This is a genomic window from Salinisphaera sp. Q1T1-3, from assembly GCF_003602005.1.
In the GTDB taxonomy this organism is placed as follows: domain Bacteria; phylum Pseudomonadota; class Gammaproteobacteria; order Nevskiales; family Salinisphaeraceae; genus Salinisphaera.
This window is the reverse complement of record NZ_QZWD01000004.1, coordinates 115344-230686: the sequence shown is the minus strand read 5'-3', so window position 1 is coordinate 230686 and position 115343 is coordinate 115344. Positions and strand designations below refer to the sequence as shown.

Below are 115343 nucleotides of genomic sequence, written 5' to 3'. Positions count from 1 at the left end.
GCGCGGTCTGCTGACGGCCAAAGGCGGGGCGACGTCGCACAGCGCGATTCTGGCGCGCAGTCTCGGCATTCCGGCGGTGGTCGGTGCCGGCGAACAGGTGCTCTCGCTGGCTGACGAGACATCGTTGATCATCGACGGCGAGCGTGGTCGGTTCGTGGCCAACCCCAGCGATGAACGTCGGGCCCGCTCCGAGCGTGCGATCGCCGAGCGGGCCGCGCTCGAGGAGCGGGCCTTCGCGGCGCGCGACGAGCCGGCGATCACGCGGGACGGCGTGCGGATCGAGGTCGCGGCCAACCTGGGCAATACCTCTCACGCCGGGGACGCCGTCGGCCGCGGGGCCGAGGGCGTGGGGCTGCTGCGCACCGAATTCATCTTTATGGCGCATCCGTCCGCGCCCGATCTGGAGACCCAGGTCACCGAATACCGACGGGCCTTCGATGCACTCGGTCCGGATCGGCCGCTGGTGGCCCGGACGCTGGATGTCGGCGGCGACAAGCCGCTGGATTACTGGCCCGTACCGCCCGAGGACAACCCGTTTCTCGGGCTGCGCGGTATTCGCCTGGCGCTGATGCGGCCGAACATCCTTGAAACCCAGATCCGGGCCCTGGTCACCGCCAGCGAAGGCCGTCCCCTGCGGATCATGTTTCCCATGGTCAAGGACGTCGCCGAGTTTCAGGCCGCCCGAGCCATCTACGATCGCGTGCTGGCCGAGTTCGATCGCGATCTCGATGTCCAGCTCGGCGTGATGATCGAGATCCCGTCCTGTGCACTGCTCGCCGAGACGCTGGCGCCGGACGTCGATTTCTTCTCGATCGGCACCAACGACCTGACGCAGTACACGCTGGCCATCGACCGCGGCCACCCGCGGCTGTCCGCCGAGGCCGACGGATTGCATCCGGCCGTGCTGCGCCTGATCCGCATGACGGTCCAGGCCGCGGCCGGCCACGACTGCTGGGTCGGCGTGTGTGGCGAGCTGGCCAGCGATGCCCAGGCGATCCGGGTACTGGTCGGCCTCGGTGTCGATGAAGTTTCGGTCAACGCGCGTCAGGTGCCGTTGGTCAAGGCGCGTATCCGCGATCTGGACCAGCGCGAGGCTGCGACCCAGGCCGATGCATGGTTGCGACTGCCGACCGCGACCGCCGTTCGCGAAGCGCTGGAGCATCCGGTATGAGTCGCGTGGTCACGATCACGCTCAATCCGGCGATCGATCTGTCGATCGGCGTGGATGTGCTCTCGCCCGGCACCGTGCATCGGGCCGAACGGACGACGACTCGCTGTGGCGGCAAGGGCCACAACGTGGCCGAAGTGCTGGCCGCGCACGGCCATGCGGTCACCGCGGCCGGTTTTCTCGGCGCGGCCAACGCGGACCGGTTCGTCGCCGCGTTTGCAGCGTGTGGCATCGTCGATGGTTGTACGCGCATCGCCGGTGAAACCCGGACCAATGTGAAGATCGGCGAGGCGGATGGTCGTGTCACCGATCTCAATACCGCCGGGGCCGGCATCGACGATGAGGCCTGGGCCCGGCTGCTGGCCGACGTGGATGATCTGCTCTCGGCCGCGCCGGCGGCGGTGGTTGTTTCCGGTAGCCTGGCCCCCGGTGTATCGCCGCATGCATTCGCCGGGCTCGTCTTGCGAATCACGGCGCGCGGCACGCCGGTCTGGCTGGATACCAGCGGGGCGGCGCTGGCCGCGGGTATCGCGGCCGGCCCGACGCTCGTCAAACCCAACGAAGCAGAGCTCGCCGAGTGGGACGGGCACACGCCGGCCTCGCGCGACGAGCTTCTGGCCGCCGCCCGGCGCATGCAGGCCGGCGGGGCGGCGGATGTCGTGATCTCCCGAGGCGATGACGCGTTGCTCTGGGTCACGCCGGCAGCGGTCTGGCAGGCCGAGCCGCCGCGCGTGCGTGTAATCGACACTGTCTGTGCCGGCGATACGTTGCTGGCCGGCCTGCTGCACGGCCGCCTGTCGGGCTGGGCCGATGCGCGCACGCTGGCCTTCGCCGCCGCACTGGCCGCCGACGCGGTTACGCGAGTGGGTGTGGGACGCAGCGATCACGCTGGTTTCACGGCGCTTCACACGGCCACGCGTATTCACAACCTGAGTGATTCCACCGCTGTCGACGCGGTTCGAGGGGGGAGAGCATGAAACTGACGATCGTCACCGCCTGTCCCGGCGGGCATACCACCTCCTGGCTCGCCGGCCAGCGTCTGGCGCGGGCCGCCGAACGACGTGGCTGGTCCAGCGTGTTCCACGACGAGGATACGGGCACGTCCGATTGCGTGATCGTGGCCGCGAGCGCGCCGGTGGATCTGGCGCGCTACGATGGGCGAGCGCTTTATCACGCCGATATCGCGGACGCACTGGCAGAACCGGAGGCCGTGCTCGATGCGGCCGCCGAGGGCAGCGTGGTCTACGACCATACGAATGCGCCGTCGGTTCTCAGCCGGCCGGCAGGCCAGGCCTCGTCCGATACCGCCGGCGACGGCCAGCGCATCGTCGCGGTCACGGCCTGCCCGACCGGTGTGGCGCACACGTTCATGGCGGCCGAGGCGCTGACCGAAGCCGGTCGGGCGCTGGGCCACGAGATCCGCGTGGAGACCCAGGGCTCGGTCGGCGCACAGGATGCCTTGACCGAAGACGAGATCGCGGCAGCCGACGTCGTGCTGCTGGCCTGTGACATCGAGGTCGACGACACGCGTTTCGCCGGTAAACGCATCTACCGGACCTCCACCGGCAATGCCTTGAAAAAAGCACGGGCGACCGTCGAGGCCGCGCTTTCCGAGGCGGTCGTTGAAGGCGAAGGCACCGCGTCGGCGCCGGGTCGCGCCAACAAGTCGATCAAGGAACGCGGCGTCTACAAGCATCTGTTGACCGGCGTGTCCTACATGCTGCCCATCGTCGTGGCCGGCGGTCTGTGCATCGCTTTGTCGTTCATGTTCGGTATCAATGCCGCCGACGAGAAAGGCAGTCTCGCCGCCGCGCTCTCGCAGATCGGCGGCGGGGCGGCTTTCAAGCTGATGGTGCCGGTGCTGGCCGGCTACATCGCCTATTCCATTGCCGATCGCCCGGGCCTGACACCGGGGCTGATCGGGGGGTTGCTGGCCACCGACCTCGGGGCCGGTTTCATCGGTGGCATTATCGCCGGCTTCCTCGGCGGTTATGCGGCACTGGCGGTCAAGCGGGCGATTCCGCTGCCGGCGAGCATGGAATCGCTCAAGCCGATCCTGATCATCCCGTTGTTGTCCTCGCTGGCGACCGGGTTGATCATGATCTATGTCGTCGGCACGCCGGTGGCCGCGATCCTGGCGGAACTCAAGGCGTTTCTGAACTCGATGGGCTCGACCGATGCCGTGCTGCTGGGCGCGCTGCTCGGCGGCATGATGTGCATCGACATGGGCGGGCCGATCAACAAGGCGGCCTACACCTTCGGGGTCGGGCTGTTGTCGAGCCAGACCTATCTGCCGATGGGCGCGATCATGGCCGGTGGCATGGTGCCGCCGATCGCCATGGGCATTGCCTGCCTCGTCGCCCGATCGAAGTTCGCCGAGGCCGAGCGCGAAGGCGGCAAGGCCGCGCTCGTGCTGGGGCTGTGTTTCATCACCGAAGGCGCGATTCCGTTTGCCGCCAAGGACCCGCTGCGCGTGATTCCCTGTTGCGTGGTCGGCGGCGCGGTCGCCGGGGCGCTGTCGATGTTCTTCGGCTGCCAGCTGATGGCACCGCACGGCGGCCTGTTCGTCCTGCTGATTCCGAAGGCGGTGGGGCATGCGTTGCTGTATCTGGCGGCCATTGCTGCCGGATCGGTCATCACCGGCCTGGCCTATGCGGCCATCAAGCGACGCCCGGTGGATCAGGAAGCCGGTGCGCTCGATAAACAGACCGGGCCGCTGGGCGCCTGAGGGCGACGACAGCCAGCGGCGCCAAAACCCGCGTCGACCCGTTGCGGGCTGACGACGCGGGTGCGGTTTGCGATAGGCTGAGGCGCTGGTCCTGTCTTCGATTCGGATAACGCTGCCAGATGCCCAAGAGGCGCCGTGTCACCATCGCCGACGTTGCCGCCCGTGTCGGTCTGACGAGCATCACGGTGTCGCGGGCACTGAATCGGCCGGAGCTGGTCAAGCCCGAGACCCGGTCCCGGATCGAGGCCGCGGCCAGCGAGCTGGGTTATGTGCCCAATGCCTTTGCGCGGGGCCTGAAGCACAGCGAGAGTCGACTGATCGGTTTCGTCACCGCGAGCGTGGACAACCCGTTCTACGCCGAGATGATCAAGGCCGTGTCGCGTCATGCGAAACGACACAACTACGCGATTCTGCTGTTCGATACAGATGGAGAGCCCTGGCTAGAGGCCAAGGCGATCGAAACGCTGCTCAGTTACCAGGCGGCTGGCATCATCCTCTCGCCCGTATCCGACGAGCCGCATTACCGACCAGCCTACGTCGAGCGTCTGCGTAACAGCGATGTGGCTGTCGTACAGCTCGATCGCACTCTGGCCGACGCCGGTTTCAGTGCCGTGGTGCTCGACAACGCCTGGGCAGGCGAATGTGCGGCTCGTCATTTGCTCCAGCGTGTATTCGCCGAAACCGACGCGGTCTTTGAGCGCCGGGCGACGGATCTGTTGGTGGTGGCAGGCCCCGAGCGTTCCCGAATCACTCAGGAGCGCCTGGCCGGTGTGCGCAAGGCGCTCGCGCGCCGTACGAGTACGACAGCGCTCTCGCTCGACATCGTCTGGGGGGATTACACCCTGGCACCGGCGCGTGAGCGGGTGAGCGAGCATATCGAAAGTCGGGGCATGCCCGGTGCGATTTTCGGACTGAATCAGCTCATCACGCTCGGCGCATTACAGGCCATGAAGGCCCACGGCATCGCGCCCGACACACTGAGCGTGGTCAGCGTCGATCGGCTGCCCTACCTCGATATCTTCGATATCCACGTACCCTGTGTGGTGCACGATGGCTTTCATGCCGGCCAGCGGGCGCTCGAGATGTTGCTCGAGCGGATCGCCGAGCCGGAACTCGCGCCGCAGACCGAGACGGTCCGCGGCGTGCTGATCGAATAGCCACGGTGGCCCGCGCGATCAGGGAATTAGCAGCACCTTGATCGATTCGGCCGCGGTGGCCATGCGGAAACCCTGTTCGTAATCGGCCATGGGAATCTCGTGCGTGACGATGCCGTCAGTGCTTACGAGCCCGCGTTGCATCAGGTCGATGGCGACTGGAAAGGTCCGCGGCGACAGATGGGCGCCGCGTATGTCCAGTTCCTTGCGATCGCCGATGATTGACCAGTCCACGGATGTTTCCTTGCCGAATACGCTGAACTCCACGAAGCGCCCGAGCTTGCGAATGATGTCCAGCCCCTGGCGGACGCCGGTCGGTGAACCGGTGGCCTCGATATAGACATCGCAGCCGTAACCGCCGGTCAGCTCGCGGACACGCGCGCCGACATCGTCTCGGGATGGATTGAGGGTGACATCAGCGCCGAAGCGTTCGGCCAGTTCGAGCCGTTCATCGATCATGTCGATCACGATGAGCTTTTTCGGTGTCTTGAGATGGGCGACCTGGACCATCGCCAGGCCAATTGGCCCGGCGCCGGCGATCACCACCGTATCGTCGAGCTGGATATCGCCGCGATTGACGGCATGAATCCCGCAGGCCAACGGCTCGATGAAAGCCGCCTCGGCCCGACTCAGGGCTTCCGGAATCTGATGCAGGCGGCCCTTGGCCGGTATGCGCATGTATTCGGCCATGCCGCCATCAGCGGCCTCGCGCTGGAAGCCGAAGATGTTATGGACTTCGCACATCCAGTAATGACCGGAATCGCAGTACAGGCACTCGCCGCATGGCACGATCTGTTCGGCGATGGCCCGGTCGCCGATCGTAAGCCCGGTGCGCTCGGCAGCACCCGTACCCAGCTCGACGACTTCGCCAAAGAATTCGTGGCCGGCCACCACTGGTGCCTTCACCCACGACGGTTGGGACGCGCTGCCCCAGAACATGGCCGCACCGCCGCGACACTTCACGTCGCTGGCACAGATACCACAGGCACCGATCTTGAGAATGACCTCGCCGGGGCCGGCCGTCGGTCGGGCGATGCGCTCGTGGCGATAATCCTCGGGCCCATGACAGACAATGGCCTGCATTGTTTCGGCGGTCTGGCTCATGACGGAATTTCCTTGCCGCGTCGCGGCGTTGAACAGTGAAGTCGGGTTGGAGACAGGTCAGGCGTCGCGGCCGCGACCGATGTAGACGGCCAGCAGGATGATCCCGCCCTTGATGACGTCCTGCAGATAGGACGACACGCCCATCAAATTCAGTCCGTTGTTGAGCATGGCCAGTAGCATGGCACCGACGAGTGTGCCCAGAACCACGCCGCGCCCGCCGGCGATGGCTGCGCCGCCGAGTACGACGGCGGCGATTGCGTCCAGCTCGAAGCCTTCGCCGATGCCCGGCTGCCCGCTCATCAGACGCGAGGTGATCACAAGCCCGGCGATGGCCGCCGTCAGGCCGCTGATCGTGTAGACCAGCATCTTCGTGCGCGGCACCCGGATGCCGGTCAGGCGGGTCGCTTCCTCGTTGCCGCCCACGGCATAGACATAACGACCGAACGGGGTGTGATGCAGGACCACATAGGCGATCGCATAAGTCAGAAGCATGATCAGGATCGGCAACTGAATGCCGGCCAGCGTGCCGCGGCCGAACCAGGAGAACCACGACGGCAACCCCGAGATCGGGTAGCCGCCGGTGTAGAGCAGTGCCAGGCCGTGGGCCGCGCCCATCGTGGCCAGGGTGACGATGATCGGCGGCATTCGGCCAAAGGCGACACAGAAACCGTTGAAGGCACCGAAGGCGCTGCCGAGGCAGAGTCCGGCGGCGATTGCGACCGGTGCCGGCCAGCCCGCGGCCATCAGCCCGGCCATGATGGTGCCGGACAGGGCCATCACCGGGCCGACCGACAGATCGATGCCGCCGGTGAAAATGGCAAAGCTCATGCCCACGGCGATGATGCCGATCACCGAGCCCTGTCGGATCACGTTCTGGATATTCCCGAGATCAAGAAACCGGTCGTTGACCAGACTCATGATGATGAATACGGCGATGAACCCCAGGAGCGGGAAGAACATCGGCGAATGCAGCAGCCGCTGCCAGCGCGAACGGCGTTGTCGTCGCGGCGCCGCGACGGCGGCGGATGGGGTGGCGTCGCTCATCAGGCGTCCTCGGTCACAGAATGGGAGACATCGTTGCGGCGTGGCTCGGTCACGGCGTGTCGCATGATGGTGTCGGCCTCGATCGCCTCGTCGGCCAGTTCGGCCACGATCCGGCCGTGGCTGAAGACCAGCACGCGGTCACACAGGCCGGTGATCTCGGGTAGTTCGGAAGAAATCATGATGATGGCGATGCCCTGGGCAGCCAGCCGTTTCATCAGTGTGTAGATCTCGGCCTTGGCGCCGACATCGATGCCGCGCGTCGGCTCGTCGAAAATGAGAATCCGACAGCCGCGATCCAGCCAGCGGGCAATGACCACCTTCTGTTGATTGCCGCCGGAAAGCGAGGCCACAGGGGTTTGCGCACTCGGTGCCTTGACCCGGACCTGATCCATGGCCGCATCGACGGTTTCGGCTTCTTGCTTGCGGCTGATAAACGGAGCCGGCCGATAGAATTGTCCCAGGTGATTGAGCGTGATGTTGTCGGCGCAGGAAAACGGCAGGATCAGTCCCTGGCGCTTGCGATCCTCCGGCAGCATCCCGATCCCCGCATCCAGCGCATCGGCCGGTGAGCGAAACGTGACGTCGGCGCCGTCGAGTCGAATTTGGGCGACGCGCGTCGGATAGGCGCCGATCAGGGCCATGGCAAATTCGCTGCGCCCTGATCCCACGAGCCCGGCAAACCCCAGAATTTCGCCCCGGTGCAACGTGATCGAATCGGTGTGGTCGGTCTGTTTCAGGCCGATCTCGGCCGTGAGCAGAAGCGGGGAATTCGCGGCCCGTGCTTGGCGCGGAGGGAAGATGTTCTCGACCCGACGCCCGATCATCATTTCCACGAGTGCGTCGTGATCCGTGTCCGCCACGCGGCAGCTGTCCACGTATGTGCCGTCGCGCAGCACTGTGATCCGGTCGCAGATCTGGAAGATCTCTTCGAGATGATGCGAGATGAAAACCATCGCGACCCCGTCTTCGCGCAGGCGTCGCATGATGCGGAACAGGCGTTCGACTTCACTTGGCGTAAGCGGGGCGGTTGGCTCGTCGAGTACCAGCACGCGGGCGTTGAGCGACAATGCCTTGGCAATCTCGACGAATTGCTGATCGGCCACGCTCAGCCGGTGTACCGATATCTCCGGGTCGATGTCGATTTCCAACCGGTCGAACAGAGCGTTGGCTTCGGCGCGCATCTGTGCGTGCCGGATCAGGCCGAGGCGATTCCGCGGTTCGCGGCCTAGAAAGATGTTGTCGACCACCGACAACCACGGCACGAGGCTGAATTCCTGAAACACGATGCCCACGCCGGTCGCACACGCATCGCGATAGCTGGTGAATCGACGGGGTTCGCCATCCAGCCGAATCGTGCCTTCATCGGGTTGATGAATACCGCATAGGATCTTCATCAACGTCGATTTGCCCGCGCCGTTCTCGCCCAGCAGGGCATGAATTTCGCCGGCGGCGACCGTCAGGCTGACGTTATCCAGCGCCTTCACACCCGGGAATTGCTTGCTCACTTGTTCCAGTGACAACACGGCAGTCATCGATCGCTCCTGCGCAGTACGAGCGCGGCGCCTTACTGGCGTCGCGCTCGCAATGAGGCTCAGCTGCCCCAGTGGAAGCCGGCAGCGTTCTCAGGAGTCACCGGGGTGACATCGACCGGGATTTCGTCCGGGCTCTTCTCGCCGCGATATTTCTTGAGCGCCAGTTGCAGCGCCTTGACGACTTCGACATCCGGGTGCTGGGCCACATCCACGACGATCGGCGTATCGGGCTTCTGCATTGCCTTGATGACCTCCGGAATACCATCGATCGTGGCCAGTTTGACGTGATTCTGGCTTGATTGAAGCGCAACCAGCGCGCCGAGCGTGCCACCATCATTCACACTGAACAGGCCGTCGAGGTCGGGATGGGCCTGAAGCATGTTTTCTGTCACGTTCATGGCGGTGTCACGTTCCTGGTGACCGTTCTGTTCGTCGACGATCTTGATGCTGTCGGCCTCGCCGAGTGCTTTCTTGCAGCCCTTGACACGTTGCAGGATCGGCGTGACCGGAATCCCGTTGAGGATCGCGACCTGGCCTTTGCCGTTCAGGCTCTTGGCCAAATACTGACAGGCCAGATAGCCAGCCTTGAAATTCTTCGAACCGACGAAGCCGGAAACCGGTCCGTCCGCCTGAGCGTCGACCGCGACGGTCGGAATGCCCGCGCTGTGGGCAGAAACGACGGCTGACTGGATGCCAACCGTATCGGTGGGGTTGAGCAGCAGCACATCCACGCCGCGCTGGATCATGTCTTCGACGTCGCTGGTCTGCTTGGCGATGTCGTGATGGGCGTCGGTGACGATCAGCTTGGCTCCCATCTTGTCGACCTGTTTCTGCAGTGCCTTCTGCATGGTCACGAAGTAGGGATTGTTCAATTCCTGGAACGACATCCCGATGACGAGTTCGTTATCCGGCTTTTTTTGATCGTCGGCCGCAGCGGCAGGCAGGGCGACGGCGGCAATCGGCATCAGGGCCAGCGCCAGCGCGCGGCGGAGATTGGGTTTTCTCATGATCGACATTGGGTTCGCTCCTCCTCGTGGCCGTCGCCGGCGCTGCTGATCGTTGGGCGATGCAGCCATACCCGGCGAGGCAGTTATGTTAACGTTGTCATTTCACGCTATTGCGAGGCTTGGCGTTTCACAATCCGCCTTTTGGATTACTTGGCGCGCGTCGTCACGAGATCGACCGTCGCACCCGTGGCCAAACGGCGGCAAGACAAGGCATCGTGAGAATGGCGTGGCTCAGCCATGTGAGCGCGCGATAACGCCGTATGGTCGTCGCTTGGCCGCTAGTCCTTCGCGTTGCCCCTGCTATCTCGTAACGACAGGCCTTCGGGCGTGTTGAGGTTTCGTGCGAGTCCGCGCCAAGTGTGCCCTGAAATTGACGATGGGCGGCAAGACGAGGCGTCTCAGGCACCGTGCAGTGATGCTGCGCCAGCGTGCTGGAACGCTGGATTGCCGTCGTGTTTTTGATTTTAGGGCGCTTGTCCCTTCGGGTTGGGCCGCCCATGAAAAATCGACGACGGGCGCCCTGCGGCGTTGCGAGCCTTGCCGGACACACGGCGGTCTCTCGACGAAAAGGCGCTCGGACGAAACCTCAACACGCCCTAGGCTAAAGTCGAAGCGGATTGACGAGCGCGTTCACCAGAAACGCGGCAGAGTGGTCGCCCGGTGCGGTGTCAGACCGAGCACGCCGGTTCCACTCGGCAAGAGGAGATTCCATGAGCGCGTATTATCTCGGCATTGACGTGGGGTCGGGCAGTGTTCGGGCTGGCGTTTTTGATGGTGCCGGGCGCTGTCTGGCCCAACGTGCCTGTGCGATCGCGCAGTTTCGGCCCGCGGCGGCGTTCGTCGAGCAATCGAGTGACGATATCTGGCGGGCCTGCGTGCAGGCCGTAAACGAGGCGCTCGATGCGGCCGCGATCGCCCGCGAGAGTGTCCGCGCCATCGGCTTCGATGCCACCTGTTCGCTCGTGGCTGTCGGAGCCGATGGGGCACCGGTTTCGGTTTCACCCACCGATGACGATGCACAGAACATCATCATGTGGATGGACCATCGTGCCACTGCCGAAGCCGAGACGATCGCGGCGACCGGTCACGAGGCGCTGCGCTACATCGGCGGCCAGGTCAGCCCGGAGCTGGAATTGCCCAAGCTGCTCTGGCTCGCGCGAAATCGGCCGGATCAGTACGAACGCGCCGCGATGTTCCTCGATCTGGCCGATTACATGGTGGCGCGAGCCGTTGGGGCGCTCGATAGCGACAAAACGCCGGGCAAGAGTGTCTGCACCCAGGTCTGCAAGTGGCTGTATCTGGCCCACGAGAAACGCTGGCCGACGGATCTGCTGGCTGACATCGGCCTCGAGTCCCTGCTCGACAAGCCGCGTATGACCGGCCCGATCCGTGAACCCGGTGCGCCCGCGGGGCATCTGACCCCGGCCGTGGCTGAAGCGTTCGGACTGCGCGGCGATGTGGTGGTCGCGACTGGGCTGATCGATGCCCATGCCGGCGCGCTCGGCATGCTCGGTGACGACCCGGAGGCTGGCCTGGCGGTGATTGCCGGAACCTCGACCTGCCATATCGCGTTCTCGCGCGCGCCTTGTTTCGTGCCGGGCGTGTGGGGGCCGTACTGGGGCGCGGTGCTGCCGGATGGCTGGATCAACGAGGGCGGGCAGAGCGCGGTCGGGGCGTTGATCGATCACGTGATCGCGGACAGTGCGGCAGGCACCGCCCTGATGGCAGAGGCTGATGCCCGCGGCATGAGTCATTTCGATGTGCTCAACGCCCGCCTCGATGCCATGGAGGCAGAACACGGCGCGCCGACACTGACCCGCGATGTTCATGTTCTGGATTACCACCACGGCAATCGGTCGCCACTGGCGGATGCCACGCTCACCGGCGCATTCACCGGCCTGACGCTGGGAACGCGTATTGACGATCTGGCTGTTCGTTACCTGGCGACGCTGCAGGCGGTGTCCTATGGGACGCGGCACATCATCGAGGCACTGAACGACAACGGTCACGCGGTGACCCGGCTGCGCGTGTGTGGCGGCATCCTGAAGAACGAGCGATGGCTGACGGAGACGGCCGATGCCATCGGTCTGCCTCTTGAGGTGCCTGCCGAGACGGAGACGGTTCTGCTCGGTAGTGCGATGCTGGCCGTGACTGCTGCCGGCGATGTGCCGGATCTGCGTGCCGCCGCCGCCCGAATGAGCCGGACGGCCCGCGTCGTCGAGCCACGCGACGAGCGACGATCCTTTCACGATGCCAAATACCGGGTCTATCGCGCGCTGCATGCCGATTCGGTCGGCTACCGGGACATCATGGCGTCGGCCGACATCTGATGGACCGATAGACGCCGGCGTGGCGGGGCAGGGCATGCGGGCGGCAGTGGTCGTCGCCGGGCGGCCTCGATGCCGTCGTTCAGACTGGACGGATGAGGCTCAGCGGTTTGCATTGCCCACAATCTATACCCCACGGCATCCGGGGCGGACGGCATAATATGTGGCAATTACATATTATTTAAGGAAAATCGTTGGGGAAGCGCAGTGTGGAACGGGTCGGCACGACGCGATGTGTGTCGTCGGGCCGGATGCTGTCGGCCGTGGGCGCGCTCGCGCTGGGATTGACCGGCATCGCGGCCACGGCGGGGGCCGCCGAGGCGCCGGCCGACGGCGAGGAGGCCGCGGGCGGTTTCCTGCAGCAGGCAGAGCAGCAGTGGGTCCGCGGGATCCGTCTTCACGGGCGTGTCGGACTCTATGACTTCTACCGCGATCACAACCTGAATCAGCCGTTTCCCGGGCAGCGCGACGGACAGGCCGACGACGACTACGAGCTGGAGTCGCTGGCCGTCGGCGGCAACATCTACGCCGAGACGGGCACGCTCTACGGCTTCTCGGCGGGGTTGGGTTTCTCGTTTGCCCAGGCGCTGCGGGACAAGACTGACTACAACCCCAACCTCGTCGGTGCGACCGGGCACTATCGCACGCTCAACCGTGCTTATCTGCAGTACAACATCGACGGCGTGCGAGTGCGGGCGGGCCGACAGAACATCTATACGCCGTTCGCCTCGGATGACCAGTTCGCCTTCATTCCGCGCTCGTTCGCCGGGTTTTCGGTCGCCGTCGACCCGCTCGCCCTGACCCGCGGCGAAGACACGGATTTCGATACCGGCAAGACGAAGAAAGGCACGCTGAGCCGTCAGCGCAAGGCGCCCGTGTCCTACGACAACGATCTGCTCATGCCCATGACGTTTGCCGGGGATGTCGCGTCGATGCCGAAGTGGCGTGTCTATTTCGCGCGCATGTATAAGTACGAAAGCCGTCAATCGGACCATTTCGCCGACGGCAATCGCTACGTCGACGATACCAGCGGTTTCTACACGCTCGGCACGCATGTGCGCCAGCGCACGCACGTCGGCGACTACATCGCTCAGGTCTGGCACTACAACTTCAACGACACCGCCGATCTGCAATACGTCGAGGCCGGCTACCAGACGCCGGCGCTGCTGGGCGGCGAGAATTTTTCGGGCATCCGACCATATGCCCGTGTTCAGTACGTGCACGAGACCGAGGCCGGCGCGGCGCGCCTGGGCAACGTCGATGCCCAGGTCTACGGCGCCAAGTTCGGTGTGCGCACGGCCCATGTCAATCTGGCGGCTGTGGGGCATTACGCGCCGCGACACGAGGGCAGTTTCCGCAACGGCGGCGTCGTGCATCCCTATACCGATCTGTCCGGTCTGTTCTATACCGACACCATGAACGACGGTGTCGGCGATCTGGGGCCGGGTTACGGCTATGGCGGGCGGCTCGACATCCAGGCCACGGACAACATCAGCGGTTTCACGCGCTATGTGCGCTATCTCGCGCGTGACGGCCAGAGTCACAATTTCTACAACTACGACGGCCCGCGGGGGTTCGCGGCCGGCACGCCGATCACGCACGACGAGCACTCCTGGGGCTGGGACACGGGGGTAACGTTCGATCTCGGCGCGATCAGCGACAAGCTCGCCGGTGTCCAGATCCAGAACACGCTCGGTATCACCGGATTCGAGAACAGCCAGACCTTCTACGACGACCGTTTCCGGCTGTTCTATAAATTCTAGGGCCTGTTGATGTGTCGTTCGAGCGCCTTTTCGTTGAGAGGCCGCCGTGTGTCCGGCAAGGCGCGGGTTGCCGATCGTGGCGTGCCACGATCCAGACTCGCAACGCCGCCGGGCGCCCATCGTCGATTTTTCATGGGCGGCCCAACCCAAAGGGACAGGCGCCCCAAAATCAAGAACACGACGGCAATACAGCGTTCCAGCACGCGGGCGTAGAACGACGGCGCGGCGCCAGCTAGGCCTCGTCTTGCCGCCCATCGTCAATTTCAGGGCGCACTTGGCGCGGACTCGCACGAAACCTCAACACGCCCTGGCGTGGCCAGGGGCCGACGCGACCCGGTAAGACGGCGCGTTGACGCGCCGCGTGCGACATGAGGCAGTGATATCGGCTGCGTCCCGGTTGCGCCGGGCCGACGACGTTCGCGCCCCGGTGGCCCGATCGGGCATACACTCAGCGCATGAGTCAAAAGCAGTTTCTCATGCGCGAAACGATTCAATACGCGGCCGTCGCCATCGTGCTGGCCGGTCTGTCGATGCCACTCTGGGCCGCCCCGGCCGCGAAAGAGGCCACGGATGCCGATGTCGCCGGTGCGCTGGCGGCGCCGGAAAAGACCAACGGCGCCGATGCCGCGCTCGACCCCGTCGCGCGTTTCGGCAATGATTTCAAGCTGGTCGGCATCGCCGTGACACCCGATGGGCATCTTTTTGCCAGCGCACCAGCGAGCGCGGATGCCCGTTCATCGGCCAGCGTGGTGACGGTAGATCCGGAAACCGGGGCCACATCGCCTTTTCCGAATGCGGCCTGGAACCACTACGACGCGCAGGCCGCAGGCCGCCAGCAGTGGATATCGGTGCAGGCACTCTGGGTCGATCGGGCGAATCGGCTGTGGGCGCTCGACAAATCGCTGCCCGATGCGCCGGACAACCAGCCGCCCAAGCTCGTGGCGCTCGATCCGGCGACTGGCCGCATCACGCATCGCTATACGTTCGGCAATGTGCTCGAGCCGGGCGACTCGCTCAACGATGTCCGTGTCGACGACAAGCACAACGTGGCTTATATCTCCAACGCCAAGAACGGCGGCGGAATACTCGTGGTGGATCTGGCCAGCGGACGCTCGCGCATGGTGCTGCGCCGCGACCGCTCCAGCGTGGCCGACCCGGATCAGCATCTGAAATTCGGCGATCGTATCGCCCGTACCCAGGACGGTCATGAGCTGTCCCTGGATACGGATGGCCTGGCCCTCTCGCCCGATCGGGACTGGCTCTATTATCGCCCCCTGTCGGACCGGCATTATTATCGTATTCCCACCGCGGCGCTCATCGATCGATCGCTGACGCCCGCCCAGCGGGCCGCCAAGGTCGAGCCGCTCGGCGATCATGCGTTGTCCGGGGGGCTGGCGATGAGCGATGCCGGCGTGCTCTACGCCGGGGATCTCGAACATCACAGCGTCGTCGCGCTCACGCCCACGCGCGACGACAAGGGCCGGCCGCAGCTTGAAAGTCAGGTTCTCGTGCACGACCCCGAACGGTTGGCCTGGGCCGACGGGTTTGCCATCGCCAACGGCTATCTCTACATCGCGGATTCGCATCTCAACGAAACCCATTTCGCCAACGGCTATCCCCGTCGCGGTGATTTCACGATTTTCCGGGTGCCGCTACTCAACGGGCCCGGCGGTGCGCCCGATCCGGACTGAACGATAGTTGAGCCGTCGGCCGTGGCTTTGCACACTGTCGGTCATCCATACATTGCCGCTGCGCAACGGAGCCAGCCATGGGATATGTGAAAGTCGGTACCGAGAATTCGAGCCCGGTGGAGCTGTACTACGAGGACGTCGGTGCAGGCCGGCCGGTGGTCCTCATTCACGGCTGGCCGCTGTCCGGCCGATCGTGGGAGCGCCAGGTACGGGCGCTGGTCGAGGCCGGCCATCGCGTGGTGACCTACGACCGGCGCGGGTTCGGCAAATCCTCACAGCCTTACACCGGCTACGACTACGATACGTTCGCCGCCGATCTGCACACGCTGATCGAAACGCTGGATCTCAACGAGGTGACGCTCGTCGGTTTTTCGATGGGCGGGGGCGAAGTCGCGCGCTATATCGGCACCTATGGCACGAAACGCCTGTCGGGTGCCGTGTTCGCGTCCGCGGTGCCACCGTATCTGTTCAAGAGCGACGACAACCCCGACGGCGGTCTGGACGACGCCACGATTCAGAGCTTCGAGGATGGGGTGAAACAGGATCGGGCCGCGTTCTTCGAGCGGTTCTCGGCCGACTTCTTCTCCACCGAAAGCGGCGGGCTGCTGGTCTCCGAGGCCAATCGGGTCTATCACCGCAATCTGGCGTGGGCGGCCTCGCCCAAGGGCACGCTGGACTGCATCGCAGCGTTCGGGCGTACGGATTTCCGTGACGATCTGAAAACGATCGATGTACCCACGCTGGTCATTCATGGCGATGCCGATGGCATCGTGCCGCTCGAGGTTTCGGGCAAGCGCACGGCCGAATCCGTGGCCGATGCCTCGCTCGTGGTCATCGAGGGCGGCCCGCACGGCATCAACGCCACGCACGCCGCGGAGTTCAACCGCGCCTTGCTGGAATTCCTCGGCTAGCCGTACCGCCGGTCCTGCAAGACAGGCGGCTTTTCAATTTCAGGGAGAAACGAGATGCGTGACTGGATCGGGCGGAGTGTGCTGGCGTTGACCGTGCTGGTACTGGCCGGTTGTGTGCAGAACAACGGGGCCGACAAGACGAGTGCCGATATCGATCAGACCAAGCTCTGTCAGGTCGATACCTGGAAACCGTTGAACGTGGCCAATCAGTGCCAGCCGGGTCAGAAAGTGCTCTATCGCCCGGGCGGCTCGGGCGATGCCGAACAGGCGGCCCTGTTCGCCGCGGCCAACTGCGATCTGCGCTACACGGTTGCGGTCACACCGGGCGGGACGGCCTGTATCTACAAGCCGATCAGCTCGGCCAACGCCCTGCCGGGCGGCGAGCGCGCCCATGCTGAGGCCGACGACGGGGCCGGCTGAGCCACGTCGATAAGGGGCCGGCGGGCCATGAAAAAAAAGCCGGCGCCATCGCGGCGCCGGCTTTGCCCTCAAGGGCCGTTGATCCGGAGAGCCGTGATCAGGCGGCCGCCTTGTCGAACGACTGCATGTCGATGACGAAGCGATAACGCACGTCACCGCTCTTCATGCGTTCGAAGGCTTCGTTGATGGACTGGATGTCGATCATTTCGACATCACAGGTGATGCCGTGCTCGGCGCAGAAATCCAGCACCTCCTGGGTCTCCGGCATGCCGCCGATGAGCGAACCGCCCACCACGCGCCGTTTGAAGACCAGGTTCATGCCGGTGATCGGCGGCTCGATCGGGTCCATCAGACCGACCAGAATATGCGTGCCGTCGTATTTGAGGCAGTTCAGATACGGATCGATCTCGTGCTGGACCGGGACCGTGTCGAGCATGAAGTCGAAGGTGTGCGCGACCGCGGCCATCTGGTCGTCATCGGTCGAGACGACCACATGATCGGCGCCGTTGGATTTCGCCTCGTCGACCTTCGACGGACTACGCGTGAACACCGTGACCTCGGCGCCGAGCGCCTGGGCGAGCTTGACGCCCATATGTCCCAGGCCGCCCATGCCGATCACGCCAATGCGGTGACCGCGACCGACGCCATAGTGCTTGAGCGGGCTGTAAGTGGTGATGCCCGCGCACAGGATCGGCGCGGCCGATTTGAGATCGATCCCATCCGGCATGGCAACGACAAAACGCTCGGAGACCACGACGAAATTCGAATAACCCCCCTGGGTCATCGTGCCGTCGTGCCGGTCCGGGCTGCCGTAAGTCATGGTGAAACCGTTCAGGCAGTACTGCTCGAGCCCGTCGTTGCAGGCGTCACAATCGCGGCAGGAGTCCACCATGCAACCGACGCCGACAAGATCGCCCACGGCAAACCCGGAAACGTCGGGGCCGACAGCGGTGACGCGGCCGACGATTTCGTGGCCGGGCACGATCGGGAATTCGGTGAAGCCCCAGTCGTTCTTGGCGAAATGCAGGTCTGAATGACACACGCCGCAATAGAGGATTTCGATGGAGACATCGTCCGGGCGCGGATCGCGACGCTCGAAGTGCCAGTGTTCGAGCGGCTTGTCGGCCGCGTGGGCGGCAAAGGCTTGTGTCGGTGTCGGCATAACGACTCCTTAGTCGAAGTGACGATCGGCTGACGATCGAAAAGCGATAAGCAGAACGAAGTATTGCGATGGCCGACGTCGATCACCATAGTCATTCATCGCTGTGTTTTGCCTAAAAATCCAGGTTGGCGACCTCTCTACGCTATAACGTTGCCTAATCATGCCCAATCATCTGTCCTCGGCGCAGGCTGAACGCTGTGCCCGGCTGGCGCGCCGGATCGAGGCGCATCTCGACCACGACGGGTACAACGTCACTGACATTCCGGAACTGCAGCTGTTGTCGGCCCGCGAGCACAGGCCGCGGCAGCCGGTCTGCTACGCCCCCGGTCTGATGTTTTTCGTCCAGGGCGACAAGACCGGCTATGTCGATGATCGCGTGATTCGTTACGGGCCCGGTCATTATCTGGTCCAGGCCATGCCGCTGCCGTTCGAGTGCGAGACCTTCATCGGGCCCGGCGATGCGCCGCTGCTCGGCGTGGCGTTGCGTCTGGATGCCGATCTGCTCGCCGAGCTGATCTCGGAATGGCCGGCAGGCGGTCAGTGGCCCGACGATACAGACGACCATGCGTTGCCCATGGCGGCCGTAACTCTCGATGACGCAATCGGCAGCGCGCTGGAGCGATTGCTGGATTGTCTCGATGATACCGCCGCGGCCCGGGCGCTGGGCAGCGGTCGCGTGCGAGAAGTCGTTTTCGAAGCGCTGCGCGGGCCGCAGGGCCATCTGCTGCGCCGACTGATGAGCGAGCAGGGCATCTATGCACGGGTCGGTCAGGCGATCGCGCGTCTCCAGGCCGATTTCACGGCCCCGGTCTCGGTGGCCGAGCTGGCGCGCGCGGTCAATATGAGCGTTTCCAGTTTTCATGCCCATTTCAAGCGCGTGACGCGTGTCTCGCCATTGCAGTACCAGAAACGGCTGCGTCTGCTGCGTTCGCGCGAACTGTTGTTGGCCCGATACGGCACGGTGGCCGGAGTCGCGGCTGCCGTGGGCTACCAGAGTGCCTCGCAGTTCTCTCGAGAGTACAAGCGCTATTTCGGCGTGGCCCCGGTCAGCCATGCCGAAATCGTCCAGGCTGCGGTCTGATTCGACTCAGTCCGTGGCGTTCGGCGGCGGCAGGGCCAGCGCGGTGTCGATGAAAAAACGTACGGCGGGGTCGGCTTCCTCGCAGCGGTGGGTCAACGAGATGTCCATGCGCGCGTTCAGGCCCGCGATCGGCCGGAACACGACATCGCCGCGAAAACGCGCGGCCAGAGCCGCCGACACGAGAGCGAGACCGACGCCTGTCTCGACCAGTCCGAGTACGGTCACCGGATTGTCCGCGCGATAGGCGATGTGCGGCTCGACGCCGAGTACGCGTCGATAGAGCATCGCACCGGCGGCATCGTGTGGGCCGGCATAACCGATCATCGTCTGATCGATCAGCCTGGCGAATGGAATCGTGTCATGCGCGGTCAATGGGTGACGGCTGGGCAGAGCCGCCCGAATCGGAAACTCGCAGAGCGTGTGACGCATCACGCCGGGCGCGTCGGGTAACGACAGCGTTGTACTCAAGACCACATCGACCTGTCGTTCGGTCAGGGCATCGCGTAGCGAACGGGGGTGAATCTCGTTGAACGACAGCCGTATGCCCGGCCGCTCGGCCATCACGATGGTCAGACAGTCGCGTAGCAGACCGCTGTAAAGCGCGCTGGCCGAATACCCGATCCGGATATGGCCGGCTGCGCCGGCCACGGTATTGGCAACGGCCTGCTGGGCCTGGCGTGCCTGTTGCAGGCAACGGCGGGCTTCGGGCAGCAGTGCCTCGCCGGCCGGTGTCAGCCGGACGCATCGTCGGCTGCGCTCGAACAATGGGGTGCCGAATTCGGTTTCCAGCGACTTGATCTGCATGCTCAGTGCCGGCTGGACGATATGCAGCCGCTCGGCGGCCCGGGCGAAATGCAGTTCTTCGGCCAGGGTGACGAAATAGCGCAGATGGCGCAGTTCCATGGAGAGTCTCCGCTCAGTGGCGCGTATGGCCTTCTCGACCGGACCGGTCGGCGTCGCCGATTCATAACGTTTATCAAACGATTGTCGTTTCATCAGCAATACTGATCAACTGATCATAACCATTAATTATCCCGCGGCCCGACGTGCCCTTAGGCTTTCGTCGCATTCCGCGCTCCCCGACATCGCGTCGGCCGGCAGAACGCGGACTACGGCGCCGACAACCGCACTGTGCGAGACGTCGCGCCCCTCTCTCATTCGATACGCAAGAGCGAGACTGTCGATGCGTCTGATAACTGTGTTTTTCATTCTGGCGGCCGCAAGCGCCATCTGTCCGGTGGCGTTTGCTCAGGGTTCGGATAACGCCGCCAGCGAGACCGAAGCGCGCCAGGCCTGGCAGGCCAAGCGTGATGCCCTGGCCGAGCAGCGACTTGGCGGCGCCAGTGAAGACAAGGCCGCCAAACGGTCCGCGACCGAGGCGATGCTGAACTCGCCGATTCGCACGGACGATGCAACGCCGGTGCCGGACGATAACGCGCGCCGGAACAATCGCTAGGGCCCGTTGATGTTTCGTTCGAGCGCCGCGTTGTCGCCCGCTGGTGCCGCATGGCTGCCCGGCGCCTGCGACGCCTCGTCTTGCCGCCCATCGTCAATTTCAGGGCGCGCTTGGCGCGGACTCGCACGAAACCTCGACAGGCCCTGAGCACGAAAACGAGAACAAGAACGGGTTTTCATCAGCGTCCATGGGGCGCTTCGCTCAGGAGTCATTGGTGTCTATAAAGCAGTTTTCATCGCGATCCGCGGTGTTGGCGATGTGTGTCGCCGCCGCGCCCGCGGTGTTCGCAGAACCCCCCAAGACGGGCAACGAAGTCGAAGCCCGTGTGGGGGCGATGGTCGATAACATGAACACGGCCGAGCGCATCGGCTATATCCGTGTCGACGACGGCCATATGCTGCCGCCGCTGGCCAAGTTCGATCTGCCCGGCACGGTCGCCTACGACTCGTCGATGGGCGTGCATGTCAACAACAAGACCTTCGGCGCCCAGTATCCGTCCCAGTCGGGGCTGGCGGCGACGTGGAATCTGAATCGGGCCAAGGAATTCGGTCTGGCGATCGGCTACGAGACCCGTGCCGCCGGCGGCCAGCAGATACTCTCGCCGGGCATGAACCTGTACCGCATGCCTTTCGGCGGCCGTGAAGCCGAATTCGTGACCGGCGAGGATCCGTTCCTCGGCGCGGTGATGGGCCCGGCCGTGGTCAACGGCATCCAGGCTCAGGGCATTCAGACCTCGGCCAAGCACTTCCTGATGAACGAGCAGGAAGCCAATCGGCACGGGCTCGACGTACGCGTCGACGAGCGCACCATGCGTGAGCTCTACATGCCGGGCTTCGAGTCGTTGGTCAAGAACGCCAACGTGACGTCGATCATGTGCGGCTTCAACAAGGTCAACGGCCAGTACGTCTGCGATAACCATCACCTGCTGACTGATGTCCTGAAAGGCGAATGGGGCTTCAAGGGCTTCGTGATGAGTGACTTCAACTCGATCAACGATCCCTTCGAGGGGGCCTGGGCCGGAACCGATCTGGATATGCCCAGCGGCCTGAAATTCACCGAGGCGAACCTGATGCCCTTCATCTGGGCCGGCGCGCTTTCGCCAATCGTCATCGAGGACAAGGTGCGTCGCAATCTGCGCGCCCTGGTCAGCTACGGGTTCGACAAGGGGCTGCCGGTCGCGACTGGCTTGACCGAGCCCGAGCACGGCGCCCGGGCATCCCTGGATATGGCGCGTGAAGCGATGGTGCTGCTCAAGAACGGCCAGGATGACAGCCAGCCGGTCCTGCCGTTGTCCAAACGTGCACGGATCGCGGTCGTGGGCAACATCGCCAACGGCGTGCCGCCGTCGCCGTTCGGGACCGCCAACTCGCCGCCGGATACCTACGTCAATGAACTGACAGGCCTGCGCAAGCTCAATCGCTCGGCCAGCCGGGTCGATTATCTCTCGGCGCTGGCACCCGACCCGGCCACCGCGGTCTGGTATCAGCCCAAGACCGATGCCGATGCGGGCGACGTCACGGGCGTGAAGGCCGAGTACTGGGACAACAGCTACATGATCGGCCAGCCGACGGTGACCCGCGTGGAGCCGGCCATCAACTGGAATTTCACCGCCGGTCGTAATGTCGGCGCCCAGGGCAGTACCGATGCCTCCGGGCTGGATACCTCGGCCTGGCATTTCGCGGCCCGTTTCACTGCCCGCATCAAGCCCACGATTTCCGGCCCGCATGTCTTCAAGATGCGCGGCGACGGCGGCTATACGCTCTGGATCGATGGCAAGGAAGTCTTTCACGACGACGGCGATCCGGTGGCGGCCGATCTGACCTATTCCCCAGCCCATTCGGCCAAGACCGTGTATCTCCAGAAAGGTCACAGCTACGACGTGCGGTTCGAGTATCGCCGTTATCGCAACGACTTCATCCCGGCGCTCGGCGGCATGCAGGGCATCCAGCTGAGCTGGGCCTCGCTGGGGGCGCCGAAGAACCTGGATAAATACGATGCCGTTGTCGTCGCCGCCGGTCTTGGCAGCGAATACGAGGGCGAGGCGTTCGACCACCCGGCCGAACTGCCCGAGTATCAGTCCGATCTGATCCAGAACCTGAGTCGTGCCAATCCGAACACCGTCGTGCTGATCCACGCCGGTGGCGGTGTGAAGATGATGCCCTGGGCCGAGAATGCCGGTGCGATCATCCAGGCCTGGTATCCCGGGCAGCTGGGCGGTCAGGCCCTGGCCGAGATCATCTACGGTGATGTCAACCCGTCCGGCAAGCTGCCGATCAGTATCGCGCGTCAGCTCAAGGACAACCCGGCGTATCCGAGCTACCACGACATCTACGCGTATCGCGGGCCCAACGCCAAGACCGAGATGGACTATACCGAGGGCCTGTTCCTCGGCTATCGCGGCTACGACAAGTCCGGTGTGGCGCCGTTGTATCCGTTCGGGTACGGCCTGTCCTACACCTCGTTCGGCTACAGCGATCTGGCGCTGTCGCGCAAGCGCTTCCGCGCAGGCCAGACCATCGCAGCCCAGGTGACCATCACCAACACGGGCAACCGGGCCGGTTACGAGACCGCCGAGCTGTACGTGCATCCGGACCAGAGCGCTGCGGCCCGGCCGGAGAAAGAGCTCAAGGGCTTCACCAAGGTCTATCTGCAGCCCGGCGAGAGCAAGCGGGTGACCATGCCGCTCAACGGACGGTCGCTGGCTTACTACGTCGATCGAACGGATAGCTGGGATATCGACAAGGGCCGCTACGAGGTTCGTGTCGGCGGTGCCTCCAACGACCTGCCGGTCTCGGCGACGTTGACAGTACCCCGGGCCGTGCGTCTGACCACGCGTGATTCGAACCCGCTGCCGCTGCCGCTGCAGAAGGCGGTCCAGGTGTCGGCCGAGAGCGCTTACTGAGTCGGGACGCGTCCCGGGCGTGAGCCGTAAAAGCCCGATCGATAATCGATCGGGCTTTTTTATGGCCGCATCATTCCGGCGGTCGGCGACGCAGTGCCTTGAGACGCCCGCGTTGGGTCTTGCGATCGGCGCGCCGGGCCCGGGCGGCCCGGCTGGGCCGGGTCGCCCGGCGTTTCTTGGCCGGACGACCGGCTGCCGCGATCAGTCTCGCAAGCCGTTCGCGGGCGGCTGCCAGGTTGGCCGACTGATGCCGGCCGTCGGTGGCCTTGATCACGATCACGCCCTGATCGGTGATGCGCCCATCGGCACAGGACAGCAGACGTTTCTTGTAGCTGTCCGGTAGCGACGAGGTCGCGATATCGAAACGCAGATGGATCGCGCTCGCGGTCTTGTTGACCTTCTGGCCACCCGGGCCCGGACTGCGGATCGCCTGCCAGCTGATCTCGCGGTCGGGAATCACAACGCGCGACGAGATCCGCAGTTCGCCGGTATCGCTCATGGGCCGGAGTCGCTCGATGTCGCGGGGTGTTCGTCGCTGTCATCACGCATCGGCGCGATCGCGAGCGGCTCGGCGAATGTCAGCGTGCGGTACGGGAACGGGATTTCCATGCCCGCGGCATCGAGTGCCGCCTTGATCGCCACGACCACCTCGCTGCGCGAGCGACGCACGGCCAGTGGTGTGGCCCCGCACCACCAGGCGACTTCGATATCCATGCCGCTCGCGCCGAAGCCGTGCGCGAAGACCTGAACGGGCCGGTCGCGCTGTACCTGCTCGCAATCCCGCGTGGCCGTATCGATGACCTCCAGAGCGGCGGCCAGATCGACGCCGTAGGCCACGCCGGTCATGATCGAGATCCGTCGCTCCGGCTGGTCGGTCAGGACCACGACCGGATTCTTGAACAGCTGGCCGTTCGGTACGAGCAGCAGCTCACCGGTGGTCTGGCGCAGCTCGGTCATGCGGATATTGATGCGCTCGACGCGGCCGAGGATATCGCCGCTCTCGATGAAGTCGCCGGCCTCGAACGGATATTTCCACAACAACAGCATGCCGGCGAAGAAATTCTCGAACGTGTCGCGAAAGGCAAAGCCCACCGCGACCGACAACAGTCCGAGCCCGCCAATCGCATTTGCTGGCGAGATGCCGGGAAAGACAATGATCGCGGCCAAAAGGAGCCCGAGCGCCCAGATGATCAGCTTGAGCAGGCGCTCGACCAGTCGGACCAGGGAGGGGCGGGCCCGGGCGCCGGCCAGCAGGCGCGCCAGTCGCAGGCTGATCCAGGTGATGGCCCAGGTCAGCGCCAGCACGACGACGGCGATCCCGATCAGGGGCAGACGCGTCAGGAATTCGGCCCACGCCTGACCGATCGTATGCCAGAGACTGCTGAGGATTCGATCCCAGTCGAACAACGGCTGTGTCTCCGGCGCGGCCACGGCGATCTCGTGCGGGTGGTCCGGTCATTGTCGGCCGGCGCCGCGCGTGCGGCAAGCCGGGGCCGATCGTCTGCATCCGAATCGTCGATTATTGTATAAATAGACAGCATGAATACGATCGACAAGCTGGCGATCCTCGCCGACGCCGCGAAATACGATGCCTCCTGTGCCTCGAGCGGCACGAGCCGACGCTCGTCGCGCGACGGGCGCGGGGTGGGTTCGTCCGAAGGCTCGGGCATTTGCCATGCCTATGCGCCGGACGGACGCTGCATCTCGTTGCTCAAGATCCTGATGACGAATTTCTGTATCTATGAATGCAGCTATTGCATCAATCGCAATTCCTCGAACGTCACCCGGGCCCGTTTCACGGCCAGGGAAATCGTCGATCTGACGCTGGATTTCTATAAGCGGAACTACATTGAAGGGCTGTTCCTGTCTTCCGGGGTGATTCAGTCGGCCGACTACACCATGGGCCAGCTCGTCGAGGTCGCACGCTGCCTGCGCGTGGATCACGACTTTCGCGGCTATATCCATCTCAAGACGATTCCCGACGCCGACGGTCAGCTGCTGGCCGACGCCGGCCGCTATGCCGATCGCCTGTCGATCAACGTCGAGCTGCCCACGCGCATCGCGCTTGCCGATCTGGCGCCGGAAAAGGATCACCGCACGATCAAGCTGTCGATGGCCCGGATTCGCGCAAAGTCCGACGAACATGCCGAGGCACGACGCGCGGCCAGGCGCGTGACCAACCAGCGCCCGAAGTCGGCCGATCTCGGGCGATTCGCGCCGGCCGGCCAGTCGACCCAGATGATCATCGGCGCCGAGCCGTCCACGGATGCCGATATCCTGAACACCAGCGCCGAGCTGTATTCGTCGTATCGGCTCAAGCGCGTTTATTTCTCGGCGTTCTCGCCGATTCCGGACAGTTCGTCGCGCCTGCCGTCGCAGCGGACCTCGCTGGTGCGCGAACATCGGTTATATCAGTCGGACTGGCTGATGCGTTTCTACGGCTACGCGCCGCACGAGATCACGGCCGGGGCCGACGATACGCCGGCCGACGGCATGCTCGATCTGGATATCGACCCCAAGCTGGCCTGGGCACTGCGCAATCGGGCGTATTTCCCGGTCGATCTGAATCGCGACGATCGCGAACGATTGCTGCGCGTGCCCGGTCTGGGGGTGAAATCGGTCAATCGCGTACTGGCGATCCGGCGCTGGCAGAAAGTCCGGCTCGATGACCTCGTGGCCATGAAAGCCGGCGTGACCAAGGCCATGCCGTTCATCGTCTGTGCCGGTCATCGGGCCGGGGCGGGCGAGCTGGCCAGCCCGGCGCTGCGGGCGCGATTTGCACCGCCGACCGCGGCTCAGCAGACTTTCGATTTCTGATGCGCCTCGTTCGAGCCCGCAGGAGCAGCCATGCCAGAGACCGACGATCGGCTCGCGGTGATCACCGGCGATATCGTCAAATCCAGTGCGTTATCGGAGACCGAGTTCGAAGCCGTGATGCAGGCACTCGAAACGGCAGGCCGGGCGATCGCCGCATGGCCGGGTGTGCAAAAGCTCGACTACGAGCGATTCCGCGGCGACGGCTGGCAGCTGGTCCTGGCGCCGGCCGTGTTCGGGCTGCGGGCGGCGTTGATCATGCGGGCGGCCGTGCGCAGCGCCGTGGCGGCCAGCGAAACCCGACTGGCGCTTGGCATCGGGCCGGGCACGCGCGGCTCGAGCCCCGGAACGTCTGCCGGCCCGGCGTTCGAGCGTTCCGGACAGGCCCTGGACGCGCTTGCCCGGCATCGGCTCTGGGCATTCGGCGGCACACTCGGCGATTCGTGTGTGGATCAGTTGACCGATGGGCTGCTGGGGCTGGCCGACGAGCGTTCGCAGGCCTGGACCGCGCGCCAGGCCGATATCGCCGCCCGCCTGCTGGCGCCGGCGGCGCCCTCGATGGCCGCACTCGCCGACGCCTGTGGGCTGCGGCCACAGACCGTGTCCAGCCATTTTGCGCGGGCCGGCGGCCACGCCTTGCAGGACGCCGTCGAGCGTTTCGAAACGGTGACAGGACATATCGGGAGAGCAGCCGCGAAAGACTGATATCGCGGTATCAGTCGTTTTCGGCTGTTTTCTCAGTCCGGCCGAATGTGGCGCTCGGCGCGCTGATCCGACCATGATCCGATCGTTCGTCGTACTGTTGTTCGCCCACGTCCTCGCGGATTTTGTGATGCAGACCGGCGGCATGGTCGCGCACAAGCGACGGGTGCGGGTCTTCGGTGCGCATATCGTGATCGTGGCGCTCACGGCGGCTGTTGCGCTGGCTGCCTCGGGGGCCGTCTCGTGGATGACCGTCGGGCTTGTCACGCTCGCCCACGCCGTGATCGATGCGATCAAGATCGGCTCGTCGGGCCTCATACGACGCCGCAGCGACTTCGCGGCACTCGAGATCTTCGCGATCGATCAAGCGGCGCACCTCGTCTGCCTGGCCGGTATCGCAATCGCCCTGCCTACGGCGTTCATTGACGGTGGTTGGCCGCGTTTGCTGGCGCCCGGGACGCTGACAACGGTTGTCAGCGCGGTGAGCGTGGTCACCGGTTTCATCGTGGCCACACGGGTAGGGGCCTTGTTGATCGGGCTGTTGATGCAGGGGCTGTCCGGACTGCCGGCATCGTCCGAAGCATCGGTGGTCATGCCCGCCGATGACGAGCCGGCGCACCGACTGCGGGCTGGCGTATGGATCGGCTGGCTGGAACGCGTGCTGGTCTTCGTGTTCGTGCTGCTCGGCCAGTTTGGTGCCATCGGGTTCGTGATCGCCGCCAAGTCGGTGTTGCGGTTCGAATATGCGCGCAAGGTCGAGCAGAGTGAGCTGGTCATCATCGGAACGCTGGCCAGCTTTGGCTGGGCGATTCTGGTGGCGCTGGCGACCCGGGCCGCGCTGTCGGGGCTGGCGTGAGCGGCTATCAGCCATCGCTGTTCGACGGCGCCGATACGGCGGGTGATCAGGCGGTCGTCCGCTTTGCTGGCGATTTCGCCGGCTGGCAACGGGCCGCCAGACGGCATCTGGCGGCGGCCGTGCCGCCGGAGGCGATCTGGTGGCAGCCGGCGCCTGTTTCGTTCGAGGCCGAGAGCGACGCGGCGGCCGCCCGGGCAAGCGAACGGCCGGGAACGATCCGTGTGCCCAAACGTTTCGTCGAGCTGGCTCGGGCGGCGGCCTGCCACAGCGCGCCGGATCGCTGGGCGCTGCTCTACCGGCTCCTGTGGCGGCTCACCCACGGCGAGCGACATCTGTTATCGCTTGCCGGGGACAGCGATGTCGCAACGGTGTCGGGCTATGCCAAGGCGGTGCGTCGCGACGTCCACAAGATGAAGGCTTTCGTGCGATTTCGTGCCGTCGACGAAGCCGGCTATGAAACGCCGCGCTATGTGGCCTGGTTCGAGCCGAGCCACGATATCGTGGCCTATGCGGCCGGGTTCTTCGTGCGGCGTTTCGCCAATATGCGGTGGTCGATCCTGACGCCGGAGCGCTCGGTGCACTGGGAAGGCGAGGGCACACCGTGGTTCTCGCCGGGCGCTGATCGGGCACAGGCGCCCGGCGAGGATCCGCTCGAAATGGCCTGGCAGACCTATTACGAGAGCATCTTCAATCCGGCCCGCGTGAAATGGTCGGCGATGCGCTCGGAAATGCCGGTCAAGTACTGGAAGAACATGCCCGAGGCCCAGTTGATCCCGAAGCTCGTCGCCGGTGCCGATCGTCGGGTGGCCACGATGGAAGCGGCGCGTCGCGATACCGATACCCTGCACTGTGGGCCGAGACCGGCAAGCCCGGCGGCCGTGACTGAAGCGGCGGCCGAGGCCTACCCGGCGTTTTCGCTGGAGCGTCTGGCCGCTCGAGCGGCGCTGTGTCGTAACTGCGCGCTCTGTGGGCCGGCGACACAGACCGTCTTCGGGGAAGGGCCGGTCGATGCCCGTCTCATGATCGTCGGCGAACAGCCCGGTGATCGGGAGGATCTGGCCGGGCGACCGTTCGTCGGTCCGGCCGGACAGCTCCTGGACCGGGCGCTGGCCGAGGCCGGAATCGATCGACAGGAAATCTATCTGACCAACGCCGTCAAGCACTTCAAGTTCACGCCGCGCGGCAAGCAGCGGCTGCACGCCAAGCCGGATTACGACGAAGTCCGGGCCTGTCGCCCCTGGCTGGAGGCCGAGCTCGGCCATGTGAATCCGGCCACGGTGATCACGCTCGGCGCGACAGCGGCCCGTGCGCTGCTCACGCGCGAGATCGCGGTGACGCGCGAGCGCGGTCGGCCGATCGCCTGGCACGGGCGCACCCTCTGGCCAACCGTGCATCCATCCCATCTTCTGCGTGCCGGGGAGACCAACGGGCCGGGCTATGCGCGCTTCGTGGCCGATCTGGCCCGCGCCGCGACCGAATAAGTCGCGCCGAAACGCGCCCCTTAGCCGAAAGGCGGAGTTTCGATCACAGCTGAACACGTCATAATGAATCGATTCAGCAACGCTGAAAGGCCGCGATCCGGGATTGCGAGACGTGTTTCAAATCGGAAGAATCGAATGACCCAGGAAAGCGCTGAGGCGCCGGCAGGGCTGCTGCACGGCCGCGCCCTCATCATCATGGTTTCGGTGATCGCCGCGCTCGGCGGCCTGCTGTTCGGCTACGACACGGGCATCATCGGTGTGGCTTTGCTGGGGCTCTCCAAGGATTTCGCGTTAACTGACGGTGTCAAACAGGTCGTGACTGGCGCCATCATTTTCGGCGCGATCTTCGGTGTTTTCGGTACCGGTGCAATCTCGGACCGGATCGGGCGTCGGGCCTCGATCCTGATCGTGGGGCTGATCTTCACGGTTGGCTCGTTCATGTCGGCGCTCGCCCCTTCGGTCGAATTCCTGATCGCGTCGCGTTTCGTGCTCGGGCTATCGGCGGGCAGTGCCACGCAGATCATTCCGGTCTATATCGCCGAGGTCACGCCGCCGGCCTCGCGCGGGCGACTGGTGGTGATGTTCCAGTTCATGGTGGTCTTCGGCATTCTTGTGGCGTATCTGACGGGCTTTGCACTCGGCGACGCCTGGCGCTGGATGTTCGGGCTCGGGGCGATTCCGGCGGTCATTCTGATGGTCGGCATGCTGTTGTTGCCCGAGTCGCCACGCTGGCTGGTCAATCAGAAGCGCGAGGCGGCCGCACTGGCGGTACTGCATCGGGTGCGGGGCGATCATGAGGCCGCCCGCAGCGAGATCGCCGAGATCAAGGATATTTCGGCACGTCCGGAAGGCCGCTGGCGTGATCTGTTCGCGCCCTGGATTCGGCCGGCTCTGGTCGCCGGTGCCGGTATCGCGATGTTTTCGCAGATCACGGGTAACAATGCGCTGCTCTACTACGCACCGACGATCCTCTCGCAGGCCGGGTTCGGCGACAACGCCTCGATTCTGGCCTCCATCGGCGCCATCGTCCTGGTCAATATCAGCACCGTGTTCGGGATTCTGATGGTCGATCGTATCGGGCGTCGTCGCTTCCTGCTCTGGATGGTGCCGGGTTCGGCCGTGGCCATGGCCGTGATGGCCATTCTGTTCACCGGCGGGATGCCCCAGTCGGCCGGCCTGCAGTATCTGCTGATCGCCTGCATGGGGATCTACATGGCGCTGAACTGCAGTTTCGGCGTCGCGCTCTGGCTCATCAATGCCGAGGTCTATCCGTTATTCGTGCGCGGCAAGGGCGCCTCGGTCGGTGCGTTCTCCCACTGGGGCTTCGATCTGCTGGTCACGCTGACCACGCTGACGCTGATCAATAGCCTGGGCACGTCCGGTGCGTTCTGGCTCTATGCCATCATCAGTGCCATCGCCGTGGTATTCGTGATCCGCTATATCCCGGAAACCAAGGGCCGCTCGCTCGAGCAGATCGAAGCCGATCTGAAAGCCGGCCAATTCTTCCCGCGTGACAAGAGTGCGCCGGCACCCGCCCGGACTGGATGACGACGAAGGCGCGGCTCGAGGCGTATGCTGGTGCGATGCGACAGCTCACACGGACCACGCTCTGTATCGCGGTGCTCGGCCTGACAATGCTCGGGCCGAGTGGCTGCGCCACCTGGCAGGCGACCGGCTCGAAGTCCGGCGACACGGAAACGGCCCGCAGCGATGATCCGCTGGGACACGTCTTTGCGAATGAAAGCCGGCGCGATAAGCTCAACGACGGCTACAGCGCGCTGCACAAGCAGCTACGCGGCTTGTCCCAGGTCGATCGGATCTTCTACGTCAAGATCGAGTCGGACGATGTGCAGAACGTCGTCGGTGATCTCACGGACTACAGCGGCCAGCTGGCCGATCGCCTGGAGAAGCTGGCCGAACAGTTCCCGGCGATGAATCTGAAACGCACGACCACACCGCCGATCATCGACGATGCCCACACCGCACAACGCAACGGTACGCTGAAACGATTCGCGCCGCTCGTCGGCCAGAGCGGAGCCGCATTCGAGCGGGGCGTGTTGCTTCGGCTGCTCGGCGTTGCCGATCAGGAACGCTATCTGACACAGGTATTGGCCGAACAGGAGCCCAATCCGGCGCTGTCGAAGATCATGCAGGATGCCTCGACGCATTTCGCCGATCTGTTCGACGAGATCAATGCCCTGCTCGACAAGCGATTCTATCGCCACTAGGGCCTGTTGATGTTTCGTGCGAGTCCGCGCCAAGCGCGCCCTGCGGCGTTGCCGGTCTGGATCGTGGCACGCCACGATCGGCAACCCGCGCCTTGCCGGACGCGATTTGCGGTCTCCGACGCGGCGCTCGAACGAGACCTCAACAGGCCTTAGCGGCCGGCTGCCGATCAAGGTGGCGCCACCCGAGACGTTGGTCCGTCGGCCTGTCGTTGAAACTGTATCGGCCCGCAGCACCCGGCGATCGCGGTATGCTCGCACGATATGCCCGCGCCGCTGTCCGGCCGGGCAATCCACGTGCGCCGGAGACACGGCATGGCCCGAAACGATGAGACAGGTGGACGCGCCGGACTGTTCGAGCAGGTCTCCAGCCTGACGTTCAATCTATCGCGCAGTGCAGTCGGGGCGCTGGCCAGTCGGGTCGGCGGCATGACGTTCCGGATCGGCTCGACCCTGATTCTCGATGCCAGCCAGCGGCGTCTGTTGTCATCCGAACAACGAGCCTGGATGGCACGTGCCGGTCAGGCGATTCAGGATGCGCGGTTGACCGCGGGCCTCTCGCTGGAAGGCCTGGCCGCAGCGCTGGATCTGGAAGACAAGACCGTGCTGCAGGCCATGGAGCAGGGCAGTGCCACGGTTTCCTTCGAGATGATCCTGCGCCTGACCTCCCTGCTTGCCCGCAACGATCCGATTCCGTTTCTGATCAGCCTCGTGCGGGGCTTCAATCCACGGCTCTGGGCGTTGGCCGAGGATTGGGGCATCGGGCATCTGCCGACCATGATCGAGCGGGATCGGAAGTGGTTGAACATTTATCGCGGCAACGAAGCCGTTCGCCAGCTGCCCGAGGCCGAGTTCAACCAGGTGCTGTCGTTCTGCGAGAGCGCGCTCGATACGGCGATGGCGTTCCGCCGGACCCAGGCCGTCGTCGATCCTCGCGCCGTGGGGGGCACCGGCGAGCCGTATCGCCGGGCCGACGATATCGATCCGTCGTCCCCGGAACCGACGGATCCGGGGACGACCAGAGGGCCTAGAAAGTCCAGAAGTTGACGATCAGGTGAGCCAGGATCGAGGCGACGTAACCGATCGCGATGGCCCAGGTCCACTTCAGATGGGACATGAAAGTGTAGTAGCCGCGCGCCTGACCCATCAGGGCCACGCCGGCGGCTGAACCGATGGACAGGAGCGAACCGCCCACGCCGGCGGTCAGCGTGACCAGCAGCCACTGGCCGTCGGGCATGCTCGGGTTCATTTGCAGCACGGCAGCCATGATCGGGATGTTGTCCACGATGGCCGAGAGCACCCCGACGATGGTGTTGGCCAGCGTCGCACCGAGCCCGTCATAAAGCACGTTGGCCAGTAGCGACAGATACCCCAGAAACGCCAGCCCGCCGACGCACAGCAGAACCCCGTAGAAGAAAAGCAGCGTGTCCCACTCGGCCTCGGCGACGTGGCCGAACACATTGAAGCGGTCGGCCGAATCGCCGTGTTCCTTGTGCCGGATCAATTCCGGCGGCGTCATCTCGTCGGATTCCCGGTAGGCCGCCAGCGCCTCGTCTTTGCGCATGGCGGTCTTCATCAGGTAGTACATCAGCAACTGGAGATAGGCCAGGCCCAGCATCATGCCCAGATACGCGGGCAGGCCGAATACGCTGTGACCGATCACGGCGGTGGCCACCGTGGCGGCAAACGCCACCATCACCGCATAACCGCCGCGCCGTACGTGGCCGGTGTTTTCGCTGGCCTCGGGGGTGCCTTCCGGCACGGCCTTGTACATCAGCATCGCCGGCACGATGAAATTGACCAGCGACGGAATGATCAGCAGGAAGAACTGCAGGAAACCCAGCTGGTCCTTCTGCCAGACCATGAGCGTGGTGATGTCGCCGAACGGGCTGTATGCACCGCCGGCGTTGGCGCCGACCACGATATTGATGCAGGCGAGCGTGATGAACCGGCGATTGCCGGCGCCCACCGCCAGCACCACGGCCGACAGCACGAGCGCGGTGGTCAGGTTATCGATCATCGGCGAGATGACGAAGGCCAGGGCGCCGAGAATCCAGAACAGCTGTTTGTACGAATAACCGCGCGAGGCCAGCCAGGTCCGCAGGGCCTCGAAGATGTTCCGGTCGGTCATGGCGTTGACATAGGTCATGGCCACGAGCAGGAACAGGAATAGCCCGGCGAATTCGACCAGCGTATCGGTCAGTGCTTCCTCGACCGCGGCGGATACGCCGCTGAAGTGCACATAGCCACCGATGATCATCCATATCAGCCCGGCGGCGAGGATGACGGGTTTCGACTTGCGCAGATCGGTGTATTCCTCGAATACCACCAGAAGGTAGGCGCCACAGAACAGGGCCAGCGCCAGCAGGCCGGGCCAGGCCGTGACGAGATCCAATCCGTGGGATGAGCCGCCCTCGGCGGCCAGCGCCGTCATGGGAAACAGCAGGCATGCGAGCAGGGCCGCTCGCGACATGAACGCGCGGGTCGGGCTCATGAAATCTCCGTTGGTCGACCAGGAAAGACGCCGAGGGGCGTCGTGACGAATATAAAATAACGAGCTTAGCAAGGCCGCAGTCCGGTTGATATGTCCGAGACGGTCACGCATTCCGTCCTCGGAATCGAGCTGGATGAGGTTGATGCCGGATCATAGCTGCCCGGCTCGGCCTGGCCCCCGTGTCGCCGCCGGGGCGATACGGCGAATCTCAGGGGAATGCCCGAGTCCGCCAGAGCGGCATCTCGCGTACGATCTGACGCGCACCGGCGCCTGATGATTAAAAACCAGTGCCGGCGTGCCGCTCAAGGGGAGAGACAACTAGATGATCGATTGCAGAAATACGCGTCTTGTCTTGCTTGCCGTCCTCGGTTTGACCGGGCCGGCCACGGCATGGGAAGCCGCGGGCGATACCAATGTGCTGGGGATCGAGAAAGCCGCCGATCCGGACCGTGTTCCAGCGGACCGCCCGGGCTTCGGCGACAGCGCCGAACTCGTGCCGAAGGGTTGGTTTGAAATGGAAGGTGGCCTGCGTTTCGACGACAACCAGGGCGGCGGGACCACAACGACCGTGCCCTCCGGGCTGCTGCTGCGCACGGGCATTGCCGACAGCGTCGAGCTGCGTCTGGGTTTCGATGGTTACGACATCAACGCGCCCGGCGAAGACGGACCGGGCAATGCCTCGGTCGGGTTCAAGATCCGTGTGCACGATGAGACGACCTGGACGCCGGCCTTCAGCGTGTTGCCGACGGTGGCGCTGCCGGCCGGTGACGACGCCGTGGCCGCGTCGAAGGCCGAGCCCTCGGTACATTTCATCTGGGCCAAGCAGCTGACATCGCGGTTCAGCCTCGGCGGCAACGTCAATCTGACCGAGCAATTCGAGCAGCGCACCGGCAATCGACAGCTGGAGACAGCCGTCTCGGCCTCGGGCAGCTATGCGTTGACCGATCGCCTGTCCGGTTATGCGGAATACTACACGCAGCTGCCGGAGGGCGGCGCCCGGGACACCCATGCCATCGATGGCGGTGTTAGTTTCCTGACCACGCAGCACACGCAGCTCGATGCCTTCGTGGGCACCGGGCTCAATGATGTTCAAAGCGATGTCTATGCCGGATTCGGGATCGCCCATCTGTTCTGAGCCGGTTTGGTCGCGCGTTCGGACTCCGGCAGGCTGGTGGCCTGTCTTGCAAAGGTCTCTGTCATGTCGTCGTCTCTGCGTATCGATCTGGTCTCGGATATCGTCTGCCCCTGGTGTGCGATCGGTCTGGCTCGACTGGAGCAGGCCATCGCCCGGCGTAGTGATCTGGATGTCGCGCTACAGTGGCATCCGTTCCTGCTCAACCCGGATATCGAGCCCGGTGGCCGTGACATGACTACCCATCTATCGGCCAAGTACGGCAAGACACCGGCCGAGATCACCGAGTCGCAGCGCCAGATCGTGGCCGCTGCCGAGGCGCTCGATCTGGATTTCTCGCAAGCCTTGTCGCGTCGCTCCTACAACACGCTGACAGCACACCGCGTGTTGCATCACGCACGTGAGCAGGGCGTCGACGATCCGTTCAACCGGGCCTTGTTCGAGGCCTATTTCGGTCGGGCCCGGAATCCGAACGACGCTGACCTGCTGGTGGATATCGGGACCGGTCTCGGCCTCGATGCCCGGGATATCACGGACATCGTCGACTCGGACCGCCACGGCGAGGCGGTTCAGGCCGAGGTGGCCGAGTTTCGCGAGATGGGGGTGACCGCGGTCCCGGCCTTCATCGTCGAATCCCGATATCTGATCAGCGGCGCGCAACCGCCCGAGGCGTTGGCCGATGCGCTCGGCCGGATCGCGGCCGAGCGTGATGACGCCCCGGCCGATGAGGCGCCGGCATGGCCGTAACCGATACCGTGGTCGCCGCGCGTATCCGGGCGAGGGTGGCTGCGAGAGGGGCGGGCAAGACCTGTTGTCCGTCGGAGATCGCGCGGGGATGTGGTACGGCCCAGCCGGCGGCGATGGCGCAGGTGCGCCGGGTGGCCGCCGCGCTGGCCGCCACCGGCGAGATCGTGGTGACCCAGGGCGGCCAGCCTGTCGACATCGAACGTGCCAATGGGCCGGTGCGCCTGGGGCTACCGGCCGTTGGTAACAACCCGCCCGATGACGGCGTGGCCGATACACAGCCTCCGGCCGGTTTGGCCCCCGGATCGACCTGATAAGGTAAGACGTATTCATCGGTTGGGGAGCGCCCGTGACGGGTGACGACATCATTGCGGCATTGGCACTTGCCCCGCATCCCGAGGGCGGCCACTACCGGCAGGTCTATGCCGCTGCGGATCAACTGCCCGAGACCGGGTTGCCGGCCCGGTACGACGGGCCGCGCGCGGCCGCGACCGCGATCTATTTCCTGCTGCGTGCCGGCGAGCGTTCGCATCTGCACCGTCTGCGCTCCGATGAAATCTGGCATTTCTATCGCGGCGCGCCGGTCTGCGTGCATGTGATTTCGCCGGACGGGGTCTATCGAACCCATCGCCTCGGGCCAGACCTGGCCGCTGGCGAACGGCCGCAGCTCGTGGTGCCGCACGGTCACTGGTTCGCGGCCGAGCCGCTGACCGAGACCGGTTATGCCCTGGTTGGCAACACGGTGGCGCCCGGTTTCGATTTCGCCGATTTCGAGTTGGCCGAGGCCTCGGCCCTCGGCCAATGCTTCCCCGATCTGGCCGAGCGAATCAAACCACTGTGTTCTCATTGATCAAACGGCGTCGGCGATGGCCGCGCCCCCGGGTTTAACAGGCCGCCATGTCACCGAAAAGCGCGATCCTTGCCGGCGTTGTCGCCAGTCTTGTTCTGGCCGCGGCGCTTGTGGCCGAATCCCTGTTCCCGGTGCTGCCGGCCTATGATCTGGTCGGTCTGATCCAGCGATTCACCGGCGGCCCGCGTGCGGCCGGCTGGCTCGGCTACGCGCTGGTCGGTGTTCTGCTCTGGCCGGCCGTGTTCGTGCTGCTCAGAGCGCGGCTGCCCGGCGCTTCCGACATCGCACGCGGCCTGGTTTTCGGCGGCTTGGCCTGGGCGGCCATGATGCTGTTGTTTCTGCCGATCGCCGGCGCCGGTTTCTTCGGACTCGTGATCGGCTGGTGGGTGCCCGTCATGGCGTTGCTGCAGCATCTGCTCTACGGCGCGGCGCTGGGGCTGGTCTATCGGCCACAGGCGCCGCCGCGCAATCGGCGGCGCCGACGCTGAGCGATATTCCGGCCCGGTCGCCGGCCACTGGATCCCTCGCGACATGCCGGGGTGTGTAAACCCGGCACATTGTTCACGGATGGCTGCAGGCAGTCGGCTGATGGGGGGTGATTCAGGCTGGCGTGGAGTCGATGCCAGTGATCGTCATGGCGCCAGCGCGGCAGAGAGACCGCGTGCGCTTGAGTCCGAGCCGTCGACAGGCCTGGGCCAATCGACGGGATCGATAAAACAGGCCCCGTTATCGGTCAGCACCGCTTTGAAACGGATGCCCGGGCGTCGGTAATGATGCAGTGTGGCGATCAGCGCACGGACGGCGCTTGTCGCCGCTTTTGGGGGCAGCAACACGACCCGCGCGGATAGGCTTGACAGGCGCTGATCCTGACGCCCGGGCGCGTTACCGGTCGGGCCGCGGCCAACCGGCGGGCAAATTTTGCGAGCGCACAACGAAAGACGGCCCCGCAAGGGGCCGTCGTTTCGCTCATTGCCGGGCGGAGATCAATCGTTGCCCTGCTGATCCTGCTTGGCCACGATCGCGTGGATCATGTCGAGCAGAATGTGGGCACTTTCGGTCTGGTACGCGTCGATCTTGTCGGTGTTCGACATGCCGGGCGTCTGATCCGGCAGCGTCTCGCTGTCGTCGCCCTCGTCGTCGTTACCGCTCTGCTCGGCGTCCTGGGCATCCTCGAATGCCTTGTAGTTCTCGTACGGCGGCTTGCCGGTCGCCTTGCGATGCGTGTTGGCCAACGAGAGCATCTGCTGCTGCAGCTTGTTCTGCTCGGCCCGGCGTGTGTCGATGTTCAACGACACGGTGGTCTTGTTCGATTCCTCGCGTGCCGCCTGGATCCGCTTGACCAGATACTGGAAATCGGGCTCGTGGGCCACACGGGCATTGTGCTCCTGTCGCAGTGTGTTCAGCACGCCGTTGATCGCGTCCGAGGTCGGGTAGGCGGTCGGCGGGATCGTGTCGTAGGGCAGGGCGTTGGGCAGCGCGGACTCGCCGATCTTGTCCGGGTCGATCGCCGATGCGAAATCGATGTCCGGCTTCACGCCCCGGTCCTGGGTCGACTTGCCGGAGACGCGATAGAACTTCGCTTCGGTGAGCTTGAGCTGGCCTTCCGACAACGGAAGCAGCGTCTGGACCGTGCCCTTGCCGAAGGTGCGGCTGCCCAGAATGATCGCGCGGCCGTAGTCCTGCAGGGCACCGGCCACGATCTCCGAGGCCGAAGCCGACAGCCGGTTGGTCATCACGGCCAGTGGGCCGGAATAGACCGCGCCGTTGTTGCGATCGCCCAGCACCTGGATGTTGCCGTTGGCGTCGCGGATCTGCACGCCGGGGGCAGAATCCATGAACAGGCCGATCAGCTGCATCGCCTCGCCCAGTGCGCCGCCGCCGTTGTTGCGCAGGTCCAGAACCACGCCGTCGACGTTGTCCTTCTTCAGCTTGACGAGTTGTTTCTTCACGTCGTCGGAGGTGCCGTTGTAGAACGACGGCAGTGTGAGCAGGCCGATCTTGTGCGACTTGCCGTCCTGCTTGACGTGGATGATCTTCGAGCTGGCAGCCTGATCCTTGAGCTTGATCTTGTCGCGCTGCAGCGTGACCGTCTTGGTCTGGCCGCTGTCGGCCGGCTGGACCTGCAGACGGACGTAGGAGTCCTTCTTGCCGCGGATCAGCTGAACCGTTTCGTCGAGCCGCATGCCGATCACGTCGGTGAAGTCACCCGATTTGCCCTGACCGACAGCAATGATGCGATCGGTCGGCTTGAGCTTGCCGGATTTGGCCGCCGGCCCGCCCGGAATGAGACGCACCAGCTCGGCGTAGCCGTTCTTGGAACGCAGCTCGGCGCCGATGCCCTGCAGCGACAGGTTCATGTCGATCGAGAAATCCTCGGCGCGACGCGGCGAGAAATAATCGGTGTGTGGATCGTAGCTGTGGGTGTAGGCATCCATGTAGACCGAGAACGCATCGGTCGGCTCGGCCTGACGCAGCTGCTTGAGCTCGTTCGTGTAACGCTGGGTCAGCCGTTTCTGGATCTCGTCGGGAGCGACATCCGACAGGCGCAGGTCGATGACCTGGTTTTCCAGCTGCTTGCGCCACAGTTTTTCGCGCGCGGCCGCATCGGCCGGCCACGGCGCGTCCTCGCGATCGACGTTGAAGGACTCGTCGTTGTTCAGATCGAGCGTGTCCAGCCCCTGGCCGATGCGCGCCAGCGCCCACTGGTCGATCTGGATGCGTCGCTTCTGATAGGTGTTGAAGATATCGAAGGCGGCGTTGAGATGCCCGTTTCGCAGCTGGTCGTCGAGCGAGTCGCCGTATTTCTTCTTCAGCCGCTGGATGTCCGAGGCCAGAAACACGCTGTGCGTGCCATCCAGGTCATCGAGATAGGCCTTGAAGAACTGCGTCGAGAATGCGTCGTCCAGACCCACCTTGTTGTAATGGTTCTCCTGGAGCTCGCGCACGATCTCCTTGTCGATCTTGCCTTCGTTGTTGTCCGGAACCAGCGGCGTATAGCCCTTGGCCGGGCCGGCCCCGGCATCCGGCACCGGTTGCGGCATCTTGTCGGTATCCGACGCCGCGCAGCCGGTCTGTGTGAACAGGGCAGCAACGAGGGTCACGGTCAGAGCGATCTTGCGCATGAAATCCTTCGGTCCTGTGAATCGGTCCGCATGCTCGTGGGCGTCGATCGCGGAGCGCGACGCCGGGCACGTGAATATCGGCATTCCCGCAACGATACAGGATCGATGCGGCGTGCAGTAATCGCCCATGTTGCCAAACGTGCTACGCGCGCGTGTCACATTCGGCCGGCGGCTTCGCTCGGACCGCCATCGCGCAGGCGAAAGAACGTCAGTTCATGCTTGTTGGCATGCAGATGGCGCAGGCGCGCTCCGGGAATGGCCAGAAAACGGGCGATCAGGTCCGCATCGACCGGCCCCTGGCATTTCACGGTCAGAATGATGTTGGCATCGGGCAGGGCGTCACACCAGTAGCGCGCGAGCTCGAGAAGCCGTTCCGGATAGGCGATCAGATCCGAGCACACCCAGTCGATGTGTCCGACATCGGCGCCGCGGACGGAAAATGCATCGCCTGTACGCGTCTCGATGCGCGCGTTGGCGGCCACGGCCGGGGCCAGGGCCGCGCGATCGACGGCGAGCACCCGGGCCCCGAGCGCCGCCAGTACCCAGCTCCAGCCACCCGGGGCGGCGCCGAGATCGAGACAGCGCTCGCCGGGGCCCGGCTGTATGCCCGCGAGCGTCAGTGCTTCCCAGAGTTTCAGATAGGCGCGGTTGGGCGGGCCTTCTCGGTCTTCGACAAACGCCGGCGCGCCGTCGGCGAATGCGCTCGTGGTGTGTCGCGAGGCCAGGAGCCGGTCATGCGAGAGCAGTGTCCAGGCGCCCAGCGGCGCACTTGGCGGCGCGCTCGGAAACGTCAGCGGGCGGAACCGGATCGTGGGCAGCCGCTCGGCGATCAGCCGTGCCCGGCGATGGTGCCCGACCGGATGGGCATGCCAGTTGCGCTGAATGGCCTTTAAACAGTGGGCGGCCGCGCCGATCGACTCGACCCGGTAGAGCGCGGGGGCCAGCCAGGTATTGGCCGCCCAGGCCGCCGGCCCGGGCCGATCGGCGCTGAATACGAGATCGTCCTGCGTGGCCACGACCCGGCTGCCGCGGTGGACCAGCTCGTCGATCAGCGCATCGCGGTGATCGGCGGCCGCGACGTGTACCGTGTCGTAGTCGACGGCCAGCGGTTCGGCGGGCGGGGCGGCCATGAATGCTCAGGTGAAGAAGACGAGGCGCACGGCCGGGGCGATGAGAATGATCGCCAGCGCCCGGGCGAAGGTCTTCTGATCGATGCGGTAATGCAGGCGGTGGCCGAGATAGGCCCCGATGATCACCGCCGGCAGACTGGCCGCGGCAAGCCAGCCTGCATGTGCATCGAGCAGTCCGAGATGGGCATAGGTGAGCACCTGGACGGCCGAGCTGACGAGAAAGCCCATCGTGAGAATCGCGCGGGCTTCCTGCTTCGGATAACGCAGGCTGGCATAGATCAGCAACGGCACCGGTGACACCCCCACGGCGCCGGCGATCACGCCGGCGAACAACGAGCAGCCGGCCAGACCGCTGGCATCCAGCCAGCTCAGGCGCGGCACCTGCTTCGGGGCCGGGGTCTTGAACAGATTGATTGCCACGTAGCACAGGATGACCACACCGAGGCCGCGTTGCAGCACGGTGACCGGTAGCACGGCGAGCAGCTGCGCGCCGATGATCATGCCGATCGACATGCCCAGCGCAGCGATCGGGCCGCGCCGCCAGTCGAATTCGCGGCCGGCGAGCAACGTCATCACAACGTTGGCGGTCAACCCGATCACGGCCACGATCGGCACGACTTCCCGAAACGGATAGACCAGCACGAGCACACTGATGGTCAGCGTGCCGCTGCCGAAGCCGGTCAGCCCCTGAGAGGTCGCACCGAGCAGGGCGGCCAGGTTGTAGATGAGAATCTGCACGAAAAGCGGGGAGCCGGCGGGAATGGCCGCGTATTCTAGGGCCTGTTGATGTTTCGTACGAGTCCGCTGTCCGCGGCTCGATGGCGGCAGGCGAGCGCGTTGGCCGGCCGATGAGGCAGCGCTTGCCTGAGGAGGCGCCACCCGCGCTGTCGCGGACCGGGCCGACCGACCCGCCGGGGTTCGTTACACTGGCATTCTCACGCTCGGGGCCGTGCTCTTGTTCTTCGCTCGTCAGATCCAGCGTTTCACCGCTTTCGATCGCTTCGCGGATGCCGTACGCGTGCTCGTCGCGCTGTCCGGCGTCATGGCTTATACCGCCATCGCCGACGCCGAGCATCAGCTTATCCCGCTGATGCTCGGCGTGATCGCGTCAGGCATCGCCGAAACCGATGACTCCTGGCGCCGCCGGGCCCGGGCGCTGTTGCTCACCCTGGTCTGTTTCTCGGTCGCGGCTCTGGCGGTCGAGGGGCTGTTGGCGCATCCGACGGCTTTTGCCGCGGTCCTGACCGCCGGTACTTTCGTGCTGGTCATGCTGGGGGCGGCCAGCGCACGATTCGCCACCATCGGCAATGCCACGCTGCTGCTGGCCGTCTATACGATGATCGGCGTGACCCAGCACAATGGCCCTCCGCAGCCGTTCTGGGTCAGTCCGACACTGCTCGTGGCCGGGGCGGCCTGGTACGGCGGCCTGGCGCTCGCCTGGCAGGCGCTGTTCGTCCACCGGCCGGTGCGCCAGTCCTTGTCTCGGCTGTATGTCGCCCTGGCCGATTATCTGGTCTGCAAATCGTGGCTGTTCGAGCCGGTACGTGATCTGGATGTCGCCGCCCGGCGCACCGATCTTGCACATGCCAATGCGCGTGTCGTCGCCGCGCTCAATGACACGCGCCTGGCCCTGATCGACCGGCTGTCCGGGCGCCGCTCGCGCTCGGCCATGCAAGAGAATCTGGCGCTGTATCTGACGGCACAGGACATTCACGAACGGGCCAGTTCGGCGCATCATCCCTACAAGGCGCTGACCGAATCGTTCTTTCACAGCGATCTGATGTTTCGCTGCCAGCGGCTGCTGCGTGTCACCGGCCAGGGCTGTCGTGCCCGTGCACACGCGCTGCGCTACGACGCGCCCTTGGACGATGCCGGTCACATGACGGCGGCGCGCGCGGATCTGAATGCCGCGATCGCGCATCGACGAAGCCAGCCCGATGCCGCGGGCAACGAGCTGCTGCATGCCCTCGACGGCGTGGCCGACAACCTCGGGGTGCTGGTTGATCGGGTGCGTGAAGCCGGGCCGACGGGGCAGGCGATCGCCGAGACCGAGCTCGCCGACCCGCAACCGACATCGCCGCTGGAGACCTGGCAACGCATTCGGGCAGCACTGACGCCGGCCTCGGCGCGGTTCCGTCATGCCCTGCGGCTGTCGCTGGCCATGCTTGCCGGCTATGCGGTGCTGCTGGCCGTGCACCCGGAGCAGGGCTACTGGATCCTGTTGACCACCATGCTGGTCTGCCAGCCCGATTACGGCGCCACGCGGCGTCGTTTCGCCCAGCGTGTGGGGGGCACGATCGCTGGCCTGGTCTGTGGCTGGGCGTTGATGCAGCTGTTTCCCGACAGCCAGGCCCAGCTGCTGTTGCTCGTCGTCTCGGGTGTGATCTTCTTCGCCGCGCGATTCCGCCGCTACTTCGTCGCCGCGGCAGCGATCAGCGTGCTGGTGCTGTTGTCTTTCAACCAGATCGACAACGGCTACGACCTGATCATCCCGCGGCTGGTGGATACGATCATCGGCGGGGCGCTGGCTGCGGTCGCCATGCTGCTCGTGTTGCCGGACTGGCGCGAGCGTGATCTGCATCATCGGTTGGCCGATGCGCTGTTCGCCCATGCGACGTATCTGCGCGCCATCTTTTCGCAGTATCGCGGCAGCGGTCGGGTGGACGATCTGGCCTATCGGGTCGCACGGCGTGCGGCCCACAACGCCGATGCCGCGGTATCGGCACACGTGGCCACAGCACTCGCCGATCCGCACGGCGCCCGTGCCGACAGTCGCGAGGCATTGACCGTGCTGGCCTGCGCCCAGACGCTGATCGGCCATCTGTCGACGCTGGGGGCGCATCGTCGTGCCTTGCCGGCCGATGCCGAGGCCACAACGGTGCTCGCCGATGGTGTGGCCCATGTCGCCGAGGCCTTCGAACATGGCGGCGAGGCCCTGATCCGCCACGATACCGGGGCCGTGGATACGCGCGGCGCGGCCGAGATCTACGATCGGCTCACGGTCGTTGCCCGAGACGATGATGCCACCGTCCGTCGCGTGGCCGGCCAGCTGTTGTTGATGCTTGACGAACTGCCCACGCTGCGGCGCATCAGCGGCGTGCTGGTGGATTGAATAACCCGGCCGATCCGGCGGGGCGGCAATGGTCGCCGCCCGCCGGCCTCACGCCGACCTGTTCGATTCGTCGGCGGCGCGCTCGCGCGGTACGAAATGGCCCTTGTCCTCGATTTCGGAGCGCAGCGCGCGGATGAACATCGTGCTCAGGCGATTATCGTGACACCAGGCCTCGAGCGCGTGGCGCACGAGATTGCGGTAGTAGATCACGATGCCGCCACCGAAGAACAACAGACTGGCCGCCAGGAACTGGGCGGCGGCAAACGCGGTGATGCGCTGGCCGCTCGGGCCGGACAAATGCCATAGATAAGGCACCGAGGCCACGACGAACAGGGCCGAGCCGATCAGGAACATCGCGACCGTGACGTTGAACAGTTGCATGTAGATCAGCGACGGGGCCTCGACGACCTGCAGGATATTGACGAAGCCGCCCACGATGAACAGGCCGGAACCGACGATGAAACACCAGCTGCCCAGGGGAATCGCATCGAGCTCCGGCAGAAAACACAGGCTGCCGACGAGAAAACAGACCGTACCCAGGACATAGCTCCAGGCTGCGATCCGTTCGATCGTATCCGCGAACGTGTGCGTGCGGTGATGTGCCCAGTACTTGTGCACCTCGAGCAGATCGTGCCCGGTCACCAGCAGATAGAGGACCGAACCGATGAAGAACAGCCAATCGCCGATCGATATATAGGCCGACAGGGCCGGAAAGAAGAACAGGCTGCCGACGACGAACAGCAGGCCGCCGAGCTTGTAGCAGTAAGCATTGATCGTTTCCCAGGCCCGATGCGATGCGCCGCTGCGCCTGCCGGTGGCGATATTGGCCACGCGGGGCCGGTGCGTTATCAGATGGGGCATGCGGGATCGGCCGAGCGGCGGCACCAGTGGGGGATGACGGCGCATGATACAAGTCCCGCCGCGGGCGCTGGGCCGGCGCGGCGCACGCGGGACGTGTTAAGACGCCCTGGGTTGCCAGTCTGGATCGTGGCACGCCGCGATCGGCGACTCGCGCCTTGCCGGACACACGGCGGTCTCTCGACGAAAAGGCGCTCGAACGAAACATCAACAGGTCCTGGGCCAGTTCATCCCGCTCGGCCGGAAGCCGGCTTGGCATGCTCTGAGCCGATCGTCGGTCGGCAGGCCTGTCGCTCTGCCATCGCCGTGCTCGATGTCTGCAAGAGGCAGCCGCTGGATGATGCCGTGAGACGCGCCAGGCCGGTCTGACGTGATGACCGGTTGCTGACGCCGTGGCAGAGCGCCGCCCTGGATCCTTCATCAGGGGGCGGCGATGCTGGGCAGGCACGAGTGTGTATGTCTCGCGCGATAGGCATCGACGCATGGCGGTCACCGTGTCCGGCCCCCGCGGGCCCGCGATCGTGTCGTCGTCGATGTGCAAGGCTGACCGGCGCCAGAAACGGGGCCTTGCCGATACTGAGTCCACGGCTTTGCCTCAGCGTGGCCCGCCGGTCTGTGGACCACGGAGTATTTGCCGAACAGGGGGCGAATGGCAGATATCACGCTTGCGCGAGCGCGGCGTCATGCCGCGTATTCGGTATCAATCGGCTTCGCGCATGTGGCCGCGGTGTGTCAGTCGGGCGCTGTGTTGGCGCGGGTGATGCGTCGGCGGTCCAGGCCACGGGCCAGATCGATGAAGCCGGTGACGAACCGCCGCTCGTGATCGGTGCGTCGAATACCCAGATGGATCTGTTTGGCGATACCGGCGCCCAGCCGGGCCGTTGCAAGCGGCAGATGCGTCTGATACTCGGCCACCAACCAGCCGGGCAGGGCCGCCAGGCCCCGTCCGTTGGCCACCATCTGCAGCATGATGTCGGTCGATTCCAGCGTCTTGTGGCGTCGGGGCATCACACCGGCCGGGCGCAGCATGTCGGTGAATATATCCAGGCGATCTGCTTCGACGGGATAGGTCAGCAGGGTTTCATCGGCCAGATCGGCCGCGGTGACCGAGGCCTGATCGGCCAGGCGATGATTCACGGCCATCACCAGCACCTGCTCATAGTCGAATACCGGCGAGAACGCCACGCCGCGATGCTGAATCGGGTCGGGCGTGACCAGCACGTCGATCTCGTGCTGGAAAAGCGCGGCCATGCCGCCGAACTGAAACTGCCGGATGACGTCGAGATCCACTCGCGGCCAGGCCGCCAGAAACGGCTCGACCACCCGCAAGAGCCAGCGATAACAGGGGTGGCATTCCATGCCGATCCGCAAGGCACCCTGATCGCCGGCAGCGAGGTCGACCAGCGCATCGTCCAGTCGTTCGAGCTGGGGCAACAATCGCTCGGCTGCCGCGCGCAAGTGATCGCCGGCTGGTGTGAGCGTGACGTGCCGGCCTTCGCGTCGCCAGATCGCGCTTCCGATTTGCTCTTCCAGGCGCCGTACAGCATGGCTGAGCGCCGACTGTGACAGATGCAGGGAGCGCGCTGCTGCCGTAAGCGAGCCGTCGCGCGATAACTGCCGAATGATGGCCAAATGAGTCCTCTCGATCATCGTCGAACCATGACGAGAATGAAACGATCGATGCAAAAATATCGATTTTATTCATGTATGGCCAGGGGCAGACTCAGTCCTGTTCACACCACTACGAGACAGCGTGTCATGGCCAAAGCCACCAATCTGGGTTTTCCGCGCATCGGGGAACGCCGCGAACTCAAGAAAGCGACCGAGGCGTACTGGGCCGGCGAATCAAGTCTGGATGCGCTTCGAGCCAGCGGCGCGGCGCTGCGCCGTACCAACTGGGCCAAACAGAAAGCCGCCGGCCTGGACGTGATCCCGTCCAACGATTTTTCCTTCTACGACGGCATGCTCGACATGGCTTGCCTGCTCGGCAATGTGCCCAGCCGGTTCGACTGGAACGGTGGCCACGCCGGGCTGGACTTGGCCTTCGCCATGGCCCGCGGCACCGACACGGCCATCGCCTGCGAGATGACCAAGTGGTTCGATACCAACTACCACTATCTGGTGCCTGAGTTCAGGGCCGATACCACTTTTACCCTGGCCGGCAGCAAGGTTTTCGACGAGTTCGCCGAGGCCGAGCGCTTGGGTATTCATACTCGCCCGGTGCTGATTGGTCCGGCCACTTATCTGGCACTCGGGAAAGTGGCCGATGGCTCGGGGATGGACAAGCTATCGCTGGCCGATCGATTGATCCCGGTTTATGTCGAGATTCTGGAAAGACTGGCTGCCCAGGGCGCGGACTGGGTTCAGCTCGACGAGCCGGTTTTTGCGCTCGATCTGTCCGAGGCCCAGTGCGAGATGATCGACGCCGCGTATGCGGCGCTGGCGCAGGTCAAGGACATCCGCCTGATGGTGGCGAGCTATTTCGGCGAGCTGCGCGACAATCAGGTGCTGTTCACCGGGCTGCCGGTGGCCGGCCTGCATATCGATGCCGTGCGCGGGGCCAAAGAGGCAGCGGCGATCGCGGCGACGATCGGGCCCGAAACCGTGCTGTCGCTTGGTCTGGTCGACGGTCGGAACATCTGGAAGACCGATCTTGCCGCGGCGCGTGAGACGCTGGCGGCCTGTCAGGCACGCGTCGAGACAGACCGGCTGGAGCTCGCTCCGGCCTGCAGCCTGTTGCATTGTCCGGTCACGCTTCGTAACGAGACCAGGCTCTCGCATGCCATTCTCGACTGGTTGGCCTTTGCCGAGGAAAAACTCGGCGAGATCGTGTTTCTCGCCAAGGCGGCCGATGGTCAGGTCGATGAGATGCACGCGGCTGACAACAAGCGCGTCATGCATCGGCGTCGCCACTCCGAGCTCATTCACAGTGACCTGGTCAAGCGCCGCGTCGGCGGTTTGACACCCGCCGATTATCGACGCCGATCGGGCTACGCCGCGCGGGCCAGTCAACAAAGCGCCAAGCTGAATTTGCCCCTGCTGCCTACCACCAGCATCGGCTCCTTCCCGCAGACGATAGATGTCCGCCGCGCTCGGGCCGATCATAAGAAAGGCCGGCTCTCGGACAGTGACTACGATGTCTTTCTCAAGCGCCAGATCGATGACGCCGTCACCCTGCAGGAAAACATGGGATTCGACATGCTCGTGCACGGCGAATTCGAGCGCAACGACATGGTCGAGTACTTCGGCGAAAAGCTTGAGGGCTATGCCTTCACGCGTTTGGGCTGGGTACAGTCGTACGGTTCGCGCTACGTCAAACCGCCGATTATCTACGGTGATGTGCAGCGACCGGAGGCCATGACCGTGAAATGGTCGAAATACGCCCAGTCACGTACCGACAAACCCATGAAAGGCATGCTCACAGGCCCGGTCACGATGGTGCAGTGGGCCTTCGTGCGTGATGACCAACCCTGTTCGGCCACCGTGCGGCAGGTGGCGCTGGCCATACGCGACGAAATCTGCGATCTTGAGCGCGCCGGCCTGGCCGCCATCCAGTGCGACGAGGCCGCCTTCCGCGAAGGCCTGCCGCTGCGCCGGGCGGACTGGGATGACTATCTGGACTGGGCCACGGCCGCCTTCCGACTGGCCGCCGGCGGCGTAGCCGATGCCACCCAGATCCATACCCATATGTGTTATTCCGAGTTCAACGACATCATCGAGGCCATCGCCACGATGGATGCTGACTGTATCTCGATCGAGACCTCGCGCTCGCATATGGAACTGCTGGATGCATTCGTCGCCTTCGATTATCCCAACGAGATTGGGCCGGGCGTCTACGACATCCACAGTCCACGCGTGCCGACGGTTGATGAAATGACCACGTTGCTCGACAAGGCCGCCCAGGTCCTGCCCATCGACCGGCTCTGGGTGAACCCCGACTGCGGCCTCAAGACCCGCGGCTGGGCTGAGGTCAAGCCGGCCCTGGCCAACATGGTCGAGGCGGCCAGGCGGCTGCGGGGACGGTACAGCCAGACCGGCTGACCGACGGCTGAAACCGACGGCCCAACCCCAAGCGACGAGCGCTGTTCTGCGGCAGTACAGCGTTCTAGCACGCTGGCGCAGCGTGACTGTGCGGCGCGTGCTACGCCTCGTCTTGCCGCAGAACAGCGCTTGGCGCGGACTCGCACGAAACATCAACAGGCCCTAAATATTCGCCTCGACGCGCAAGGTGGCAACGCGGGCATCGTCGAGACCCATGCCGCCCGGATTGATGATGTATTGGAAGTCCGGCTTGATCGTCAGCCAGTTCGTGGCGCGAACCGCATGAAAGACCTCGATCGCTGTCTCCTGGTCGGCCGTGAAATCCGCACCCGGGGCGTTCGACAGGCCGACGCGGCTGGCCATGAAGCCCGTGACATCCGCGTCTCGGCCCTGGAACAACCCGGTGATCTGTACGCCGGCTCCCACGTGCGATGTCATCTCGCTCACGGTATCGTCGGCTTGGCCGTACTGGGCAAACCCGTCAATGGCGAATGTCGAGGTCGGGTCGGCATAGAGGGATTGATCCCAGACGATATATAGCCCGTCGCTGCCGTTATCGGTACCCCCGTCGAATCGCTCGAGTGTGCTGGCGTGTCGCCAATAGCCCACGCCGAGCCGTCCGGTGCGATCACCCAGCCTGTAGTCGAGGCCGGCTTCGCCGATCGTGAATCGGTCGTCGTTGGTCAGAAAATCGCGCGGGCCGCGGGTCCCGGTGCGACGCCCGTTCAGGCTCGATCCGTCGTAGATACCGGCGCGGGCATACCAGCCGCTTGGCAGGCTGGCGAAGACAGCGACACCGGTGGCCGGGTCGGGGTAAGAAGGAAAACCCAGGACTGTCGGCGAAAAGCCGGGCGATGAGTGGATGAACCCCTGCCCGTTGTCGACGTAGGCGAAGTCGTCGTTGATATCCATCTTGCCGATCTTCAGCGCCAGGTGGTCGTTGAACAACGATTGTCGATACCAGAGAGCATAGAACGCATCGAACGGCGTCTCGTCGATATTGGAATAGACCTGAAGATCGCCGGTATCGAGATTGCCGTTGTCGCCGTGAAAGCCGACGTAGGCCGCACGAAGCTTCCCTCCCGGCAGACCGAAGGCACGCGCCGTGTCGAGTGTGACGCCTGCCTCGATCAGATAACGGGCAGCGCTTGCACGAGGCGATGCGCCGCCGTCCAGAACGAGCGAGTAATCGCCGACGCCAGTGACATCGAAGCTCAGACCATGCGCGGCGGCTGCGTCCCGCAGACCGGCCGGGGCTGAGTCGGCCAGTACGGCCGGTGTTTCGCCGTTGATGCCGATATCGTCTGCATCCACTGATGGACTGGCGGTCAGGGCGGCGCCGATCACGCCGGCCAAAGCCGCGTGGTGACGCGCGCTTCGGTGACGAACCCAGGAGGTATCGGTTCGCGGCCCGGGTGTGTCGATGTACGGGCGCTGTCCCGGCATAAGACGTCCTGTTCTTTCGGTGTAAACGACAGCGGAAATCACGATATTCCAGTTTGACTTCCTTTGAGATATAAATTTAGCCTAGTCTAAACTTTATGGCGTGGGCAAATCATAGCCGGCGCTCGCAGGTCGACCGTTTCCACGGCGTGGCCGGGAGATACCGATGCAGGTTCGAAGATTGATGGTTGCTGTCGTGTTCGCCTTGGGGCTCGTGACAACGAGTCAGGCCGGTGTGCGTGATGACGGCCAGTTCAAGGTCGCCACTACGTTCACGATCCTGGCGGACATGGCCCGCAACGTGGCCGGGGATCATGCCCGTGTGGTCTCGATCACCAAGCCGGGGGCCGAGATTCATGGGTATTCACCCACGCCGCAGGACATCGTCCAGGCCAGCGATGCGGATCTCATTCTTTATAACGGCTTCAATCTCGAGCGTTGGTTTCAGCAGTTTCTCGCCCACATCGGTGACGTGCCATCAGCCACGCTCAGTGACGGCGTCGATCCGATTCCAATCGCCTCAGGCGAATACGAGGGCAGGGCCAATCCGCATGCGTGGATGGGATTGCAGGGGGCAACGATTTACGTGGACAACATCCGCGATGCGCTAATCAGGCAGGACCCGGACAACGCTGCCGACTATCGGACGAACGCCGAGGCTTACAAGAAAAAGATCCGTGACACGATCCGTCCGCTGCAGGATCGAATTGCCCGAATTCCGGAGTCGCGCCGCTGGTTGGTGAGTTGCGAGGGCGCGTTCAGCTATCTGGCGCGGGATTTCAAGATGAAAGAGCTCTACCTGTGGCCGATCAACGCCGATCAGACCGGCACGCCGCAGCAGGTGCGCCAAGTCGTCGATGGGGTGCGCAAGCACGGCATCCCGGCAGTGTTCTGTGAGAGTACGGTCAATACCTCCCCGGCCAGACAGGTTGCCCGTGAGACGGGCGCCCATTATGGCGGCGTGCTCTATGTCGATTCGCTCTCACGGCGCAACGGGCCGGTGCCGACCTATCTGGAACTGTTGCGGATGGATGCCCAGACCATTGCCGACGGTTTACACCAGGGGCGCCAATGATCATGGGAAACACCCCCTCGGGTGCACACGGCACGGCCGACAATGAATCGGCGCCGGTTGCGCCACCGGGGGGGACGACCGGGTCGAGCCCGGCTGGTCCGGATCTGGCCGAGGGCATCGTGGCACGTCACGTTACGGTGACGTATCGCAATGGCCATACCGCGCTCTTTGATGCCAGCTTTGCGACTCCGCGTGGCTCGATCGCTGCCCTGGTGGGGGTCAACGGCGCGGGCAAGTCCACATTGTTCAAGGCCATCATGGGTTTCGTGCCGCTCGCCGAAGGCGATATCCGGCTGCTGGGCCGGACCGTCAGGCAGGCGCTGCGCGAGAACATGGTCGCTTATGTGCCACAGGCCGAAGACGTGGACTGGGATTTTCCGATCCTGGTCGAGGATGTCGTGATGATGGGCCGCTATGGCCATATGGGGTTTCTTCGTCGGCCCAGGCGTAGTGATCACGAGGCCGTCGATCAGGCTCTGGCCCGGGTCGGCATGACCGAGTTCCGCCATCGCCAGATCGGTGAGCTGTCCGGTGGGCAGCGAAAGCGGGTGTTCCTGGCGCGTGCATTGGCCCAGAACAGCCGTGTCATCCTGCTCGATGAGCCTTTCACCGGTGTCGATGTCGGTACCGAGGATCGTATCGTCGCCCTGCTACGCGAGCTGCGCGACGAGGGACGGGTGATGCTGGTTTCCACGCATAACCTGGGCAGCGTGCCGGCGTTCTGTGACCACACCGTATTGGTGAAAAAGACGGTGCTGACCTTCGGTCCAACCGAAACCACGTTCACTCGGGAGAATCTGGAGCAGGCCTTCGACGGCGTGCTGCATCATCTCAATCTGGACGGCGATGGGCGCGATGACCCGCGGCAGGGGGCCATCGTCACCGACGATGAACGATCCTGGGTTCACGAGGACGCCCCGGCCGCGAGCGACAGCCGCCGGCCGGCGCCGCTGACCTCGGCATCGCATGCGAGCGCGCCATGATCGATGTCCTGGTCGAGCCGTTCACCTATAGCTACATGCGCAATGCGATGTGGGTGTCGGCGTTGGTGGGTGGCGTCTGTGCGTTCCTGTCGTCTTATCTGATGCTCAAGGGCTGGTCGCTGATCGGCGATGCCCTGAGCCATTCGGTGGTGCCTGGCGTGGCCGGGGCATTCATGCTGGGCCTGCCGTTTTCCGTCGGTGCCTTCATTGCCGGGGGATTGGCGGCCGGGGCCATGCTGTTTCTGAGCGAGCGTTCCGGGCTCAAGATCGATGTGATCATCGGCATCATCTTCACTTCCTTCTTCGGCCTGGGGCTGTTCATGGTGTCGCTCAGCCCGATGGCGGTGAGCATCCAGACCATCATCATGGGCAATATTCTGGCGATCACGCCGAGCGATACCCTGCAACTGGCTCTCATCGGCGTTGTGTGTCTGGCGGTGCTGCTGACGAAGTGGAAAGACCTGATGGTCACCTTCTTCGACGAAAATCATGCCCGTTCGATCGGGCTGCATCCGGAACGCTTGAAGCTGGTGTTCTTTGCGCTGCTGTCGGCCGCGATCGTGGCGGCCATGATCACGGTCGGCGCGTTTCTGGTCATTGCGATGGTCGTCACGCCGGGCGCGACGGCCTATCTGTTGTCGGATCGGTTCCCGCGGCTGATCGGGCTGTCGGTGGTCATCGGTACGCTGACCAGCTTCGTTGGCGCCTATGTCAGTTACTTTCTGGACGGGGCGACCGGCGGCATCATTGTCAGCCTGCAGACGCTGATCTTTCTTGGTGTGTTCGTCTTCGCGCCCAAGCACGGACTGCTGGCCAGCCAGCGCAGGGCCCGGCACGCGCATCGCCAGGCGGTTGATGTGTCGTCGACGGGCGGCCCGATAGGCGACAACGTAAACCGATCGGCGGGGCCCGGACCATGAGTATCGACACTCTGCTACTGCCGTTCCAGTTCTCGTTCATGCGCAACGCGTTCTGGATCGCACTTTGCGTGGGCCCGCCCACCGCGCTGCTGTCCTGTTTCCTGGTGCTCAAGGGCTGGGCGCTCATGGGCGACGGCACCAGCCATGCCACGCTGCCTGGCGTGGTGCTGGCCTGGATCATCGGGGCCCCGTTGATCGTTGGCGCTTTCGTGGCCGGTATGACTTGTGTGCTGGCTACCGGCTATCTATCGCAGAACAGCCGGGTGAAACAGGACACGGTGCTGGGCGTGGTGTTCTCCGGCATGTTCGCGGTCGGCATCGTGATGTATACGTGGGTGCATACCAACGAGCATCTCGACCATGTCCTGTTCGGCAACATGCTGGGCATCGGCACCCGGGATCTGATCACCGCCGGAGTGATCGGCGCGGTGGTCTCGGCCGTGCTGTTGCTCAAATGGAAGGATTTCGTCCTGCAGTCTTTTGACCCGGCCCAGGCTCGCGCATCGGGGCTGAAAACCGGGGTGTTGCACTATGCGCTGCTGGTCTGTCTGTCGTTGACCATCGTGGCCACGCTGACCTCGGTAGGCCTGATTCTGGCGGTGGCCCTCGTCATCACCCCCGGGGCGATCGCCTATCTCACGGTGCGCCGCTTCGGGCCGATGCTCGCGGTGGCCGTGGCGGTCTGCATCTTCTCTATGCTGGCCGGGGCATACCTGAGTTTCTTCATCGACAGCGCCACGGCGCCGACGGTGGTATTGATCCTGTCGGCCCTGTTCATCGTGGCCTTCGTCTATCGGCTCCAGACCAGCCGCCGGAACGCGCGTCGCAAGAGCGAACGAGCGGCAGGCGTGGCTGGCGGCGTTTCCGGCGGGGCACGACGTCATTGCGGCCCGTAGAGGTCCGGCGGCCGTCGTCGATTCGTGGCCGATAGGCGATGGGCCGGATCAGGCGCAGGTGCGCATGGTCTTCGACGGTGCCGGGCTCGACGTCGTTTTACCGGCAACACACCGGCCGTAAAAGCGCGCCGCGCCGGGGTTTTCAGGCAACACCTGCGTCTCGGCTCGGTATCGAAAGCGGCGTCGATGCCCGAGCGCCTCGGCAGATCAGCGTGACCATGTCAGGTCAATGTCAGGCCTATCCCGGCCAATGCGATGAACAGCGCTGGGCCAGAGCATGGATCGCGACACTGGACCGATCCCGGGGATCGGCAGCGTGTCGACACGGTTCCGGCCACCGGGCTTGCCGGTTCGATCAGAAACGCCGTCGCCAGTCGGCGTGCGCTACGACGACTTCATGTTGCGCACGGAAAACGAGATCACGAATGTCGACAGCGAGCGTCGCAAGGGCCGGGTCAGCCCACAGGCCGTCATTGTCTACGAACTGAGCGATCCGGCGACGATTTACACTGCCTACGGCGTTGGCTTTCGAGCCAATACCGTTACCGACGTCGCGGGCAGGATCTTTGATCCGGAGGAGACGCGATCAGTCGAGGCCGGGACGACGCTCTCATTTCTCGGCGGCGCGATCACCGGCACAGTCGCTGTATTTCAGTTGAACAAGAAGAACGTTCTTGCCAGCGATATCAACAACCCCGGTTTTTCCGTGGCCATCGGCAAGGCGCGTAGCCGCGGTGTGGCGCTCGATCTATCGGGCGAGTTGCCGGCACGTGTGGCGTTCCGGCTGAGCTATGCCTATGTGGACGCCGAGTCACGCTCAAGCGTGCAAGACCCGAATTTCACATTCGATATCAATCCGGGCGATCCGCTGATCAACATCCCCGATCATCCGCTCAATGCCCAGGCCCAGAAACGTTTACTCGTTCTTGGCAGGGGCGTCATGGCGGGTGCCGGGATGCAATATGTCGGTGAGCGCTTGGGGGCCACCGGTACCGATTTCACCTTGCCGGATCATGTCCTGTTTCGTGTTTTCGGCGAAGTCGGCCTCACCGACAATCTGACCGCTTTTGCCAGGCTCCCCAATCCGTTCGATACGCATTGGTACGCCAATAGTTACTCTAGGCTGTGGGTTCAGCCCGGCGCGCCGCGCACCGCAACGCTTGGGCTGCGGGCTTCGTTCTGAGTTCACGCCGACGGAGCCATACTTATCCACGCGTACCCGCGGTTTCCGGTCGTGACACCCCGGATTCGTGGGATTCAGCGTGTCAAGAATTTCCCGCGCTTGCCTCCGGGCACGGGACAGCTCCCGTCGGGGCCTGAGCGAACAGGGGCTTGGAGTCCCACTGATGGACGCGGCCAGCCAGCACGAGCGCGTGCCTGTGGGGCCGCCGATAGATCGCGGGGATGCCGGCGCACGGCATCGCCTTTGCCTCGAATGGCCGGTGAGTGCCGCCTAGCCGCTGCATGCAGACATCGATTGCTGCGACGACCGCTGATGAGCGGCAAAAAAAATCAAGGCCGGATCACGGCTTTGATGGCGCTCCCTAGGGGACTCGAACCCCTGTTTTCGCCGTGAGAGGGCGACGTCCTGGACCGCTAGACGAAGGGAGCGTTGCAGCGGCTGCGTATGGTAATCGGCTTGCGCCTGCCGCTCAAGAGAAAAGCCCGTTCGGGCCCATGGTCAGCAGGCGATAGCCGATCAGCAGGCCGTAGACGACGCCGATCGCGATCAGCACCAACGTCACGGTGCGCGGGCCCTGTTGTTGTGGTTCCGGTTCGCCGCGCAGTCGACGTCGCACGCGTCGGTAGCGCTCGCGTACCACGAGCCCGATCACGACGAGCAGACCGGCCCAGAAGAAAAACCGCAGCACGATTACATGCCGGGCGACATCAGTCGCTGAAGGAAGAACGCGCCAAGACGCGGCTCCATGGCCAGCGTGAAGGCCACGCCAAAGGCGGCGCCCCACAGATGCGCGCTGTGGTTGATGTGATCCTGGCCGAGTCGGCCGGCATAGAGGCCGTAGGCGGTGAACAGGACACCGTAGAGGATGGCGGGCACTGGAATCACGAAGACATAGATCGTCGACCAGGGGGCCAGCAGAATGAAGGCGAACAACACGGCCGATACGGCACCCGAAGCCCCCAGGGAGCGATAACGCGAGTCGTTGCGGTGCGACAGATAGCTTGGCAGAACCGATACGACGGCGGCCGCGAGATAGAAGATCACGAAGCCGGCGATGCCGATATAGCGCTCGAAGAACGGCTCCATCACGCGGCCGAAGAAGAACAGCGTGATCATGTTGAATGCCAGATGCGCGCCGTCGGCGTGCACGAAGGCGTTGGTCACCAGGCGTTGGTACTCGCCGCGGTTGACTGCGGGCGGCCAGAGCAGCAGCCGATCGAGCAGCGTCGGGTTGGAGAAACAGGTGATCGACACCGCACAGGTGATGGCGATCAGAAGAACGGTTACCAGCATCTTGGAGTCGTCCGGCCGAGGGGCAGGGCAGTATACAAACCGGGGGCACCGCCTGCCCGCACGCCTCGCGGGCCGGGGCGGCCGGTCAGTCGCATTCGCAGAGAATGGTCAACGCCTCGTGATCGAAGGCGACGTGGCCGGCAATCGACTCGACGTCGACGATCGGCTTGGCATAGGACCAGGCCGCATCGTCGAGACGGTCGCCGTCGACATGGACGTGGTAATAGGTTGCCTGCCCCTTGTACGGGCATTTCGTGACGGTATCGGAGACGCACAGGGCATCGGTGGCGACATCGTCCATGGGTACGTACAGACGGTCGGGATATCCACGTTCAGCAAGCCGGATGGCCGATGTACTGTCGGCGATGAGCGTGTCGTCCCAGTGCACGCGAACCCGGGCGGCCAGTGGCTCGGTGGTGATGCGATCGGTCTCGGGCATGTCGGGTCTGCCGTGGGGGCAAGGCTCAAGCCTACAGGCCCGCGGCGCGATAGTGATAGCACAGATGTTCCTGCTTGGCCGGGCCGTCGATCGACCAGATCAGATCGAAGCCGTCGGCGACCAGCACGAGCCGGGCGGTGTAATGGTCGGCGCCGCAGACATGTGCAGCCCGGGCGATGAGGCTGTCCGGGCCATCGGCGACGAGTTCGACGAGTTCGACCGGCGTTTCGGCGCCGAAGCGTTCGTGGGCCAGGCGCAGCATCGTCTCGTCGAAGGCCCAGCGATAGGTGTTGTGGAACGCGAAGGCGCGCGTGGCGCCGCTCGGCAGAAAACGGCCGCGTTCGATAAGACGCTGAACGTCGCCGTCGGTCCGACAGCACACCCGGGCCGTGCCGTGACCGCGCCAGCCGGTGGGCGAGCGCGGGCCGGGCGTGGCTTCGAAGGACATCGATGTGATGGCGGACAAGCGTTGCCAGGTCCGTATAATCGGCGCGCTTTGACCCGTGGTACCGGCCGATGATGCAGGTGACGACATGATATGGCTCGTGGCGGTGACGCTGCTCTGGGCGTTTTCCTTCAGCCTGATCGGCGTCTATCTGGCCGGCCAGGTGGATGTCTATTGTGCCGTGCTCATCCGGATCACGCTGGCGCTGGCCTTGTTCGTCCCGATGCTGCGGCCGCGGACGACGGGCGCGCGTGCGGCACTCGGTCTGGCGGCGGTCGGGGCCGTGCAGATCGGTGTGATGTATCTGTTCTTCTATCAGTCGTTCCTGTGGCTGAGCGTGCCAGAGGTGTTGCTGTTCTCGATTCTCACGCCGGTCTACATCACGCTCATCGACGATCTCGTGGCCCGTCGTTTCTCGCCGCGTTATCTGGTCTGTGCCGTACTTGCGGTCGCCGGCGCTGCACTGATCCGTTACACAGCGGTCAGCCCGCATTTCTGGGCCGGGTTCTTCATGGTTCAGGGGGCCAACCTGTGTTTTGCTATCGGCCAGGTGGGGTATCGCCACCTCGCAGCGCATCTGCCGGCGGACGCATCGCTGGGGACGCACTTCGGCTGGTTCTTCGTCGGCGCCTGGCCGGTGGCCGCTCTCGGTTTTCTCGGATTCGGCAATGATGCCGGCTGGCCGGCCGATGGCCTGCAGTGGGGCGTGCTCGTCTGGCTTGGCCTGGCGGCCTCGGGAATGGGCTATTTTCTCTGGAATCGCGGCGCCGCCCAGGTCGACACTGGCACGCTGGCAGTGATGAACAATGCCCTGATCCCGGCGGGCCTGGTGGTCAATCTCGTTATCTGGAACCACGACGCGGACGTGCTTCGGCTGGCGCTCGGCGGGCTGGTGATTGCGGCCGCACTGCTGGCCAATCTCGGCTGGGCACGCCGGACGTCGGCTGCTAACTTGGCCTGACGGGTTTCACCGATCGAGGCAGTCGCTTGGATTTCTTCTTCAACGCAGCCGATGACGTCGTCGACGACGGTCTCTCCGGTCTGGCACGCATCGCGCCGGTTCGCATCAGCGACCGGGATTCCGGCATGCGCCTGGTCGTCGATCGCGAGTTCGACGGCCAGCGTGTGGCCGTCATCTCCGGCGGCGGCGCCGGCCATGAACCATCCCACGCCGGACTGGTCGGCCATGGCATGCTCGCGGCCGCAATCGCCGGCGATCTGTTCACCTCGCCGAGTGTCGAGGCGGTGCTGGCCGCGATTCGCGAAGTCACCGGTCCGGCCGGCTGTCTGCTGGTCATCAAGAACTACACCGGCGATCGGCTGAATTTCGGTCTCGCGGCCGAGCGCGCGAGCCGCGAGGGGTATCGTGTACGCAGTGTGATCATCGCCGACGATGTGTCGCTACCGGACGATGTCGCCGCACGTGGCCTGGCCGGTACGGTGCTGGTCCACAAGATCGCCGGCCATGCCGCGGCCGCCGGTGCGGATCTCGACACCGTGGCCGAGCAGGCCGAGAGCGTCAGCCAGGCCCTGGTCTCGATCGGTCTGTCGTTGTCCAGTGCCACACTACCCGGCGCGGCGCGCGAGCCGCGCGCCGCGGAGCTCGGGCTGGGGATTCACAACGAACCCGGTGTGTCCGAGGTCGACCCGAGCGATGCCCGCGAGGCCGTTCGGCTGGCACTCGAGCCGCTGCTTGCCGAAGCCCGGCAACGACATGGCGGCGACGCACAATGGGCGGTGCTCATCAACAATCTGGGCGGCTGCTCGACCCAGGAGATGGGCGTGCTCACCAACGAGGTGCTGACACAGTTGCCGGCCGATCAGGCCCGTATCGCGATCCGGCCGTCGCCGTTGATGACGTCGATGAACATGCACGGTTTCTCGATCACGCTCCTGCCGAGCGACGAAACCGTGGCGGCCGCGCTGTTCAGCGAGACCGCCGCGATCGGCTGGCCCGGTGCAGCACATATTGCAACGCCCGAGACATTCGCACCGATCGAAAGCCGTGATCGTCAATCCGGCACGGGCCCGCGTGATGCGCAGGTCGCCGACCGGCTGCGTGCGGCCACGTGCGCGCTATCGGCGGCCCGACACGATCTCGACGATCTGGATGCGGCGGCCGGCGACGGCGATACCGGCACCGCGTTCGATCGTGGCGCACAGGCAGTGTGTCGCGCGCTTGACGCGGATCGCCTGTCGACCGGCGATAGCGCGCTTCTGGCGGAGGAAATCGGGGATCTGCTGGCCTATGACATGGGCGGCTCGTCCGGCGTGTTGTTGTCGATCCTGTTCACCGCGACAGCGGCCGGCCTTGCCGACGGCGCCACGCTCGGCGAAGCCCTGACGCGCGGCATTGCGCGCATGCAGGCATACGGCGGAGCGGCCCCCGGTGATCGCACCATGCTCGATGCCCTGATGCCGGCGGCCGAGGCGTTGTCGGCCGGCTCTATAGCCGATGCCGCGGCAGCGGCGCGTCGCGGGGCCGATGCCACGGCCGATATGGGCCACGCCGGCGCCGGTCGAGCCGCCTATGTTCGTGACGAGGCGCTTGCCGGCGTCAAGGACCCGGGCGCCGAGGCCGTGGCACGCGTGTTCGAGGCTCTGGGGCCTGTCGTCACGAGATAGACCGGGCCCGGCGGCGACAAGACAGGGCATCGTGAGCCTGGCGTGGCCGAGCCAGATGAGCGCGCGATAACGCCGGACTGTCGTTGCGTGGCCGCTGGCCCTTCGGATTGCTCCTACCGATCTCGTGACGACAGGCCCTAGCGACGAGATCGGCCGGCTGCGCCGCCCCGGGCTTCAGGCCTCGTGTGCCGGGCAGATCGGTCGGAAACGCTGGCTGGCCGCCTGGATGGCGGCCAGCCAGACCAGCGGTACCGCTTCCAGGAAGATACGATGTTCCGGGACCCGGCCGATAAGCAGGCCGACCAGCACGAGCAACGGCACGAAACCGAGGACCGCGGCGCGCAGTCGTGCATCCACGAACCGCCACCACAGGATCATGGGCAGCCACAGCCCGCCGAGAAACCGCACCAGCTCGGTGATCAGATAGATCGGCTGTGACAGGTAATGCCAGTTCTCGCCAAGGTGCCACTCGTACTGTGTCGCCCCGAGATGGCCGTGGGGATTGGGCTGATCGGAAAACCACCAGTGCAGCGGCCACTGCACGGCCACGAACAGCACCGCCAGGCCGGCGACCACTCCGAACAGCGCACGGCGGTGTTGATGCCGCATGAACAGACAGGCTGCCATGGGGAGTATGAAGAGCGTCGTCTCGCGATTGAGGGTGGCCACTGCGAACAACAACGCCAACCCGATCAGACGCGGCCCGGTGATGCGGTCGGCGATGCGTGTCAGCGTTAGCAGCAGCGCGAGCGTGAAGGCCGCGGCCGGTAGATCGTAGGGATAGTAATACAGCGTACGGACGCCCCAGTCGCCGAGATCCCAGAGCCCATCGGCGCGGGCCAATATCGGCCAGACATGCAGGTCCGGAATCAGCGTGACCATGGCCATCGGCGGCAGCAGCGTCAGGGCCAGTACGCCGCGCAGCGCGGCGTGGTGCGTCACTCCGAATATGGCCAGTGCACGCTCGGCTAGCACGCCCAGCGCGACCCAGGTCACGACCTCGGTCAGCGCGAAGGCCAGCCGATGATCCAGCGGTGCCAGCCGCTCGATCGCAGCAACGCAGATGGGAATCAGCGCCCGATGCTGGAACGGCTCGACTGCTTGAAAGTTCGCCAGCAGCTTGAGCGAGGTCAAGCCGTAGGGTGCGGTGATGGTGATCTGCAAGGCGGTCAAAAATACGGCCACGAAGATCAAGGCGAGCCACCAGCACAGGCGTTCGGCCCGGCTTGGCCGGCGATGATCGATGGCGGGCGATATCGTGGCTGACATGGCAGGTAAGGCGTATGCGTCGAAAAAGAACGGGCAACGCCCGACATGGCGGCCAAGTATTACACGTTTGTCTGGCCGCGCCGGCACACGCGCGCCGACCGAGCCGCGCCTGCGCCACACCCTGACACGACACCGCGCTCTGTTCGCGTCGTCGATCGACAGGGGGCGTAGGAAACAGCACTTGTCCGGAAAGCTCGGGCCGTCATCAATCGACGATGGCCGCCCTGGGGCGACTCGCGCTTTGCGGCCCAACCCAAAGGGACAAGCGCCCCAAGATCAAAAACACGACGGCAATCCGGCGTTCTAGCACGCTGGCGCATAATGACACGCGATGCGTGCTACGCCTCGTCTTGCCGCACAACAGCACTTGGCGCGGACTCGCACGAAACCTCAACACGCCCTAGAATCCGGACTCGTTTGTTCGATCGAGAGTGGCCGTGGCCGAGATATCGCAGTCGAATGCCCTGTTTCGCCTGACACTGCTGGCGACCGGCGGCACCATCGAAAAGACCTACGATGCGCACGCCGGGGCATTGACCCTCGACGTGCCGGTCATCGAAGACCTGCTCGATACGTTATGGCATCCGGATATCGCGATTCAGGTCTCGCGGGTCATGGCCTGTGATTCGCTCGACATGGACGATGACGACCGCCGGCAGATCCTCGAGGCGGCCCGCGAGATCATCGACGCCGACGCTGCCGATGCCGTCATCGTCACGCACGGCACCGATACGCTGCCCGATACGGCCCGGGTGCTGGCCCGGGGGCTCTCGCCGCACCGCGTGCCCGTGGTGCTGACCGGGGCGATGCGTCCCTATCGTGTGGCTGAAAGTGATGCCCGCCAGAATGTGGCCCAGGCGATCATGGCCGCCCGGATCGCAGCGCCCGGTGTCTATGGCGTCTGCCACGGCCGCATGATCGCGGCCGAGCATATCGCCAAGGACGCCGCACGCCTGACCTTCGTCGACACGCGCAGGTAGTCCGCCGGGCCCGCCACAGGCCTTGAACGGGGCGATACGTGGCGCGGGCGCTGTTCAATCCGTCGACGGTCCGTCGATTACGGCCGTGCCCAGAACCCTCTCGCGCTCGCGTGGCACATAGAGGCTGGCCAGCGGTACCGGGTTGCCATCGGCATCCAGTGTCCAGAAACCGACCAGCCAGCCGTTGCCGCTACGCCAGCCCCAGTGTCCGTGCCCGATCCGCCCGAGTAGCCAGTTGCCGCGGGCGGCAAGCGGGAAATACACCGCGGTTTCGCCGAAAGCGTTGTAGGGCGCGAGCGGCCCGTCCGTGTCCTGATCGGTCAACGGGGCCGGCGGATACGACGCGCCCTTGGCAGCGGCCTCGACCTTCGTCCGGAGGTCGCTGATGCGATCGGCATCGGCCGGCGACAGGGCCGGTGCGGTAAAGCCGGGCGCGGGATGCCGGTCGAAAGCCTGGACCATCGGCAGGGCCAGCTTGCGCCAGAAGGCAGCGCCGCTGTCCTGGCGATGCACGACGCGCGGCTCGCCCAGGCGATGGTCGTAGCGCACGATGATCCGGTGCGGCGTTTGCCAGGCGTCGTCGTTCAGCGTCTGGAGCGTGATCGTGTCCTGGTCGATATCCGGCGAGTCGATACGCAATGCGGCCGGTTTGCCGGCGATGCGTGCGATCGCGACATGTATGCCGCAGCTGTCCGGTCCATCGAGTGATAGTCCTGGCGGTGCGGCCAGCGTCTGGGCCCGGCCACTCTCATCGACGCGAAACCACTGGCCGCTGAAGCAATGGGCTGTGCCCTGTTGTTGAAACAGCACGCCGATCCGGGCGCCGGGCAACCACTGCAGCGCGAGCGATCCATCGGCAAAACGCGCTGTGCTGGCCTGGCGCAGTGCGGGGCTCGGCTTGGCGTCGAGCGCGGCGAATGCCGCCGCCGGGCTGTCATATCGGTTCGTCTTGCCCTGTGGCGCGAGCTTGATGTCATCGGCTCGGGCCAGGCCGTCGAGCGCGCGGATACTCCGCCCATCGCCCGAGGCCAGGGCCGTTGCCAGACGATGGGCCGGCGTATCGGTGCCCCCGTCACGCATGCGCGATGACAGATAGGCGATGCGCTCGCGAAACCGTGCTGCAAGCGTGGGGGCCAGGGGCTGATCGGTGGCGATCGCCTGCCAGCCGGCCGCGAGCGTCTCGGCCTGCCAGTTGGCCTGGTCGCGGGTACGGCTGGCATTCGGTGTTTCGGTATGTCGGGCGTATTGCCGCGCAAGATGCCCGACGCGGTTATCGAGATCACGCAGCGTCTTGTCGGCACAAATCTTCTGAATGACCGGCTGGCGCGCGGTATCGCCGCAATCCACGGCCCAGGCTGGCGTCGTCGACAGGAACAGGGCCAGCAAGACGAAGGCAGCAGGGAGGCGAGGACGACGGCAAACGGACATGACAGGACACGGCAATACGACTGTCCGGGGAGTCTGGCCTTGCCGCGCGAGGTTGTCCACGCGCGGCCGGGGCGGTGTGCGTCTTTGACGAAAGTCGGCTTGTCGCTCGTTATCGAAAAGAAATATTTTCCAAACGACGATCGTCTCGACGCTTGACGGGCCCATGGCCGTCGGATGCGGCGACTGATCGCGCGATCCATCCGAGGAGGAGCCTATGAAGTTCAGGACTGCCATGTTCGGCGTGGCGCTGGCCGGCGCGGCCGGGCTGTTCGGCGGCGTGATACCGCCGGCCGCGGCCCAGACCGAAACTCGTTCTTTCTGTGTCTACGACCCGATCGGTGCCAACGGGTTCATCTACCAGGCACTCCAGGATTATGTCGTCCAGGCTCGCGCCTGGGGCCTCAAGCTCGAGCCTCGAGCCTATACCGATGAAGGAGTGGCGGCGTCGGATTTCAAGGCCGGCAAGTGCGACATGGCAGCCATGACCGGCGTCCGGGCCATCCATTTCGTCAAGTTCGCCGGCAGCCTCGACATGGCGGGCGGCCTGCAGAACTACGACCAGGAACGTACTGCCATCCGGGTGATGTCCTCGCCCAAGGCATCGCCGTACATGCAGGACGGCGATTATGAAGTCGCCGGCGTGGTGCCGCTCGGCAAGGCATTCCTGTTCTCGCGTGACAGAAAACTGTTGCGCAGTATCGACAATATCGCGGGCAAGAAGGTCGCCGTGCTGTCGTACGACAAGCAGGCCTCGACGCTGGCCCGGATCGCCGGTGCGTCACCGGTAGGCGCCACGATCGCCTCCTTCGGCCCCATGTTCAATAACGGCAGCGTCGACCTCGCCTATGCGCCGGCATTTGCCTATAACGCGCTCGAACTCTACAAGGGGCTCGGTCAGGATGGCGGCATCGCCGATTTCGTGCTCGGCATGCTCTCGGGCCAGATGCTGATCCACAAGGACCGGTTCCCCGAAGGCTACGGCGAAAAATCCCGACAGTGGGTCTTCGACAACATGTTCGATGCCACGCTCTCGCGCGTGACCGGCGCCGAGAAACAGATTCCGGACCAATACTGGGTTCGGATCAACGACGAGCGCAGTACGAAGTATCGCGAGCTGTTTCGCAACGTACGCGTCAAACTGGGGCAGGCGGACTGGTACAGCCATCGCATGCAGCATCTGTTGAAAAAGATCCGCTGCGACAGCGATGCCGGACTGGCTGAATGCAGCCTGGATTCCGAAGGTGGGCCGGTGAACTGAGCGGGTGCGGTTTTGAGCTGGATCCCGGTCGGGCCGGTGACGCACGCCGATGGTTCGCGCCGACCCGGCCCAAGCCCTGGACGCCCCGGGGTCGGGCGATTGACGGCCGACAGCGCCCCGCACGGACGCGCCGCCGCCAAGGCCGGCCGATGACGCGCTGTCGTCTGGCCGGCGCGCGCTATACAGCGCACTGTCTTGCGCGCGAAATGCGGCGATATCGGCGTGTGCTCGTGCCGAATCGCGACTGCGCTGCCGCATGCCTTGGTCTTAGACGATGGTCGTAAGGCATGTATTGTCAGCATTCTGAGCGATCACGAGCGCTGCGTGCGCGATTCGGCGTTGCGCGATTGAATCGAGTGCGCCTTGTCACGCGGGGATCGCCGATGGGATTTTCGATCATGACTGACCGTGATCCGCCCAGCGGCCGCGGTCGGCTTGTCGTGCTCGGGCTGTGTTCTATCGACAGCTGGGTGATCGTCAATCGCTAGGAGATCACTGACATGCGAGAACGCTGTCCGGTTTGTCAAAGCTACGGCGTCGCCCCGCTCAAGCGCGGTTGGCTCAGGCGCCTGTTCCGGCGACCGAATCGTCTGGTATGCATTGATTGTCATCATCGCTTCGAGCCCGGCGGCGCCGAGCAGACATGATGAATCGGCGATGCCTCACGGGCTGGTTCGCCGTGCGAAACTGTCGGTATGACCAAATACGAGACCATGCGGCATGTCGAGCCCAATCGTCACGGTCGCGATTATGTCGTCGGCGATGTGCATGGCCACGCCCGGCGTCTGCGCCAGCTACTGCGCTGGATCGACTTCGATACCGAATGTGACCGGCTGTTCGCGCTCGGCGATTTCATCGACCGCGGGCCGGACAGCGAAGACGCACTGCGTCTGTCGGCCGAGTCCTGGGTCTACGGCATTCGTGGCAACCACGAACAGATGATGCTGGACGCCCTGACGGCCGACGGCCGGCGTCGGCGCGGGCAGGCCGTGTCCCTGTGGCAGACCAACGGCGGGGCCTGGGCACGACGGCTATCGAGAGAGACCGCCGCCGCGCTGCGGGCGCTGGCCGCGGCGCTGCCGATCGCGTTGACGCTCAAGACCGCGACGGGGTCTGTCGTCGGGCTCGTTCATGCCGGCGTGCCCGGCGGCGACTGGACGCGGCTGTCCGCGCGACTGGCAGCCGATGAGGCGGAGACCGTTGCCGAGGCGCTGTGGTCGCGAGATGCGGCCTATACGGTGATGCGGGCCCTGCGTGGCCCGAGCCCGGATGTCGAGGTGCCGTGGGTGAGCGGTATCGACCGGGTCTATCATGGCCACACACCGATGCCGTATCCGCTTGCCGCGGCCAATACGCGTTGGCTGGATACTGGCGTATTCATGGCCGACGGTGGATTGTCGGTGGCCGCGCTCGACGACGACACGGTCTGGACCTGGCGCGCCGATGCCGCCGCACCCGAGACCGGTTGGCGTGACGTGCCGACCGTGCGTCGTGACGCGTGGTGAATGTGTCAACAACCGGGCGTAGCGGCCACAGCGTCGCAGGATGACGTGACCGCGGCGACGCGGGCTCAGCGTCGATTCGGGCCGGCGTGTGTTCCCGTCGTCGGCGACCAACGCGACAGGATAGCCGCACAGCCGTCGTCGACCGGCCGATCCGCGAATCGTGCGGCGAGAAAGGCCAGTGCTTTGTCGGCGTGCGATATCGCCGGCAACAGATGACCGCCGAGGGCCCAGTCGAACCGAACGGCGGTCCCGTGAGCGCAGTAGCGTCGTGCCAGGGCACGTGCCTGATCGCGCGGCGTGAGCGGGTCGAACCAGCCCTGGTAGTAATACAGCGGTACGGCCAGCGGCTGCTCGCCGAGCCGGTTGGCGCTCGCCACGCGCCGGACGGCCGGTACCGTCAGCAGATCGTCGACCGTCGTGTAATCGTGCATGTGCTTGAAGCTGTAGCCGGATAGCAGCGGATCGCGTACGCCGGCCAGCTCCTGGCCGAGACAGCTCTGCGACAGACGGGCGCGCATGGTCCGGCCGCGGTCGTTGAGTAGCGTATCCAGGTCGATCTCCGGATGGGCCCTTGCCAGGCCCAGAACCGCTTGAAAGTACACGCCGGCGAACCCACTGCCGTCGATGTGTCGGGCCGAGGCCAGCAGATCCGCTGGCGGCCCGCCGGCCGCCACGCCGGCGATCAGCAGGTCGTCATCCTGGCGGGCGGCCTGCTGGGCCGCCCAGAGGCTGGCGAATGCGCCGCCGGAATAGCCCCAGAGACCGATACGCGTATCGACGGCATCGAGCAGCCCGGGCATGAAGGTCCGCGCGGCGCGGATACCATCAAGCACCGCATGGGCGGCGTTGTGCCCGGCCAGATAAGCCAGATCCGGTCCTTCGTGATCGGTGAGCAGCACCGGCCATCCCCGGGCGAGCGCCTTGCTGACGAACCATTGCTCGATCATCGTGCCGTTGAGGATCTCTCGGGACGGCGCACAGCGCCGGTTCAGGGCGTCGTAGGCGACCTGATAGGCGACCAGCCGATGCGCGGGCGCGGGCGGGATCAATAGCGTGGCCGTATCGGCCACCGGGGTACCGTGGGCATCCGTGCTCCGGTACACGAACTGCCAGGCGCCGGCCTGGACATGGCTGAGACGATAAGCCCGTGCGGCGATCGGCCGATACCGGATCAGTGCACCGGGCGGCAGCGATTCGAGCCGCGCCCGGGTCGGCTGACGACGAAAGGCCGTCTCGGCCGCCTCGATCAGCGGTGTGCGCCCGGCCGGATACGCGATCGCAAGGCCCGGCGTGATGGTTGGCGACGGCACGGCCGCGTCCGGTAACGCGCCGTGTACGCAGCCGCCCAGTGCGACGAGTGCCGCCAGCGCGGCTAGTACACCGCCCGGCGGGCGCCAGCGGGCCGGCAGGCGCGGAGTCAACGACCGGCCGGCCGATCGCCGAGCTGGCGATCACGACCGGCACCTAGACCGGCCAGCATCGCGCCTGCGCCGATCAGTGCCAGAAGGATGCCGACCGGCCCCCAGCCACCGGCGAGATCATGGATGAGGCCGACCGCGAACGGGCCGAGTGCTGCCATGACATAACCCACGCCCTGGGCCATGCCTGACAGCTCGGCCGCCGACGCGGCATCCGGGGCACGCAGGGCCAGCAGCGTCAGCGCCATGGCGAAACTGCCGCCCTGACCGAGTCCCAGCACCACGACCGAGACCCATACCCAGCCCAGCGGGGCATAGAAACAGCCGGCCAGCCCACACAGCGTGACCAATACCACGCCGACCAGTACGGCGCGCTGGCGGGGGAGGCGCGTGGCCAGCCAGGGCACGGCCAGGGCCGTGCTCACCTGTAGCAGGATCGATACCGACAGGGCCACGCCGGCCGCAACCGGTGCCATGCCGCGGTCGGCGAGCATCGTCGGCAGCCAGCCGAAAACGATGTAGGCCAGCGACGACTGAAGCCCCATGAATACCGTGACCTGCCAGGCCAGCGCGCTGCGATAGACGCCGTGTCCGCGATGCACGGTCCGGGCCGGTCGGGCCGTGCCGCGCAGCTGTGCGATCCACGCCACGATCGCGATCACCGCCGGCACCAGCCAGAATGCCAGGGCCGGTTGCCATGCCTGGTCGAAGGCCAGCCGCAGCGGCTCGGTGACGCCCGCGGCCCCGGCCGCGCCAAGGTTGAGCATCATCGTGTACAGCCCGGTCATCAGCCCGATCTGGGTAGGGAAGTCGCGTTTGACGAGTCCGGGCAGCAGCACACCCATGATGCCGATGCAGCCGCCGGCCAGGGCGGTGCCCACGAACAGCCCCGAGGTCCCGAGGAACGGACGCAGCCCGAGCGCGGCCGTCAGCCCGATGAGTACCCCGAGCACGGCGCGTTCCGGGCCGAACCGGGCGGCCAGACGTGGTGCGAGCGGGGCAGCCAGGCCCAGACAGAGTACCGGCAGCGTCGTGAGCACGCTCTGCCCGGCAGCCCCCAGCGACAGGCCGCGGCCGATCGGATCCAGGATCGGCGCGACGCTGGTCAGGGCCGGGCGCAGATTGATCGCCACCAGGAGGAGACCGGCGAGAGTGAGCAGGCGACGTGCCAACGTCGCATCCGGGGCCTTGTCAGACATGAAGCACGAACACTTGCGAGCAGGCGCACTATTCTGGGGCAGTGGCGAGGATGGCACCAGCCGGCATTGGGTCGCCCGAGGGCTTCGGCTATATTCATGGCGTGAATATTCGAGACGTCGATCTCAATCTGCTCGTCATGCTCGATGCTCTGTTGCGGGAAAAGAGCGTGACCCGGGCTGCCCGGGCCATGGATATCACGCAGCCGGCGATGAGCAATGCCCTCAAGCGTCTGCGCAAGCTGCTGGGTGACCCGATCCTCGTGCGCACGGCCCAGGGGATGCAGCCGACGGCACGCGCCGAACAGTTGCATCGCCCGGTGCGCAACGCCCTGTCCCAGATGGAAGCGGCACTCGCTCCCAACCGGGCCTTCGAGCCGGCGACCGCCGAGCGGCTGTTCACCGTGCTGATCACCGACTATGCCGCTTCGGTGTTGATGCCGCATATCGTCGGCGTGCTCGAGCGCGAGGCGCCGCATATCGCGCTCAACATCCTGTCGGCCGGCACCGATGCCATCGATCAGGTCGAGCGCGGCGAGGCCGATTTTTTGATCAACGAGTTCGGACGCCTGCCGGCCAATTTCCATCAGCAGCGTCTGTGGACCGATCGGCTGGCCTGTTTGATCCGGGCCGATCATCCTGCGCTGTTGGCCGACGGCGGCCGTCTGACCCTGGAAACATTCGTTGCCCAGCGCCATGTGCTGATCACCCAGACCGGGGTCGGGCTGTCGCACATCGATGAGGTACTGGCCGATCTGGGACTGTCGCGGCAGATCAGCGTGCTGACGCGGCACTACCAACTGCCCCGCGAACTCGTCGCCCAGTCCGACATGATCGTGGCGCTGCCGGCCCGGATCGCACGCTATCAGGCCCGGCATCTGGGCCTGGCCGTACATGAGCCGCCGCTGACATTGCCCGCCTTCGAGATCGGCATCGCCTGGGGGGCGCTCGACCATCACGACATCGCCCATCGCTGGCTGCGCGAGCGCATCATCCGGATCGCCCGCGAAACGATCACCTGAGACGCCGATTGAAGCTGCACCAAAAAAGCGCGCAGGCGATCGTCGGAATCTGCTACGCTTGCATAATACAACTTTAGTCGTATGTGATAATCACGCAAGGCAGCGTCGATGCTGCTGCGTCGCGCCACAGGTCAGGGTCATGCCGAACTCAATAAATCGATCACCTTCCAGACTGTTTCCGGCGATCGTCGGAATCCTCATTCTCGTCATCGGACTGGCGCTGGCGATTGGCGGCTTCAAGCTCGTCGGCGTCGGTGGCTCCTGGTATTACCTGATCGCCGGTATCGTCCTGGTGATCGACGGCGTTCTGCTCATTGCCGCCCGTTCGGCCGGGCTCTGGCTTTATGGGCTGTTTCTACTGGCTTCGATCGTGTGGTCGATCTATGAAGTCGGCCTGTCATGGTGGGATCTCGTGCCGCGTCTGGCGTTGTTCGCCGTGATCGGGCTCGTCATGCTGCTGCCCTGGCTGCGTCGGCCTCTGGCGGCCCGCGGTTCGGGTCACGGTAACGGCATGGGTACGCCCGTGCTTTTGGTTGGCGTGATCGCCGCGTTCGGCCTGGCGCTCGTCAGCCAGTTCGTGCCGGCGCCGACAACGATCACCGGCAGCATTCCCGAACGTGATCATCCCGTCGATCCGGCCTATGCGGCCGATGCCGACTGGCCGTCCTACGGCGGCACGGATGCCGGCACGCATTACTCGAGCCTCGACGACATCACGACCGGTAACGTCGATCAGCTCAAGGTCGCCTGGAAGATCCGTACCGGCGACCTGCCGGGCCCGAATCATCCGGCCGAGATCACCGACGAGGACACGCCGCTCAAGGTCAACGACACGCTTTACGTGTGTACGCCGCACAGCCAGGTGCTGGCGCTCGACCCGGCCACCGGCAAGACGAAGTGGCACTACAACACGAATCTGTCGCAGGAAGGCGCGAAGAATTTCTCCGGCTGGCCGCACATGACCTGTCGTGGCGTGGCTTATGCCGAGGTCGGCAACGCCGGCCAGTCGGCCGACGCCGACACGCAGGCCACGGCCACCCCGGTTGCCGATCCGCAGAACACCCAGGACGCGCCGGCCACGAATCAATGCCCACGTCGGATCTTTCTGCCGACCGCGGATGCGCGTCTGATCGCACTGAACGCCGACACCGGCCAGCGCTGTGCCGATTTCGGCAACGACGGTTCGGTCGATCTGGCTGCCAACCAGCGCCCGTTCAAGCCGGGGGGGTACTACTCGACCTCGCCGCCCATCGTGGCCGACGGTCTCGTGATCATCGGCGGCCATGTGACCGACAACAGCTCGACCAACGAGCCGTCCGGTGTGGTACGGGCCTATGACGTGCACACCGGCAAGCTGGTCTGGAACTGGGACTCGGGCAACCCCGAGGAAACCAAGCCCATCGCCCCGGATGCGCACTATGTGCGCAACTCGCCCAACGTCTGGGCGCCGATGAGCGTTGACCACAAGAACAAGCTGATCTATCTACCGCTCGGCAATGCGCCGCCGGACCAGTTCGGCGGCAATCGCAGCGCCGCCACGGAAAAGCTCAGCTCCTCGCTGGTCGCGCTGCACGTGGATACCGGCCAGATGGCCTGGCATCAGCAGCTCACCCATCACGACCTGTGGGACATGGATCCGCCGGCCCAGCCGCAGCTGACCGACCTGACCACCGAGTCGGGCATGCAGCCGGTCGTCATTCAGCCGACCAAGCAGGGCCAGCTGTATGTCTTCAACCGTGTCACGGGTAAGCCGGTCGTCCCGATTCACGAGCAGGCGGCGCCGCAGGGCACGGTCGACGGCGATCACGCCGCACCGACGCAGCCGCACTCCGAGCTCAATCTGGTGCCGCCGCAGCTGACCGGTGCCGACATGTGGGGCGCGAGCCCGATCGACCAGATGATGTGTCGTATCCGTTTCAACAGCCTGCGATACGAGGGTCAGTACACGCCACCGTCCCTGCAGGGCTCGATCTCGTACCCGGGCAACGTCGGCGTCATGAACTGGGGTGGTGTGGCCATCAATCCGGCCGACCAGAGCCTGTTCGCCGTGCCGAAGTACCTGGCCTTCGTGCTCCAGCTCGTGCCTGCCGAGAAAGCGCGTTCGATGGAAAAGGCCGATTCGGAGAACGGCGGCCTGCAGCCGAACACCGGCGCCCCGTACGCGGTCAAGATCGGGCCGCTGCTCTCGCCGCTCGCGCTCCCATGCCAGGCCCCGTCCTGGGGTGATGTGGCCGGTATCGATCTGCAGACACGCAAGATCGCCTGGCGTCACCCGAACGGCACCGCCCGTGACCAGACGCCGATCGTGCCGGTACCGCTGCCGGTCGGCGTGCCGGCGCTGGGCGGGCCGATCACCACGGCTGGCGGCGTGGCCTTCGAGTCCGGCACGCTGGATTATTATCTGCGGGCCTATAACGTCCACAACGGCGACAAACTCTGGCAGGCCCGTCTGCCGGCCGGTGGTAACGCCACGCCCATGACCTACAGCGTCAACGGCCAGCAATATGTGGTCGTGGTTGCCGGCGGGCACGGCACGTTCGGCACCAAGTTCGGCGATTACGTCATCGCCTACAAACTGCCCGACGACAGCAAGCCCTGATCGATCGGCTGCGGCCGTGGCGGCCCGACCGCCACGGCCGTTTTTCGTCGGGTTGGCGAGGGTGGGCTGTACGGTCTGTATCACCGACGCGGTTGACCGAGACCGGCTCGTGAGCGGGCCATTTTCGGCCGGCGCTTCCGGCCCGTGTCCGGGGGCTGCCAAGCCTGTCCGGCGGCGTTGCGAGCCTTGCCGCACACACGGCGGAGGCTCGACAACAGCGCGCGGGCGACATCAGCCGCCTTATTGAGGGCCTGTTATTAATCCGGCACCAAAACAGCTGACGACGTCAGCTGTTTTCAACGCCATCGAAAGAAAAGCCGGCACCTGCCCAACTTTTATTTTCAATGGTTTCACGGCCGTTTGCCGTGGCGCGCGTGCTTTCGCACACGCGCGTTATCAACGCGGAAAATCATCTATTTTCATACCGGGTTCACAAGACTCGATTCCGGATCGGCGCTGCAATATCGGCCCCGGCCGGCCGGGCATGCCAAAGCCGGAGACCGACGAGCCTTCAGTTCCGCGTTCCGGTCGACCGTCGGCGACCCTCCGGCCGGGAGGCGATGAACACCGCGACCATGGCCATCATGATGCCGACCGCGATGATCACGCCGGTACGGTTGATCGTGAACCACAACAGGGCCCAGCTCAGCGTCATGAGACTGATCGCCGCGATCTTGGCGCGGCGCGAAATCGCGCCGTGGTCTTGCCAGCGGCGCAGGGCCGGCCCGTAGCGCGGATGCTGGCGCAGCCGTTCGCGCAGCGCCGGCGACGATTTTCCGGCCGCCCAGGCCGCCACGATCAGAAACGGGGTAGTCGGCAAGACGGGCAGCACGACGCCCGCCGCGGCCAGGCCGATGAACAGGCCGGCGAGGCCTCGATAGAGCCAGCGCACCAGGCGACTGCGGGCGGGGGCGATATCGGTCATGCGGTCACGCTCGCGGATCGGGGGTATTTCCACGTATTGTCTGATTTCGGAACACAGCATGGGCCAGGCGTGGATCCATCGCCATCGCTTTTGCGTAGTGTCCGAAGCGAGCGACATGCCGATCGTTGACCGCCACGCCCGGCAAGCCGCGGCGAGGGCCCGTGTGGTCGTCGTTCAGGGCGTTACAACAAACCACAAGATCCATCGCGATGGCCGGACAGGGCATATGTCAGGGGCACATGCCGGTATCGCAGGCGAGACAGAGGAGTCATCATGGCCAAACCCATCGAAACCCGTTTCTGCGAGCATTGCAACGAACCCGTCACGCGCGGCCTGTCCCGCTGCGACAGTTGTGGCCGGCGACTGGCCAGCGACACCAAACGCACCCGGATCGCCATCGGCCTGGTGGTCGTGATCGTGGTGATACTGGCCGTGGTCTCGGCGAGCAAATACATATCGGGCGACCGCTACGAAGCGCCGCAGGATACGGGCAGCAAGGCGGCAGCCGACAGCGGCAACAGCCAGAACCCGTAGACGCGGTCGCGCGGTGGCCCGGGGGTGACGCCGCTGCGGCCAGGCACCGATGAGCATGCCGCTGGGCCTGGCGTATGCGCGGGTCGTCCATCGCGAGGACGGCATGCATGCGCCCGACTACGATGACGTCTACTGCGCGCGCGAAGGCGGCCTCGACGAGAGCCGGCACGTTTTTCTGGACGGAAACGACCTGTCGGCACGGCTGGCCGGTCTCGCCGCATCACAGGTCTTCGTGGTCGGGGAAACCGGTTTCGGCGCGGGGCGCAACATGCTGGCGACCTGGGCGCTGTTCGAGACGCAGGCGCCACCGCGTGCCCGTCTGCATCTGTTCTCGGTCGAGCGCCATCCGTTGCGTGCTGCCGATCTGCGTCGTCTGGTAGCCCGCTGGCCGACGTTGACCGTGCAGATCGAACGACTGGCAAGCCTCTGGCCGGCGCCGGTGCAGGGTATGCACCGGCTGGCACTGGCGCCGCGCGTGACGCTTGATCTGTACCTCGGCGAGGCCGAGGCAGGGCTGGCCGCCTTCGAGGGACAGGTCGATGCCTGGTTTCTGGACGGGTTCGCCCCGGCGCGCAATCCGGCCATGTGGTCGCCCGCGTTGTGTCAGGCCCTGGCCGCGCGCAGCCGCCCCGGTACGACGATGGCAACCTACAGTGCGGCCCGGGGGCTGCGTGATGCGCTCACGGCGGCCGGGTTCGTCTGGACGCGGCGACCGGGCTTCGCGCGCAAGCGCCACATGCTGACCGGCCGCTTCGAGGGCCAGGCGACCGGGCGCGCTGGCGATGCGCGGCCGTGGTACAGCCAGCCGTCGGCAGTACCGCCGCACGGTCGTATCGCCGTGATTGGCGCCGGGATTGCCGGCACGACCGTGGCCGATGCCCTGGCCCGTCGTGGGCGCGAGGTGACGATCTACGACGCCGCCGGGCCGGGCGGCGGGGCATCGGGTAATCGCGACGCAGCCTTGAGCCCGCGGCTCGCGGTCGAGCCCACCGTGCGTACGCGCTTTGATCTGGCCGCGCTCGCCTATGCGACACGCTGGCTTGCCGATCATGATCCCGAGCGCACGCTCTGGCAGGACTGCGGTCTGCTGCAGCTGGCCCGCAGCCGCGACGAGGTGGATCGCCAGGCCCGGATGCTCGCGGGCCTGGGCCTGCCCAGGTCCGTGGTACATGGTGTGGACGCCGCGACGGCCGCCAAGCTTGCGGGCACCCGGCTCGCATCGGATGTCCGGGGTGGTCTGTATTTCCCCGGTGGCGCCAGTGTCCGGCCGGCGGCCCTGTGCGCCTGGCTTGTGCAACGGTCCGGCGTGACATGGCGCGACCATCACGTCACGGCGCTGTCCCGTCACGAGGCGGGCTGGGCTGTCGTCGACGACGCCGGCGGCTGGGCCGTGTTCGATCATGTCGTGCTGGCCAATGCCGGAGCGGCGGCGATGCTGTGTCCCGATCTGCCGCCGCTCGGCCGGGTACGGGGGCAGGCCTCGCACTTCGCGCTGGCCGGGGCCGGCAACGATGCGTCGCCGGCGTGTGTGGTCTGCGACAGGGGCTATGTGCTGCCGGCACGGGGCGGGCGCCAGAGCGTTGGCGCCACCTATGAGCCACGTGCGGCCGATCTCGTCGTTCATGACGCCGAGCATGAAGCCAATCGCGGTCTGATCGGTGCATTGCTTCCGGACCTGGCCGCGGCGATTGCCGTCGCGGATGTGCGTGGCCGGGCAAGCTGGCGCTGCACGAGCCATGACCGCCTGCCGCTGGTCGGCGGTGTGCCCGATCGCGCGCGATGGTGTTCGGACTATGCCGCGCTCGGTCACGATGCCACACAGCCGGTCACCACGGCCGGTGCGCTGTGGCCGGGGCTTTCGGTATCCCTCGCGCACGGTTCGCACGGCATGCTGCGGGCACCGCTGGCGGCCGAGATGCTGGCCTCGGCGCTCACCGGTGCCCCGCAGCCGGTGGCCGGCGATCTCGTCGAGGCGTTGCACCCGGGGCGCTGGCTGATCCGCCAGATCATCCGCGGCCGTGTTGCGCCGGATCAGGACATGGCGTAGCGTAACGTCCATGCTGATCGAACACACGCCATCACCGGCCATCGCAGCGTGCCTCACGGCTCGCGATGCGTCGTCGTGCGTGGTCAAGTTTTACGGGTATTGGTTTAGCCCTCCAGGCGCCTGAACCGATACCCGGCAGGCGTCCCTCGGGAAGCCTGCCGATCGTGTTGTCTGATCCAACCCCGGCCGGTCTTCCCGGCCGGGGTTTTCTTTTTGGATCCGAAACAGACGACACAGGAATTGAATCGATGTCCATCCTTGCGACAACGGCGCCGCCCGGCGCAGGTGATCGGCTCGGCCGTCCGAGCCCGAACTGCTGGCCCACCCATAGCCTCGCCGTCCGTGCGACGGCCGCAACCGGAGCGCGCCATGACTGCCCGTGTAGCCACACTGAATAGTGCCGAAACCGCTGGCCGGACGGGCGCGACGCCGTTGCCAAGCCCGGCGGCGCTGGCCGAGCGTCTGCCGATCGGGGCGATGACGCGTGCCCGTATCGCGGCCCAGCGCGAGGCGATCCGGGCCGTGCTGCGTGGCGACGACCCGCGTCTGATGGTCGTTGTCGGCCCGTGCTCGGTGCACGATCCGCAGGCCGCACTGGACTATGGTCGCCGCCTCGCGCGCCTGGCCGATGAACTGTCCGACGAACTGCTCATCGTGATGCGGGTCTATGTGGAAAAGCCGCGCACGACCATCGGCTGGAAGGGGCTGCTGCACGACCCGGACCTCGACGGGGTCAATGATCTGGCCCGTGGCCTGGCGGTCTCGCGCGAGCTGTTGATCGAGCTGGCCGATCTCGGTCTGCCGATCGCCACCGAGCTGCTCACCCCGATCGCGGCCGATTATCTCGAGGACACGCTGGCCTGGGCGGCCATCGGCGCCCGGACCACGGAATCCCAGACCCATCGCGAGCGCATGTCCGGGCTCGATCTGGCCGTCGGGTTCAAGAACGGGACCGAGGGCGAGATCGGCTCGGCCTGCGATGCCATGGCCGCGGCCGCAAGCCCGCAGTGCTATTTCGGCATCGACGCCACGACGGGCGCGCCGGCGGCGGTGGCCACGCCCGGCAACCCGGATACGCATCTCATTCTGCGCGGTGGCCGGTCCGGCCCGAACTATGATGCCGGCGCGGTGGCCGCGGCGGTCGAGCGGCTGACCATCGCCGGCCAGAACCCACGCGTCGTCGTTGATTGCAGCCACGGCAACAGTGGCAAGCAGGCCGCACGCCAGCCGGCGGTCCTGGCCGATCTCGTGGCACGTCGGCAGAGCGGCGAGTCCGGCGTGGTCGGTGTGATGCTCGAGTCCAATCTGGCCGCCGGCAAGCAATCACTCGGCGGAGAGCTCGCCTACGGGCAGTCGGTCACCGACGACTGCCTTGGCTGGGACGACACCGAGGCAACACTGCGCGAGACGGCAGCGGCGCTCGGCGGCAACCGCGACGGCGGCTAACGCGCCGCGCGTGTGAGCGGGCAGGCCTTCAGAAAAGCGGCGACGCGGTCATTTTCGGTGGAGATCGGCAGACGCACGGTCTCGTGGCCGATCAGGCCGCCGATCGTGATCGACTGGCCGGCCCGGGCCGCTGTTGCCAGGCGCTGGGCGGCCGGTTTGCCGGCCAGCGGCGTATCGGCACCGAAGGCCACGGAAATGACGTTGGGATAACCGTCGCGACGAAACGGCTGGGTGACCGGCGACATCCGGCCGAATGCCAGCCGGGCCTTGTACGGTGTATCGGCATCGCCGCCGTAGGCGGCATGCGATTCGTCGCCGTTGAAGCTCGACACGGCCAGTTCCAGCACCGGCCCCGCCATGCGCGCGCTGTCGTCGTTGCCGTTGTACTGATCGGTGCCGCAGATCAGATGCAGTTCGTAGATGTGATCGTCGTTGCGCACGGCGGCGGCCAGCACGGGCGCAGCGAGCTGGCCCTGGGGATCGGCGTGCGGTTCCTCGTGCCAGTCCGTCGTGATCTGGAGCGCGGCCGCGGTCGAGGGCAACCCGGCGGCCAGAAGCACGAGGGCGAGCGCGAGGCCGGGGAGAAAGCGCGAAGGGTCGGACGGCATCGTCAGCGTGGGTCGGTCGATCGTGGGTCTATCATGGCACGCATCCGCGGTCGGCGTGAGACGGCCCCGCTCAGTCGGGCGCCGACGGGTCGTTGCACAGCAGCCCGCGGGCCTCGTCGTAGGATAGTCCGCTGATGCCGGACGCACTCATCGAGCGCGACAACGAATGCGCGACGCCGAAGGCCGAGGCGCGACGATAGAACGAAAATCGCGATTCGTAGACCGGCAGCACATCGTCGACGGTCTCGGCTTCGCCGAGCCGTTTTTCGAAAGCGGCGCGCTTGTCCGACAGCCACTGCATGAAGGCCGGGTCATCCGCGACCGCATCGGCCAGCGTGAGCGTCCACGTCAGATCGGCCTGCAGCACCGCGGTGCCGATAAAGCGCCCGCCGACTGCCTCGCTCATCATCGCCGGGGACGTGATGCCCATCCAGAAGCGCTCGCCGTCGCGATAGATATAATAGGGCTTGCCGGGCACCGGCTTGAAGTTGAACTCCGACTCCAGCACGAAGAGTGAGGTGAACAGCTCGGTCGTGACCTGGTCGATCTGTTTGGCCGGTACCGGGACGGGCGTGGCGCGGGCGTCGTTGAGCACGGACAGGACCGGCGTCTGGCCCTTGCCGTCGGGGTTCGGATTATCCGCCATGGCGTGATTCGTGCTGATTGGATTGCCGTGGCCACAGGGTAGGGCTTGTCGCGATCGCATACGAGCCCGCCCGGTCGGCGCGTGCTGCACGTGGCCGTCGCAACCGGCCCGGCCGACGGCGCGTATGCCGGATACGTGACGGACACGCCCGACGTGACAGAATGCGATCACGAACTTTGTTGGGAAATGCTTCATGACCGAGATGCGATACGATCTGGTCGTCATCGGCACCGGGCCGTCGGGCGAGAGCGCGGCGCTCAATGCCGCCAAGCACGGCCGCCGCGTGGCCGTGGTCGAGCGTCAGGCCGATGTGGGCGGCAACTGCACCCATCGCGGCACCATCCCGTCCAAGGCGCTGCGTCAGGCCGTCAAGCAACTGCTGGCGGTGCAATCCTCGCGCGTGCTCCACGACCTGGGCACGCCCGACGCGCCGTTGACCTGGCTGCTCGAGCGCCTGCATCGGGTCGTGGGCCAGCAGGTTCACATGCGGACCAGTTTCTATGCCCGCAACGGCATCGATGTGTTGACCGGCCACGCCCGCTTCATCGACGAGCATCGGCTGAGTGTCACGCACGACAATGGCACCACGGACACCATCAGCTTCGAGCAGGCGGTGATCGCGACCGGATCGCGGCCGTACGAGCCGCCGGACGTGGATTTCTCGCATCCGCGGGTGTTCAACTCCGATACCATCCTCGAACCCGGCTTCACGCCGCGTTCGATGATCATTTACGGGGCCGGGGTGATCGGCAGCGAGTACGCCTCGATCTTTTCCGGCATCGGCGTGCGTGTTCAGCTCATCAACAGCCGCGAGCGACTGCTCGAGTTTCTGGACGACGAGATCAGCGATGCGCTGTCCTATCACCTGCGCCTGACCTACGGCGTGCTGATCCGTCACAACGAGGAATACGAGCGTATCGCGCCGGACGACGACGGGGTGACGCTGTATCTGAAATCCGGGAAGAAAGTGCGCGCGGACGCGCTGCTCTGGGCCAACGGACGTACCGGCAACACCGACGACATGGGCCTGGACGTGCTCGGCCTGGAGCCCAACGGCCGTGGCCAGCTGGCCGTCGACGACCGGTATCGCACCGCCAAACCGCATATTCACGCCGTGGGCGATGCCATCGGCATTCCGAGTCTGGCGAGTGCGGCCTATGGCCAGGGGCGCTCGGCCAGTGCCGATGCACTGTCCGTCAACGGCTTCCGCTGGGTCGACGATGTGCCCACGGGCATCTACACCATTCCCGAGATCAGCTCGCTGGGCCCGACCGAGCGCGAGCTCACTGAGGCCAAGCGGCCTTACGAAGTCGGCCAGGCCCTGTTCAAGGAAACCGCCCGGGCCCAGATCACCGGCGACACGGTGGGCATGCTCAAGCTGCTGTTCGACCCGGTCACCCACGAGCTGCTGGGTATCCACTGTTTCGGCGATCAGGCCTCGGAGATCGTGCATATCGGCCAGGCGATCATGAGCCAGACAGGCACAGCCAATACCATCGATTATTTCGTGAGTACCACGTTCAACTATCCGACGATGGCCGAGGCTTATCGCACGGCCGCTCTGGACGGACTCAATCGCATCGATGGGGTGTTCGACGGCGATATCCGAACCGAGGATGCGGCCAGTCCCGCGCTCGAGACGCCGCATCATCCCGACGACAACGAAGCGGGTGAGGCCACCGGCACCGACGGATGAGGCGGTCGTGAGTGTCTCGTCGTCCCGCGCTCGGTCCGATGGCGCTGATCGCGACCCGGCGGGCCGGCGGCTGGGGCGCCGAGCCGGCCCGCGACTGAACGCCGAGAGAATCGGCATTGATCACGGCACGGCTGGACGCGATATGCTGATCCGTCCCATTTGCGGTCATCAAAGGCGTCTTTCGTCATGACACAGCCCACGCCCGGCCTGCATCACGTCACCGTCATCAGCGGCGAGCCGCGGATCAATCGTCGTTTCTATACCGAGACACTGGGTCTGCGCCTGGTCAAGAAGACCGTGAACTTCGACGATCCCGGCACCTATCATCTGTATTACGGGGATCGCCACGGACAGCCGGGAACGGCGCTGACGTTCTTCCCGTTCCCGCAGGCGGCTGCCGGTCGCGATGGGGTCGGCCAGGCTCGGCGACTCGCCTGGCGCGTCTCGGCCGAAGCCCTGGGTTTCTGGCATCAGCGACTGCGCGAGGCCGGACTCGACGTCACGAAGACGAGCCGTTTCGGCGAGCCGCGTCTGCATGCGGTCGACCCGGACGGTTTCGCCTTTGCGCTGGCTGGCGTGGCCGGCGGTTTCGATCCGGCGCCCGCCACGGCCACCGATGTGCCCGCGCATGCGCTTCTCGGCGCATTCGACGGCATCGATGTGGCCAGCGCCGATCCGGTTGCCACGGCGCGTGTGCTCACCGATGTGCTGGGGTATCGCAGCCGTCGCAGCGATGACGGGATCGCCCGCTTCGAGGCGTTGCGCAGCCACGGGCCGCGCTCGCGCGTGGACTTGCACGAGAACGCGGACGGGCCGGCCGCCGACAGCGGCCGGGGCTCGGTCCATCACATCGCCTTCCGGGCCGCCGATACCGAGCACCAGAACGCCCTGGCTGATGCCGCAGCTCAGGCCGGCCTGGCGCCCACGCCGGTCATCGATCGGCAGTACTTCGAATCGGTCTATTTCCGTGAGCCGGGCGGCGTGCTGTTCGAGATCGCCACCGACGCGCCGGGCTTTGCCGTCGATGAGCCGGTCGAGTCGCTGGGCGAGGCACTGTGCCTGCCGCCGCAGTACGAGCCGCGACGCGCGGCGATCGAGGCTGAGCTGCCCGCGCTCTGAGACCTGCTCAGCGCGGCGCCAATTGCTGCAGACCCGGCGCCAGCAGGCCGGTTGCACAGTATCGGTACAGCGTCGTCGACGCGCCGACCGGCGTAACGGCGACATGTGTCGAATCCGGCGTGCTGACGGTGACATTGAAGCCGTTGGCCGTTCCGGAGGCCGGCATGCAGCTGTCGGCCAGGCCGAATACCATGCCCTGCTGCGATACCACGCGGCTCTGGCAGGTCGGCTGTGCCGGATCGGACAAATGCCGGCCGTCGAAGAACAGCACATCGGCCGGCGCCGCCTCGCCACATTCCTGGCGGACGTTGACGAACGCGCCGTGCTGCAGGGCCAGCGCATCGGCCGTGTCGGCACGACGACAATAGCCGGTGTGGCCGGGCACGGTGATCAGACACTGCGACAGCGATTGCAGTGCCGGCATGGCCGTCTCCGCGCCCGTGCCGGGCCGCAGGGACATTTTCTGCCCGCCGCCTTCGTAGAACAGACGGCCGCCGCTGGCCGTGGCGTTGTGGGTGACGCGCACGCCCTGATCATTGCGAAAGACCAGCTGATACCCGCTGCCGTCGCCCGGCAGGGAATGTATATCCAGCCGGCGCGCGCCGGTGCCCTGCCAGCGACCGATCCAGGCGCCCGGATCGGCCGCCGTGGTCGTGGCGCCGGCCGCCGAGCGCGCCGGTGTACCGGCCGGGCCGGGGGCGCTGGCACAGCCGGCGAGGAGCGCGCTGATCCCGAGCGCGCTCCATGCGAGACGTCTCGACAGGCAGGTCAAAGTCTGGACGGGCAAGGGCATGGCGCGATCGAAGCGACGGAAGCAGACGCCCAATCTACCAGTGCGCTACGCAGCGCGGTGCCCGTGGCGAATGGACGGTGCCGCTCAGACCTGAATCGCCCGGACGCGCGGGCCGCGTGTGACCGCGCGCAGTCGCCAGGCCAGAAGCACCGCGGCGGCCGACAGGCCGGCGATCAGGCCGATCCAGTAGCCGTACACGCCAAGGCCGGGCCCGCTGGTGCCCAGGCCTCGGCCGAGCACATGGCCGGTGCCCAGTCCGACGACCCAATAGGCAAAGACCGTCACCCACATGACGGTGCGGGTGTCCTTGTAGCCGCGTAGCGCGCCCGACAGGGTGACCTGGGCCGCATCGGAGAACTGGAACACGGTGGCCACAAGCAACAGATTGATTGCCAGGCGCTGGACCGCGAGATTGTCCGAATACCAGCCCACGGCATACGGCCCGCCGAAGACCAGGATCGCATCGATCACGAGGGCCAGCGCCAGACCCACGGCGAGGCCGTTATAAGCCACGAAGCGGGCATGGCGATACTTGCCGCGCCCGCGGGCCTGCCCGACGCGGACCGTCAGCGCCAATCCCAGCGACAACGGGATCATGAACAGCACCGACGAGAAATTCAGGGCCACGGTATGGGCCGAGACCACGACCTCGCCGTAGCGGGCGAGCAGTAGGGTGATCGCCGTGAAAAGCGAGACCTCGGCGAAGATCGACACGCCGATCGGCAGGCCGATGCGCAACTGCTCGCCGATCATCCGTGCCGAGGGGGCCGAGAAAGGCCGGCCGATACGCGCCAGGCCGTAGGCGCGCGCGCGGCGGGAATAGAGGAACAGGCCGACGAGCATGCTCCACATCGAGATCGCCGTGGCCAGACCGCAGCCGGTGGCGCCGAGCGCGGGCAGCCGCGCGAGCGCGGCCGGCAGATGCGGGCCGAAGATCACCGCCAGTCCATCGCCGCCGAAGATGAGCACGGTGTTGGCCACGGCGTTGACGGCCAGTCCGAGCAGCGCGAACAGCAGCGAGGCACGCGTATGGCCGAGGCCGTCGGAATAGAAGCGCAGGGTCTCGTAGCCGGCAATGGCCGGCAGGCCGAAGGCCACGGCCTGGAGATAGCGCGCGGCCAGCGCGGCGACATCAGCGGGCACGTCCAGATGGCCGAGCAGCGCATCGGCCAGCCGGTACAGGCCGACGGCCAGGATCAAACCGAGTCCGAAAGCAACCCACAGCGCCTGATGCAGGGCCGGACGGATGGCCCGGTAGTCGCGTGCGCCGACGGCCTGCGCCACGATCGGAGTCAGCCCCATCAACGTCCCGATGATGAAGATCAGGGCCGGCAGCCAGATACTGGAGCCCACGGAAACCGCCGCCAATGTCGCGGCATTCACGTGCCCGGACATGGCGATGTCCAGTGTCCCCATGCCGATCTGGGCCAGCTGTGCCCCGAGGATGGGGGCCGCCAGATGGGCCAGGCGTCGTGCCTCGATACGGGATAACCGAAGACGGCGGGCGACAGACATGACAACAGGACCACGATATCGGCGCCGTAGTCTGGCCCAGCGCGACCGCTTCGTCGAGACGCGGGCGCCGCACGCGGTGATCGGGTAAAGTCGCGGTACCGGGCAGAACGGCTCACGGGAAGACGGTTTGGCGTCATCGTCGACAATGCGGATCGCAGCACTCGCGCTGCTATGGGCAGCGACGGGCGGTCTCGCGCACGCGGCGCCGTCGGATGGTTGCGCCCCGGCGCTCGTGGTTGATCAATGGCAGCCTTTCGTCGAACTGGCCGGCGGCCCTCCGGCCGATGCCGCACTGCGCCGCCTGGATTCGCTGGTGGCCCTCGAACGCCTGATCGCCGCGCACAGCGCGCCCGATGCGAAGGCGGCGGCGCTGCGATCCCGGCTCTGGCAGGGACTGCGCGACTACGATCTGTCGGCCTTCTACAAGGCGCTGCCGGAAACCGACGGGCCCTGGCGTGCCGCGACCTTCGCCAGCCACGCCACCGACAACGCCTACGTGATCTCGGTGGCCGACGCGCGCACCACATCGCTTGCCGACACCGGCGATTCCCGGACCCGCATCGCCGCGCGCCCGGCCGGCGATGCCGATGCAGGTGACGGGTTCACGCTGTCCGGCGCACTGGATGCCAACATCGGCCCGATCGGCTGGCCGGGTGTCGCCCAGGCGTTTGCCAAAGGGCTGTTGCGCACGGCCGCACCGGCGACCGTCAGCGCACCGGGCGACACCCAGCAGGCCGCACATGCTGCCTTCAGCACGCTCGACAAGGCCGACCGGCCATTGATGGCCCAGCTCTGGTACGGGCTGCCGGCCACCTGGCAATGGTTTGCCGGCATCGGACGGATCGAGTCGCTGACCGACGGCGACACAAGCCCGCCCGGTCTGCATCATCTGCACTACGACGCGGCGTTTTCCAAGGCCGGGCTGCGCGCGCATTATCCGGCGGTTGCGGATTATCTCGACCGGATCGGCGATCTGATGACCGCGCAGCTGACCGTGCGGAGCGCGGCCGGCCAGTGGCTGCGTTACACGGTGGACAGCGGGGCCCGGCGCATCACGCTGGATGCCTGGATCGATGCCGACGGTCATCTCGTGCCGAGTGTGAACGGCCAGCCGGTGGCTGCCGCCGCCCTCGGCGCCGATCCGCGCAGCGGTCGGTTCGAGACACGGCTCGATACCGCGATGCATGCCTACGGGCTGACCGTGCACATGAACGATCTCGTCACCCACTGGCGATTTTCGCGCGATGCCAATGGCGCCCGGTTCGTCGGTCGGATCACTGATGTACCCCAGACCCGGGTCAGCGGCCGTGCATTCGGCATCATCCCGGCGGGCATGCTCGATGCGATCATGCCCGCCGACATGGCCAGCTTCGCCAATCGGTTCATGGCGCGGCTCGTGGCCAGCGACGGCGGCCAGGGGGCCCGTGTGGCACTCTCGGTCACCGATCGCGACGATGGCAATCGGCTGCAGGCCAGCGGACAGGGCGATTTTCTGGACAATCTCTTTGTGCGATTCGGCGTGCGCATGATGAACGGGCGCGTTCTGCCCGATGCCGACCAGCTGGCCGGCCTGCGTCGTCTGCTCGGTGATGGTCTGGCCGCGTTCGCGGCCGATCGGGATCGGCGGGCCGGCATCGGGGCCGCCGATGCGACCTGTCGCGTGCGCTGATGTGTCGGCGGATAACGATAGTGGCCGACGACCGCTGGCGCCCTGGCCGGGCGTGACCGTCACGGTGTGTCGGCGACGGTTCGAATCGATGTGAGACCATCGCCAACGCCGGCCGTGACATGGTCGGCTTGGCCGCTCGGCACGGCACTCGATTTCTTGCGACGCCGGTCGCCGCTCCGATCTGTAAAGAAGACACGATGCAACGTATCGACGACAACGATCTGCTGGTCATCGGCAGCGGCGCGGCCGGCCTGTTCGCGGCCTGGCGTGCGGCGCGCGCCGGATTGCGTGTGGTCCTGGTCACCGAGGGCGTACTGCGTTCCGGTTCGAGTTACTGGGCCCAGGGCGGGATCGCAGCCGTCACGACGCCGGATGACGACATCGACTCCCATATCGCCGACACGCTGGCCGCCGGCCGTGGTCGGTGCGATGCCGAACGCGTCGCGATTCTGGCACGTGAGGGGGCGACCCACGTCGCCGAACTGATCGAAGCCGGCATGCCCTTTGATCGCGATGCAGACGGACAGCCGCGGCGCGGACTGGAGGGCGGGCACTCGCGACATCGCGTGTTACACGCCGACGGCGCGGCGACCGGGCGGGCGCTGAGCGAGTTTCTGGTCGCCCGGCTGGCCGGGTATCCCCGGCTTCGGGTCATCGAGCACGGCTTCGTGCACCGGTTGATCCACAGTGTCGACGACAGCCGTGTCGTCGGCGCACAGGTTCATTGTCACGATGCTGGCGATATGACCGTCGCGGCCTCGGCCACGCTCATCGCCACGGGTGGCTATGCCGGATTGTTCTCGCGCAGCACCAACCCGCCCGGAGCGACAGGCGCGGGGCTGACGCTCGCGGCGGCGGCCGGTGCGCGGCTAACCGGGCTGGAATTCGTCCAGTTTCATCCAACCGCGTTCTACAGTCCGGACGGGACGACGTTCCTTTTGACCGAAGCCCTGCGCGGTGCCGGTGCCACGCTGGTCGATGCGCAGGGAACGCGGTTTCTGGCGGACGCGCCGGGGGCAGAGCTGGCGCCGCGCGATGCCGTGGCGGCGGCCATCCATCAACGCTGTGCGATCGATGGTCGGCCGTGGGTCGGCCTGGATCTGCGGCATCTGGATCGTGCCATGCTGGCGGCCGGATTCGGCGGCCTGCTGGCACGCGTGGCCGCGGCCGGTATCGACATCGCGCGCGAACCGATCCCGGTCGCCCCGGCCGCGCACTATTGCATCGGCGGCATCGCCACGGACGAAGACGGCGCGACCGGCATCCGCGGTCTCTATGCGGCCGGCGAAGCCGCCTGTACAGGCGTTCACGGTGCCAATCGACTGGCCAGCAATTCATTGCTGGAGTGTCTGGTCTTTGCGGCTCGGGCGGTTTCTCACGCGGCCGAGCGGCTGGGCGGCGCGATCGCGCCGCCCGAAGTCGGCGCCGGAATGCGTCGGTGCGTGTCGCGCGAGTCGACGGCCCGCGCACGTCGGGCGGCGCGCGGCGCGCTTTTGATGCGCGACGTCGGCTTGGAACGTGACGCCGACGGGCTGCAGCGCGCACAGGCCGAGCTGGCAGCCGGCGCGGTCGGCTGGGCCGATGACGGCGCGGCCGAGGCCGAATATTTCGACTGGCATGATCGGGGCAGCGCGGCGCTGGCCGGGTGCATCGTCCGGGCGGCCCTGGCCCGTACTGAAAGTATTGGCGTGCATGTCCGGCGCGATGCGCTGGCAGCGACCTTCTGACCGGTGCATAGTATCCGGCCGTTTCGTCGCTTTCCGGATTCTTCTTGAAGCAGGTCGCCGTGATCGATCAACGCAAGACAACGCTCGATGATGCCCGTATCGCGGCCTGGTTGGCCGAGGACGTCGGTCCCGGTGATATCACGACCGATGCCGTCATCGGGGCGGATCGGGGCGTGGCGGCGCGCTGGATCGCGAAGGCCGAGGGCGTGGTTGCGGGCCTGGCCGAAGCCCGGGCGGTCCTGGCGTATCTCGATCCCGATCTGGACTGGCAGCCGTGCGTGGCCGACGGCCAGCATGTCGCGGCCGGCGACGAACTCGTGGCGTTTTCGGGCGCCGCCCGAGCCGTGCTCACCGGTGAACGCCTGGCCTTGAACATCGCCCAGCGGATGTCGGGCATCGCGACCGCCACGCGCGGCTATGTCGATGCCATTGCCGATTTTCCTGCACGCATTCTGGATACGCGCAAGACCGTCCCGGGCCTGCGTGATCTCGACAAGGCCGCGGTCGCCATCGGTGGGGGCACCAATCATCGCTTCGGGCTCCACGATCTGGCGATGATCAAGGACAACCACATCGCCGCGGCCGGCGGTATCGCGCCGGCGGTGGCGGCCGTGCGAAATCAGTCGCCCGAGATCGGCGTCGAGGTCGAGGTCACTTCGATGGCCGAACTCGAGTCGGCCCTGGCGGCTGACTGCGACTTCATCATGCTGGATAACATGACACCCGAGGCGATGCAGGAGGCCGTGCGTCACACCGCCGGTCGGGCCCGGCTCGAGGCTTCCGGCAATGTCTCGATGGCCACGATCACCGAAATCGCGGCCACGGGGGTGGATTTCATTTCGATCGGGGCGCTGACCCATTCGGTCATCGCCTTCGACATCAGCCAGCGCGTCGATCGTCTCTAGGGACATCGGGCGACGATGCGCTCAGCGAGGGCAGAGACGATGCAGGCACAAGACGCGCTCGTCGACGAGATTCGTCGGCTCAAGGCGACCAAGAACGCGGTCATCCTGGCGCACAACTACGAGCGCCCGGAAATTCAGGACATCGCCGATTATCTCGGCGACTCGCTCGGCCTGTCGCGCCAGGCCGCAACGACCGAGGCCGACGTGATCGTGTTCTGTGGCGTGCATTTCATGGCCGAGACGGCCTCGATCATCGCCCAGGACAAGACCGTGCTGATCCCTGATCTGGAGGCTGGCTGTTCGCTGGCCGAGTCCATCACCCACGCCCAGCTCGTGGCCTGGAAGGCCGAGCATCCGGGGGCCACGGTCGTTTCCTACGTGAACACCTCGGCCGCCATCAAGGCCGAGTCGGACTATTGCGTGACATCCTCCAACGCGGTGGATGTCGTCAACGCGATCCCGGCCGACGAGAAGATCCTGTTCCTGCCCGACCGGTTCCTGGGGACCTATGTGGAAATGAAGACCGGGCGCAAGCTGGAGATCTGGCCGGGCGCCTGTCACGTGCACGAGAAGATCGGCGACATGAACCTCGCGGCCAAGCAGCGCGAGTATCCGGATGCCGAAGTCCTCATTCATCCGGAATGTGGTTGCTCGACCGCCTGCATGATGAATTCGGCGATGAGCTTCGACTGCAAGGATGCCCGGATCCACTCGACCAGCGGCATGCTGACACGGGCACAGGCCTCCGAGGCCCAGGAGTTCGTGGTGGCCACCGAGACCGGCATCCTGCATCGCATGCGCAAGGAGAATCCGGGCAAGACCTTCCACCCGGCCAGCGAAGCCTCGGTCTGTGAATACATGAAGATGACCACGCTGACCAAGCTGCGCGACGCGCTGGCGCACGACCAGTACGAAGTCCGCGTCGATCCGGCCATGGCCGAGGCGGCCCGGCGGCCGATCGATCGCATGCTCGCCATCGGCTGAGCCGAGACGGGCGCGGGCACAAAAAAACGCCGGCATCGTCTTGAGGCCGGCGTCTCGGGTCAATCGAGCTTCAACCCACGGGGGTCAGTCCCACAGGCCGGCATCGTCGAAATCGTGCCATTCGCCGTTTTCCCAGTAGCCGTCATCGTTGGCATCGTAGGTCGCATACAGGCCGTCGTAGACTTCGTAGGAGTCCAGATAGCCGTCGTTGTTGTAGTCCCAGTAGGTATAGCTGCCCTCGAACGGCCCGGCGTCGAATTCGCTGGCCTCGATCAGGCCGTCGCCGTTGGTATCCCAATCCTTGTATGTGCCCCAGTCGGCAACCGTCCCGAAGTATTCGTCCTTGGTGACCTTGCCGTCATTGTTGCTGTCCATGTCGGCGAACGCGGCACTGAAGGCGGTGGTCGCCGTGAAAGCCAGGGCCCCGGCGATGGCGAGTTTCTTGATCATGGTCGTTGCTCCGAGTCGTGTATTCGAAAGCGGACGAGAACCTCGCCCGACACGAACGACCGTGGGCATCTTTTCTTAACCGAATCTTAGGACCTGTTGAGGTTTCGTGCGAGTCTTGATCGTGGCACGCCGCGATCAAGACTCGCGCACTGCAGGACACACTGCGGTCTCTCGACGAAAGGCGCTCGAACGAAACATCAACAGGCCGTAGGGCGTGTCGTCACAAGATAGATAACCCGAAGGGCCAGCGGCCGAGACCGGTCGTCTCGACACTTGCGCGCTCGGCATCGGGTGTGCACCTTGATTCGCTCGTTGGCGGGCATGGCTCGCCTGCCGGATCATCGGTCGGGCAGACGGGGCGCGGTTTGGCGGCGTGCACGGTCCGCGGCGATGTTGACGCCGGCCGACAGGCACATGCTCGATTGAGGTTGGGGCGGCCCGGGAACGCAATGCGGATATTGCTGATCGAGGATGACGACACACTCGGTGAAGGGTTGACCGAGACGCTCGGTCTGGATGGTCACCGCGTGGACTGGCTCGACCACGGCACGAGCGCGGCGCACGCCTTCGATGCCGATGTCTTCGATGCTGCGATCCTCGATCTGGCGCTGCCGGGGCTGGACGGCGAACAGGTGCTCTCGCACTGGCGCCGCGCCGGCGTGACGACGCCGGTGCTGGTACTTACGGCCCACGAAACCAGCCGCGACTGCGTAGCCCTGCTCGATGCCGGGGCCGATGATTACGTGGTCAAACCGGCACGTGTGACCGAGATCGAGGCCCGGCTTCGTGCCCTGGTCCGACGCGGCGTCGGGCGGATCGACGAGACGCTGTCCTGCGGCGCGCTGACGCTGTCGGTGGCCCGCCGCGCGGCCTGGCAGGGCACCCAGCGCCTGACGCTTTCGGCCTACGAGTTCGTGGTCCTGCAGGCGCTGGTCGAGCATGCCGGCGATCCGGTCACGCGTGAACGTCTTGAGGCACTGCTTTACGGCTGGTCCGACGGGCCCGAAAGCAACAGTCTCGAAGTATTGATCCATCGATTGCGCCAGAAACTCGGCGCCGCCAGCATCACGACCGTGCGCAACGTCGGTTACCGGATCGCGACATGATACGCGGCGCGCCCAGCCTGCACGGCCGCGTGGCGCTCGTGTTGAGCGCGATGCTGCTCGTGGTCTGGGCCAGTCTCTGGTTCGGCGCCCGGCATGAAGCCGGGGATGCGGCCAAGGCCGATATCGATGCCCGACTGCAGCGGGTTGCCATGACCGTCGCCCGTGCCAGTCACGGTCTGCTGGATCGCGTCGATCGGCAGGCAAGCCCGGTCATCGCCCCCATCGAGCCGCCTGCGACGGCCCTGGCCTCGGCTGATCGGGCACCGGCATTCGCGCTGCGCGATAGCCAGGGCCATGTCTTGGTCCAGAGTGCGGATTTCCCGGACGGGCTGCCCGCGGCCGGGTCGGGCTATGGCGATCGCCGTTTCGACGGACAGCACTGGCGCGTGCTTTCGCGACCGGCGATGCCGGATCGGGACATCATCGTTCAGGTGGCGCTGCGTGCGACGGTCACGGCCGCGCGAGCCGAACAGATCGGCGGGCGTCTCGAGCGCGGGCTGCTCTGGCTGTTGCCGGTGATCGCGCTGCTCGGGCTGGTGTCGCTCTGGCACGGTCTGGCACCGCTGCGGCGATTACGCCGCGCGTTGGCCGATATCGATCCCGAGCAGCCATCGCCGACCGGCTGGGCCGATGTGCGACTGCCCCGCGAGCTGGCCGGGCTGGCGACGGTCGTGGATCGTCTGATGGCACGCCTGGCCCGGGTGCAGGCGCGACAGCGTCTTTTCGCGGCCAGTGCCGGGCATGAATTGCGTACGCCGCTGGCCGGGTGTCGTGCCCAGGTCGAAGCCGCGCGTCGCACGCGCGATGGACAGCGGCGGGGCCGGGCGCTGGATCGTATCGATGAACGCATCGACCACATGGATCATCTGGCCGCGCAGCTGCAGAATCTGGCCCGTGCCGCCGAGCAGGGCGTGACGACATCGCGGCTGACGCTGGCGCCGCTCATCCGTGAAACGGTCGCCGCTCGGTATGCGGCCGCAGATTCAGCGCAACAAAATCTGTTCGTCGAGTCGCTCGACGAGCATGCCGTGATCCGCGGCGACTCGAGTCTGACGCAGAGCCTGATCGACAATCTATTGCGCAACGCGCTGGCCGCGACACCCGCCGGCGGCGAGGTTCGGCTCTGTGCCTATCAAAGCGACGGCGTCGTGGTTCTGGAGATCACCGACGGGGGCCCGGGTATCGCCGGTGACCCGGCGCGTTTGTTTTCGCCATTCGCGCGCGGTGATGCAGGCCGGATCTCGTCGACGACCGCGGGGGCCGGACTCGGCCTGGCGATCGTGGGCGCGGTCGCCGAAGCCCAGGCGGCCGAGGTCCGTTTCGACCAGACGCATGCACAGGGGCACACGGTGATCGTGCGCTGGCCTGCGGGCTGAATCGGTTTGTTCATCGTCGCCGAGCCAACCGGGCGGACGGCGGCTCGATCAGGCCGGGGTCGCGGTGCGGCGAACGCCGGCCCGCGACCCGTCGGCGATCGGTCGATGGTCAATCGTTGGCGCGCGTGAATTTCTCGAGCGTGTCGACGTAGGCCTGCATGGACTGCGGGGCGTTGCTGCGCTCCAGCAGGATCTGGCGCGGATCCGGATCGGCGGTGTCGTAGATGGCCGTGTTGGCGGCCTTGTCGAAGCTCACCTTGCCGCCGCCCAGATTCAGTCCGGCGAACAGGCCGCGCCGCGACATGCCATAGGCCACGATCGGCGCCGCGCTGTTGATCGGCTGGTCATAGCCGCTGGGCCCGGCCGAGACCGAGACCTGCGAGCCGAGCTTGACGAGCGAGTCATAGACGGCGCGCGTGCTCTGCTGGGTCGTGAACAGCAGTACCACGGCGCGTTCAGCGGCACCGGCCTGCAGACCGAAACTCGCGGCAGAAAGCGTGTAGACCGCCGGTGCCGCATCGTTGAAGGTGCCGCTGCGCTGACGACAGCTGATCAGCCCGCGACCGCGCGAGGCGCTGAAGATCAGCCCCGCCTGCTTGACGCTCGGGAAGACCGCGATGCAACGGGCCTTGTCCACAAGCGCGCTCGGGATACGGCGCTGGCTCGGTTGCAGCATCTGCTGTTGCAGCACCGTTGTCGCCGAGGCCGCAAGCTGTGCCTGTTGCTGCAAACGGGCCGTATCGCTGTCCGCGGCATTATTCTGGGTTGTCGCACAGCCGGCCAGCAGCGTGGCCGCCCCCAAAAACACGCTGACAATCAGCGATCGTGAATGAAAAGACATCCGGTAATTCTCCCTTTCAGCGAATGACGTGGATCAACGTGATTCGAACGGCTTGTGATGTCGACGTTATGGCGTGTTTGGGCGGTGCAATGCAAGCGGCGTCACGGCATGGATTCGGTGTCGTGGCTGATCGGGTGTCGGGTGCGTCTCGAAAGCGGCGACGACGCCGCGGCGCGACCGGGCCGGCGCCTGGCCCGTCTTTCATGTTCGACAGGGCCGCAGCCGCGGGCGGCGGCGCGCAAGCAGTGCAGTCGGCGCGCTGTCAGCCCGTGGACACCGGCGTCTGGTGCAGGCGCTTGATTCATTGACGTGCTGCGCGCAGACGCTGTCGACAATGCGAGCTATCGGCGGGGCTAAAAACCGCGTACGGGGTAAAGGCTGGAAGTACCGATATCAGACGATGCTGGGCCGCGACCGCATCGGCCATGGCGTCGCAGACCGGCGTGATCTTCTGGTCGAGAAAGGCCGAGACGTCGTCCTTGATGTGGTGCTTTGCCGATGTTGCTCCGTCGTTGCCGTAGATGGCCGCGCTGACATCGTGGAAGATGTCACCGACCAGATGGAAGCTGGCCTTACCGGTATCCATGCCGCGCGTGTGGATCTGTTGAACGGCGCGGTAATAGGCGGCAAGTCGGCGACGCTGCATGCCATCGAGTGCGACGAGTTGGCCGTCGATCCGCAGCGTCGGTTCGGCGCTCACCCGGGCTGGCGGCGCGCCGTCGGGCACGATCTTGATGCGATCCGGGCCTTCGATGACGATCTTGCCGTGATCGTTGAAGATGAGGTCGTCTCCGGAGGCGGCTTGATTGCACCCGACAAGTCCGATGAGTCCGGCGATGATCATCGAAAGGATGCCGACGACACGGGCGATGCGATGAAAGGCGCCGATGACGGCCATGCCGTGTGCACCGACCAGGGCAGTCGCGTGTCGCCCGGCATGACGAGCTGTCATCAGAGCGGCGGCGTTGGGCAACGATTCGGTATTCACGAGAGCTCCGCGTAGCGTTGCCGATAAAGCGAGCTCGCCAGAAGGCACAGGATCGCAATCAATACGCCGATCCAGAGCTGTGGTGTGATCAGGGGGTGCCAGATCGTTTCGAGCGCGCCGAGCAGATTGTGATGGTCGGTCAGCCGGCTGAGCGCACGCACGAAGCCGATCGGAAAAAGCCGTGCAATCAGCAGGTGCCACATGGGATTGGCGACCGAGACGGCATTGACCAGCGCAAAGAAGGCCGGGATCAGAAACGCCATGAGTGCCCGATGACGGCCCCCGACTGTCGAACACAGCATCAGCCAGGCAACCGCGGGCGCGAGACTCAGCAGGTAGATCGGCAGGGCGGCGAGCACGAGCACGCTGATGGCGAGAAGATGGGTGTCGGCCAGCAGCGCGCCGACGGGGCCGCCGAGAAACGGCGTGGTCGCGGCATATACGCCAATCGAGAGCCAGATCGCCAGCAACGTCGCCAGCGTCCATGCCGGCAACAGTACGACGAGGCCGAATATGAACTTGGCGCCGATCGTCTGGGTATCGCTGACCGGTAGGGATTTCCAGAACAACACGCTGCGATCGCGGCGCTCGTCGTACAGACAGGACAACCCGTAGGAGACGATGACCGCGCCGAAAGCGATCGCGAACAATAGCCCGATCGCATAGCCGAGGATGGCGAGTGCCTGGCTGACGTCGGCGAGGTCGGCCGCGCCGAGTTTCTGCAGGGACAGCGATAGATGGTCCAGGACACTGCGATCGCCGGTCTCGATCTGAACCTGATAGGCATTGCCGCTCAGCGGCAAGTCGGCGCTCCCGCCCAACACACTGACCAGAACGAACACGAGATTCAGAGCAGCCATCAGGACGGCGAGCCAGAATCCGCTGGTCACCAGCCGCCGGTGTTCCAGGAATTCGCGCCACAAAAGCCAGACAACGTTGTGTAGAGCGGTCTTCATGGGCTACTCATGACGGCAGTGAACAGATCGGCCAGCGTGGGCGTGTGCAATGCGCCGATGTCGGCCAGTGCATCGCGATCCACCCCGGCCTGGAGGTCGAAGATCAACGCGTGGGCACCGAGCATGCGCCGCTCGGCCCGCGGGCCGAGCGCGCGGGCGGCTGCCAGCGTGTCCGGATTGCAGCGCAGCTCGACGAACCGTGAGTCCAGGGCCGCCATCGACATGTCGAGCACGATGCGGCCGTCGCGGATGAACACGACATCGGTAAGGATGTGTTCGATCTCCTCGACTTGATGGGTCGTGACGACGATCGTGCGTTCCGCGTCGAAATAATCGCCGATCAGATTTTCGTAGAACTGGCGACGGAACAGCAGGTCGAGTCCGAGCGTCGGCTCGTCGAGCACCAGCAGACGCGAGTCGATTGCCATCACGAGCGCCAGATGCAGCTGCGCGACCATGCCCTTCGAAAGCTGGCGTATCCGTTTGGTCGGCGGCAGATCGGAGCGGGCGAGAAAGGCCTCGCAGCGCGCGCGATCGAAGCGCGGATGCAGTTTCTCGACCAGCGTGAGGGCATCGGCCACGCGTAGCCAGCCGGGCAGGGTGGCCACGTCGGCGATGAAGGAGACCTCGCGCATCAGGGCATCACGCGCGCGCCGTGGATCATGTCCGAGCACGGATAGCGTGCCCGAAAAACCGGTCAGGCCGAGCAGCGCGTTGAGCAGCGTCGTCTTGCCGGCGCCGTTGGGGCCGATCAGGCCCACGATACGGCCGGCGGAGACGGTCAGGTTCACGTCGTCGAGGGCCTGCTTGTCGGCGTAGCGTCGCGACAGGTTGCGGGCCTGGATGATCGGGCTGGGTGCGGCGGCCGTCGTTTCGTCAAATTCAGTCGTCATCGGAGGCCTGCATGAGCGTGGCGAGATCGAGATCGAGCCGGTCCAGTCGGGCACGCAGCGCCGGCCATTCCTCGGCCAGGAATCGTTCGCGTTCGAGCCGGCGCAGCCGCTCGCGCGCCCCCGGCCGCACGAAAGAACCGAGTCCGCGTCGTTTTTCCACGAGCTCGTCGTCCATCAGTGATTGATACCCGCGCGTCACCGTCAACGGGTTGATCTGATAGTCCGCGGCGACCTGGCGCACCGAGGGCAAGGCCTCGCCCTCGTCCAGGCGCCCATCGAGGATCATGGCCACGATGCGATCCCGTAGCTGTCGATAGATCGGGGCTTTGTCGGTCCAGGTTTCGGCCATGGTGCCCTGTATTGATTGACGGCTTGGCCCGACTCATCGCTCGACCACGCGCATGGCGTGATAGTCGCTCGTCGGGTCGTCTCCTGTGGCATCGAGCCTGCGCGACAGGGAGCGATCGTGTGATGTGTCGGTCCCGGCCACCCGGGGCGTCTTCGGCGTTTCGGGCAGGGTCTCGGGCGTTACCGTCACGCTCGGCAGCACGAAGACCGGGATGCCGTGCTCGAAGCCTACAAGCCCGTGTCTGTCCGGTTGCGGGCTGGCTGCGACCGCCAGGACCGGTGCGCCCAGTGCCAGAACGATGAATGCAACATCGCGTTTTAATCTAGGGCCTGTTGATGTTTCGTGCGAGCGCCTTTTCGTCGAGAGATCGCCGTGTGTCCGGCAAGGCGCGAGTCGCCGATCGTGGCGTGCCACGATCCAGACTCGCAACGCCGCCGGGCGCCCATCGTCGATTTTTCATGGGCGGCCCAACCCAAAGGGACAGGCGCCCCGAAATCAAAAACACGACGGCAATCCAGCGTTGTAGCCCGCTGGCGCAGCATGACACGCTATGCCTGCGACGCCTCGTCTTGCCGCCCATCGTCAATTTCAGGGCGCACTGGGCGCGGACTCGCACGAAACATAAACAGACCCTAGCGCGTCGTGTCGTCATTGTCATGCCTGATTGGTCATGTGGTGTTGTAGTTAAGTAATACACCATATCGGTTACATTGCAAGCATCGCCTGTTGGCGCCTGCGGTTTGCAGGCACTCACGCAAGAATTTGTCTTTCCGGCTCAGTCGTCTGTGTCGACGAGCCTGTTGTCGCCCGTGCCCCGGTATCGCAGGTCGCCGTCGTTCGGTGCGCCAAACGCGCATGAACGGTGTGATTCATGCAGGCTATGGGGGGATCGCGAGAAGGGCGATGACACGCTGCGTAAGCCCGACAGACTGCGGGCCTACCGTATCCAGGGAGAGATGATGAAACGTTGGGGGTTGGGATTGGCAGGCCTTCTATGCTGCCTGAGTGCCTCGGTCATGGCGGCATCGCCGTCTCGGCTGGTCGTGATCGATCAGGACGGCTCCGGGCCGGGCGGTTCGAACGAGCGCGCGATCATGGCGCTGGTGCAATCACCGAAGGTGAAGGTGCTCGGTATTGCCATGGTCACCGGAAATGCGTGGATGAAGGCCGAGACCGCACACACGCTGCGCCTGCTCGAGTATCTGGGGCGGCGTGATATCCCGGTCCACGAGGGTGCGGTGCACCCGTTGGTACGCAGCCGCGATGAAACGCTGGCCAATCAGGCGTTCTATGGCCAGCTGGCCTGGCTTGGCGCCTGGGGCGGCGACGGCAAGCACCCGGACGACTATCCGGCCGATCCCAACGCGCAGCAGGAGATGCCGGAAGGCCGGCCGACGATCACGCCGGCCAAAGTCGATGCCGCGCATTTCCTGATCGATGCCGTCCATGCGCATCCCGGGCAGGTGACGGTTTTCGCCGCGGGCCCCTTGACCAATCTGGCGCTGGCGCAACGGATCGACCCGACGTTCGCCGAGACGGCCAGGCAGCTCGTATTCATGGGCGGTTCGATCTCGCCGGTCACCGACGATCCGGAGTTCTCCACGTCGCCGACCCATGAGTTCAATATCTGGTTCGACCCCGAGGCCGCACACGTCGTTCTGACCGCGCCCTGGAAGAAGATCACGGTCACGCCGGTCGATATTTCACTGCAAAGCCGTTACACGGACGACATGCAGGCTGCGATCGCCCGATCGGACGAACCGGCTGCGCGTTATCTGGCTGCGTTCGATACCGAGCGCTATTACATGTGGGACGAGATCGCGGCCCTGGCGTGGCTGCATCCGGATCTGGTCACCCAGACCCGCAGGCTGTATCTCGATGCCGACATGAGCCACGGCCCGAACTACGGCAACACGCTGGCCTGGACGGACGAGACGGTGCCGAGGCATCACGGGCCGGCGGCCACTGTACAGATGACCCTCGACCGACCGGCTTTCGACCGAACGTTTATCGACCTGATGAAAGCGCCGACGCCGAACGCACGCAAGCCGGCGCCGATAGCGGACACGCACGATAGCGGCTCGTGATCAATAGGGGGCCCGACCGGCGTGTGTCGGGCCTCGAAAGGCTCTATGCTCGACGGATTGACGACCGGCGCGCCGCGCCGGCGCCGTTCTGATCCGAGCTGAGGTCTGGCGTGTCCGATTCTTCTTCCCGTGATCCGGGGCCGTCGCCGACACTCGCGCGTGTCGCGACGTGGTCCGTGATCGGATTGTTTCTGTTCGCGGCGGTCGCGGTACTGAGTCTGGCCAAGGAATTTCTGGTGCCGGTACTCATGGCATTTCTGCTGTCGATGGTCTTCGCACCCATCCGCCGGGTCTTCGATCGACGCGGCGTGCCCTCGGCCCTGTCGGCCGTGGTGATCGTCACGCTGCTGATCATGCTCGTGGTCGGCCTGATGTCGGCGCTCATCGTCCCGGCCAGCGAATGGGTCGATGCCGCACCGAAGATCGAGCGCCAGATCCAGCAGAAGGTCACGCGCGTGTCGCAGTCCTTCAACGGCCTGATCGAGATCGATCGCCACATCTCGCGCATGACCGGGCAGTCCGACGAGACGCCGCCCGCGGCGCCGACCGGTGAGGGCAATGGTCGCTCCATGGCAGCGAGCGCGATGATGCTGGCGCCGAGCATCGTCGCGCAGCTGGTGTTCACGTTCGTGTTGTTGCTGTTCCTGCTCGCCTCCGGCGACATGTTCTACGAAAAGCTCGTCCACGTGTTCTCGCGGTTTTCGGACAAGCGACGTGCCATACGTATCGCCTTCGCGATCGAGCGCAAGCTCTCGCGTTATCTGATGACGATCACCCTGATCAATGCCGGGGTCGGTGTGGCGGTGGGGCTGGCCATGAGCCTGCTGGGACTGCCGGACCCGGCCCTGATCGGTCTGGTCACGTTCATTCTGAATTTCGTGCCCTATCTCGGCCCATTCGCGGGCATCGTGCTGGTTGCGGCCATCGCGGCGGTGGATTTCGACTGGCTGGGTTGGGCCGGCATCGCGGCCGCGGTCTACCTGGTGATCACCGTGATCGAGGGCCAGTTCGCGACCCCGTATTTCGTCGGTCGCAATCTACGGCTCAATACCGTCGTGGTCTTCGTGGCGGTGTCGTTCTGGGCCTGGCTCTGGTCGGTGATCGGGATGATCGTCGCGGTACCGGTGCTGGTGGCGGTACGCACCTTCTGCGAGCACATCGACGGGCTGAACCCGCTCGGCGATTTTCTGTCCGAGCGACACGCCGAGAGCCCGCAGGCCGAGGCTGAAATCGAAGCGGAAGCCGAGTCGCAAGCCAGGGCCGACAATCAGTCCTGACCGCTGGCACGATCCGCTGGCGCCAATGAACGCCACCACGCCGCGTAACGGGTATTGGCCGGTGCGCAGCCGGTTTCATCGGGCGCATCGTCGTCCCACCAGACCGGGCCGCGTTCGCCGAGTGCCGTCTTGGCAGTCTGCACGCGCGCCCGGGCAGCATGTGTCTGTGCTTCGTCCCCGGCATCGCGCACAGCACGGCGCGCCGACATGAGCTCGCTGACCCAGTCGCGACGCGTGGTCTCGTCCAGCCGCGGGTCGGTGCACCGCCAGAGCCGATTCTTGGCGACGAAGTAGCGTCCGTCCGGCGTGGTGGGATAGGACTTGCGCATGGCCGACGCCTTGGGTTAGAGCGGTGACTTCCATTATGCAATCGAGATCGGCATGACCGACAACGACCGTTTCGCCTTTCATGATGTGGCCGATATCGCGACGCGTTTTCCCGATCAGTCCGACACGATTCTCGTCGATACGTATCTCACCGATTCGCCCGAGGCCAGCGCCCGCGTGTTTCGCATCTATCATCCGTTGCCGGCGCACTATCACATCAACTGTGACGAGCATCTCTATCTGTATTCCGGTGAAGTCGTCTTCCGGATCGGTGACGCGGCGCCGCGTACCATCACGCCGGGGCAGATGGTCACGTTCAAGCGCGAAACCGTGCACGCCATTGAACAGATCACGGCCCATCCGGCGGTCTTCGTCACGTTGGACACACCGCGCCGGGCGCCCGACGATGTGGTCTTCGTGAACCCGGCGGATGCCCGACAACGGGCGTTTGTGACGAATCTCGACGAGATCGCGGGCACAGACTGACGCGACGACGATACGATGCGCCCCGGCTGTTGGGGCATCGGAGCCAGGGCTGGGCGGCCGCTGGCGGCGGATCAGCGCGGTATCAGGCGGTCCCGGAGCGCGTATCGACCCGGGTTTCCGTGCTGCCGGCCTCCGATAACAGAGTGGCGCGATGCGGCAGCCCCTCGAAATCGCCCGGGTGGCCGCACACCCGGGCACCAAGGCGGTTGCCGCGCGCACAGGCCGCGGCAACGGATAGCCCTTCCAGACGCGCGCTCAGGTATCCGACGGCGAAACCGTCGCCGGCGCCCACGGTATCCACGACCCGGCCCAGCCGGATCGGGGCAGCCCGGCCGCATGCGCTGCGGGTGGCCCAGTAAGCCCCGGTCGCCCCGGTCTTGATCGCCACTTCCCGAATGCCGGCCCGCAGATAATGATCGGCGATCGCCTCGGGCTCGGACAGCCCGGTGAGTGTCTCGGCTTCGGCCAGGCCGGGCATGAACCAGTCGGCCTCGGCCGCCAGCGCATTGATCTGCGCGATCATATCGGTCCGACTCGACCAGAGTGTCGGTCGCAGATTGGGGTCGAAGGAAATCGTGCCGCCGGCCTCTCGTACGACCGCCATGGCATGGCGACACAGATCGCGTGCGGCCGCGCCGAGTGCCGGCGGGATGCCGGTGACGTGTAGATGACGCGTCCGGGGCAGATGTTCGGACGACAGATCGGCGCGCGACAGTTGGCTGGCCGCCGAGCCCGCGCGGAAATAGGCGACTTCCGGGTCTCCGCCGTCGTCACGACGGCCCTTGATCTGAAAACCGGTGGGCCGTTCGGCATCGATTGCGATACCGCTGCAGTCGATGCCCTCGGCCTCGAGCGCGCCGAGGATCTGGCGTCCGAACAGATCGTCGCCCACGCGACTGTACCAGCCCACCCGGAGCCCGAGCCGCGCCAGGCCGATCGCGACGTTGCTCTCGGCGCCGGCGATGCTGCGCGTGAATCGGTCGGCCGAGGCGAGGGCGCCGGGCGATTCGGCCCGGAACAGCACCATGCATTCGCCGAACGTGACGACATCGATGCCGCGGGAAGCGGCCGTCATCCGGCCATGGTCGAGCCGCGTTGCACGAGGGCGCCGGCCAGCCGCTTCTCGCCGGTGGTCGGTGCGAGCTGGCCGCTGATGCGGCCGAGCAGGATACGCACCGCCTGTCGGCCGATCGCATCGACCGGCTGGGCCAGCGTCGAGATACCCGGGCCGACGAGCGCGCACCAGTCGAGTTCGTCGATGCCGAGCAGGCCGAGTCGGTCGAAGACATCGCCGCCGGCCCGGCTCAACGCACGACAGACCGACAGCGTGATCACGCCGTTGGCACAGATCACGGCCGGCCGGGCGCCGGCGTCGGCGGCACGCAACCGGTCGGCGATCACTGCATCGAAGGCGGGTGCGTCGTCGGCATCGAGCTGATGGACGCGCGCGGTCACGCCGCGGGCCTCGCATTCGGCGCTGAAGGCGGCCACACGCGAGACACGCGGACTGATTGCGCCGGTGGGCTCACTGATCAGTGTCAGATCGTCGTAACCCTGTTCCACGAGATGTCCGATGGCATCGGCGACCGCCTGCTGGTCGTCCAGGCCGACGACGTCGCAGTCGAGCCCCTCGATGAGACGGTCGACGAGTACGATCGGCAGGCCGTCACGCCCCATATCGGCCAGGGCGCTGGCATCGCCCGAGGCCGTGTTCACGATCAGGCCCTCGACGCTGTAGCCGGACAGCGCATCGAGCTGGCGTCGCTCGATTGCCGGGTCGTTGTCGGTGTTGCAGATCAGCAGCGAATAGCCGGCATCGGCACAGGCCAGCTCCGCGGCACGGATGAGCGCCACGCTGTAGGGATTGCGCAGATCGGCCACGAGGGCGGCGATCAGGCGCGTGCGACCGCCCCGCAGACTGGCCGCGATCCGGTCCGGGGAAAAGCCGAGCCGTTCCACCGAGGCAGTGATGCGCGCCTTGAGCTCCGGCGAGAGGCGCTCGCGCTCGACGCCGAAATAACGCGATACGCTGGTCTTGGACACCCCGGCATCGGCGGCGACGTCGCGAATCGTCGGACGTCGACCGGCACTGCTCGGCCGTTTCGATTGGGAGGATATTTCCGACAAGGCGCGCCCCGAGCTGGGAACGGTTTCAGCAAATCGCTCTGCAAGGGTCGCCGTTCTGGCGACGATTGACCATACGACAAACGGTGTACCGTGGCGAACGTTGCGCCCGACGAATGGCCGGGCCGGCCCCTGGAATCGTTTTCCAGGGCCTCTGCCACGCTCCGAAACAAAGTGCTAGCATCTCGTTCATGCAAAGAAAAACCAAGATCCTCGCCACGCTCGGGCCGGCCAGTGATAGCCCGGATGTCCTCAAACGCTTGATCCAGGCCGGGGTCAATGTGGTGCGCATCAATTTCTCCCACGGAGATGCCGATGCCCATCGCAAGCGTGTTGCCACGGTACGGGAAACGGCCGCGGCGCTCGGCAAGTCGGTGGGCGTGCTCGCCGATCTGCAGGGGCCGAAGATCCGGATCGAATCGTTCGCGGACGGCAAGGTCGAGCTGCAGAACGGCCAGGCCTTCACGCTGGATACCGAGATGGCCGCCGATGCCGGTACGGCCGATGCGGTCGCCATCTACTACAAGCCACTGCTGGCCGATGTGAAGCCCGGCAGCCAGCTGATGGTCAACGACGGGGCGATCGCCCTCAAGGTCACCGAAGTCACCGACACGAAGATCGTCACGGAAGTCGAAGTCGGCGGCACATTGTCCGGTCGCAAGGGCGTGAATCTGCGCGGTGGCGGTCTGTCGGCCGGCGGCCTGACCGAACAGGACTTCGGCCACATCAAGCTGGCCGCGGAAATGGAAGTCGACTTCCTGGCCGTGTCGTTCGTGCGCGGTGCCTCGGACATGCACCAGGCTCGCCGAATGCTGACCGAGGCGGGCGGCAACGCGCGGCTGTGCGCGAAGATCGAGCGCGCCGAGGCGATCGATGCGCTGGACGAGATCATCGCCGCCTCGGATGTGGTGATGGTCGCGCGTGGCGACCTCGGCGTCGAGATCGGCGATCCGGAGCTGCCGGGCGTTCAGAAGCGCATCATCGCCCAGGCCCGCGAGATGAACCGTCTGGTCATCACCGCGACGCAGATGATGGAATCGATGATCGAGAATCCGGTGCCCACGCGTGCCGAAGTGCTGGACGTGGCCAACGCCACGCTCGACGGCACCGACGCCGTGATGCTCTCGGCCGAATCCGCGGTCGGCAAGTATCCGGTTGCCACCGTGGAAGCCATGAGCCGGATCTGTCTCGGGGCCGAGCGGGAGGCCACCCGCGAACGCCAGACCGCCGGTCTGTCCTCGCACTTCCGTCGTACCGACGAAGCCATCGCCATGGCCACGTCGTATACCGCGCGCAACATGCATGCCGATGCCATCGTCGCGCTGACCGAGTCCGGCACCACGGCCATGCTGATGTCGCGACAGGATGCCAACATCCCGATCTTCGCGCTGACCCAGTATCCGCGCACCGAGAATTATCTGGCGATGTGCCGCAACGTCTATCCGGTCGCCTTCAAGCCGAGTGAGCTCGACGGTTCGCGGCCGATCAACGAAGCGATCATGCGGCTCAAGGAAACCGGCGATATCGCCGCCGGGCATCGTGTGCTCGTGACCAAGGGCGATTTCACCGGCGCCGGCGGCACGAATGCAATGAAGATCGTCACGGTCGAATAACGCATCCGGGTGGGGCGACTGGCAGGCACGACGTGGCCGATAACGCCGGCTGGCTGACGCTCAAGGCCGGGCCGGCGGCCGCTGCGGCGCTGGCCGAAGGGCCGTTGACACCGGCGCGTGTCGGGGCCGTGGCGGCTGCGGCCGGCGGCCCACGCTGGCTGGCGATCACGGCATTTCACCAGACGCTGTTCGGCGAATGGCTGGCCGGCCGATCCGGGCTGCCGATCGTGGGCTCCTCGATCGGCGCCTGGGCGGGGGCCGCGGCCTGTCATCCGCATGATCCGGCCAGTGCCCTGGCCGCATTGGCCGAGGCTTACATCGGCCAGTCGTATCCTGAAAAGCCCGATGCGGCCTGCATCACCGACACGCTGGCCGATATTCTCTCGGCTGCGCTGACGCCCGAAGTGCGATGCGGCGTGCTCGAAACCTCGCCGTTCGACCTGCACGTGCTCACCGTACGTTCGCGCGGGCCGACCGGGGCGGAGAACCGGGCCGCACTCGCGGCGGCCACCGCCGCCACGATCGCCGGCAACACCGTCTCCCGACGGCTGCTCGGCGCGTTCTACGAACGGGTGATCTTCGCGCGAGACGCCGGCCGGATCGCGCTGGCGGACGACGGCGTGCCGTCGCGCACCGTGGCCTTGTCCGAGGCGAACCTGTTCGATGCCCTGTTCGCCAGTGGCAACGTGCCCTTCATCATGCGGCCCGTCCGTGATCCGCAGGGCGCACCCCGCGGGGCCTATCGCGACGGCGGTTTGGTTGATTATCACATCGATCAGCCGCTGGTCCCGCGGGATGCAGCCGCGCCGATCGTGCTCATGCCGCATTTCAACACCACGCTGGTGCCGGGCTGGTTCGACAAGCAGCTGCCCTGGCGCCAGCGGCCACGCTTTGCCGACCATACGTTGATGATCGGCCCGGGGCCGGCGATGCGACAGGCGATGGTCGCCGGTCGCGTGCCGGAGCGGGGCGATTTCTATCGTTATGCCGGCGACGATGCGGCCCGCCATCGGGTTTGGCATCAGGCCATGACCGCTGGCGCCCGAATGCGGGATGCGTTTTTTAATCTCGTCGCCCGCGATGCCCTGGTCGACCATCTGGAACCGCTATGATCGCACCGGAACTCATTCTGGCCTCGGCCTCGCCCCAGCGCGCCCGCCTGCTCGAACAGCTCGGGCTGGCGTTCACTGCGGTGCCGGCGGATATCGATGAAACCCCGCGTGTCGACGAGACGCCCGATGCGCTGGCCGAGCGGCTGGCCCGCACGAAGGCCGAGGCGGTCTCGGCGGCCTATCCCCGGGCTCGTATCATCGGCTCGGATACCGTGGTGGCCCACGGCGCCGCGGCGTTTGGCAAGCCACGCGATCTGGCTGACGCCCAGCGCATGCTGGGTGCCCTGTCGGGCACCACGCACCGTGTGCTGACCGGCATCGCCGTCGTCGCACCGGGGGGCGGGCTCGATGTCCGCGTGGTGGTCAGTCAGGTGACGCTCGACCGGCTGTCCGAGGCGGCGATCGTGGCTTACTGGACCAGCGGCGAGCCGGCCGGTGCGGCCGGTGCCTATGCCATCCAGGGGCTCGGCGGTCAGTTCGTGGTTCATCTGTCGGGAAGTTATTCCGCGGTCATGGGGCTGCCGATCTACGAAACGGCGGCGATGCTGCGTGCGACCGGTCTCGATGCGCTGGGCATGGCCGGCATCGACGGGATCGCTCGATGAGGCCGCCTGGTACGGCACGCATCGCCCTCGCATTCCCGTTGTGGGCTCTGGCCCTGGCGGTGCTCGGTTATCTGCGGCCCGACGTGTTCGCGCCGGGCAAGCCCCTGATCGTGCCGTTTCTCGTGCTCATCATGTTCGGCATGGGTTTGACACTACGGCTGTATGACTTTTCGCGCGCGGTAGCGCGCTGGCCGGTCGTGGGACTCGGGTTGGCGCTCCAGTATCTGTTGATGCCGCTGGCTGCGTTCCTGATCGCGCACGGGCTCGGCCTGTCGCGTGAACTGATGCTCGGGCTGGTGCTGGTCGGCAGCGTGGCCGGCGGCACGGCCTCGAACGTCATCACGTTTCTCGCCGGCGGTGATGTCGCCCTGTCGATCACGATCACCAGTCTGTCGACACTGGTCTCGATCATCGCGACGCCGCTTCTGACCTGGTTCTATGTCGGCGCGCAGGTGCCGGTCCCCGTGCTATCGATGCTGTCAACGATCGCCGAGATCGTGCTACTGCCGGTCGCCGCCGGCATGGTCGTCAACCAGCTGATCGGCGATCGATGGCCCGAGCGGGACGGCTGGTGCGCTCTGGCCAGCGCCGTGGCCGTCGGGCTCGTCATCAGCATCATCGTCGCGCTCAATGCGACATCGATTGCGACGCTTGGGGCGATCGTGCTGCTGGCTGTCGTACTGCACAATCTCATCGGTATGAGTGCCGGTTTCATCCTGGCCTGGTTCGTCACGCGTAACAGTGTCGTGGCCCGCACGCTGGCGATCGAGGTCGGCATGCAGAATTCAGGTCTGGCCGTGGCTCTCGCGCAGCAGTATTTCGGTGCCATTGCCGCCCTGCCGGGGGCGATCTTCTCGGTCTGGCACAACCTGGCCGGTGCGGCATTCGCCGGCCTGTGTGCCCACTACGATCGTCGCCGGCTGTCGGCGGCCGGTGTGCCCCGCGCCCGCTAGGGCGTGTTATTAATCCGGCACCAAAACAGCTGACGACGTCAGCTGTTTTCAACGCCATCGAAAAATAAATGCCGGCACCTGTCCGTCTCTTTATTTTCAATGGCTTCACGGCCGTTGGCCGGGGCGCGCGTGCTGTCGCACACGCACGTTATCAACCCGAAGAATCATCTATTTTTATGCCGGGTCAATAACACTTCGCGCGTGCGCCGCGCTGGCGATCATTTTTTGCAAGAGCAAGGCATCGGGCGCGTATGGCCGTCATTCTGCCGTAGCGAACGACAACCCCGGATTGCGCGTCCCGTCGGGTTGCGCTCAAAAACCGGCCAGGCAAGGCGCATGGCGCCGATCTTGGTCATGCCAAGGTCAAGCCGTGCAACGCCGCATGGCCGGTTTTGGGGCGGCAACGCGGTCACGGGCGAAGTGTTAACAGGCCCTAAGCGCCCCGGCGGGACAATTCAGCTCGCCGGTTTGCGCGCCTGATCACCCCAGAGCTTGTCCAATGTGCGATCCCGCCCGCAGGCGTTGCGATAGAACTTGTAGCGCAACGGGTTCTTTTCGTAGTAATTCTGGTGATAGCTCTCGGCCGGATAGAACGTGGTCGCGGGCACGATCTGGGTAGTGATGGGGTGCGGCGCATCGGCGTCGGCAACGAGCGTTTCCTTGGTGTGTTCTGCCGTCTTCATCTGGGCAGGGTTGACGGCGAAGATCCGGGCGCGATACGAACTGCCCCGGTCGCAGAACTGGCCCTTGTCGTCGGTCGGATCGATGTTGTGCCAGAACACTTGAAGCAGGTGGGCATAGCCGACCTCGGCCGGATCGTAGATCACCTTGACGGCCTCGAAGTGGCCGCTGGTCTCCGATGTGACGTCCTCGTAGCTCGGGTTGGCGACGTGGCCGCCGGTGTAGCCGTTGATCGTCTGCGTCACCCCCTTGATGTGGTCGAAGGCTTCCTCGACACACCAGAAACACCCCCCGGCAAAGATGGCCACCGACCGATGTGGGCCGGTATCGGCGGGTTTGAAGGGGGCTTCGGGCCCCGGCGCGGCGGTGACGGCCGGTGCGATGACAAGCCATGCGAGCGTCGCGCACAGCAGGTGCTGAAACCGTCGGGCCATGATCCACTCCTGTTCTCGTCGGTCCAGACCAGCATACGTCGCCGCGTATGTTTGCGACGCACACGAGCGGTCGGGGCCGATGAGCGGGCCCTAACGCACGATGAGGCCATCTGCCGGCCTGTGGTACTGCACTCGCTGACGTTTCACGGGCGCGCGTGTCCATCGGCGAGCGGCTCTGGAGTGTGTCTTCACGAGATAGGCAGCCGCATTGTCCCTGCCGGGCGTGTCGAGCAAGGCGCGGACCGCCGAGCGTGGCCCGCCCCCCGGTCACGGCGCGCAACGCCGCATGGCCGGTTTTTGGGCGCACGCGGGACGTGTTATTGATCCGGCACCAAAACAGCTGACGACGTCAGCTGTTTTCAACGCCATCGAAAGATAAACGCCGGCACTTGTCCGTCTTTTTATTCTCAATGGCTTCACGGCCGTTGGCCGTGGCGCGCGTGCTTTCGCACACGCGCGTCATCAACCCGAAAAATCATCTATTTTTATGTCGGGTTAATAACAGGCCCTAGTCGCGCTGCTCCAGTTCCGGCAGACCGTAGGCAAGCCCGGCCGCGGCCAGGGCGGGGAGGGCAAGTACCGCCACCGCGATAGCCGCGCCCCACATGCCGATTGCCGCGATGACGGCACCGCCGGCCAGCAGCACAATTCCGATCGTGGTGTTGGCAACCGCGGTCAGCCGGGCGCGGTCGTCGGCGGTGCCCAGGTCGGTGAGATAGGTCTTGCGCCCGAGACGCACGCCGGCGTGAATGCCGGCGAGCAGGAAATAGGCGATCGCGAACGGCCACACGCCGGCAGCCGATCCGAAATCGAACCAGACCATGAGTGCGACGAGCGCATTGAGCAAGGCGGCCGCCACGCCGGTGATGATCAGCACCTGGCGCGACGAATAGTCGGACAATCGTCCCCAGAAGGGGGCGGCCACCAGGGACGCCAGGCCGGAGACACCGAGCAGGATTGCCAGGTGCGCGATGCTGACCCCGCCGGCCGTGCGGGCGAGCTGGGCATAATAGGGCGCGGCGAGCGCGGTGGCCACCAGCAGACCGCGAACCGCGATGAAGCGACCAAAGGCCGGTTTGTCCCGGATCAGCGACAGGCTCGCCACGGCGGTCTTGACCGCGTTGCCGCCGCCTTCGGTCGCGCCCGGGAATTCGCGCAGGCCAGCGAAGATGAAGGCAGCAGCGACCCACAACACCCCGGCCACCGCGAGCAGCAACAAAATCGGGGTCAGATGATCGGCGACCGGCACTGCCCACAGAAACAAGCCGAGTGCCACGGCGAGCCCGCCGGCGGCGCTGGCGGCATAGCCGGAGACCGTGCCGCGACGTGTCTTGGCGATCGTCTTGCCCTGCACGTCCTTGTAGGAGGCCGAGCAGACACCCCGACCCAGGGCAAACAGTGTCAGCAGCAACAGGACGGCAGCGCCGGCCGCAGCCGGTGACAGGGACACGGCCGCAGCGATCATGGCCAGCACGGAGCTGCCCTGAATGGCGGCACCGGCGACCCAGAACCATTTGCGCACCGGCCGGGCGCGCATCCAGCCGGCGATCACGAGCTGGGGCAGCAGCGCCAGCGCTTCACGAATCGGCACGAGCATGCCGGCCATCCAGGCCGGGGCGCCGAGTGTGGCGAGCAGCCAGGGCAGGATCAGCTTCGGGCTGGCCAGCAGATCGCCGGCCTTGTTGGCAAACAGCGAAACGAGATGGATAAAGAAATTGGTCGGCTGTTCGCGACAGGCATCGTCGGAGATATCCGTGCATACCCGCGCGTTCTCATCGCCGGTGATCTTGTCGTAGATATCGCGAATCGGGCTGTCGGTGGCGCCGGTCGGCGTCTTGCTCATCGTCGCTTGTCCTGATCGGTCTGCCAAAGGCGTCTTGCATGCGCGATCCAGTCACCGTCGGTGATCGTGGTCCAGTCGGCACGTCGTCTCATGACCCAGAGATAGATCCAGGCCGCACCCCAGGACGTCGGAATGACGCGTCGCGTGTAGTGCACGGGATATCCTTCGAGCGTATCCAGGGCCTGCAGGATCGCGTCATCGATCCGATAGACTTCACCGATCAAGGCGGTCTCGCCGTAGGGCAGCGCGGCCGGGTACGGGCCGGTATCGACCATCGTGTAGCCAGCCTCGGTCGCGGTCAGGCCCAGGCGCGAGGCGCCACCCAGCCAGTGGGCGTTGGCCTGGCCGCTGCGTAACGTGCCGTAGACGAAGACACGGTCGGTGCGTTCGGAATCCGGAACGGCCGGGGACATGTGCGTCATGCGTGGCGATTGATGGCGGTATCCTAGGGTCTGTTGAGGTTTCGTGCGAGTCCGCGCCAAGCGTGCCCTGAAACTGACGATGGGCGGCAAGACGAGGCGTAGTACGCGCCGTGCAGCCATTCTGCACCAGCGTGATGGAACGCTGGATTGCCGTCGTGTTCTTGATTTTGGGGCGCTTGTCCCTTCGGGGTGGGCCGCCCATGAAAAATCGACGATGGGCGCCCGGCGGCGTTGCGAGCCTTGATCGTGGCACGCCACGATCAAGGCTCGCGTCTTGCCGGACACACGGCGGCCTCTCGACGAAAAGGCGCTCGAACGAAACATCAACAGGCCCTAGCGAATAATGAATGCTTCCTCCCAGGCATCGAAACAGGGCGTCGTGCGTCCGGCGGCAACGGTCGTTGTTCTACGCGATCGCGGGGCGATCGGTTGCGGTCTGGAGGTGTTGTTGTTGCGACGTGCCACAAGCCACGTCTTCGGCCCCGGGGCAGATGTCTTTCCCGGCGGCGCGGTCGATGCCGCCGATCACGCCCTGGCGGCCCGGTTGCCGGCGGCCGAGACGCAGACGACGGCGTATCGCATTGCCGCGATTCGTGAATGCTTCGAGGAATCCGGATTGCTCGTCGGCACCACGGGCAGCGCCGTGGACGACGTCCGGCGTGGCAAGATCCGCACGGCCCTGTGTCACGGCGCGATCGACTGGCTGTCGGCCATTGCCGCCCTAGGCGTCGGGCTCGATCCGGCATCGCTGACGGCGTTCGCACACTGGACGACGCCGGCCGGTGCGCCGCGCCGCTATGGCACGTATTTCTTCGCCGTCCGGGCACCGGCCGATGCGGCGACCGCGACGCCCGACGGCCACGAACTGGTCGCGTCGAGCTGGGTGGTGCCGGCCGCGGCTCTGGCTGAAGCGCAGGCCGGTCGACGCCGGCTCATGACGCCGACCGCGGCGACCCTGCGCCGGCTGGCGGCGTTCGATTCGGTCGACGCCGCCCTTGACGGGTTGGCCGAGCGCTAGGGCCTGTTGAGGTTTCGTGCGAGTCCGCGCCAAGCGCGCCCTGAAACTGACGATGGGTGGCAAGACGAGGCGTAGTGCGCGCCGTGCCGTTATTCTGCACCCGCGGGCTACAACGCTGTATTGCCGTCGTGTTTTTGATTTTGGGGCGCTTGTTCCTTCGGGGTGGGCCGCCCATGAAAAATCGACGATGGGCGCCCGGCGGCGTTGCGAGTCTGGGTCGTGGCACGCCACGATCGGCGATTCGCGCCTTGCCGGAGGCACGGCGGTCTCTCAACGAAAAGGCGCTCGAGCGAAATCTCAACACGCCCTGGAATGGCACGCATGCATGACACGAGCGTAATGACACGAGGCCCGGTTCGGATTGCACCAGGCGTGACCCGGCTGGTTGCGCCCAATCCGTCGCCGATGACGGGGCCGGGGACCAACACTTACATCCTGGGCCATGGGCCCTATCTGGTGGTCGATCCGGCCGTCGATGACGAGGCACATCTGCAGGCCATCGGTGCGGTAACACAAATGCAGATCGAGGCCATCGTGCTCACGCATCGACATCCCGATCATGCCGGCGGTGCCGAGGCGCTGGCGGCGGCCAGCGGCGCGTCGATCCTGGCCTGGCCGAAGCCCCGTCCGGGGGCGCACGATCAGCACGTGATCGTGGACCGTTCGCTTCGTGCCGACGAGCGCCTGGTCTGCGGGGGGCTGACGATCCGGATTCATCACGCGCCGGGCCACGCGGCGGACTGTATCGCGCTCGAGGTGCCGGACGCCGGGCTGCTGTTGGCCGGCGATACGCTGATGACGGACGTGACCGTCGTGATTCTGCCACCGGATGGCGACATGACGGCTTATTTCGAGACACTGGCGCGGCTGCGCGATTGCGATATCCAACGGATCGCGCCGGGACACGGGGATCTGATCGAGACGCCGCGCGCGGAAATCGCGCGCGTCATCGCCCATCGCGAGGCCCGCGAATCACAGGTTGCCGCTGCGCTGGCGGAAACGACCGTCTGCGCGCCGGAGGATATCGTCGATGGGCTCTACCCGGCGCTCGATTCGCGCCTGCGGCCGATGGCAGCGCAGCAGATCGAGGCTCATCTGCGTCGTCTGGGGGAACTGGGCCGGGCCCGCCGTCTCGCGCACGGCTGGCAGGCGATTCAAGATGCGTCGTCGCCCAGGGCGCGGGGCTGATCTACCGGAGTGCGTGCCAGGGCCTGTTGATGTTTCGTGCGAGTCCGCGCCAAGTGCGCCCTGCAATTGACGATGGGTGGCAAGACGAGGCGTAGTGCGCGCCGCGCAGTCATTCTGCGCCAGCCTGCTAGGGCGTGGCATCACGAGATAGGCAACCCGAAGGGCCAGCGGCCAGGCCACGACCAGCCGGCGTTATCGCGCGCTCACGTGGCTGGGCCAGGCCATGCGCACGATGCCTTGCTTTGCCGTCGTTTGGTGGCGGGGGCGACGGTCTATCTCGTGACGACCCGCCCCAGGAGCCCGGCCGCGGCCTCAATCCTCGTGCTTGCCCGAGGACATCAGTAACGACAATGGCACGAGACAGGCGATCACCACGCCCAGAATCCAGTAGTCGTCGAGAAACGACATCAGCTGGCTCTGCTCGGCGACCATATTGGCCAGCGTGGCCTGGGCCTGCTGGCGGGCCGCGTCCATGGAGGCCCCGGCGGCCATGAAGTGCTGGGTCAGCTGATCGAGCAGCGACTGGGTCTGGTGATCGTAGGGCGTGATGTTCTCGACCAGTACGTTCTGATGATATTGCCCGCGCCGGGCCAGCCAGGTCGTGACCAGCGAGATGCCCACGCTGCCGCCGACATTGCGCACCAGGTTGACCAGTGCGCTGACCTGATCGGTCTTGTCGGCCGGTACGCCCACATAGGCGATGCTGGTTACCGGGATGAAGATGAAAGCCAGACCCAGCGTCTGCAGACAGCGGGCCGCAACGAGCTGGCCGAACGAGGTGTCGAGATTGAAGCCGGTCATGTGGAACATCGAGATCGAGACCAGCGACAGGCCGATACCGACCATCCAGCGCGTATCCAGCCGGCCCGACAAGGCGCCGACGATCGGCATCATCGCCACGATCACCAGCCCACCGGGCGATATCACGAGCCCGGCAAGGGTGGCGGTATAGCCCAGTACGCGCTGCACGAATTCCGGAATCAACAGCGTCGAGCCGAACAGCACGAAGCCGAGCATGAACATCAGGACGTTGGCGATCGAGAAATTGCGATAGCGAAACAGCGTCAGATCCATGATCGGATGCTTCTGGAACGGCTCCCAGAGCACGAGCGCGATCAGTGACAGGCTCGAGAGTACTGCCATCGTGGTGATGAACGGCGAGGCCAGCCAGTCGTCCTGCTGGCCCTTGTCCAGCAGGACCTGCAGACAGCCAAGCCCGACGATCAACAGCGCGAAACCGATATAGTCGATCGAGAACCCATTGGCCATCTTGGCCCGACGGGCCTTTTCATAAGCCTCGGTGTCGTGGACGAGCAGGCTGGCCAGGACGATCAGCACGGCGCCCACCGGCACGTTGAGCAGAAAGATCCAGTGCCAGGAGACATTGTCGGTGATCCAGCCGCCGAGCGTCGGTCCGATGGCCGGGGCGAAGACCACGGCCACGCCGTAGATCGAGAACGCCATGCCACGCTGTCGCGGCGGGAACGAATCCGCCAGGATGGCCTGAGCCACCGGCTGCAGTCCGCCACCGGCCGCCCCCTGGATGATCCGGAACACCACCAGCCAGGCCAGCGATGGCGCCATGCCACAGGCCAGCGAGGCGATCGCGAAGCAGACGATCGAACCGATGAAGTAGCGCTTGCGGCCCAGTACCTGCGAAAACCAGCCCGAGGCAGGCAACACGATGGCGTTGGCCACCAGATAAGCGGTAAGGATCCACGTCGCCTCGTCCTGGCTGGCCGACAGCGAGCCGGCGATGTGGCTGAGCGAGACGTTGGCGATGGAGATGTCGAGCACCTCCATGAACGCGGCCATGCCCACGACCGCGGCGATCAGCCAGCGTCCGGACGGATACGTCGCGCCGGCCGCGATGCGTGCCGGGTCCGACGCCGAAGCCTCGGTCTGGCTCATCGCTTCGGCGCGGGCCCGTCGGCGACGTCGGTCGCGGCGTTATCCTGTCGTTTGACCGCCACAATATCGCCCGCGGTGTCGATCGTGGGCACGACCGAAAGCCCCGGACTGACATCACGCCCGGCCAGCTGGTCCGGTTTCGTGAACACGATCTTGACCGGTACGCGCTGCACGATCTTCACGAAGTTGCCGGTGGCGTTCTGTGGCGGCAGCAGCGAAAAGGTCACGCCAGTGCCGGCCTGGATGGATTCCACGCGGCCATCGAAATGCTGGCCGGGGTAGGCATCGATCTCGATGGCGACCGGCTGGCCGGGCCGGACGTGGTCCAGCTGGGTTTCCTTGTAATTGGCCACGACCCACGGATCGTCCTCGACCACGGCCATGGCGGCCTGGCCGGCGTTGACATGGCTCCCGGCCACGATCGACTTCTGGGCAATCTTGCCGCTATGCGGGGCCCGAACTTCCGTATATGACAGGTTCAACCGGGCCTGGCGCACCTCGGCCTTGGCTCGGGCGATATCGGCATCGGCCTTCGACGCCTGTGATTGCTTGAGCTTGATCCGGTCCGGCGAGGCCTTGGCCTGGGCGAGCTGGGCACGGGCCTGACGGACTTCGGCCTCGGCCTGTTCAGCCTGCGTGGTCTGTTGATCGAGCTGTTGCTGGGAGACCTCGTGCTTGGCGTAGAGGGCCTTGTAGCGCTT

At 65.5% G+C, this 115343-nt stretch carries 100 protein-coding genes, 1 tRNA gene and 1 pseudogene (2 of these 102 cut by a window edge); 58 read left to right on the top strand and 44 right to left on the bottom strand.

The annotated features are described in order from the left end of the window. The 4 genes from ptsP to D3260_RS06135 form a co-directional block, all read left to right on the top strand. Window positions 1–1171: the final stretch of a phosphoenolpyruvate--protein phosphotransferase gene (ptsP, locus tag D3260_RS06150; protein ID WP_120097688.1), read on the top strand. 1706 nt of this gene lie to the left of the window's left edge; the window shows 1171 of its 2877 coding nt (coding positions 1707–2877); the start codon falls outside the window, past its left edge; its stop codon occupies window positions 1169–1171. Continuing rightward, window positions 1168–2145 carry a 1-phosphofructokinase family hexose kinase gene (locus tag D3260_RS06145; RefSeq protein WP_120097687.1) on the top strand — a complete coding sequence of 326 codons (978 nt, stop codon included), beginning with the start codon at window positions 1168–1170 and terminating at the stop codon, window positions 2143–2145. Before ptsP ends, D3260_RS06145 begins: the two co-directional genes overlap by 4 nt. After that, window positions 2142–3896 (top strand): fructose-specific PTS transporter subunit EIIC, encoded by a 1755-nt coding sequence (locus D3260_RS17965; RefSeq protein ID WP_120097686.1) that lies wholly within the window; start codon window positions 2142–2144, stop codon window positions 3894–3896. The genes D3260_RS06145 and D3260_RS17965 overlap by 4 nt, the downstream gene beginning before the upstream one ends. Window positions 3897–4015: 119 nt before the next feature. Beyond that, complete coding sequence (locus D3260_RS06135; RefSeq protein ID WP_120097685.1) at window positions 4016–5053, top strand: LacI family DNA-binding transcriptional regulator; 1038 nt, start codon at window positions 4016–4018, stop codon at window positions 5051–5053. Window positions 5054–5071: 18 nt separating this feature from the next. Here the strand turns inward: D3260_RS06135 and D3260_RS06130 are convergent, their stop codons facing one another. Genes D3260_RS06130 through D3260_RS06115 form a run of 4 tightly spaced genes read right to left on the bottom strand, consistent with a single transcriptional unit; the run spans window position 5072 to window position 9806 of the window. Next, window positions 5072–6154 carry an alcohol dehydrogenase catalytic domain-containing protein gene (locus tag D3260_RS06130; RefSeq protein ID WP_120097684.1) on the bottom strand — a complete coding sequence of 361 codons (1083 nt, stop codon included), beginning with the start codon at window positions 6152–6154 and terminating at the stop codon, window positions 5072–5074. A 57-nt stretch (window positions 6155–6211) separates the two neighbouring features. Continuing rightward, a complete protein-coding gene (locus D3260_RS06125; RefSeq protein ID WP_120097683.1) occupies window positions 6212–7198 on the bottom strand; it encodes an ABC transporter permease in 987 nt (328 codons plus the stop codon). Continuing rightward, window positions 7198–8730, bottom strand: coding sequence for a sugar ABC transporter ATP-binding protein (locus D3260_RS06120; RefSeq protein WP_120097682.1), 1533 nt, complete (start codon window positions 8728–8730; stop codon window positions 7198–7200). The genes D3260_RS06125 and D3260_RS06120 overlap by 1 nt, the downstream gene beginning before the upstream one ends. Window positions 8731–8789: 59 nt before the next feature. Further along, window positions 8790–9806, bottom strand: coding sequence for an ABC transporter substrate-binding protein (locus D3260_RS06115; protein ID WP_199671378.1), 1017 nt, complete (start codon window positions 9804–9806; stop codon window positions 8790–8792). 641 nt (window positions 9807–10447) lie between these two features. Here D3260_RS06115 and D3260_RS06110 point away from each other — a divergent pair. From D3260_RS06110 to D3260_RS06090, 5 genes are all read left to right on the top strand, one after another. Next, window positions 10448–12067 carry an FGGY-family carbohydrate kinase gene (locus D3260_RS06110; protein WP_120097680.1) on the top strand — a complete coding sequence of 540 codons (1620 nt, stop codon included), beginning with the start codon at window positions 10448–10450 and terminating at the stop codon, window positions 12065–12067. A 191-nt stretch (window positions 12068–12258) separates the two neighbouring features. Beyond that, entirely contained in the window at window positions 12259–13827 is a 1569-nt protein-coding gene (locus D3260_RS06105; RefSeq protein WP_147418112.1) for a hypothetical protein, read from the top strand. Window positions 13828–14282: 455 nt separating this feature from the next. Beyond that, window positions 14283–15518, top strand: coding sequence for an L-dopachrome tautomerase-related protein (locus tag D3260_RS06100; protein WP_120097678.1), 1236 nt, complete (start codon window positions 14283–14285; stop codon window positions 15516–15518). Between the two features lie 77 nt (window positions 15519–15595). Continuing rightward, window positions 15596–16429: an alpha/beta fold hydrolase gene (locus D3260_RS06095; RefSeq protein ID WP_120097677.1), complete on the top strand. Its 834-nt coding sequence runs from the start codon at window positions 15596–15598 to the stop codon at window positions 16427–16429. Window positions 16430–16483: 54 nt separating this feature from the next. After that, a complete protein-coding gene (locus D3260_RS06090) occupies window positions 16484–16849 on the top strand; it encodes a hypothetical protein (protein WP_120097676.1) in 366 nt (121 codons plus the stop codon). 97 nt (window positions 16850–16946) lie between these two features. Here the strand turns inward: D3260_RS06090 and D3260_RS06085 are convergent, their stop codons facing one another. Then, window positions 16947–18011, bottom strand: coding sequence for an NAD(P)-dependent alcohol dehydrogenase (locus tag D3260_RS06085; protein ID WP_120097675.1), 1065 nt, complete (start codon window positions 18009–18011; stop codon window positions 16947–16949). Window positions 18012–18171: 160 nt separating this feature from the next. Here D3260_RS06085 and D3260_RS06080 point away from each other — a divergent pair, with 160 nt between their 5' ends. Continuing rightward, window positions 18172–19092, top strand: a complete 921-nt coding sequence (locus tag D3260_RS06080; protein WP_120097674.1) for an AraC family transcriptional regulator — start codon at window positions 18172–18174, stop codon at window positions 19090–19092. A gap of 6 nt (window positions 19093–19098) precedes the next feature. On the opposite strand, the gene D3260_RS06075 is transcribed toward D3260_RS06080, so the two are convergent. After that, window positions 19099–19995 (bottom strand): LysR substrate-binding domain-containing protein, encoded by an 897-nt coding sequence (locus D3260_RS06075; protein WP_158583415.1) that lies wholly within the window; start codon window positions 19993–19995, stop codon window positions 19099–19101. A 280-nt stretch (window positions 19996–20275) separates the two neighbouring features. Between D3260_RS06075 and D3260_RS06070 the strand changes: the two genes are divergently transcribed. Further along, window positions 20276–20548 (top strand): hypothetical protein, encoded by a 273-nt coding sequence (locus D3260_RS06070; protein ID WP_120097672.1) that lies wholly within the window; start codon window positions 20276–20278, stop codon window positions 20546–20548. 187 nt (window positions 20549–20735) lie between these two features. Beyond that, complete coding sequence (locus D3260_RS06065; RefSeq protein WP_120097671.1) at window positions 20736–23450, top strand: glycoside hydrolase family 3 C-terminal domain-containing protein; 2715 nt, start codon at window positions 20736–20738, stop codon at window positions 23448–23450. A 70-nt stretch (window positions 23451–23520) separates the two neighbouring features. On the opposite strand, the gene arfB is transcribed toward D3260_RS06065, so the two are convergent. Together arfB and D3260_RS06055 are read right to left on the bottom strand one after the other, a co-directional pair. Beyond that, window positions 23521–23949 carry an alternative ribosome rescue aminoacyl-tRNA hydrolase ArfB gene (gene arfB, locus D3260_RS06060; RefSeq protein ID WP_120097670.1) on the bottom strand — a complete coding sequence of 143 codons (429 nt, stop codon included), beginning with the start codon at window positions 23947–23949 and terminating at the stop codon, window positions 23521–23523. Next, complete coding sequence (locus tag D3260_RS06055; protein WP_120097669.1) at window positions 23946–24881, bottom strand: mechanosensitive ion channel family protein; 936 nt, start codon at window positions 24879–24881, stop codon at window positions 23946–23948. The genes arfB and D3260_RS06055 overlap by 4 nt, the downstream gene beginning before the upstream one ends. A 108-nt stretch (window positions 24882–24989) precedes the next feature. Between D3260_RS06055 and D3260_RS06050 the strand changes: the two genes are divergently transcribed. The 7 genes from D3260_RS06050 to D3260_RS06020 all read left to right on the top strand — a co-directional run bounded on the left by D3260_RS06050 (window position 24990) and on the right by D3260_RS06020 (window position 32575). Then, window positions 24990–26267 (top strand): putative DNA modification/repair radical SAM protein, encoded by a 1278-nt coding sequence (locus D3260_RS06050; protein WP_120097668.1) that lies wholly within the window; start codon window positions 24990–24992, stop codon window positions 26265–26267. 30 nt (window positions 26268–26297) lie between these two features. Further along, window positions 26298–26969, top strand: a complete 672-nt coding sequence (locus D3260_RS06045) for a hypothetical protein (RefSeq protein WP_120097667.1) — start codon at window positions 26298–26300, stop codon at window positions 26967–26969. 73 nt (window positions 26970–27042) lie between these two features. Further along, entirely contained in the window at window positions 27043–27822 is a 780-nt protein-coding gene (locus tag D3260_RS06040; protein WP_120097666.1) for a DUF3307 domain-containing protein, read from the top strand. Further along, entirely contained in the window at window positions 27819–29303 is a 1485-nt protein-coding gene (locus D3260_RS06035; RefSeq protein WP_199671376.1) for a UdgX family uracil-DNA binding protein, read from the top strand. Before D3260_RS06040 ends, D3260_RS06035 begins: the two co-directional genes overlap by 4 nt. 63 nt (window positions 29304–29366) lie before the next feature. Further along, window positions 29367–30851 (top strand): sugar porter family MFS transporter, encoded by a 1485-nt coding sequence (locus D3260_RS06030; RefSeq protein ID WP_120097665.1) that lies wholly within the window; start codon window positions 29367–29369, stop codon window positions 30849–30851. Window positions 30852–30886: 35 nt separating this feature from the next. Further along, window positions 30887–31531, top strand: a complete 645-nt coding sequence (locus D3260_RS06025) for a hypothetical protein (protein WP_233543980.1) — start codon at window positions 30887–30889, stop codon at window positions 31529–31531. Between the two features lie 312 nt (window positions 31532–31843). Beyond that, window positions 31844–32575: a helix-turn-helix transcriptional regulator gene (locus D3260_RS06020; RefSeq protein ID WP_199671375.1), complete on the top strand. Its 732-nt coding sequence runs from the start codon at window positions 31844–31846 to the stop codon at window positions 32573–32575. Here D3260_RS06020 and nhaD read toward each other — a convergent pair. Continuing rightward, window positions 32556–34022, bottom strand: a complete 1467-nt coding sequence (nhaD, locus tag D3260_RS06015) for a sodium:proton antiporter NhaD (protein ID WP_199671374.1) — start codon at window positions 34020–34022, stop codon at window positions 32556–32558. The genes D3260_RS06020 and nhaD overlap by 20 nt on opposite strands. Before the next feature lie 322 nt (window positions 34023–34344). Here nhaD and D3260_RS06010 point away from each other — a divergent pair, with 322 nt between their 5' ends. From D3260_RS06010 to D3260_RS05990, 5 genes are all read left to right on the top strand, one after another. Further along, entirely contained in the window at window positions 34345–35157 is an 813-nt protein-coding gene (locus tag D3260_RS06010; RefSeq protein ID WP_120097663.1) for a transporter, read from the top strand. A 63-nt stretch (window positions 35158–35220) separates the two neighbouring features. After that, window positions 35221–35901 (top strand): DsbA family protein, encoded by a 681-nt coding sequence (locus D3260_RS06005; protein ID WP_120097729.1) that lies wholly within the window; start codon window positions 35221–35223, stop codon window positions 35899–35901. Continuing rightward, a complete protein-coding gene (locus D3260_RS06000; RefSeq protein WP_120097662.1) occupies window positions 35892–36212 on the top strand; it encodes a DUF3253 domain-containing protein in 321 nt (106 codons plus the stop codon). Before D3260_RS06005 ends, D3260_RS06000 begins: the two co-directional genes overlap by 10 nt. Window positions 36213–36247: 35 nt before the next feature. Continuing rightward, the gene (locus D3260_RS05995; RefSeq protein WP_120097661.1) at window positions 36248–36748 is read left to right on the top strand and encodes a cupin domain-containing protein; all 501 of its coding nucleotides are present in this window, start codon (window positions 36248–36250) and stop codon (window positions 36746–36748) included. 47 nt (window positions 36749–36795) lie between these two features. Then, window positions 36796–37236, top strand: a complete 441-nt coding sequence (locus D3260_RS05990) for a DUF6789 family protein (protein WP_120097660.1) — start codon at window positions 36796–36798, stop codon at window positions 37234–37236. A 495-nt stretch (window positions 37237–37731) separates the two neighbouring features. Here the strand turns inward: D3260_RS05990 and D3260_RS05985 are convergent, their stop codons facing one another. From D3260_RS05985 to D3260_RS05975, 3 genes are all read right to left on the bottom strand, one after another. After that, window positions 37732–39870, bottom strand: a complete 2139-nt coding sequence (locus D3260_RS05985; protein ID WP_120097728.1) for a carboxy terminal-processing peptidase — start codon at window positions 39868–39870, stop codon at window positions 37732–37734. Window positions 39871–40025: 155 nt separating this feature from the next. After that, window positions 40026–41000, bottom strand: coding sequence for an SAM-dependent methyltransferase (locus tag D3260_RS05980; RefSeq protein ID WP_120097659.1), 975 nt, complete (start codon window positions 40998–41000; stop codon window positions 40026–40028). 6 nt (window positions 41001–41006) lie between these two features. After that, window positions 41007–41738, bottom strand: a complete 732-nt coding sequence (locus D3260_RS05975; protein ID WP_120097658.1) for a sulfite exporter TauE/SafE family protein — start codon at window positions 41736–41738, stop codon at window positions 41007–41009. Between the two features lie 211 nt (window positions 41739–41949). On the opposite strand from D3260_RS05975, the gene yccS reads away from it, so the two are divergent. Continuing rightward, window positions 41950–44112: a YccS family putative transporter gene (gene yccS / locus D3260_RS05970; RefSeq protein WP_233543979.1), complete on the top strand. Its 2163-nt coding sequence runs from the start codon at window positions 41950–41952 to the stop codon at window positions 44110–44112. 48 nt (window positions 44113–44160) lie between these two features. Here the strand turns inward: yccS and D3260_RS05965 are convergent, their stop codons facing one another. Together D3260_RS05965 and D3260_RS05960 are read right to left on the bottom strand one after the other, a co-directional pair. Next, a complete protein-coding gene (locus tag D3260_RS05965; protein WP_158583414.1) occupies window positions 44161–44973 on the bottom strand; it encodes a YrhK family protein in 813 nt (270 codons plus the stop codon). A gap of 729 nt (window positions 44974–45702) precedes the next feature. Beyond that, on the bottom strand, window positions 45703–46620 hold the full coding sequence (locus D3260_RS05960) for a LysR family transcriptional regulator (RefSeq protein WP_120097656.1): 918 nt from the start codon (window positions 46618–46620) through the stop codon (window positions 45703–45705). Between the two features lie 108 nt (window positions 46621–46728). On the opposite strand from D3260_RS05960, the gene metE reads away from it, so the two are divergent. Then, window positions 46729–49011 carry a 5-methyltetrahydropteroyltriglutamate--homocysteine S-methyltransferase gene (gene metE, locus D3260_RS05955; protein ID WP_120097655.1) on the top strand — a complete coding sequence of 761 codons (2283 nt, stop codon included), beginning with the start codon at window positions 46729–46731 and terminating at the stop codon, window positions 49009–49011. Window positions 49012–49173: 162 nt separating this feature from the next. On the opposite strand, the gene D3260_RS05950 is transcribed toward metE, so the two are convergent. Beyond that, entirely contained in the window at window positions 49174–50457 is a 1284-nt protein-coding gene (locus D3260_RS05950) for a carbohydrate porin (RefSeq protein WP_120097654.1), read from the bottom strand. Window positions 50458–50620: 163 nt separating this feature from the next. Between D3260_RS05950 and D3260_RS05945 the strand changes: the two genes are divergently transcribed. The 5 genes from D3260_RS05945 (at window position 50621) to D3260_RS05925 (ending at window position 55511) form a co-directional block, all read left to right on the top strand. Further along, complete coding sequence (locus D3260_RS05945) at window positions 50621–51529, top strand: metal ABC transporter substrate-binding protein (protein ID WP_120097653.1); 909 nt, start codon at window positions 50621–50623, stop codon at window positions 51527–51529. Continuing rightward, complete coding sequence (locus D3260_RS05940; protein ID WP_233543977.1) at window positions 51526–52512, top strand: manganese/iron ABC transporter ATP-binding protein; 987 nt, start codon at window positions 51526–51528, stop codon at window positions 52510–52512. Before D3260_RS05945 ends, D3260_RS05940 begins: the two co-directional genes overlap by 4 nt. Next, window positions 52509–53432, top strand: a complete 924-nt coding sequence (locus D3260_RS05935) for a metal ABC transporter permease (protein ID WP_120097652.1) — start codon at window positions 52509–52511, stop codon at window positions 53430–53432. The genes D3260_RS05940 and D3260_RS05935 overlap by 4 nt, the downstream gene beginning before the upstream one ends. After that, window positions 53429–54328, top strand: coding sequence for a metal ABC transporter permease (locus D3260_RS05930; protein WP_120097651.1), 900 nt, complete (start codon window positions 53429–53431; stop codon window positions 54326–54328). The genes D3260_RS05935 and D3260_RS05930 overlap by 4 nt, the downstream gene beginning before the upstream one ends. A gap of 277 nt (window positions 54329–54605) precedes the next feature. Next, on the top strand, window positions 54606–55511 hold the full coding sequence (locus tag D3260_RS05925) for a TonB-dependent siderophore receptor (protein ID WP_120097650.1): 906 nt from the start codon (window positions 54606–54608) through the stop codon (window positions 55509–55511). Between the two features lie 352 nt (window positions 55512–55863). On the opposite strand, the gene D3260_RS05920 is transcribed toward D3260_RS05925, so the two are convergent. From D3260_RS05920 to D3260_RS05900, 5 genes are all read right to left on the bottom strand, one after another. Next, window positions 55864–55939: transfer RNA gene (locus tag D3260_RS05920), tRNA-Glu, on the bottom strand. Between the two features lie 41 nt (window positions 55940–55980). Beyond that, a complete protein-coding gene (locus tag D3260_RS05915; protein ID WP_120097649.1) occupies window positions 55981–56199 on the bottom strand; it encodes a hypothetical protein in 219 nt (72 codons plus the stop codon). A 2-nt stretch (window positions 56200–56201) separates the two neighbouring features. Beyond that, the gene (locus tag D3260_RS05910; protein WP_120097648.1) at window positions 56202–56804 is read right to left on the bottom strand and encodes a rhomboid family intramembrane serine protease; all 603 of its coding nucleotides are present in this window, start codon (window positions 56802–56804) and stop codon (window positions 56202–56204) included. Between the two features lie 85 nt (window positions 56805–56889). Continuing rightward, complete coding sequence (locus D3260_RS05905) at window positions 56890–57243, bottom strand: DUF427 domain-containing protein (RefSeq protein ID WP_120097647.1); 354 nt, start codon at window positions 57241–57243, stop codon at window positions 56890–56892. Window positions 57244–57274: 31 nt separating this feature from the next. Next, on the bottom strand, window positions 57275–57709 hold the full coding sequence (locus D3260_RS05900; RefSeq protein ID WP_120097646.1) for a DUF6314 family protein: 435 nt from the start codon (window positions 57707–57709) through the stop codon (window positions 57275–57277). A gap of 67 nt (window positions 57710–57776) precedes the next feature. On the opposite strand from D3260_RS05900, the gene D3260_RS05895 reads away from it, so the two are divergent. Both D3260_RS05895 and D3260_RS05890 read left to right on the top strand, forming a co-directional pair. Beyond that, window positions 57777–58649, top strand: a complete 873-nt coding sequence (locus D3260_RS05895) for an EamA family transporter (RefSeq protein ID WP_120097725.1) — start codon at window positions 57777–57779, stop codon at window positions 58647–58649. Between the two features lie 26 nt (window positions 58650–58675). Next, a complete protein-coding gene (locus D3260_RS05890; protein WP_199671373.1) occupies window positions 58676–60313 on the top strand; it encodes a dihydroxyacetone kinase subunit DhaK in 1638 nt (545 codons plus the stop codon). A gap of 174 nt (window positions 60314–60487) precedes the next feature. Here D3260_RS05890 and D3260_RS05885 read toward each other — a convergent pair whose 3' ends face one another. Continuing rightward, window positions 60488–61582 carry a hypothetical protein gene (locus D3260_RS05885; RefSeq protein ID WP_120097645.1) on the bottom strand — a complete coding sequence of 365 codons (1095 nt, stop codon included), beginning with the start codon at window positions 61580–61582 and terminating at the stop codon, window positions 60488–60490. A gap of 437 nt (window positions 61583–62019) precedes the next feature. On the opposite strand from D3260_RS05885, the gene D3260_RS05880 reads away from it, so the two are divergent. Next, window positions 62020–62562: an asparaginase domain-containing protein gene (locus tag D3260_RS05880; protein WP_158583413.1), complete on the top strand. Its 543-nt coding sequence runs from the start codon at window positions 62020–62022 to the stop codon at window positions 62560–62562. Between the two features lie 54 nt (window positions 62563–62616). On the opposite strand, the gene D3260_RS05875 is transcribed toward D3260_RS05880, so the two are convergent. Beyond that, window positions 62617–63948 carry a hypothetical protein gene (locus tag D3260_RS05875; protein ID WP_120097643.1) on the bottom strand — a complete coding sequence of 444 codons (1332 nt, stop codon included), beginning with the start codon at window positions 63946–63948 and terminating at the stop codon, window positions 62617–62619. A gap of 256 nt (window positions 63949–64204) precedes the next feature. On the opposite strand from D3260_RS05875, the gene D3260_RS05870 reads away from it, so the two are divergent. Then, on the top strand, window positions 64205–65248 hold the full coding sequence (locus tag D3260_RS05870; protein ID WP_233543976.1) for a putative solute-binding protein: 1044 nt from the start codon (window positions 64205–64207) through the stop codon (window positions 65246–65248). A 695-nt stretch (window positions 65249–65943) separates the two neighbouring features. Next, window positions 65944–66753: a metallophosphoesterase gene (locus D3260_RS05865; protein ID WP_120097642.1), complete on the top strand. Its 810-nt coding sequence runs from the start codon at window positions 65944–65946 to the stop codon at window positions 66751–66753. Between the two features lie 65 nt (window positions 66754–66818). Here D3260_RS05865 and D3260_RS05860 read toward each other — a convergent pair whose 3' ends face one another. After that, a complete protein-coding gene (locus tag D3260_RS05860; protein ID WP_120097641.1) occupies window positions 66819–68174 on the bottom strand; it encodes a lipase family protein in 1356 nt (451 codons plus the stop codon). After that, window positions 68171–69370 carry an MFS transporter gene (locus D3260_RS05855; RefSeq protein WP_120097640.1) on the bottom strand — a complete coding sequence of 400 codons (1200 nt, stop codon included), beginning with the start codon at window positions 69368–69370 and terminating at the stop codon, window positions 68171–68173. The genes D3260_RS05860 and D3260_RS05855 overlap by 4 nt, the downstream gene beginning before the upstream one ends. 101 nt (window positions 69371–69471) lie before the next feature. Between D3260_RS05855 and D3260_RS05850 the strand changes: the two genes are divergently transcribed. Both D3260_RS05850 and D3260_RS05845 read left to right on the top strand, forming a co-directional pair. Beyond that, window positions 69472–70389, top strand: a complete 918-nt coding sequence (locus D3260_RS05850) for a LysR family transcriptional regulator (RefSeq protein WP_120097722.1) — start codon at window positions 69472–69474, stop codon at window positions 70387–70389. 139 nt (window positions 70390–70528) lie between these two features. Further along, window positions 70529–72988 carry a membrane-bound PQQ-dependent dehydrogenase, glucose/quinate/shikimate family gene (locus D3260_RS05845; protein WP_120097639.1) on the top strand — a complete coding sequence of 820 codons (2460 nt, stop codon included), beginning with the start codon at window positions 70529–70531 and terminating at the stop codon, window positions 72986–72988. Window positions 72989–73499: 511 nt separating this feature from the next. Here D3260_RS05845 and D3260_RS05840 read toward each other — a convergent pair. After that, on the bottom strand, window positions 73500–73946 hold the full coding sequence (locus D3260_RS05840; RefSeq protein ID WP_199671372.1) for a YbaN family protein: 447 nt from the start codon (window positions 73944–73946) through the stop codon (window positions 73500–73502). 240 nt (window positions 73947–74186) lie between these two features. On the opposite strand from D3260_RS05840, the gene D3260_RS05835 reads away from it, so the two are divergent. The 3 genes from D3260_RS05835 to D3260_RS05825 all read left to right on the top strand — a co-directional run bounded on the left by D3260_RS05835 (window position 74187) and on the right by D3260_RS05825 (window position 77940). Beyond that, on the top strand, window positions 74187–74447 hold the full coding sequence (locus D3260_RS05835; RefSeq protein WP_120097637.1) for a hypothetical protein: 261 nt from the start codon (window positions 74187–74189) through the stop codon (window positions 74445–74447). A 49-nt stretch (window positions 74448–74496) separates the two neighbouring features. Further along, window positions 74497–76494, top strand: coding sequence for a bifunctional tRNA (5-methylaminomethyl-2-thiouridine)(34)-methyltransferase MnmD/FAD-dependent 5-carboxymethylaminomethyl-2-thiouridine(34) oxidoreductase MnmC (gene mnmC, locus D3260_RS05830; protein ID WP_120097636.1), 1998 nt, complete (start codon window positions 74497–74499; stop codon window positions 76492–76494). Window positions 76495–76863: 369 nt separating this feature from the next. Beyond that, on the top strand, window positions 76864–77940 hold the full coding sequence (locus tag D3260_RS05825) for a 3-deoxy-7-phosphoheptulonate synthase (protein ID WP_120097635.1): 1077 nt from the start codon (window positions 76864–76866) through the stop codon (window positions 77938–77940). Here D3260_RS05825 and D3260_RS05820 read toward each other — a convergent pair. Together D3260_RS05820 and D3260_RS05815 are read right to left on the bottom strand one after the other, a co-directional pair. Then, on the bottom strand, window positions 77937–78548 hold the full coding sequence (locus D3260_RS05820) for a hypothetical protein (RefSeq protein WP_120097634.1): 612 nt from the start codon (window positions 78546–78548) through the stop codon (window positions 77937–77939). The genes D3260_RS05825 and D3260_RS05820 overlap by 4 nt on opposite strands. A 70-nt stretch (window positions 78549–78618) precedes the next feature. Next, the gene (locus D3260_RS05815) at window positions 78619–79194 is read right to left on the bottom strand and encodes a DUF2452 domain-containing protein (protein WP_120097721.1); all 576 of its coding nucleotides are present in this window, start codon (window positions 79192–79194) and stop codon (window positions 78619–78621) included. A gap of 193 nt (window positions 79195–79387) precedes the next feature. Between D3260_RS05815 and sthA the strand changes: the two are divergent. Together sthA and D3260_RS05805 are read left to right on the top strand one after the other, a co-directional pair. Next, window positions 79388–80776 (top strand): annotated as a pseudogene (gene sthA, locus D3260_RS05810) (Si-specific NAD(P)(+) transhydrogenase); the annotation flags it as partial. Between the two features lie 300 nt (window positions 80777–81076). Next, window positions 81077–82009: a VOC family protein gene (locus tag D3260_RS05805; RefSeq protein ID WP_120097632.1), complete on the top strand. Its 933-nt coding sequence runs from the start codon at window positions 81077–81079 to the stop codon at window positions 82007–82009. 7 nt (window positions 82010–82016) lie between these two features. Here D3260_RS05805 and D3260_RS05800 read toward each other — a convergent pair whose 3' ends face one another. Next, window positions 82017–82802 carry a hypothetical protein gene (locus D3260_RS05800; RefSeq protein ID WP_147418111.1) on the bottom strand — a complete coding sequence of 262 codons (786 nt, stop codon included), beginning with the start codon at window positions 82800–82802 and terminating at the stop codon, window positions 82017–82019. Between the two features lie 84 nt (window positions 82803–82886). Continuing rightward, window positions 82887–84317 carry an MATE family efflux transporter gene (locus D3260_RS05795; RefSeq protein WP_120097630.1) on the bottom strand — a complete coding sequence of 477 codons (1431 nt, stop codon included), beginning with the start codon at window positions 84315–84317 and terminating at the stop codon, window positions 82887–82889. Window positions 84318–84462: 145 nt separating this feature from the next. Between D3260_RS05795 and D3260_RS05790 the strand changes: the two genes are divergently transcribed. The 4 genes from D3260_RS05790 to nadA all read left to right on the top strand — a co-directional run bounded on the left by D3260_RS05790 (window position 84463) and on the right by nadA (window position 89602). Then, window positions 84463–85986, top strand: coding sequence for a hypothetical protein (locus D3260_RS05790; protein ID WP_120097629.1), 1524 nt, complete (start codon window positions 84463–84465; stop codon window positions 85984–85986). Between the two features lie 197 nt (window positions 85987–86183). Then, window positions 86184–87713: an L-aspartate oxidase gene (locus tag D3260_RS05785; protein ID WP_158583412.1), complete on the top strand. Its 1530-nt coding sequence runs from the start codon at window positions 86184–86186 to the stop codon at window positions 87711–87713. Window positions 87714–87757: 44 nt separating this feature from the next. Continuing rightward, window positions 87758–88618: a carboxylating nicotinate-nucleotide diphosphorylase gene (gene nadC, locus D3260_RS05780; RefSeq protein WP_199671371.1), complete on the top strand. Its 861-nt coding sequence runs from the start codon at window positions 87758–87760 to the stop codon at window positions 88616–88618. A 15-nt stretch (window positions 88619–88633) separates the two neighbouring features. Next, on the top strand, window positions 88634–89602 hold the full coding sequence (nadA, locus tag D3260_RS05775; RefSeq protein ID WP_255415808.1) for a quinolinate synthase NadA: 969 nt from the start codon (window positions 88634–88636) through the stop codon (window positions 89600–89602). 84 nt (window positions 89603–89686) lie between these two features. Here the strand turns inward: nadA and D3260_RS05770 are convergent, their stop codons facing one another. After that, window positions 89687–90052: a hypothetical protein gene (locus tag D3260_RS05770; RefSeq protein ID WP_158583411.1), complete on the bottom strand. Its 366-nt coding sequence runs from the start codon at window positions 90050–90052 to the stop codon at window positions 89687–89689. Between the two features lie 449 nt (window positions 90053–90501). On the opposite strand from D3260_RS05770, the gene D3260_RS05765 reads away from it, so the two are divergent. Continuing rightward, window positions 90502–91158, top strand: a complete 657-nt coding sequence (locus D3260_RS05765) for a response regulator (protein WP_120097625.1) — start codon at window positions 90502–90504, stop codon at window positions 91156–91158. Continuing rightward, complete coding sequence (locus D3260_RS05760) at window positions 91155–92534, top strand: HAMP domain-containing sensor histidine kinase (RefSeq protein WP_120097624.1); 1380 nt, start codon at window positions 91155–91157, stop codon at window positions 92532–92534. The genes D3260_RS05765 and D3260_RS05760 overlap by 4 nt, the downstream gene beginning before the upstream one ends. A 109-nt stretch (window positions 92535–92643) precedes the next feature. Here D3260_RS05760 and D3260_RS05755 read toward each other — a convergent pair whose 3' ends face one another. The 6 genes from D3260_RS05755 to D3260_RS17210 form a co-directional block, all read right to left on the bottom strand. After that, entirely contained in the window at window positions 92644–93375 is a 732-nt protein-coding gene (locus tag D3260_RS05755; protein WP_120097623.1) for a lipid-binding SYLF domain-containing protein, read from the bottom strand. Between the two features lie 301 nt (window positions 93376–93676). Further along, window positions 93677–94363, bottom strand: a complete 687-nt coding sequence (locus tag D3260_RS05750) for a hypothetical protein (RefSeq protein WP_120097622.1) — start codon at window positions 94361–94363, stop codon at window positions 93677–93679. Continuing rightward, the gene (locus D3260_RS05745) at window positions 94360–95319 is read right to left on the bottom strand and encodes a hypothetical protein (RefSeq protein ID WP_120097621.1); all 960 of its coding nucleotides are present in this window, start codon (window positions 95317–95319) and stop codon (window positions 94360–94362) included. Before D3260_RS05745 ends, D3260_RS05750 begins: the two co-directional genes overlap by 4 nt. Next, on the bottom strand, window positions 95316–96212 hold the full coding sequence (locus D3260_RS05740) for an ABC transporter ATP-binding protein (RefSeq protein WP_120097620.1): 897 nt from the start codon (window positions 96210–96212) through the stop codon (window positions 95316–95318). Before D3260_RS05740 ends, D3260_RS05745 begins: the two co-directional genes overlap by 4 nt. Then, entirely contained in the window at window positions 96202–96561 is a 360-nt protein-coding gene (locus D3260_RS05735; protein ID WP_120097619.1) for a GntR family transcriptional regulator, read from the bottom strand. The genes D3260_RS05740 and D3260_RS05735 overlap by 11 nt, the downstream gene beginning before the upstream one ends. Window positions 96562–96594: 33 nt before the next feature. Continuing rightward, on the bottom strand, window positions 96595–96975 hold the full coding sequence (locus D3260_RS17210) for a hypothetical protein (protein WP_147418109.1): 381 nt from the start codon (window positions 96973–96975) through the stop codon (window positions 96595–96597). Window positions 96976–97520: 545 nt separating this feature from the next. Here D3260_RS17210 and D3260_RS05730 point away from each other — a divergent pair. Continuing rightward, window positions 97521–98648: a nucleoside hydrolase gene (locus D3260_RS05730; RefSeq protein ID WP_158583410.1), complete on the top strand. Its 1128-nt coding sequence runs from the start codon at window positions 97521–97523 to the stop codon at window positions 98646–98648. Window positions 98649–98758: 110 nt separating this feature from the next. Continuing rightward, window positions 98759–99925 carry an AI-2E family transporter gene (locus D3260_RS05725; RefSeq protein WP_158583409.1) on the top strand — a complete coding sequence of 389 codons (1167 nt, stop codon included), beginning with the start codon at window positions 98759–98761 and terminating at the stop codon, window positions 99923–99925. Here D3260_RS05725 and D3260_RS05720 read toward each other — a convergent pair. Beyond that, entirely contained in the window at window positions 99916–100254 is a 339-nt protein-coding gene (locus D3260_RS05720; RefSeq protein ID WP_120097616.1) for a hypothetical protein, read from the bottom strand. The two genes, D3260_RS05725 and D3260_RS05720, sit on opposite strands and share 10 nt — an antisense overlap. A 52-nt stretch (window positions 100255–100306) precedes the next feature. Here D3260_RS05720 and D3260_RS05715 point away from each other — a divergent pair, with 52 nt between their 5' ends. After that, window positions 100307–100738, top strand: coding sequence for a cupin domain-containing protein (locus D3260_RS05715; RefSeq protein ID WP_120097615.1), 432 nt, complete (start codon window positions 100307–100309; stop codon window positions 100736–100738). Window positions 100739–100820: 82 nt separating this feature from the next. Here D3260_RS05715 and D3260_RS05710 read toward each other — a convergent pair whose 3' ends face one another. Continuing rightward, the gene (locus D3260_RS05710; RefSeq protein ID WP_120097614.1) at window positions 100821–101813 is read right to left on the bottom strand and encodes a sugar kinase; all 993 of its coding nucleotides are present in this window, start codon (window positions 101811–101813) and stop codon (window positions 100821–100823) included. Continuing rightward, on the bottom strand, window positions 101810–102865 hold the full coding sequence (locus D3260_RS05705) for a substrate-binding domain-containing protein (protein WP_199671370.1): 1056 nt from the start codon (window positions 102863–102865) through the stop codon (window positions 101810–101812). The genes D3260_RS05710 and D3260_RS05705 overlap by 4 nt, the downstream gene beginning before the upstream one ends. A 188-nt stretch (window positions 102866–103053) precedes the next feature. Between D3260_RS05705 and pyk the strand changes: the two genes are divergently transcribed. From pyk to D3260_RS05685, 4 genes are read left to right on the top strand one after another with little or no spacing between them, the layout of a single operon-like run. Next, the gene (gene pyk, locus D3260_RS05700) at window positions 103054–104475 is read left to right on the top strand and encodes a pyruvate kinase (protein WP_120097613.1); all 1422 of its coding nucleotides are present in this window, start codon (window positions 103054–103056) and stop codon (window positions 104473–104475) included. Window positions 104476–104507: 32 nt separating this feature from the next. Beyond that, complete coding sequence (locus tag D3260_RS05695) at window positions 104508–105587, top strand: patatin-like phospholipase family protein (protein WP_120097612.1); 1080 nt, start codon at window positions 104508–104510, stop codon at window positions 105585–105587. Beyond that, window positions 105584–106192 (top strand): nucleoside triphosphate pyrophosphatase, encoded by a 609-nt coding sequence (locus tag D3260_RS05690; protein WP_199671369.1) that lies wholly within the window; start codon window positions 105584–105586, stop codon window positions 106190–106192. The genes D3260_RS05695 and D3260_RS05690 overlap by 4 nt, the downstream gene beginning before the upstream one ends. Next, window positions 106189–107145: a bile acid:sodium symporter family protein gene (locus D3260_RS05685; protein ID WP_120097611.1), complete on the top strand. Its 957-nt coding sequence runs from the start codon at window positions 106189–106191 to the stop codon at window positions 107143–107145. Before D3260_RS05690 ends, D3260_RS05685 begins: the two co-directional genes overlap by 4 nt. A 455-nt stretch (window positions 107146–107600) precedes the next feature. Here D3260_RS05685 and msrA read toward each other — a convergent pair whose 3' ends face one another. The 3 genes from msrA to D3260_RS05670 all read right to left on the bottom strand — a co-directional run bounded on the left by msrA (window position 107601) and on the right by D3260_RS05670 (window position 110525). Then, window positions 107601–108260 carry a peptide-methionine (S)-S-oxide reductase MsrA gene (msrA, locus tag D3260_RS05680; RefSeq protein ID WP_120097610.1) on the bottom strand — a complete coding sequence of 220 codons (660 nt, stop codon included), beginning with the start codon at window positions 108258–108260 and terminating at the stop codon, window positions 107601–107603. A 508-nt stretch (window positions 108261–108768) separates the two neighbouring features. After that, window positions 108769–110103, bottom strand: coding sequence for an MFS transporter (locus tag D3260_RS05675; RefSeq protein WP_120097609.1), 1335 nt, complete (start codon window positions 110101–110103; stop codon window positions 108769–108771). After that, the gene (locus D3260_RS05670) at window positions 110100–110525 is read right to left on the bottom strand and encodes a gamma-glutamylcyclotransferase (protein WP_199671368.1); all 426 of its coding nucleotides are present in this window, start codon (window positions 110523–110525) and stop codon (window positions 110100–110102) included. The genes D3260_RS05675 and D3260_RS05670 overlap by 4 nt, the downstream gene beginning before the upstream one ends. Window positions 110526–110868: 343 nt before the next feature. On the opposite strand from D3260_RS05670, the gene D3260_RS05665 reads away from it, so the two are divergent. Together D3260_RS05665 and D3260_RS05660 are read left to right on the top strand one after the other, a co-directional pair. Then, entirely contained in the window at window positions 110869–111543 is a 675-nt protein-coding gene (locus tag D3260_RS05665; protein ID WP_120097608.1) for an NUDIX domain-containing protein, read from the top strand. Window positions 111544–111864: 321 nt separating this feature from the next. Next, on the top strand, window positions 111865–112731 hold the full coding sequence (locus D3260_RS05660) for an MBL fold metallo-hydrolase (protein ID WP_158583408.1): 867 nt from the start codon (window positions 111865–111867) through the stop codon (window positions 112729–112731). 312 nt (window positions 112732–113043) lie between these two features. Here D3260_RS05660 and D3260_RS05655 read toward each other — a convergent pair whose 3' ends face one another. After that, window positions 113044–114642 carry a DHA2 family efflux MFS transporter permease subunit gene (locus D3260_RS05655; RefSeq protein ID WP_120097606.1) on the bottom strand — a complete coding sequence of 533 codons (1599 nt, stop codon included), beginning with the start codon at window positions 114640–114642 and terminating at the stop codon, window positions 113044–113046. Continuing rightward, window positions 114639–115343, bottom strand: the 3' portion of a protein-coding gene (locus D3260_RS05650) for an HlyD family secretion protein (RefSeq protein WP_120097605.1). The gene runs 465 nt beyond the window's last position; only the last 705 of its 1170 coding nucleotides appear in the window; its start codon lies off the right edge, out of view; its stop codon occupies window positions 114639–114641. The genes D3260_RS05655 and D3260_RS05650 overlap by 4 nt, the downstream gene beginning before the upstream one ends.

Excerpts from the sequence above, each read along its gene's own strand:
- pyk (WP_120097613.1), top strand. The coding sequence starts at position 103,054 with ATGCAAAGAAAAACCAAGATCCTCGCCACGCTCGGGCCGGCCAGTGAT.
- D3260_RS05960 (WP_120097656.1), bottom strand. The coding sequence starts at position 46,620 with ATGATCGAGAGGACTCATTTGGCCATCATTCGGCAGTTATCGCGCGAC.
- D3260_RS06115 (WP_199671378.1), bottom strand. The coding sequence starts at position 9,806 with ATGGCTGCATCGCCCAACGATCAGCAGCGCCGGCGACGGCCACGAGGA.
- D3260_RS06005 (WP_120097729.1), top strand. The coding sequence starts at position 35,221 with ATGTCGTCGTCTCTGCGTATCGATCTGGTCTCGGATATCGTCTGCCCC.
- D3260_RS06000 (WP_120097662.1), top strand. The coding sequence starts at position 35,892 with ATGGCCGTAACCGATACCGTGGTCGCCGCGCGTATCCGGGCGAGGGTG.
- D3260_RS05905 (WP_120097647.1), bottom strand. The coding sequence starts at position 57,243 with ATGCCCGAGACCGATCGCATCACCACCGAGCCACTGGCCGCCCGGGTT.
- D3260_RS05655 (WP_120097606.1), bottom strand. The coding sequence starts at position 114,642 with ATGAGCCAGACCGAGGCTTCGGCGTCGGACCCGGCACGCATCGCGGCC.
- D3260_RS05815 (WP_120097721.1), bottom strand. The coding sequence starts at position 79,194 with ATGGCGGATAATCCGAACCCCGACGGCAAGGGCCAGACGCCGGTCCTG.
- D3260_RS05735 (WP_120097619.1), bottom strand. The coding sequence starts at position 96,561 with ATGGCCGAAACCTGGACCGACAAAGCCCCGATCTATCGACAGCTACGG.
- D3260_RS06125 (WP_120097683.1), bottom strand. The coding sequence starts at position 7,198 with ATGAGCGACGCCACCCCATCCGCCGCCGTCGCGGCGCCGCGACGACAA.
- D3260_RS06095 (WP_120097677.1), top strand. The coding sequence starts at position 15,596 with ATGGGATATGTGAAAGTCGGTACCGAGAATTCGAGCCCGGTGGAGCTG.
- mnmC (WP_120097636.1), top strand. The coding sequence starts at position 74,497 with ATGAGCATGCCGCTGGGCCTGGCGTATGCGCGGGTCGTCCATCGCGAG.
- D3260_RS05765 (WP_120097625.1), top strand. The coding sequence starts at position 90,502 with ATGCGGATATTGCTGATCGAGGATGACGACACACTCGGTGAAGGGTTG.
- D3260_RS05800 (WP_147418111.1), bottom strand. The coding sequence starts at position 82,802 with ATGCCCTTGCCCGTCCAGACTTTGACCTGCCTGTCGAGACGTCTCGCA.
- D3260_RS05870 (WP_233543976.1), top strand. The coding sequence starts at position 64,205 with ATGAAGTTCAGGACTGCCATGTTCGGCGTGGCGCTGGCCGGCGCGGCC.
- D3260_RS05820 (WP_120097634.1), bottom strand. The coding sequence starts at position 78,548 with ATGCCGTCCGACCCTTCGCGCTTTCTCCCCGGCCTCGCGCTCGCCCTC.
- D3260_RS05930 (WP_120097651.1), top strand. The coding sequence starts at position 53,429 with ATGAGTATCGACACTCTGCTACTGCCGTTCCAGTTCTCGTTCATGCGC.
- D3260_RS17965 (WP_120097686.1), top strand. The coding sequence starts at position 2,142 with ATGAAACTGACGATCGTCACCGCCTGTCCCGGCGGGCATACCACCTCC.
- D3260_RS05675 (WP_120097609.1), bottom strand. The coding sequence starts at position 110,103 with ATGAGCAAGACGCCGACCGGCGCCACCGACAGCCCGATTCGCGATATC.
- D3260_RS05685 (WP_120097611.1), top strand. The coding sequence starts at position 106,189 with ATGAGGCCGCCTGGTACGGCACGCATCGCCCTCGCATTCCCGTTGTGG.
- D3260_RS05990 (WP_120097660.1), top strand. The coding sequence starts at position 36,796 with ATGTCACCGAAAAGCGCGATCCTTGCCGGCGTTGTCGCCAGTCTTGTT.
- D3260_RS06135 (WP_120097685.1), top strand. The coding sequence starts at position 4,016 with ATGCCCAAGAGGCGCCGTGTCACCATCGCCGACGTTGCCGCCCGTGTC.
- D3260_RS05945 (WP_120097653.1), top strand. The coding sequence starts at position 50,621 with ATGCAGGTTCGAAGATTGATGGTTGCTGTCGTGTTCGCCTTGGGGCTC.
- D3260_RS06100 (WP_120097678.1), top strand. The coding sequence starts at position 14,283 with ATGAGTCAAAAGCAGTTTCTCATGCGCGAAACGATTCAATACGCGGCC.
- metE (WP_120097655.1), top strand. The coding sequence starts at position 46,729 with ATGGCCAAAGCCACCAATCTGGGTTTTCCGCGCATCGGGGAACGCCGC.
- D3260_RS05855 (WP_120097640.1), bottom strand. The coding sequence starts at position 69,370 with ATGTCTGACAAGGCCCCGGATGCGACGTTGGCACGTCGCCTGCTCACT.
- D3260_RS05805 (WP_120097632.1), top strand. The coding sequence starts at position 81,077 with ATGACACAGCCCACGCCCGGCCTGCATCACGTCACCGTCATCAGCGGC.
- D3260_RS05885 (WP_120097645.1), bottom strand. The coding sequence starts at position 61,582 with ATGTCAGCCACGATATCGCCCGCCATCGATCATCGCCGGCCAAGCCGG.
- D3260_RS06010 (WP_120097663.1), top strand. The coding sequence starts at position 34,345 with ATGATCGATTGCAGAAATACGCGTCTTGTCTTGCTTGCCGTCCTCGGT.
- D3260_RS06020 (WP_199671375.1), top strand. The coding sequence starts at position 31,844 with ATGGCCCGAAACGATGAGACAGGTGGACGCGCCGGACTGTTCGAGCAG.
- D3260_RS05715 (WP_120097615.1), top strand. The coding sequence starts at position 100,307 with ATGACCGACAACGACCGTTTCGCCTTTCATGATGTGGCCGATATCGCG.
- D3260_RS06040 (WP_120097666.1), top strand. The coding sequence starts at position 27,043 with ATGATCCGATCGTTCGTCGTACTGTTGTTCGCCCACGTCCTCGCGGAT.
- D3260_RS06075 (WP_158583415.1), bottom strand. The coding sequence starts at position 19,995 with ATGGAACTGCGCCATCTGCGCTATTTCGTCACCCTGGCCGAAGAACTG.
- D3260_RS06070 (WP_120097672.1), top strand. The coding sequence starts at position 20,276 with ATGCGTCTGATAACTGTGTTTTTCATTCTGGCGGCCGCAAGCGCCATC.
- D3260_RS06145 (WP_120097687.1), top strand. The coding sequence starts at position 1,168 with ATGAGTCGCGTGGTCACGATCACGCTCAATCCGGCGATCGATCTGTCG.
- D3260_RS05965 (WP_158583414.1), bottom strand. The coding sequence starts at position 44,973 with ATGCCCCATCTGATAACGCACCGGCCCCGCGTGGCCAATATCGCCACC.
- D3260_RS06065 (WP_120097671.1), top strand. The coding sequence starts at position 20,736 with ATGGGGCGCTTCGCTCAGGAGTCATTGGTGTCTATAAAGCAGTTTTCA.
- D3260_RS05760 (WP_120097624.1), top strand. The coding sequence starts at position 91,155 with ATGATACGCGGCGCGCCCAGCCTGCACGGCCGCGTGGCGCTCGTGTTG.
- D3260_RS05730 (WP_158583410.1), top strand. The coding sequence starts at position 97,521 with ATGAAACGTTGGGGGTTGGGATTGGCAGGCCTTCTATGCTGCCTGAGT.
- D3260_RS06090 (WP_120097676.1), top strand. The coding sequence starts at position 16,484 with ATGCGTGACTGGATCGGGCGGAGTGTGCTGGCGTTGACCGTGCTGGTA.
- D3260_RS05910 (WP_120097648.1), bottom strand. The coding sequence starts at position 56,804 with ATGCTGGTAACCGTTCTTCTGATCGCCATCACCTGTGCGGTGTCGATC.
- D3260_RS05950 (WP_120097654.1), bottom strand. The coding sequence starts at position 50,457 with ATGCCGGGACAGCGCCCGTACATCGACACACCCGGGCCGCGAACCGAT.
- D3260_RS05710 (WP_120097614.1), bottom strand. The coding sequence starts at position 101,813 with ATGACGGCCGCTTCCCGCGGCATCGATGTCGTCACGTTCGGCGAATGC.
- D3260_RS05865 (WP_120097642.1), top strand. The coding sequence starts at position 65,944 with ATGACCAAATACGAGACCATGCGGCATGTCGAGCCCAATCGTCACGGT.
- D3260_RS05670 (WP_199671368.1), bottom strand. The coding sequence starts at position 110,525 with ATGACGCACATGTCCCCGGCCGTTCCGGATTCCGAACGCACCGACCGT.
- D3260_RS05745 (WP_120097621.1), bottom strand. The coding sequence starts at position 95,319 with ATGAAGACCGCTCTACACAACGTTGTCTGGCTTTTGTGGCGCGAATTC.
- D3260_RS05985 (WP_120097728.1), bottom strand. The coding sequence starts at position 39,870 with ATGCGCAAGATCGCTCTGACCGTGACCCTCGTTGCTGCCCTGTTCACA.
- D3260_RS05770 (WP_158583411.1), bottom strand. The coding sequence starts at position 90,052 with ATGATCAAGAAACTCGCCATCGCCGGGGCCCTGGCTTTCACGGCGACC.
- D3260_RS05690 (WP_199671369.1), top strand. The coding sequence starts at position 105,584 with ATGATCGCACCGGAACTCATTCTGGCCTCGGCCTCGCCCCAGCGCGCC.
- D3260_RS06045 (WP_120097667.1), top strand. The coding sequence starts at position 26,298 with ATGCCAGAGACCGACGATCGGCTCGCGGTGATCACCGGCGATATCGTC.
- D3260_RS05660 (WP_158583408.1), top strand. The coding sequence starts at position 111,865 with ATGCATGACACGAGCGTAATGACACGAGGCCCGGTTCGGATTGCACCA.
- msrA (WP_120097610.1), bottom strand. The coding sequence starts at position 108,260 with ATGGCCCGACGGTTTCAGCACCTGCTGTGCGCGACGCTCGCATGGCTT.
- arfB (WP_120097670.1), bottom strand. The coding sequence starts at position 23,949 with ATGAGCGATACCGGCGAACTGCGGATCTCGTCGCGCGTTGTGATTCCC.
- D3260_RS05755 (WP_120097623.1), bottom strand. The coding sequence starts at position 93,375 with ATGTCTTTTCATTCACGATCGCTGATTGTCAGCGTGTTTTTGGGGGCG.
- D3260_RS05740 (WP_120097620.1), bottom strand. The coding sequence starts at position 96,212 with ATGACGACTGAATTTGACGAAACGACGGCCGCCGCACCCAGCCCGATC.
- D3260_RS05935 (WP_120097652.1), top strand. The coding sequence starts at position 52,509 with ATGATCGATGTCCTGGTCGAGCCGTTCACCTATAGCTACATGCGCAAT.
- D3260_RS05720 (WP_120097616.1), bottom strand. The coding sequence starts at position 100,254 with ATGCGCAAGTCCTATCCCACCACGCCGGACGGACGCTACTTCGTCGCC.
- D3260_RS05665 (WP_120097608.1), top strand. The coding sequence starts at position 110,869 with ATGAATGCTTCCTCCCAGGCATCGAAACAGGGCGTCGTGCGTCCGGCG.
- D3260_RS05940 (WP_233543977.1), top strand. The coding sequence starts at position 51,526 with ATGATCATGGGAAACACCCCCTCGGGTGCACACGGCACGGCCGACAAT.
- D3260_RS06130 (WP_120097684.1), bottom strand. The coding sequence starts at position 6,154 with ATGAGCCAGACCGCCGAAACAATGCAGGCCATTGTCTGTCATGGGCCC.
- D3260_RS06030 (WP_120097665.1), top strand. The coding sequence starts at position 29,367 with ATGAATCGATTCAGCAACGCTGAAAGGCCGCGATCCGGGATTGCGAGA.
- D3260_RS05785 (WP_158583412.1), top strand. The coding sequence starts at position 86,184 with ATGCAACGTATCGACGACAACGATCTGCTGGTCATCGGCAGCGGCGCG.
- D3260_RS05925 (WP_120097650.1), top strand. The coding sequence starts at position 54,606 with ATGGATCGCGACACTGGACCGATCCCGGGGATCGGCAGCGTGTCGACA.
- D3260_RS06120 (WP_120097682.1), bottom strand. The coding sequence starts at position 8,730 with ATGACTGCCGTGTTGTCACTGGAACAAGTGAGCAAGCAATTCCCGGGT.
- D3260_RS05790 (WP_120097629.1), top strand. The coding sequence starts at position 84,463 with ATGCGGATCGCAGCACTCGCGCTGCTATGGGCAGCGACGGGCGGTCTC.
- D3260_RS05795 (WP_120097630.1), bottom strand. The coding sequence starts at position 84,317 with ATGTCTGTCGCCCGCCGTCTTCGGTTATCCCGTATCGAGGCACGACGC.
- D3260_RS06050 (WP_120097668.1), top strand. The coding sequence starts at position 24,990 with ATGAATACGATCGACAAGCTGGCGATCCTCGCCGACGCCGCGAAATAC.
- D3260_RS05980 (WP_120097659.1), bottom strand. The coding sequence starts at position 41,000 with ATGGCCGCCCCGCCCGCCGAACCGCTGGCCGTCGACTACGACACGGTA.
- D3260_RS05835 (WP_120097637.1), top strand. The coding sequence starts at position 74,187 with ATGGCCAAACCCATCGAAACCCGTTTCTGCGAGCATTGCAACGAACCC.
- nhaD (WP_199671374.1), bottom strand. The coding sequence starts at position 34,022 with ATGAGCCCGACCCGCGCGTTCATGTCGCGAGCGGCCCTGCTCGCATGC.
- D3260_RS06085 (WP_120097675.1), bottom strand. The coding sequence starts at position 18,011 with ATGCCGACACCGACACAAGCCTTTGCCGCCCACGCGGCCGACAAGCCG.
- D3260_RS05845 (WP_120097639.1), top strand. The coding sequence starts at position 70,529 with ATGCCGAACTCAATAAATCGATCACCTTCCAGACTGTTTCCGGCGATC.
- D3260_RS05825 (WP_120097635.1), top strand. The coding sequence starts at position 76,864 with ATGACTGCCCGTGTAGCCACACTGAATAGTGCCGAAACCGCTGGCCGG.
- D3260_RS06025 (WP_233543980.1), top strand. The coding sequence starts at position 30,887 with ATGCGACAGCTCACACGGACCACGCTCTGTATCGCGGTGCTCGGCCTG.
- nadA (WP_255415808.1), top strand. The coding sequence starts at position 88,634 with ATGCGCTCAGCGAGGGCAGAGACGATGCAGGCACAAGACGCGCTCGTC.
- D3260_RS06110 (WP_120097680.1), top strand. The coding sequence starts at position 10,448 with ATGAGCGCGTATTATCTCGGCATTGACGTGGGGTCGGGCAGTGTTCGG.
- D3260_RS05895 (WP_120097725.1), top strand. The coding sequence starts at position 57,777 with ATGATATGGCTCGTGGCGGTGACGCTGCTCTGGGCGTTTTCCTTCAGC.
- D3260_RS06080 (WP_120097674.1), top strand. The coding sequence starts at position 18,172 with ATGCCCAATCATCTGTCCTCGGCGCAGGCTGAACGCTGTGCCCGGCTG.